This window comes from Jeotgalicoccus nanhaiensis (genome assembly GCF_015235105.1).
Taxonomy (GTDB): Bacteria; Bacillota; Bacilli; order Staphylococcales; family Salinicoccaceae; genus Jeotgalicoccus; species Jeotgalicoccus nanhaiensis.
The window spans coordinates 345,408-458,143 of record NZ_JADGLW010000002.1; the positions used below are offsets into that span (position 1 = coordinate 345,408).

Consider the following 112,736-nt stretch of genomic DNA (forward strand, 5'->3'; position numbering starts at 1 on the left):
TAAAGTATGGGTTGTCCTGTTTGTACTCATCTCATTCGGTCTGGCTAACCAGGGTCTGAATCAGGTTATTGCTACAAGTGTACCGATATTGTCTATTATTTATCCGGTCGCAATGACTACTGTCTTACTCTTAATACTGACTTATTTCATACCGTCACCGAGACTCAGTCTGCAAATTCCGGTATTCTTAGTGTCTATATTATCTGTGATCGCAGTAGTACACAGAAACGGCTGGTTTGAAATGAGCTGGATCGAGTCACTGCCGCTGTTCTCAAGCAGTTTTGAGTGGATACCATTTATGATTGTCGGCTACATTCTAGGCTATTTAATCGGCATGAAGAAACCCAAAGTGGAATACTCATAAGAATAAAAAATCACTTCTCCGTATGGGAGAAGTGATTTTTTGTCTATATCATTAGTATCTGTGTTTATCTTTAATCTGAAGGAGACGTTCTTTCAGTTCTTTTTCCATCGTTACCAGTTCAGCCTCTGCAGATTTACGTTTCTCGGTACCTTCAGACTGGATTCTGAGTGTTTCTTCAATGGTTGTAACCAGATTTTCCTGAGTGGTTTTCAGCGTTTCAATATCGACGATGCCGCGTTCATTTTCAGCTGCAGTTCTCAATGAGTTCTGTTTCAGCATCTCACTGTTTTTAGTGAGCAGGTCATTCGTCGTATTTGTTACTTCACGCTGAGCTTTCGATGCCGATTCCTGACGGAGCAGGGTAAGGGCAATAGCCATCTGGTTTTTCCATAACGGAATACTCGTGAGAATCGAGCTCTGGATTTTTTCAGCGAGTGTCTGGTTGATATTTTGAATCATCCGGATTTGCGGTGCCGACTGCAGTGTAATCTGTCTAGACAGTTTTAAATCGTGTACGCGCTTCTCTAAACGGTTAATATACTGCATCATATCGTTGACATCCTGTACATCCATCTGATTGCCGGAAGCATCTGCTTCTGCTTTTAAACGCGGCAGTGTTTCCTGCTCCAGCTCTTCTTTTTTAAGCTCTGCTGCTGCGATATATATATTAATCGCATCGAAGTAGTCCTTATTCTGGTTGTACAGCCCATCAAGCATATTTACGTCTTTAATCAGTACTTCCTTCGCATGCTCAAGCTGAATTGAAATACGGTCGACCTGTGACGCAATACTCTGATGTTTCGAGATCATTTCATTTACGGAACGTTTTACACGCCCGAACATACGCTTGAAAATATTGCTTTTCTCATTCGTCAGTTCTTCCGGATCAATCTCTTTTAATTTTTTCATCAGTTCTTCAAGAGTTTCACCGATAGGGCCGACATCTTTCGACTGCACTTCGCTCAGCATCTGATGAGAGAACTTAGACATTGCCTGCTGTGCATTCGCTCCGTAAGTAATCAGTGCATCGTTATTCAGCGGTTCAATTTTATCTTTAATTTCATGGATAGATTTAAGATCTGATTCACTGAATTGATCTTTAAACGTCGTCAGCACTTCGCTGTCTTTCGGTTTTGCTGCCGCAGCTCCTTCCGGCTGCAGTATTAAACTGTCGTTACTGTCATCAGCTTCTTTAAATGGATCCATTAAAAGTTCGTCTTTAAGATTTCTTTCTTCAGCCATTTCCTTCACCCCGGTGTACTTTTTCTGTTTCTTTTTCAGTCTGTCGTTTTTGCTTCAAATTCACTTTTTCTTTGCCGAGCTTATTATCAAGTGCCGCCTGGCGTTTTTTGGCGCGGGCGGAGTTCATCTTAATTAAATCGCGTTCGACATTTAAATCCTGGTAGCTCCGCTGGTTCATGTGCGAAAGATTCGACTGCAGCGTACGTTTCAATTCTAACATTGATAAACGTGTCTCGTGCAGCTGAATACGTTCATCTTTTGATTTCCCCGGCATCTTATACAGATAAAGGTACTTTTCAATCGTATTGACCGCAGTTTCCAGATTGGAATGGAAAAACTGCTGTACGCTGTAGAACTGCCTAGGGTCTTCCTCTACAGATGAAATAATCGTTTTAACGATCCGGTTAATATCGAATATCATCTTCGCGTCTTTTATCGATCTGATATTCATATAGCTGGAACGCAAACGATTCGTATGCTCTTTCGCCTGAGCGAGCTGTTCTTTTATATATTTGTATTCACTGTTTGTGAGTTTCAATTTCTCTAAATGCTTATGATGTGAAATACGCTGGGCGGGCAGGTATGATGCACCAAAACCGCCGATGCCGACTATGACGTCTAAAAACATATGAATATCGAATATATTAGACGACAGGACCCAAGCGAGGAGGCCGGCCGGTACAGCAATCACAGAAGCAATGAAATGTGAATAATTACTCTTCATCGTTCAAAACCCCTTAGTATAGATGTGCCTATTTATTACAATTATAAAGCGTTATGCTTGATAATGCTAATTATACGCGTTTATAATAATGAATAATATCGGCCAGGGAATGGAGTTTTAAACATGTATGAAGTCGTGATCGTTAAAGCGGATTATGAGGGCTGGTGGCTCTTCGACGGTTGGCAGGACGACATTATTAACAGGCATCAGTTTAACGATACCGCTCAGATGCTGTCAGGCTACAAGGCAATTATTGAACAGATGAAAAATGATTACAGCAGCTATATTCAGGGTAAATATGATTTATGCGCATTTTTTAACGCATGTGAAATTGAATTTTGCGAAGAGTGTGATGAAGACGTGCAAATATTCTACACGCCGATAATGACAAAAAATAATGAATTTTATAATAATTAGTGAAAACGTCACACAATTGTTAGAAACACGTTTGCAATATAATGAAGTATGTTGTATAATATGAATCATCAGTAAGTTCTTCTTATTGATAATTTACGTCTTTTGGAGGATTTTATTAATGAAACAAGGTACAGTGAAATGGTTTAACGCAGAAAAAGGATTCGGCTTCATCGAAATTGAAGGAGAAAACGACGTATTCGTACACTTCTCAGCAATCAACCAAGAAGGCTACAAGTCTCTTGAAGAAGGTCAAGCAGTTGAATTTGAAGTAGTTGAAGGCGACCGCGGTCCACAAGCTGCAAACGTTGCTAAACTATAATTATAAATTGATTCATTTGAATAATTTGTAACTTCTAAACAAGCACCCGGATAAAATCCGGGTGCTTGTTTTTTATTGAGCGGGGATTGTAAAAAATATGTTTAATCTTTTATTATCTCTTAAATGTAAAATTAAGAGAATACTTTTCATGGAAATATATTTTACATCTGCATACATATAATTCCATTAATAATGAAACTTGTGTAAAAAGTAAACCGGTTTTGCTATTTTTGTTTTTAAGTAACTTTTTTAAAAGGAAACCGTACTTTTCACCTATATATAGGGTAGAAGGGTTTTTATTTTAAAAGGGGGTCTTATATTGTTTATCAATGAAAGAACAAAACCGCATGAGTTAATTTATTACGAAGCACTGTCTGCTAGGACTTCGCTGATGAAAAAAGAGTCAGCAAAGTTCGAGAATGTGAAGAAAGGTTACGAAGGCGAAATGCTGTACGATCAGATTTTTGACAGTATCGGTCATGGCAACGTATTGATTTATCGGGATCTTTTTCTCAGCATTGATGGCTCAGTTACACAGTACGACACTTTGATAATTAGTGATATTGGTATTATTTCGAATGAAATCAAGAATTTTTCCGGCAGTGTCACGTTTCGTGACGGCAGCTGGTATAGAGGTAATTTCGCGATACCGAATGACGCTTTCAGTCAGCTGAACCGTGCAGTCGGAAAATTAATGGAACTTAGGAATACATCTCGGAGTGATTTTAAGGTGTCCGGGAAGCTCATTTTTCCCAATGACAATTTCACTTTTCATTCTGATGACCAATCGAATTGGAATAAAATTATACTGCGTTCCGGTCTGCGCGACTATTTCCGCCAGTTTAATCAATCGGGAATTGTGGCTGGGAATAAAGCGCAATATATTTCATGGCTGATCAGCAGCAGTATAGTTGAAAATCCTTACTTTAAACCTGCAGTCGATAAAACCCGTCTGAAATTCGGCTTGTATTGCGGCCGTTGCGGAAGCTTTAATCTCAGTAAAAAAAGATTTCATTTGACCTGTAACAAATGCGGCAGCACAGAATGCAATGAAACTCACCTGCTACGCGCTATGAATGATTATAAATTTTTATTTTATAATCAGCCGATGACAAGAAATTCACTATTGGAGTTTATCGATTATGATTTACACTTTAAAGCTGTTTCCAGAGCATTATTAAAACATTGCTATACGAATAATAAAGGAACACGCACCACCTATACTTTTAAGTATTTTGATTTTGAAGATGCTGTAAATAAATCTGATGCGTATATGAGATATAAAGATCATATACCAATGATTTAAAAATTTTGAGATAGATTACATTTCTTATTAAGTTCAAGCGCTCAAGTACGACACGGATTCGACGTCGTACTCGGGAAGATGTTCAAGTACGACACGGATTCGACGTCGTATTCAGGAAGATGGCTAAGTACGACACGGATTCGCCGTCGTACTCGAGAAGATGACCAAGTACGACACGAATTCACCATCGTACCCGGGAAGATGTTCAAGTACGACACGAGTTCGCCGTCGTACTCGAGAAGATGTTCAAGTACGACACGGATTCACCGTCGTACTCGGGAAGATGTTCAAGTACGACACGAGTTCGCCGTCGTACCCGGGAAGATGTTCAAGTACGACGGCGTCAAAATAAACTAGGTATCATAAGTTACAGAAGTGAAATTCATCTTTAAAACTTGTATATAGAAGCCAAAAAACGTCTAACCCGTTTACCATAGGCTAGGCGCTCAGATTTAACAGTTCATCAACTCTATTTATCGTAGAACCATAATAAAAAGCTCTTCTGAAATTCACTTTTCAGAAGAGCTTACTTTATCTCACATCATTTTCAATCAGCTGTTCGAGTGTCTGGCGTCTGATGACTTCGCGCACTCTGGATTCCCCGACGAATACGACTGCGGGTTTTCTCATCTGGTTGTAGTTGGATGCCATGGAGTAGTGATATGCACCTGTCGTTCTCACCGCGAGCAAGTCACCGCGTTTCAAATCATCCGGCAGCATTTTATTTTTACCGATGATATCTCCGGATTCACATAATTTCCCAACCACGTGCGATGACACGCTAGTATCCCCAAAATGCTCAGTCACAGGGACAACTTCATATTCGGCACCATACAGTGGTGTCCGGATATGATCGCTCATACCGCCGTCTATAGAGACGTATTTGGCAACGCCCGGGATGTTTTTAACAGTCCCGACCTCATAGACAGTGATTGCTGCTTCGGCGGCAATCGAACGTCCGGGTTCAATCATTACGTGAGGAAGTTCGCGTCCTGATGCTGCCACAACTTCTTTTAAGTGATTAAGAATCGCATCGAATCCTTCTTCGATCGGGAAGCGCACATCGCCTTCAGTATATTTCACACCATAGCCGCCGCCCATATTTAAAATCTCAAGATTAATCTGGTGTTCATCAAGCCAGCTGTAGACATTCGTTACAGCATTGATAAAAGGCGTGCTGTCATCGAGCTGGGATCCCAGATGATAGTGGATGCCTTTAAAGTTTAAAGATCTGCATCCTTGAATTTTATCGATTGCTGTCTTCGCCGCCCCGTTCGTGAGAGACAGTCCAAATTTGCTGTCTTCCTGTCCCGTCGAAATATAATCATGCGTGTTCACTTCAACACTCGGATTAATGCGGATCAGCACGTTCACGCCGTCATCATCAGAAAGTCCGGAAGCTAAGCCCTCAATCAGGTCAATTTCGTCGAGACCATCAATAATGAAGAACCGCACGCCATGATCTAAAGCATATTCAATCTCTTCAGCGGTCTTATTATTGCCGTGAAAGTGAATGTCTTCCACCGGAAATCCTGCAGCCAGAGCCGTGTAAAGCTCACCGACTGATACGACGTCGAGCTCCATATTCTGGCTCTCGAGCAGTTTTATCATCTGGACGCTGCTGAACGCTTTTGAAGCGTAGGACACAGAGTAGGGAATGCTATGGCTTTTTAAGACTTTGTGATATCTCTCCATCATACCGGTCATATACATTTCGTCGTATATAATAACCGGTGTGCCGTACTGTGCTGCTATATCACTAATTTTATGCCCTCTGACTTGAAGTTCTCCCGCTGAATAATTAAACGTCATAAATAATTTCTCTCCCCAATGATTGGTAATTTAAAGCCCCGAGCTGTTCCGAGTTGGCACCGACTCCGAGATTCGTGTATTTATCGATACGAAGTTTGCTGTTATAAAGATAAACCGGCATATCAGCCCGGACATCATCGTCAACCAGGACGACCATATGGCTCATCATCAGTGCGACAATCGGATAAACTTTTCCGCCAATTTCACATTCATATCCCGCACGCGCACGGAGCACTCCGTCACCGTAGCCGATATCAACGACCGCCACTGTACAGTCTTTGTCCGCCTTAAAGGCCGCACCGTAACCGAGTGTCATTCCCTCAGTCAGCTGTCTGAACTGGATAATCGGTGCTGACAGCGTCGAGCTCTGAATAAAGTCTTTATCATCTAATTCAGCGTACGGTTTCGAACCGTAGAGACCGATGCCGAGCCGGACATGAGTATGTCCATCAAAGATACCGTCCCGCACATAGCTCGCACTGTTCTGTGCGTGAATCATCTCAGGTGCAAGGCCAAGCTTTCGGACCTCGTCAGCAAACTCCAGCCACATGCCGCGTTCCTTTTCATAGATGCCGTCGAACTCATCGGAGTAGCCGAAATGCGTCCAGAGTCCCGTGAAATTCAGTTCGATGCCTGACGATTTCATATCATTTAAAATAGACTCGAGTTCATTAATATCCGTTAATCCCGACCGGTTAAAGAGCCCGGCATATTCAATATGAATATTAAGACCCTGAAGTTCGTGCTTATATGTATCATAATAAGTAGAAGAGGGCAGGGTGATATGAAGATTAAACATACGCGCCCGTTTAAAGTCCGTCGTCGGATTCATTAGAATAATGACGGCGCTGTCTCCGCACATTTGCCTTATTTTAACCGCATCATCCATCGACGTTGTTGCAAATGCGCGGATGCCTGAAATTGCAAAGGCCTTGACCGCAAATTCCAGTCCGTAGTTATATGCATTATTTTTAACGACCGCAATCGTTTGGCCCGGCAGCTGAAATTGTCTGGCCTGTTTAATAAACTGCGCTTCATCTGTTTGAAAAATACCACCCATTGCCATGTCTCCCTGTTTTAGTAATTGTTTAACAATGCTTCATAATAATCCGCAACTTTAATCAGCACGCGCTCATCAAAGTTAAACGTATCGGTATGCAGACTTGATGCGTAGCCTTTTTCAAGGTTGCGCGAGCCTGCGAAGACAAAGTACGTCTTTGCGATGTTACTGTAAAAGCTGAAGTCCTCACCGAATAAATACGGTTTATCTTTTTCTATCCCGCGGAGTCCCGCAGCGCTTATCGAAGTTTCAACAAGCTGATTTAAGGCCGCATCATTTTTCACTGCAGGATAACCTTCAGTGTAATGCAGCTCGACAGATGCACCGTACAGCAGTTCAGCGGCTTCTTTAATTTTAGTCATCTGAGATTTAATCACAGCAAGATCAGACGCTTCGTACGTACGGATCGTTCCGCTCAAACGGGCATTGGCAGGCACTGTATTGACCGCTTCACCTGAACTGATTTTACCCATATGAATAATGTTGCGGTTGAGGCCGTCCAGGTGGAACTGCTGGATATTGCCGACTTCACCGGCTATTTTAACTATTGTCTCAAGAGCTGAAATGCCCTGATGTTTCTGGGCAACATGTGCACTGGCGCCTTTTACAGTAAAGTGAAATTCCGTTGCGCTCGCTGTTAATTCATCATCTCTGTACAGCACCAGTCCTTCATCTTCATCCGGCATTAAATGAACACCGAAAATCGCAGAGAAATCCGGACGGTTTTCCCAGGCTTTGATCATTAAATTCGCACCGGCATTCGCTTCTTCTGACGGCTGGAAGATAAAAATACAATTATACTTTAAATCTCCATTGTCAGCGAGCGCCTTTGCACGTTTCACAAACAAAAGAAGGGCAGTAGTATGCCCATCGTGTCCGCATGCATGCATTACATTATCCACGCTGCTTTTATACTCAAGATCATTCTGTTCATGTACCGGCAAGGCATCGATATCGGCACGGAAGCCGAGTGTCTGACCGCTGTTTCCCTCGAGCTCGGCGATGACCCCCGTATCCAGCACCTGGTAATAAGATACTCCTATTTCTTCTAAAACAGAAATAATATATTCAGTCGTTTTATATTCTTTTAGACTTAATTCCGGATGCTGATGCAGATATCTCCGGTGTTCTGTAACGAATTTAAGTTCTTCTGTATATTCAGGAGACATTAGTCATTCAGCTTTCTGAGCGCCTGAACGATTTCTTTTTTAGAACCAGTGACTTCACTTGCCTGCTTAATGACGCGTGCCGGTGTACCGCCGACGACTGTACCTGCCGGGACGTCTTCTGTAACAATAGCACCTGCTGCAACAATAGCACCTTTACCGACAGTTACACCTTCTAAAATCACAGCATTAGCTCCGATTAATACATCATCTTCAATCATAACAGGAGAAGCACTTGGCGGTTCGATTACGCCTGCAAGTACTGCACCAGCGCCGACATGGACGTTTTTGCCTGTCGTTGCACGGCCGCCCATTACTGCATTCATATCGATCATCGTGCCTTCGCCGACGATAGCACCGATGTTAATTGACGCGCCCATCATAACGACCGCGCCGTCACCGATTACTGCATGTTCACGGATAAAGGCACCAGGCTCAATACGCGCTTTCGTATTTGTTAAGTCCATTAACGGAATAGCCGAGTTGCGGCGGTCCTGTTCGATAACGATATCCGTTACTTTTTCTTCTATTGAAGGGTAGAAAGCCTGCCAGTCGCGCGCATCCGCAAATACAGTTTTTGAATCCTCTGTACCGAATACTTTGAATGACTCATCGAATTCAACACCTTCAAAGTTACCGTTGATATAAATTTTTAGCGGTGTTGCTTTCTCCGCATCTGAAATGTACTGAATAATCTCTTCTGCTGTAAATTTTTCCATTGTGTAAAAACTCCTTAAAATATGTTGTTATAGTCGTAAAATCCGTTTTCTTTGTGTCTAAGACTTTCTGCGGCGCCAATTGCACCGTTTGCAAATATATCTTTCGATTGTGCAATATGTTTCAGTTCGATAACTTCATCGTGTCCTGCAAAGATTGCATCGTGTTCGCCGACAATTGTGCCGCCGCGTATAGCGCTGACGCCGATTTCATCATCTGACCGCTCTTCATTCGCTTCTGATCGGTCATAAACAGGATAGCTGCCCTGTCTAACGTCAAGTGCCGTATCAAGGAGTTTAACGAGCGTACCGCTCGGGGCGTCGACTTTGTGCTTATGATGGCGTTCAACGAGTTCAAGATCAAAGCCGTCGAGCTGTTTTAGTGCTTCACGGAGCAGGTTGTTCAATACGTGCACACCGTAACTCATATTGGCGTTGAAAAATACCGGAGCCGATGCCGCACGTTCTTTCAGTGCTGCTACAATTTCTTCTTTTTTCCCTGTCGTTGCCACAACGAGGGGAGTGGTGAAAGGTTTTTCAATGAGAGGCAGGATGCGGTCGGGATTCGAGAAATCGATTGCCACATCTGCGCCCGCATCATCGATATTTGTAAATGCCGGGTAGTCTGTTGTGCTGGATGAAATGACTCCTGCAATTTCATGACCTTTTTCCACTGCGAGACGGGCAACGATTTTATTCATCGTCCCGTAGCCGATTAAGAGTATTCTCATACTCTCACACCTTTTCTGAATTCGTTGAAGGCTTCAACAATAGATTGTCTCGCATCTTCTTCCAGCGGCAAGAGCGGCAGGCGGAGCTCGTATTCACCAAAGCCGAGCTCTGCAGTTAAGGCTTTGACCGGAATCGGGTTAACATCAATTTGTACAGAACTGATGACAGGCATCAGTGATGAGAATCGCTGTCTTGCTGATGACTCGCCATTTTTCATACCTTCATATACTTCCTGCATCTCACCCGGAATGACGTTGCCGACTACTGAAATTAATCCTTTGCCGCCAAGTGCTGTAAAGTCTGTCAAATTATCATCATTCCCGCTGTATAATGAAAATTCAGAATCTACAAGGTTTAATACATTAATTGTATAGTTTAAATCGCCGGCCGCATCTTTCAGAGCGACGATATTTTTGTGTCTGCTTAATTCTAACACTGTTTCAGGGTCGATGGACATACTTGTACGGGACGGCACATTATATAAAATAACCGGGATATTAATGCTGTCTGCAATCGCTGTAAAGTGTGCAATCAGACCGCGCTGGTTACTTTTATTGTAGTAGGGCGTAATCAGCATAACACCGTCAGCACCCGTTTCTTCAGCGAACACCGATAAGTCAATTGACTGCTGAGTTGAGTTCGTGCCTGTACCTGCAATTACCGGAATCCGGCCCCCAGCAGTTTCAACGCCGACACGGAGCAGTTCTTTAATTTCTTCTGCTGATAAAGTAGGGGATTCGCCGGTCGTGCCGTTAATAATTAAACTTTGTGCATTATTGTCGATTAAATATTCAATATGGTTTCTGAACGCATCGTAGTCTACTTCATTATTTCTAAACGGGGTGGCCATCGCCACTCCGATACCTTCAAAAATCGGACTCATATATATCCGCTCCTTATTTATTATCTATTAATGATTTTAGAATCTGCACTGTATTCTGCGCTGCGCCTTTAAGAATGTTGTCCCCGACACACCATACGTGGAAAGTGTTTTCGAGCGTCGGATCCTTGCGGATACGGCCGACGTAAATTTCGTTTTCATCTGTCGCTTCATACGGAGTAGGATAAACACCTTCAGCAGGATTATCCATCAGGACGATGTGAGGAATATTGCGGAACGCATCTCTGACTTCTTCTTCTGTCGCCTCCTGGTCAAGCGTGACGTTAATTTGTACGCTGTGGCTTGAGATAACCGGCACTCTGACACATGTTGCCGTCACCGCAATTTGATCATCTCCGAGAATTTTCTTCGTTTCATCGATCATCTTGACTTCTTCTTTCGTATAGCCGTCATCTAAAAAGACATCGATCTGCGGAATCACGTTATTGTAAATCGGTTTTGGATACGTCGTCGGCTCAGCGCCATTCGCGCCTTCTTCGAGGTCTCTGATGCCGCCTGAACCCGAACCTGAAACCGACTGATATGTTGCGTAGTGCACGCGTTTTACTCCGAATGCATCATATAAAGGTTGTAAGGCGATAACCGACTGGATTGTTGAACAGTTCGGGTTCGCGATAATTTTACGATTTAATGAAGGTGAGTTAATTTCCGGAACGATTAAATCAATATCTTCATGCATTCTCCAGAAACTTGAATTGTCGATAACAATTGCACCGGCTTCTTCAAAGAGCGGGGCAAACTTTTCACTCGTTGAACCGCCGGCACTCATAACCACATAATCAAAACCATCTTTCGTTCTGTCTTCAGTTAATTCCTGAACTGTATACGTTTCTCCATTTACTTCCAGTTCTTTTCCGCTGGAGCGTTTGGAAGAGAAGAGGACCAGTTCCTTATAAGGAATTTTATACTGTTCCACCATTTCCAGCATTTTTGTACCGACGACACCTGTTGCACCGACAATTGCGAGTTTCATAAAATACAGCCTCCTAGAAGTTTTCCTGAATAGAATGATATAAATAAAAAAACAAGCCCGGGTACCGGACTTGTTTTAAAATTGTATATACAAGCGATGCCCTCCATTATTGAGTCAATAATGACAAATCCATAGCTCTTAACCTGTGAATCCAACAACCGGGGTCTGCGCGCTCCCGGACATTTCGGCATCTCACCCTTTCGTCATATACACTTTGCAGAAGTTAAGTATATGAGTACTATTGATTGATGCGCCTCATCCGTACTATTCAGTTTTTGATGTTGATTGTCATTATACATAACAAAGTATTCAAAGTAAACAGATAATTTCTATTTCTTTATAATTCCTTTTTCAATAAGGTAATCTTCATAACCGATTTCCTTCACAAGTGCTGTGTTGTTGCTGATATCGAGCACCGTGTTTGAAATTGTATTGATAAACTCCAGGTCATGTGAAGTGAAGATAATTGATCCTTTAAATTTCTTCAGACCGTCGTTGACTGCAGTAATACTCTCTAAGTCAAGGTGGTTCGTCGGCTCATCCATTAAGAGGACGTTCGCCTGCGACAGCATCATTTTACTGAGCATCGCACGGACTTTCTCTCCACCTGAGAGGACGCTTGCTTTTTTCTTCGCTTCTTCACCGCTGAACAGCATTCTTCCTAAGAATCCGCGAAGGAAGGTTTCTGTCTGTTCTTCAGGCGGAGCGTACTGGCGCAGCCATTCAACCAGGCTTGAATCAACGCCTTCAAAGTACTCCGAGTTATCTTTCGGGAAGTAGCTCTGTGAAGTTGTGACACCCCAGTTGACGTCTCCTGAATCCGGCGTAATTTCACCAGCAAGAATGCGAAGCAGGGTAGTGCGCTGCAGTTCAGAACCGCCTGTTAAAATAACTTTATCGTCAGGAGAGAGCGTGAACGTTAAATTATCGAGTACCGTTTCACCGTCGATTGAATGCGTCAGATTTCTGACTGTTAACAGCTCGTTACCGATTTCTCTTTCAGCTGTAAAGCCGACGAAAGGATAACGGCGTGATGACGGCTTAATATCTTCCAATTCAATTTTCTCAAGCATCTTTTTACGGCTTGTTGCCTGTTTAGATTTTGAAGCGTTGGCACTGAAACGTGCAACGAAGTCTTTAAGCTCTTTAATCTTTTCTTCTTTTTTCTTATTTTGATCTTGAGACATCTGCAGTGCCATCTGACTTGACTGATACCAGAAGTCATAGTTCCCGACGTAGACCTGAATCTTGCCGAAGTCGAGGTCCGCAATGTGCGTACAGACGTTGTTCAGGAAGTGTCTGTCGTGGGATACAACAATCACTGTGTTCTCAAAGTTAATGAGGAATTCTTCCAGCCACTGTACCGCTTCGATATCGAGACCGTTGGTCGGCTCATCCAGGAGCAGCACGTCGGGGTTGCCGAACAGGCTCTGTGCAAGCAGGACTTTAACTTTTGCCGTGTTGTCGATTTCACCCATTGTTTTATCGACCAGCTCATGGGGAATACCAAGACCGTGAAGGAGTGTTTCAGCGTCACTTTCAGCAGTCCAGCCGCCCATTTCGCCGTATTCACCTTCGAGCTCTGCGGCTCTGATGCCGTCTTCATCCGAGAAGTCCGGTTTCATGTAGATTTCATTTTTTTCGTTCATAATAGACCATAGTTTTTCGTGACCCATCATTACAACATCGAGTACGCGCGTATCTTCATAGCCGAAGTGATCCTGGCGGAGGAAAGCCATACGCTCGTCCGCTCCTAAAATAACGTGGCCGTCCGAGTCAACTTCACCTGTCAGGACTTTCAGGAAAGTGGATTTCCCGGCACCGTTCGCACCGATTAAACCGTAGCAGTTTCCCGGGGTGAATTTAATATTTACATCTTCAAATAATTTTCTGTCTCCAAATCTCAGACTCACGTCGCTAACTTGCAGCATGTGCATTCTCCTTTATATTAAAACAATCGTTTTAGTTTACATTCATAAGCGATAATACCATAAATATGGTATTATTTAAATATATCAGTATGTTCATCCGTATGCTTACTATTTAAAAACCACAATATTAAACATTAACCGATAAATGAATAATACACAATAGAAACAATATTAATGAGGAGTCTATATGACAAAAATTTCAGGTACTACACAATTTTTAAAAGTGATTAAAAAAGAGGGCTCGACGTACACTCTCGTTACAGAAGACGAAAAGTATATCCGTATGAACCGTTCGGAAATCGAGGGGGATAAAGACTACGATATCGATGAAGAAGTTCTGGTCTTTATTTACCCGAACCGCTCGGGTGAACTGTTTGCGACACCGAATCTGCCGAGCATTACCGCGACTAAATTCGGCTATGCCCGAGTCAGTGAAGTTAACCGCGACGGCGCTTATCTCGATATCGGATCACCGCGCGAAATTTTAATTCCGTGGATCGATTTGCCGCGGAAGAAAGAAGTATGGCCGCAGGTCGGCGACATGGTCTATGCAACGATTCGCGTCGAAGCTGATGATCAGATGTTCGGACGCTTAATTACAGAAACAGAAGTGGATGAAAAATTCCAGCCGCTGAAAAAAGAAGACTACGAAACACTCGGCAACAAATGGCTGAAAGGGCGTCCTTACCGTCTGCTCCGCGTCGGCACATTTATTTTATCCGAAGAAGGCTATAAAGTATTTGTCCACGAAACAGAACGCGAACAGGAACCGCGTCTCGGCCAGGAAGTAAACTTCCGTGTAATCGGCATCAACGACAAGGGCGAAGTTAACGGCTCCTTTTTGGAGAAAGCCTACAAACGCTTAGGTACAGATGGCGAACGCATTCTGGAATACATGCAGATGCACGGCGACATGATGGAATTCACGGACAAGAGTTCACCAGAAGACATCAAAGCCGCATTTAACTTGTCAAAAGGTCAGTTTAAACGCGCTTTAGGCGGACTTTTAAAAGAAGGCAAGATCGAATTTGTAAACGGCGCAACTCATTTGAAGAAATAAGCTTGTATTGGCGGAATCCTTGGGAGGGATTCCGTTTTTTTAGTTTTTGGGGCTTTTGCGTGACTATGAGCGATTTTCATTGGCACTTAAACGCTCCTGCGTGACAATGAGCGACCTTCATTGGCACTTAAACGCTCCTACGTGACTATGAACGACCTTCATTGGCACTTAAACGCTTCTCCGTGACTATGAGCAACGCTCATTGTCACTAATATAGAGAAATCACTAGAACCCTCAAAAAGACAAACAAAAACGGAGGGACTCATGTCCCCCCGTTCTTTAAATCTGTTTTATCAAGACAAACAAAAACGGAGGGACTCATGTCCCCCCGTTCTTTAAATCTGTTTTATCCTTCTATTTCTTCTGTCAGCGTTTCCAGTTCATCCACCAGTTCGCCGATGTATTGAATTGTGTTTTTCAAGGGAGCATCTGTCGTAATATCAATGCCTGCCATTTTCGCCAGTTCAACCGGCGTTTCTTTGCCGCCTGTTTTTAAAACTTTCAGCCATTCGTCAACTGCGGTCTGGCCCTCATTCAGAATACGCTGCGACATTTCAGTTGCAATTGTTAATCCCGCAGAGTACGTATACGGATAAAGTCCCATGTAGTAGTGGGGCTGTCTCATCCAAGTCAGTTCCGCACCTTCAGTAATTTCAACATCGTTACCCCAGAATTTCTCAATCACACCGCGTTTAATTTCATTCAGCGATTCCGCAGTTACAGTTTCGTAATTATCCACGCGGTTGTACACTTCGCGCTGATAAGCTGCTTCCAGCAGGTGGGTCACAAAGTTATGATAGTACGTGCGTGAAATAATTGAACTGATTACCCAGCGTTTAAATTTCGGATCTTCCGAGTTTTTCAGCAGATGGTTAGCCATCAGCATTTCGTTCATCGTACTCGGTGCTTCGATAAAGTACATCGAAGGACGCGTATCAAAAATATTCTGCGCACGGTTGGCATTATAGAAATGCCCTGCGTGGCCAAGTTCATGGGCAAGAACAAAAACTTCTTCCATTAAAGAAGACCATGAAATCAAGATAAATGGATGTGATCCGTAAGGACTCGAACAGAAAGCGCCGGTCGATTTTCCTTTATTAATAACGAAATCAATCCAGCGTTCATCATAGGCACGGTTAATCATATCCGTATAATCTTCACCCATAATACCGAGCGCATCTAAAATATATTTGCGCGATTCTTCCACGCTGATTTCCGGTTCACTCGCAGGGTCTAAAGGAATCTTCAAATCTTCATAGCGCATTTTATCGAGTCCGTGCACTTTTTGAAGAAGTTTAGCGTACCGTCTCATATGCGGAGCCAGTTCCTCGGTAATTACGTCGATTTGACGGTCGTACAGCTCACGGTCAACTTTTTGGCCGTGGAGCAGGTAGTCAATCACAGAATCGTAGCCGCGGAGGTCAGCTTCCGCTTTCTCCTGTTTTAAATGTATGTCGTAAGTACCTGCAGTTGTATGTTGATACTGGCGCAGCGATTCTGAGAATTTCTTGAAGGCTGCACGACGCACTTCCTTGTCCGGATTCGATTCAAGACCGCCTTCAAATGCAAGATACGATAAAGAATACTCTTTGCCGTTAGCAGTAAACGTACCGAAATCAATATCGAGCAGTTTTGTTTTCTGATATAAATCGTAAGGTCCGTTAAAGACAGAAGAGAAGGAAGCGAGTGCTTTTTCTACCTTCTGATCCAGCTGGTAAGGTTTATTGCGCAGTAAGTCCTCAATAAAGCCTGTGTATTCCTCTTTCTCCTTAGCAATATCTTGTAAGAAAGATTCATCTTTCGCTAATAATTCACTTTGTAAAAAACTTGTTTTCGAACTTAAAGAAGTACCCGCATTGCCGACCAGTGCACCAAGTTTCTGTGCCTGCTGATCTCCGCGGTCTCCGGATAAACGCAAGTTCGAATATGTACCGATTAGGACGAACTGTTCTAAAATATCACGGTAGCTGTCAATTGCTTTAACAGCAGCAGCGACATCGTCAATCTGTCCTTGGAATTCCGTTTCAAAAGAATCAATTTTCTCTTTAACAGAATCAATCGCCGCCTCACATGCTTTATCATCCTTAAATAACGGACTGAGATCCCATGTGTAATTGACATCGACATCCTGTCTGTTTTGTAACTCTGACATTAAATCATCTCCCTGGTTTTTTATCCCTTTGTTACACAGTTTATTATACATAAGATTTTGAATATTGTATATTCATTAGAAACTGTGAGTGAACTTCAGGAAAATGGGTAATAATTTATAGAGAGGTGAGGATATGGTTAATGATGTACAGTTTTATATATATACTATTTTAGCAGTAATCATTTTATCGATGGCTATCGGATTTTTTACGAAAAGATATTTCATCATGCCGATTTTGACGCTGGTGCTTATGGGAATCGCAGCCTTTGTGCTGCCGAACTTTTACGACAACCTCGAATGGCAACCGCTGGCTGGATACGCCGCATTTTTAGCAGTCTTGTCATTTGTAGTATCAATGTCGATGTGGGTAGTTAAGAGAAACCGCCGCCGTGCTAAGGAACTCCGGAACGGACCCGGTGAAACTATCGACGAAGCAGAACATAAAAAGGAAATATAAGATGATTTTTGACACCGGCTGCAGCCGGTGTCTTTTTGTGGTGTACAGCGGGGTATGCAAAGTTATACCGACCGGATTCACATCATTCATCCTGAATACTATCCTTAAAATAGGGTAAGCAATATAATGTAGACCTTGTTATTGAGTTGAAGCTGGAATATTATTTTGTAAAGAAAAGGATGATTTAATATGGCTAAAGTTGGTATTATTGTCGGCAGTACGAGAAAAGAATCTTTTTCGAGAAAAATTGCTGAAAATGTCGCTCCTTTATTCCCATCGGACTATGAACCGGAGTTTATAGAAATCGCAAATCTTCCATTATATAACCAGGATTACGATGAAGACAGCCCCGAAGAATATACAGCATTCCGCAAGCAAGTCAGAGACATGGATGCGATTCTGTTTGTTACGCCCGAGCATAACCGCAGCGTGTCAGCTGCCTTGAAAAATGCGCTCGATACCGGTTCCAGACCTTACGGTGAAAGTGTGTGGGATATGAAACCGGCAGCGATTATCAGTCAGTCGATCAGTAATTTGAGCGGCTTCGGTGCAAATCATCATTTACGCCAATCCCTCGTTTTCCTGAACATGCCGGTCGTTCAGCAGCCGGAAGTTTATCTTGCGAACTCGCAGAATTTACTCGACGAAAACGATAAAATCACTAATGAAGATACGATTCAGTTTCTGCAGACATTTGTAGATGCTTTTGTTGAACTGATAAAAAGATATCAATAAAATGACAAACCTCCGTTTTGATTAAACATTTCAAAACAGAGGTTTTTTTCTGCACAAAAAAACTGCGCCGCCCAGCATAGTGGGGGACGCAGCTGTAATTTTTATATTTTACTAAGCTAAAAGGGTATCTAAGTTTACACCGTATGATTCAGTGACAATTAGAAGTACCGCACCTTTATCTAACTCAGCCTCATATTGTTTTGCCTGATTTTCATCAAAACCGATGTTTTCCAATTTGTTGCGTAATTCATCGCCTTTTTTCTTGAAAGTAGTTTTAACAGCGTCAGCAACACCTTGTTCGCTCATACCGATAGTATTTGCGCCGGAGTTGTCTGCGATACGCTTCGTACGATCATCATCGTGGGTCACAACGTAGATGTCTTTAGTATCTACCTTGTTGGATTTTAGAATTTCAATTGCTTCCTGGATTTTGTCATCATCATGATACGTTTTAATAAATGGTGCCATAATAATATCCCTCCAAATAGTTTGTTCATTGAACACATTACTGTATATATCCGTGCCCGAAAGTTTTAAACATAGTGAGTGATTAAAAGATAAAGATCTCGTGTCCTGATGCAGGTGCGTCAGATGCTGCAGCGGGAACAGCCGTGTATAAATAGAGCTCGTTATCAAATAAAAGAGAAATATAGAGTATGTGAATTATGTATCATAATATAATCTAAGGCAGACACATCGAAATAGGTCACTTACACCTGATATTCTGTTGTATACACAACTTCCTATAATATATGTTATGTAAACTTTAGTATATATTATAATATAGATGTTCAAATTTATGTGTTTTTATATGCTGTTTTAACTTAATTCATTTATGTGTTTAACTGGTTAATTTTTGTCTGTTCAGCTGCAGATCGCATTTCCTTTGTGTCTGACTCTGTGCAGTTCAATCTGTCTGTCATCTGACTGGCTCATTCTAAGCTCAGTTAATCATTTACTATGGATAATCCTTCAGTATGTTTCTTAAAATCATCCTCAGATTCAGCTGATTTTTCCTTAATTATGGATTTACGTATTTATATAATTATATACGGATATTTCCAGTTTTAACGTTAAATCTAAGTTTTACGTACATTTCAGCTGATTTCTAATAATCCGTATATGCATCAATTTTGACAGTTTTTCTCCATATTTCATCAAATTCGCATCTTATGCGAATTGTAATTGGATTCGGTTTTTATCAATCTTAATTATCAGAATATTGCAATCAATTATGTTTCACTTAATTATCTGCCCTATTATTACATATGTAACAGGTATGATTTATGGTAAAATTAGAGAGGTTGTCCAGTTCACTTCCGTGCCGGTAGCATGGAAGGAGGTGTTATCATGCAAAGCACTTTACTGGAATTACTTTTTGCGCCGATAATTGTCGGCGTGATTGTCTCACTGTTCACTTATTGGCTGAACAATGACGATGAATAGCCGGACAGCTGCCAATACACCATTAAAAAACCCCAATCTACTGGAATAGATTGGGGTTTCGGTGTTTCATGCTCAGCACTTTACTTGTAAGTACATTATACCATCTGGTTTTACTGTTGTAAAATGAAACAAACTGATATTTATAACCCATACTATTCCCCTAGCACATCACAAAGCTTATTTACTCCCGTTCCTCATCCAGCTGCAGTTCTTTTATCTTTTCATACGCCGCATCGTCAATAGAAAACGTCTTCTCATCCGAGTTGGCTAAACTCTCATTGACCGTCAGGGCATCGATAACATCATACAGTGATTCGATTTCATCACGTGCGAACTCGTACTGCGCTTTACTCATCAGAACACCTGCAGTTTTATCGCCATCGATTACGTGCACGACACTTTGCTCTTTTTCAGCTGTTTTAAAAGCATTCTCAGGATTCTTCTGAAATTCTGCAAGATCTATTGTCATCCGCTCACCATTCCCCACATACAGCGCCTCCTTTTTAATCAGTTTCATTATACCCCTTTTTAAATTCCATATTCAGGGTATACAGTAATGTAACAATTTAATCGCTTAAAATCAGGAGGAGATTAAATGATTGGATATGCAGGAACTTATACCCAGGAAAAAAGTAAGGGCATTTATCGTTTTAATTTAGATACTGAAGCTGGTAAATTAATCGGCGGAGACTTAATCGAAGAATTTCAAGGTCCCTTATATTTAAATATACAGAATGATAAATTGTATTCATTAAAACAGGACGGTGATACAGCAGGCATTGCGACGTTTGAGATTGAAAATGGCAATCTCAAACTCATCGAAGAATGTCTGCCGGAAGCTGAAAACGGCTGTTATTTAAGCCCGTCTTCCGACGGTAAGTATATGATCGATGCTGTTTACAGCACCGGCAAGGTGCGTTTATATAAAATGGATGACCGCGGTGCAGTCACTGAGCGTCTGGATGTTTATCAGGTTGAAGGTAGCGGTCCTCACGAGCGTCAGGATCACGCCCACTCGCATTTTGTTACGGAAACGCCGGATGGCAAATATTTCGCTGCTGTCGATTTAGGTGCAGATAAGATAATTACATTTAAAATAGAAGAAGAACGTCTCGTTAAGCTAGCGGAGTCTAAAGTCGCGCCTGGCAGCGGCCCGCGTCATCTGGTGTTCAGCGATGCCGGAGACTACGCATATATCGTTACGGAATTATCCAACGAAGTGATTGCTGCAGAATATGATGATGGTAAATTTACGCCGGTTGAAACTTACTCCGCCCTGCCGGAAGATTTCACTGAACATTCTCAGGCAGCAGCCATCCGTAAACATCCGAATGGCAAATATATTTACGTGACTAACCGCGGCCATAATAGCATCGCCGTGTTTGAAATTAAAGAAGGCGGCCAGTCGCTGGAGCGTCTGCAAATTGAATCATCCAACGGAAACTGGCCGCGCGACTTCAATATTACACCGGACGGCGAGCACTTAGTATGCGCCCATGAGAAATCCCACAACCTTGTGCTGTTTAAAATTAATGAAGACGGAACAATCTCTCGTTTAGACAGCGAAATCGAAGTTCCGGAAGGAATCTTCGTGGATTTCCTTTAAAAATAAACAGCACAATGACCCGGGAGCGCCGCTCTCGGGTCATTGTCTTTCTCACAAGTAGCCGAGAAAGCTTCTACCGGGTCATTGTCGCTTCCACAGTGACGGGATAAACGAGCTGTCCAGTCATTGTCACTTCCACAGTGACGGGATAAGAGAGCTGCCCCGTCATTGTCATTTTCACAGTGACGGGATAAACGAGCTATCCCGTCATTGTCACTTCCACAGTGACGGGATAAGAGAGCTGCCCCGTCATTGTCATTTTCACAGTGACAGGATAAACGGGCTGCCCCGTCATTGTCACTTTCACAGTGACGGGATAAACGGGCTGCCCGGCCATTGTCACTTCCACAATGGCGCGCTAGCTTACAAATCCAACAAAAAACGCAGGCAGCACTTCGAAAGTGCTGCCTGCGCTCCAATTTTAATAAAAGAATATCACAACTATGGTTCTCGCCGCATAATAAATAATTAAAAATTTAAGAATCGATTTAAAATACGGCTTGTTTTCTTGTTTTTTAAGTTTAATAATCGCTGCTGCTATTATTCCCGGCAATACCAAATACCAGATCACATAATTATTAAACACAATACTCAATAGCAGCTTAACAAATTCATATATTTCCGCAGCCAGTCCCATGCGCGAAACCCTTTAAATCTTTCCTAGTTTTTTCGCTATCGCATACACGGGTTTGTTGAATACCTTATCAAAGGTGCCCGGCAGTTCTTCGATATACGGTGTAAAGCCGCGTTTAAAACGGTAAACGCCGTAGTCCTGCGCCTGGTCGGTAAAGTCGCCTGTCAGACCGAAGAAGTTAAACCGCTTCACGCCTAATTCCTTCGCCTTCTTAATCATTTCCCAAGTCGCAAAGTTCGTGCCTTTAAAGAACGAAAGTTCCGGATAGCTGCCGCTGAACAGATAGACCATCTCGTGGTTATTGTAATAGTACATGCCTGCTGACAAATCGAGTTCCGTGCCGAATTCCGTTTTGAACTCTTCCATTTTAGCAATCCGCTTGTCCTTACTCGCAAGCTGTTCCTTATGTTCGTTGACGCGTTTTTTCTCGCGTTTGGTCGCTGTACCGTTCGCAGCTTTTTCTTCGATTTCCGCAATGTGACCCATTTCCGCTTCACGTTCTGCCTCAAGCTGCGCCAGATATTTATCGACATTCACATGTGTCATCACTAAGAACATCCGGTCTTTCAAAGTATGCAGCAGATTTTTAATCTTCTCTGCCGGCACAGGATCAAAGCCGATGCGTTCTTCCGTTTCTTTATATATATCGATAAATTTATCGTACTCATCTTCATCGAGCAGCTTTAACTCAAGCGGCATCGTTTCCGTCTGTCGGGTATTGTAGCGCGTCGTCGTATCCATCTGTTTTAAAATATCATCCAGCGGCTTATCGACATCGATGACTGCCTGGAAACGCAGCAGCTCTTCTGTAATCAACTCGGTCGTAAAGCCGTGATGCGTATAACCGAGGTTTTCATATAAAGACACAAGCTCCCGGTTATTGCGGGCATCATCTTCAACCACGTTACCATCGTGATCACGCAGCTGGTATACCTGATACGGCGAATGAATCATCTGCAGCGCACCATGCTTCTTTGCATACTTATCGATTTCCTCTAAGAAAAACTTCAGGCGCTCATTCGAAAAGTCACGCAGTAGCGGCCCCGTATGCGACGTAAACAGCCTGAATTTCTTCAGCACCGATGTCGCACTCAGCATAGACACCCCGATCAATTCTTCACCATCATATAAGCCAAGCAAATGCGTTTCATTCACCTTGGAAATATAATCGTAAAACAATTCATCATGGAAATAATGCATATGCCCCTGATAGGTCTGTACAAATAATTTAAATGCTTCTTCTGTTATTGGTTTTACTTCCATCGCTGGATCAAACCTTTCTGTTCTTTACTTATATTGGTTTTACTTCCATCGCTGGATCAAACCTTTCTGTTCTTTACTTATTCAGTCCAAGTTTCGCTTTCACTTTATAGATATTATGCTGCAGCGGCGCAATCACTTTAACGAAATCGCCGACCAGCTCTTCAATCTCCGCATTAAAACCGCGTTTAAAACGATAAACACCGTAGTCTTCTCCGTCTTCAGAGAAATCACCACTGACACCGTAAAAGTTGTAGCGTGAAATATTATGCTCCATACAATACTTCATCATCTCTAAATGCATTTTATACGGTCCGACAAATTGCGGATACTCAGAAGTACTCGCCCCTGAGTTATACACAAGTTCATACGGCGTTTCGAAATAAATGCCGGCAGCAAGATCCAGTACGTTGCCTTCCTTCTCGTGAATTACTTTCGCTTCATCAAGATCGCCGGTAAGATTACTCACCTGTTTTTCCATCTCTTTAATTTTATTCAGGGTCTTCTCGTTTTTATTCTCTTTCGCCTGCATCGTCTCTAGACGCTTCGCCACATCCTCTAACTCCTTAGTCAGATTCGCCACGTACTTATCGAGTTCGATATACGCGTAAGGAATCAGAACCTTTTCACCGTAGGCCTTCTTAAAGTTCGAGAAGTATTTCTTCGGATCGGGATGTGTGAAGAAACCCTGGCGTTCTGATGTATCAGCATACAGCTTCACGAATTTATCGATTTCATCCACTTCTAAAAATCTAAGCTCGACACCGTACTTCTGGACTTTCTTCATATTGCGCTTACGCTGGGAGTCGAAAGACTTCACCAGGTCTTTTTCATTGTCAAACGGCGACACATCCAAGACACTCATCCAGCGGGCCTGGGACGTTTTCGAATAGCCGCGTGTAAACCCTTCATGAGCGTAGCCGAGCGACTCCATCAGCTCGATTAACGCATCCTGCGCCGGGTAGTCTTCTTTTTCAACAACGTCTTTATCGTATTTCTTGTAAATCCAGTTCGGGTCGACTTTAACGTAAGAGCAATTATTTTTCTTAAGATAGTCCGTTAAACCTTCAAAGTAGAAACGAACCAGCTCTAAATTATGGTAATCGAGCACCGGGCCCCGATTCGAGTAATAGAAATATTTACCCATGACCGTCGGCTGGAGCGTAAAGAGACATGCAGCAATCACTTTGCCGGCATCGTCCTTAACTCCTAGCAGTTTAACAGTCTCGCCGTTCATTTCACGGTTGGTTTTATTTTCAAGCATCTGGAAGAAAGCCGCTTCACGGCCTTCCTCTATAAACGCCGCATATTCTTCATCAGTTAATTCCAAAAACTTCATGCGATTCACTCTTTCTCTTATTTATTACGCAGCTTGTTCAAGCCGTTATAAATTTTATAAGCAGGTCCATTAATCGGTTTGATAAAGTCCCCGATATATTCATTCACGACAGCATTGAATCCTTTTTTAAACTGAATGACGCCGTAGTCTTCGGCATTCTCCGTAAAGTCTCCGCTGATGCCGTAGAAGTTATACTGGTCTATACCCTGATCCAGGGCATACTGAATCATCGTCCACTGGATCAAATAGCTTCCCGCGAAATGTCTGAAGTCGTTATCGGTACCGCCAGACAGGTATGTTACTTCATGTGGTGTGACGATAAAGTAGGCACTCGACAGCGGCAATTCTTTGCCGTGAGATTCCAGCAGCTCTTTACCTTCCTGTAATTTCGCATCAATGTTCTCCAGCTGTTCAGTCAGGTTCTTCACTTTGTTCTGGTTTTTCTCATTATCTGGATCGCGCTCAAGCGCACGTTCCGCTTTATCTATATTCTTTTCCATCTTTGCCTTATCCTTGGCAATAGATGCATTATAGTCTTCAAGATCCACATAGACCATCGGAATCATAACCTGATCTTTAAAGTAGCGTTTTCTGTCTATATAAAAGCTGTCATCTCTGTCGAAGAATTCCTTCATCTCCGAAGTATCCTTCATGAACTTGCGGAAGATATCGATATTATCCAAGTCTAAATATTTAATGTGCAGACCATGCTTCTCCGCTTTTTTAATATTTCTCCGTCTGAGATTATCCATATCATCAAAGACTTCTTTTTTATCTTTCCCTGCCAGGTTCAGCACCGAATGCCAGCGAACCTGCACAATCGGATCAAACCCGTTTTTAAATCCGTCGTGCTCATAGCCCAATGCTTTAAAATTATCGAAAATATAATCGTTCTCCATGCTTTCGATGACTTCACCCTCGTGGTTGCGTTTGTTTATCACTTCATACGGGTCGACACGCAGATACATGACCTTCTTCGGTTTTAAGAGCTTCGTCAAACCGTCAAAGAAAGTTTTGAACACTGCTTCATCGCTGTAATCGAGTACCGGGCCTCTGTTGGTATATGCATATTTAAACACTTTCATTACGGGTGTCAGTGTAATGAGGCAAGCCGCCTTCACCGCGTTTCCATCTTTTACACCGACTAAATAAGTTTCAATGCCGCTGTCTTTTTTTAATTTATAGTTTTGTTCCGTCTGGGTAAAATGACTGAAATTCTGCTTCGTATAGTCATTAAATTCTTCTAAAGATAACTCTGTAAATTGCATAATGGCACTCCCGTTCATCAATTCTCAATCTCTAATATAGTAACAGATTTCATCGTGTGTTTCATCTAATACATGGACAGGCAAGCCTTATTTAAGGAATTTATTGAAATGCTTGGTCAGACGATAAAGATCTCCCCGCCTATGCGGGGACGCTGGACCCCTTGGTTAGGGGTTGTCCGCGTTCAAGTACGACGGTGAAGCGGCGCTGTACTTGAAACTCTTATAAAGTACGACGGCAGCTTCCTGTAGTACTTGAAACTCTTATAAAGTACGACGCGAAATCCCCGTCGTATCTGAAGGACTGGCAAAATACGACGCGGCTCTGGTGTCGTACTTGGATTCATTTAGCAAAATATAAAAAACGCAGCTAATTGCTTTTAGCTGCATTTATTATTAAATGCGATTTGACGGATGAGTTCATTATTAATCTCTTTATCGGAATTAATCGCATCGAGTATTAATTTCTGCTGTTCCTTTGATACTTTTAATCCTTCAAGCTCTAAGTTTTTAGCGATTTGTTTATTGATTTTTGATTCAATAGTTAACATGTGAACCGTCCCTGTTCTTCTATTATACCACTTTTAACACCTAACAGAATTCGTCTATTTAAACGAACTTAAAATATCGATTCGCCTTTTAAGACGAATTATAATACAATATAAGCACTACATAAAGGAGCTGATTTCCATAATATCTATGCTGATTTTGGACGTGTCTAACAGTACGAAGGCGCCTCCTGAAATATATAACCATCTCTCATTCATAGAACGCAAACTTCGAAGTTTAAATACAGACAATAATAAACTATATATGAATTACCGTATGGGTGAAGAGCTGTTTATCATATCCTCACAGCCGTATTACACTATTTTGTTATCATTTTACGCAAAATCATTATGGCCTGCTTCAAATTTTCCTTTAAAATGCAGTTTCCATACCGTAGATGATTCTTATCCTGAATACAATCCGGACCGCTGGAATCATCCTGCTATAAAAGCAGTAAGAGAATCGCTTGAAGCAATTAAAAAATCAAAAGTGCAGGATTTCTCAAGTCCTGATATGCCGAAAGGTATCGAAATTGCGTTAATGTATGCCACTGATATTTTTAGAACTGTGACCCCTCTGCAGCAGGAAGTCATGCAGTATTATTTAACAGGAATCAGTCAGAAGGAAATAGCAAAACTGACGCAAAGATCTGTCTCGACCATTTCCAAACACGTACAAGTTTCTCGGGTTAAACAGCTGTCCGAAATTATTGATTACGTTATAGAACATTACGAAATGGAGTAAAAATCAATAAAATTCGCCTGATTAGACGAATTTTATCCTTTTTATTATAAACATCGCTGCCAGACATACTGACAGCGATGTTCTTTATCGTAGTAATTCTATTCTGCAGCTTCGAGTTCTGCTTCAGTTACCCATTTGTGATTTTCGACCGGATCTCCGGTTTCCGTATCCACGTAACTAATCATGTATACGGTAGTCTGTTCAGCTGAATCCACAGTTGCTGTTGCGCCCTCCATGCCTTCCATATGGGTAGCATTCATGACTGCCTCATCACCTTGCTCCAAGGGCGCCTCACCTGGGTCTTCCAATTCTTCATGCACTACCCACTTATGATTCTCTACCGGGTCACCGCCAGTTGTCGGAGTATACGATACTTCATAAGCTGTCGTATCATACGCACCGGTAATCGTTGCGATAGCACCATCCATACCCGGCATATGATCAGTAAGTATCATCGCTTCACTGTCTACAGGATATTTTGGATCCTCAGCCTCCTCGAGAGTGTCAGGTACTTCTCCGGAACTAGAATGATCCATTTCTTCATGACTTCCCTCTTCCTCCAGTGGTTTCCCTGGCGTTCCTTCTTCAGCCGGCTCTTCTTCAGCATTACTGCACGAAGCGAGCAGCAGACCTGCTGAGATAATGGTTGCTGATAAAAACTTCTTGCTCTTCATTTAAAATACCTCCTATTTGTAACTAATTCTATTCTTATACCCCAGATAGGTATTTTAAATCTTATTAACTCTTTTTTGTAAAATAGAGCTTCTAATGATTATCTTGAAATATCAAAAATAAACACACGCAAATTTTGCGTGTGTTTATTTTAATCTTCTAATCTCTGTTCGTCTTTATGATATTTAATTATTCCTTCAGCACAGCGATATGCTATCGCACCGACTGTTCCTGTCGGGTTATTTCCGGAGTTGTGTACAAATGTACTCGAGCCTGCAACAAACAAGTTGTCGCGATCCCAGTGCTGTAGCCACGTGTTTACTACACTATTCTCAGGATCTGTCCCCATCGGTGTACCCCCTGAGATGTTAGTTGATTGATAAGGTACAATATCGTATTCACCGATATCATCATTTTCTACATCTATATGATTAGCACCCATTTTTTCTACAATTTCTTCACATCGTTCTGTCAGATATTTATTTCTGGCATTGTCTTGCTCTGTCCAATTATAGGTCAGCATGACTTGTGAATTTCCGAATGCATCCTTGTATGTATCATCCAGGTCCAGGTAATGATCTCTGTGCGGGCCGGTATGAGCCATCGAATACACTTCTAAGGTTCTTGTAAAGTTATTGATTGATTCTTCTTTAAATTCCTCGCCCCATTCAGGCGTGCCCTTACGAATTGTATTTGACAAGATAGGACGGGCGCCTGTTTGTGTAAAATGAATTGAACCGCCGTGAATAAAATCAAGGTCATCATGATCAAAATTATCACCGTTAAAATCATCGAGAATCATACCAAGGGCACCTGCACCCATAAATGTATTGAACTGTTCATCAAAGAAACCGGTAGCACCTAAACCTGTTTGGTAACAATAATTACTGCCGAGTGTCCCTTCCTCTGTTTCAGGGTCATATTGTTCCCCGATATTTGAAACTCTGAGCAATTTATAGTTATTAAACAGGAAACTCGTTAAGACAATAATATCTGCTGGCTGGAAAAATTCCTCTCGCGTTACAGTATCTATGAACTTCACACCAGTTACTTTTTTATCATCATCTTTATCGGTAACAATTTCAGTCACGTTCGAATTATAGCGGACTTCATAATTTCCAGTTTTTTCTGCGGTTTTTAATACAGTCACATCAGGAGTTGCTTTTGCATCATATTCACATGCAAAGCGTTCACAGAAGGCGCAATATTGACACTGATTCAACACTTCGCCGTCAGGGTTCTCATAGTTCTGTGACATGTTAGCAGACGGCATCATAATGGGATGTAAATCCAACTCTTTAGCTGCTTTTTCAAACATTTTTAAAGTTTTTGTTTTAACCATCGGCGGGTTTGGATATGGACTGGAACGCTTCTCACCGAGCGGGTTTTCTTCACCGCTGACACCGGCAGTTTTTTCGAATTTATCATAGTATTTTTCCATCTCATCAAAGGTGATGCCCCAGTCGCGATAACGAAGACCAGAATCTTCTCCAAGTTTATCTTTTCCGTATTTTTCTTCTGTCATCGTCTTAATTTCAAAGTCATACGGCATGTAACGGTCAGTTTGACCATTCCAGTGCGTCCCGGCGCCCCCTCGTCCATTGCCAGGTAAAAATGAACCTAGACGACGAACAGGCAGTGCACGTTCGTCTCTCGAATTTCTAAAAGTTAAAGTTTCGACTGAAGTGTCCTGCATCAGTTCATAGCGCTGGGCATACTTTAATTCATCATGCACATGCTGATAATCAGTAGTATCCCGGTAAGGTCCACGCTCTAAACTTTTAACTTTCAATCCTTCTTTCGCAGTTTCTGCAGCAACAATTCCGCCTGTCCAGCCAGCTCCAATCGTTACAACGTCTACTTTATCTAACTCTTTTGCCATTTCTTTATCCTCCTATTATTTACACCCGTATCTTTTCATAAAAATCGCATTTACAAATATATCCTACATTAGATCATTGTAACATTATTAAAATATTATGTAAGAGTTTTAAAGAAATATAAGTTTAAGTTGATAATGATAATTACAAAATATTATTACCATGTTTAATGAAAACTTGAGCAATTCGGCTCAGCATTTCCCCGGTAGTGTTAACCTGACCATTTTCATTGCTATACCTCAAATATCAAAGAGCACCCCTAATCAGAAATATCTGATTAGGGATGCTTCGCTTTTACAGATTAAAAATTTGAAGATTATCTATAGACGATACCGCCATCAGTTAAGATAGCCTGACCAGTAATATAACCTGCATCTTCAGAAGCAAGGAATGCTACTAAATTTGCTACGTCTTTCGGTTCCTGGGTACGTCCTAAAGAAATAGAAGAAGCGTATTGTTCTAAGGCTTCGCCTTTCTTAGTACCGATAACATCCATAAATTTCTCATCTAAACGTTCCCACATTCCTGTTGCTGCGATACCAGGGCAATATGCATTAACGGTAATATCGTCTTTAGCAAACTCTTTAGAAGCAACTTGAGTTAAGCCGCGCACTGCGAATTTAGATGCACTGTAGGTTGACAGGAAGTCGAAACCTTCATGCCCAGCAATACTTGATGCATTGATAATCGTTCCGCCGTGACCCTGCTCTTTCAGCTGCTTGGCTGCTGCCTGAATTCCGAACAGGACACCTTTAACGTTAACATCTAAAACAAAATCAATATCTTTTTCACTGATATTCTCTATCTGCTCAACTGCGCCTTCAACACCAGCGTTATTAATATAAACATCTAACTTACCAAACGTATCTACTGCATGTTTAACCAGAGCAGTGTGATCATCCTGTTTTGAAACATCCGCGACTTTTGCTGTCACTTCGTAGTTTTTACCTTTAAGTTCTTCTAAAGTCTCATTAAGCACTTCTTCATTAATATCACTTAATACAACTTTAAAGCCGTTTTCGCCTAATTTTTCTGCAATACCTTTACCTAAACCTTGAGCCGAACCTGTAATGACTGCAACTCTGTCTAATGTCATGATATATAGCCTCCAATTAGTTTGTTTACACATAACATTATATAGGTTTTATATACTATTTACTAAGTTTTCGCTCAATTATGATGAGCTTAGTTATTCGTCGTTTTCTTAGGATAAACGACTTCCCCATCATCTTCTATAATCGGCATGGCGCCCCATTGTCCCAGCTGATGCGGCACTATTTCTATTTCCTCTTTATTATTCACTATTATATGATTAACATCCACATCGTGGGCAGCTAACCAGTTACTAACGATTAAACGGTGGCATCTGGAAGGATGACGTTCAGCACACAAAATAGCGACTGTATTTTCTTTCGCATCTTTCATCAACGCTTTAATACCTTGTTTGAAGTCGTCAGTCAGCGTGTAATCTGCATAGTTATGGAATGATTGATTTTTCCAGCCTTCATTTAAATTTTCTCCTACGGTGCCTGACCGTTTTCGACGTCCACCGAGCAGCTTATTATGAAAGTATTTTATCTGCTTATCTTCTAACCACTTTTGAAATGATTCTTGATTATATTGCGGATGGCTTTTACTGTTAGGAAATGCCCGCACATCCATCACGAATGTCACATCTGCTGTTTGCAGCATTTCCTGAAATTTATCGAGTGAATAATCAAAATGACCGACAGTATAAATACGCATAGACCAGCTGCCTCCTATAATTTTAAACTTTTTAAAAATCTATTCCCTTTTATTAAGACCTTAGTTAAAGTTAAAGAGATATATCATCCGATAAAATACCTAGGAAAGAGGAAACCTAATGAAGTCAGAAAAAGATTATACCGATGCTTTTTCTCCCCGTTCAATCATTTCCCTAGTAACTTTAGTAGTATTCATAGGCATATTGATATGGTTAAGCTTTAATGTACATATTCCAGAACCTGAAGTCTTAAGAGAGATGATTCAAGGATACGGCTGGGCAGGCTGGCTGATTTTTATCGGCATAACAGCTTTAATTGCCATTACCCCGATTCCCGTCACTATCCCGGCCTTGGTCGCAGGTTCTCTATACGGCGTCATAGCCGGCAGCTTATTTTCTTTTACCGGCATATTAATCGGTTCTTGGATTGGCTACTGGTTAGCAAGATTCACCGGTCAAAACCTGACATTCAAACTCCTTGGCAGACATGGACCGACGGTTAAAAAATATTTGAGTAATGCAGGCTTTTTAGCCATGTGTACAGCAAGGCTGATGCCAGGACTGCCCTATTGGCCAGTCAATTACGGTGCAGGCGCCTTAGGCGTCAGCCAGTCTGCCTTTTTGTCAGCAACCTTTATTGCTTCTATCCCAGGGCAAGTTTCACTGGTCGCCCTTGGTGCCTTCGCAGTCAATCAGTCTCTATTTAACGGTATCATCCTGATTACTGCCTGGGTGACGGTGCTCGTATCTACCTTGACCTCCTACCGTTACTGGCGAAAGATGCGCAATAAGGGTAAGTAAGTAACTGTTAGAGATTGCAAGGAGGGATAAAAGATATAAGTATGGTTGCTATGTTAATGAAACGTTTGCTCCTGTCGTTTCAACCACTCTTTTTGTGAATAGATACAATTATTCCACCTCAGGAAGAGATAAACTCTTATCAAATTTCCTTGTAAATATTCTTTGTACCTTGATGTATACATCTGGGTTATCAATTATAATTAAAAATATTTTTCCCTTTGCCCGTGTAAGTGCTTGATATATGCCTTCAACTTCTAAATAAGGGTAGTATTCACTATAGCTTGAACATAAATAACCTTCGTCATCATAGTAATAATGATTATCTAATATAATAATTATATCGTCGTATTCTCTACCTATTACGTTATGAACTTGTAATGACTCTCTATGTATATTGCTCCTTTTTGTTTTACCAGATGTTCTAGTTATATATTCTGTGAGCTCTATACTTAGATACTCATTCTCATATAATTCCTTTATGAAGTCATTTGATGTTTCTTTTGAGTCAAAGTATGCCACATTAATATCTTTATAATCATAGTCATGGTGATGTCTCACGTTGGTTTTAAGAAGCTTTTCTATAAAAGCAATTGTTTCATGATTAGTCCTTATTTTATTTCTCAATTTAATAAATTTAAATTCTGTATTTTTTCTATAATCTTCAAAAACTTTTCTTTGTTTTTCACCTGTTGATAACACTTGTCTATAGTCAAATGCAAAGTATATTTTTTTATTTTGATATTCTAATATTTTTTCAAGTTGAGATGGATAAATCCTTTGAGCCTCGTCTACCATTATTAGATCATATTCTTCTATATAATTCTCATAAAGTTTAATTGGCTTCACCTGAAATTCGAAAGTTTCAGCTAATTGATGATGATTTTCTAAATTACCACAAAATAACATTAAAACTTTATAACCTTCATCGGTTAGTTCTTTTGCAATGTCATAAAGCAATAACGTTTTCCCTGTCCCGGCCTCTCCCTCTATACAAATTCTTTGTCTAGTAGAACTCATTATTTCTAACTTCTTATCTCTTTGGTCTTGACTCAAATAATATGAATGATTTATAAATGCTTGAGGATGACTGTAAGGTGAGACTATAAATTTATTAACATCAATTTTTTCAAGTTCGTTATTGTACAAATAATCATCACTTATGGAGTGAATCAACTCTTTAAAGCTACTTTTTACAAGTGAGTTGTTTTCATTTAGTTTATATATCATATTCTCAGAAGTGATATAGACATAAGAGTAAATTGTTTTATTTAATGCGCTCAATATAAATTTATGTCTTCTCAATTGATCTTCAATCTGCTCCATTCCTCGTTTAGGAACTTCTAACTTCAATTCTATATTAAGAATGCTATCTTCACTAAAACGTAATAAGTCAAATTCCTCATCAATTTTACTTTCTAACTTATAACCTAGAAAATATCCATTTCTTTGTTCAATAGAAGATTTTGATTTTAATGATTTTACTAAAAGATATAAATCTCTATATTCATGATCAATACTATCGTCTTGATCTCGCAAATATTTGTGATCATTCAGCTTTATGAATGATTGTAATACATAATCATCATTCAGTTCATAAATAGAGCTATAATAATCTAAATTAAAAGGTTTATGCATTTAGTTTCTCCTTTACTTTATAGGCTAGCTTATCTATTTTTAATTTCCTTCTATCCAATCTTTATTCAAACTTAGGCTTTTAGTTTGCCAACCTTGTGAGATATCCAAAATCTTCGTACTAACTATCTTACTTTTAAAAGTGTAATAAGTTAAGTACACTGAATCAAATTCCTGATTTTCCTTAGTCTTATTAAATAAATAATATACTTCAAATTGATGTATTGATTCTGCAGGTAAATTAAAGGAGTAAGATCCATTATTACCTAAGTAAATTTTATCTTCCCCCTTTTCTACTCTGTTGACCTGAGTTGCTTTATCTATTAATACTCCAGACTTATAAAGAGACAAATTTACATTTCTAACAACTTGGTTAACTTCTTTGTTATTATGAATTTCTATCCATAATGGCATTGTTAATATATTGTAATTTTCTTTAAATGAAGCTGGTTCTTCATTTATTAAATCATGAACATGTTTATAATACAGCGAAATTTCCCCTCTTCTTTTTAAAAGTCTATGTATTATCTGCTGTAAAAAGTATAAAAGAAGTGCACCTATAAGAGTCATTCATTATCGCACCAATGAGTATCAAAATAGTTTCATTGAAAAATTCTTCACTTATCAGGTTTACCTTGTCCTTTCTCATCACTTAGTAAAAAACGCCCAGCTCATCACTGGGCGCTCCATAGCTTCCTACATAAACAATATACTCACTAAAAATATTCCAACGACATTCACAATTATTGCCGACAGGCTGAGTTTCTTCGGTCTCCCTTCACCGATTTGCGTGATTAAGAGGATTACCACGCTTAACAGCGCGAGACCGATGGCTATATAATACGGCAGGCCGATTGGCGAGCAGAAAAAACATTGAATATTATTAAAGCTTATATCATATTCACCCTATCGATTAAAGTACTTGAACTACTGTTCATTATCCCAGGATGACTGACACTGTGAATCGAGATACTATAAGATGATGGTTGTAACGATATTAGTGACAATGAACAGTCTTAAACTCATGAAAGCAAAAGACTGTGACATTTAATAGGTTGTAAAATACAAAAATCACTGCTTGAGTAATAAGGAATAGATTTTTCTTATTACTCATTTTTATTTTTCTATCCACTAAACATTTTAGAGTAGAATTTATTTAAAAATCATCAATATATTAACAGTTCTCACACATAATTATATCTGTTGCTATTCCATGATTTTACCAACCATTTTTAATACTTAAAGTCTTCTAATCTCCAACAATCTAACTTCTTATTATGTTAAAAGAATCCATATCTACCGCTTTCTTTATTCTTAGTGAATTCTATAAAATTCACTCTTCGTTTTATAGAATTGGCTGGCTCTTTATTATCAAGAATAATTATTTGCATATTATTACCCATTGATGCTAAATCTTTAAAGAAAGCATTTTGAAGATCTTGTTCATTTTGAATATTTCCATCAAAATCTCTCTTCGATTTTCTTTCTTTATATGTAGTTAGTGGTGAATCTAAAACAACGAACCCCGGGTGAGGCAAAGAATTTTTTTGACAGTATTGCATAAAAGATACTGCAAAACTACTATAAATAATTGCTCTGTATCCCTTACCGTAATCTTGAACAAGCTTCTTATTTATATAAATTTTTTCACCTTCATAGGATACTCGTGGATCATCTGAAAAATTCCATCTCCTTAACGTGTCAGACATGTACTCACAGAAAGTGTCTATAGACGTTATAATCCCATCTTCTTCTTGTTTATTATTATTAATAGTAGTTGATTTCCTATTTTTTATTAAACTAGTAACTAATGATTTTTCATTTTCTAATTCGGCTAATCTATCTTTAGTTGATTTATATTGTATATACCATTCTCTATCTCTGTCATATGCCTTTAACAATTCTTTTAACTCAACTTGCTTTGGTTGTAAAATAGTTTCCAATGTTTCCTCTACATTTGCTAGATTATTTAAATCTTTTTGTATCTCTTCTTGTAAATTTGCTTCATCAATTTCTGATTGTTGTATAGTTGAATTTAAGTCGGTTAATTTTCCTTTTATTTTTTGAATTTCTACTCCAATTGATAGCACAAGTTCTTCAGAGTTCTCATTAACTTTACATTCATGATTTTCATTATTTTTATCCAACTTATGGTTACAATATGGACATCGAGAAAATTTCAATTGTGAGAAGTAATGGTCACTTTCAATTAAGAAATTGAGTCTTTCTAGATCAGTAACATAATATTTCTTCAATAGTTTAAACCTTTTAATCAATTCCCTATTAGCAATACTACGTGATTTATTTTCTTCTAGTTTATTCCATCTCTCTCTTCTATTAGTTGTTTCAATTTTAATTTCATTACTTAACAACTCTAAGTCACTTTGGATTTCATTCATTTTCCCCTCCAAATCTAACGTAGGAAAAATTTTATCAAAATTAATCTTTTCAAGCTGCTCTTCTTCTTTTGAAATTAATCTTTCTAACAGTTCTTTTTGTCCTTCTAATTTTGTTGGAGAGTTGAATTCCACATCTTGACCAATCTCGTTTTCACCATCATCGATACCAGAAATAAGATATTTAAATATCGATTTTTCCACTGGCACATGTATATTTTGACCTGAAAGTTGAGGTGAACTTGTTTTGATAATTTTATCTTCACCTATAGTAATATAAATTGCTAAATCTCTGAAACTTAAGGTCCTCAGGTCACCTTTTTTATTCCTCTTCACATAGATTGGATGATCGTAACCAGCTTTCTTTAAATAAAAGGCAGAAATATTATCATTACTCTCTTTATTGTGTTTCAATTTCAATCTATGAGATTCTGATTCCTCTATTAAATTCATCTTACTGGGGTATATTTCAACTTCATTAGCATCAAAAATTCTCTTTATTGTATAAACATCACCAACATATGATTTTAGTTCAACTAGTACTGTATTATATCCTGATGCTTCTTCAATATTCTTAGGCTTGTTTTTAGCTCCCAATATATAATTTAAGCTTTCAAAAACATACGATTTCCCTGTATCGGAAGGACCTGTTAGTATATTTAGTCCGGCAGAAAACTCTAATGTAGCGGCTTCTACATTTGTACCTTCAACAGATATTTTCTTTATATAAAATCCATTAGTATTCATCCAACCACGTCCTTATTAGAGATTCTCTTGAAAACTCACTGCCCCAATTGGATAAATTATCATTTACATATTCAGATAGTTTTTGCTCCGAATAATACTTGAACTCATTTATAACTATTTGAGCATTTTTAATCAATTCCGTTTCATAAGTCGAATCAAAGTAATTAAGAAAAGCTGAAGTTAGTTCATTTGCACTATAGTAGATACCATTCTCAGTATACTTAATATCTATAAGATCCTTAGCATACATCAGTTGGATTCCTTCTTGAATAATTTTTCTTTTGATTATTATTTCTCCTGTACGATGTGGTATAGCCGGATGTAAACTTTCATAATTTTCATTGAAATCATTTGCGTGTAGAACAAAATAATCATAAATTATAAGTCTATTGATATCTATCGGAACGCTTTTTAATTCATTTAAAATATTCAATACTCTTAATCCGACTTCTAATGGCGTGTTAAAGACATTCCGGTTTAATTTAAATATATCATTGTTCATAATCAATCACCCACAATATTTCATCTGCAGAATCCGGCTTTTTCTCATTAGCTAGATGGTGACAAATCCCCATCTTAACTGGAATATCTGCGAAATCTCTCAGAGCATTATTAGAAGAAAGCGCGAGGGCCTTTGCTTCTCTCGTTGCAGCTCTAACCCTTTCGAACCCATCTTTATATTCATCGTAGACTATATCAACAATCCCGTGATAAACTTCATTTTTCATTTCTTCGAATCCATCTAACCCGTCAGGCTTCGAATCTCTATCAAAAACTCTTAATGATTCAGCTTGATAGAAATAATTTCGTTGTCTTTTAAAATGGCTAAATAAATACTGGTGTTCTTCTAGTTTAACCAAGTTATTTATTTCAACTTTTTTATGGTCAGAATATGCATTGTAAAGCTTTTTTACATACATTTGCTCTTCCTGTTTCACTTTAGCTGGTTCTTTTAGTGGTTTAGGACGTTCAGTCAAACCCCCACCAAATCTAAAAGAAAAGTATATCGTATCTTTATATTGATTAATGAGTTCTCCAGGATTAATTGATTCGAAAATGGAAAAATCGAATTTTTCAACATATTCTTTAAATTCATCAACTAACCTCACTTCTTTTTCCGAAATATTTTTGAGACAATGTTTATCCCAATTCGCAATAAGTTCATCTCTTAATTTATCTGGCTTCATCAATAAATCAGAAAGTTTTGGTCCTACACCGCGTGTTGAAACAAAATAGTAGTTTTGAGGGACGCTATATTCTCCAATATATGTGTAGTAACATAACTTTCCAAATTCAACCCACATTTCAGAAGGTGTGAGTGCACTACTATAATGTTTACATTGATAGTTATCCCATATCTCACTTCCATCTTTAGAATATTTCTTAAAGGCAACCACATCTCTACCTTTGTCCCCAGATCCTGCTAATCTTATCACTTTTTTTATCTTCTGTACTTTTTTATACTTCGGTCTTAAGTAACCATATATCCATTCTTCAATTAACTCTTCAAATTCGTCTGCAGATATTATTTTCAATCTATCGATTGGTGGCATATTTTTTCCCATGATTAGTTGTTTATTGGAAAGAGTACGATTATACTTTGGTTCTTCAATTTCATAAAAATCATCCATAACAGAGTTAGTCATTTATACACCTACTTACCATTTATATATAATTATAACAGAATTTTCAAAGTATTATATATTGTTAAGAAGTTCTTTAATCCACTATAAATTACCTTTGCTACATCCACGTCATTCTCTTATTCGTGTACGTTTGTATCTGGAATTGCTAATTAGGAGTAGTCTGCAGTAAGATACTCGATTGTTTAACATGACTTCCTTCTCTCTAAACGCACACAATTCAGTTATATGTACTTCTCTTATTCTTGACTATCTATATTTTCCTTTGTAAATATTTTTCGATATAAAGACAGTTTCTGATTTCTCTAATGACTAAATTTGCAATGTGTTATTAATGGTCTTGTCAATTTCTATTTGTATTTTTTAACCAAATAAAACTAATAATAATAAACACTTATAGATTTTAATAAAAGAAAATATATAAGTCGCTACCAGTATTACTAGCAGCGACTTTTCTGATATATTTTTAAAATAAAAATCCTAAAATTAATTATTTAATGATTTCTGCCGAGTTAATAATAATTTGTTCTGCAATTGTTTTAACCAACGGTATTTCTTTAATTAATTCTTCTTCATCTTTAAATGGATTATACCATTTATAGTCTTCATTATCTTTGCTATGTATTAAAGAGTTTCTGGTATCATATATCCTTCTAGCAATAGAACTATAAATCCCTTTTTTATCTTTCCACTGTAGTTCTTTACCTCCAGAAAATTTGACTGTATTTTCAGCATAATAACTTAATAATTCAATATCTTGTTCATTTAATCTTTTCTTTATCTCATCTGCTGATGCAAATTTCTCTAATATTATCTTTAATGAATCAAATTCGTTCCCTTGTCCGTCATCTCTATTTATTTTCACTCTTGATTTAACTTTTTTTATAATTCCATTAATATCATTTGTATTATTATAAGAGAAATCGGGCTGAGTTATAAGTTCTTGAACTTCTTCTATTAATTTTTCTTTATATACTTTATCATAATAAAATTCCATAATATGATAATATGAAATATATTTTATATAATAGTCATCTGTATTACTAGCTCTACTATAAAAATCTATTAGGTTTGGGTCATATTCTCGTGCTGGTATTTTTTCATTTACATTCTCTTGCTCAACTTTCCTTAGAAAATCTTTATATCTAAATAATTCTTCCAAACTGAAGTAATTTTCAAACTTTACTCCATTTCTATATACATGTTCAAATATGAAAGAAATTCTTAATTTTCTATACTTCTCTATTCTAAATATAGATTCATTAGATATTTTGAGTGTTTCAAACTGTACATATTTTATTATATATTCTACTAAGTCAATACATTCATTTTGTAATTCATTATCCTTTTGAAATAAAGATTCATCTTCTTGAATAATATAGGCACGCGTGTTTCTTCTGAATCTGGAAAACCGCATCGATTTCATAATTGTTTTTCTTATACTTCTTTCATCCATACCATCTATATAATTTAGAATTGATTTTAAAAAATATAATGATGACATCTCGGAAATTTCTAATTTTATTTCTCTACCTGAATACTTTCCTTCGAGATTAATTTTTCTTGAATCTTCTTCATAGCGTCGAAAACTTCCAACTTCTATAGGATATTCATATGTATTATTTGAGTACATCTCTAAATTATCAAAAGATTTATTTTCAGATAATAAGCCTATTATCTTCTCTTCATCGTATTTGACAATTGTTTTATTTCCCCTTGTCTGTTGTATTTCAAAACAATCGGCATCGTTTAATTCTGTGAGATGCATAATAAATTTTAACGCAGTTTTAATTAAAGATAATTCTTCCACTTTTTTCACCTCTAGAATTTTTAGTTTCTTATTTTTAAATTTTACCTTGCACATAAATTTATATATAGCAAGATAAATGATAATAATTTACATCCATAACTACTCCGTGTATATACACTACCTTTTCCATCCATACGATTATCTGAATGTCTGATATATGTCTGATATATCTCAGAATTTCTTTGATAACTATTGTTTCTTTATATCCTCTGACAATTAACTATACCATCTAAATTATACACGTTTATATATTTACGAGATTTAGCTCAGTAAGAATATTATAAATTATATGGATTCTTATATTTTACAATTAGCACTTACTTGCAACATCAATTGTTACAAACAACGCTTCCATAACGATATATTTGATTTCTATTCATTATCTCCCTCTTCTTTAAAAGTTATAGTTAGTTTTTATACTATAAGCGTATACTTTAAGGATTTTTAAAAAAGTTCTAATTCGAATAAAATATTTTTTACATTCATTTACATATTAAAAAATGCGCCCGGTCCCCGGACGCATCTATTATTATAATTTAACTTCTCATATTGTGAGATAGTTATTTAATATATCCATTAGCCTTTAAGTACCCTTCGAATATTTTCAACCCAAAAGGGGTCAGTTTTTCTGAAATTTTTTCTGATACGTTAGTACTTTTTCCGCTCTCGATCTGTTTTAATACTTCTTTTACATTTTGCAGTTCTCTTTCTAAATCGTCCTTAATAAACTCTATATCTTCATCAGGAATTTCATTTATTTTTATTACATTACCAAATGCATTTAATTCTCTTGTATTTCGTCCCGATATACCAACTTCATATCTACTAATATAGTTATCATTAACAGTTGTATTACTACTACCGTCTATATCAATAACTACATTTTCTCTGATATTCCCTTCATTTTCCATTAGTATAATACCCCCTATGAAATTAACCTTAATCATGTTAAATGCTCTTACAGTGAATATATTACATATTCATATGTGAATACAAGAAACCGTACTGGCAATGCTATATAGAGAATTATCATGAGAAGTGTGGTCGCGTTTTATGTTAGTAAAGGGCACAGCTATATGGTGATTTACAATGCAGAGCAACATTGCGTCTTTGAACAAGATATCAAATATTGCTTGCCTCAGTTTAAAGACGTCCATATTCGGATTAAATCACAAATGCTGAAAGACGCCTTCATACCGTACATTGTATTTTAAGCTACTAGTGTATACTCCAAAGCGTTGCAACGCTTTATGCGAGAGTCCGGATTTGCCTACGCTCTAATGAATCCACTAGAAATTAAAATGCAAAGCCTTACGATTCGCATGCATAAAACAAATCGAACAGATACACATAAGCTAGATCAATCTTGTTCTACACATCCTTCTAAAAATAAGACGTTTCAAGATAATTACTACGAAGATATGTGCAATCTCTCCCAGCATTACGCGAATTAAACAAAAAAATCATTCTCCTTAGAACCCGAATTCATGCGCTGATACAGATGACATTCCCTGAGCTAGAAGACCTGTTTTACACTAACATCAGGGTTATCTTTCTATTCTTCAATTATTTACACATCTAGATATGTTGAATGGATTATCCAGAACAAGAGTAAAGAACTTAATCCTAAGGCATACAAACAAACGTCCATCTTCAAAACGTGCCACAGAAAAATCAGGCGCCTTATTAATGGCTGCAGCAGATGCTTAAAGTGTACGAGTTGATCAAATTCAAAACCATGTCAGGAGATTTTAGATATACAGCAGGCATTGATTGAACAGATGGTTTAGATATCGCAGAATATCACATCCTGAGCAGCTTTCCAAGGAGTGGCGATGTCACCGCCGTTCAAATCATCGCAGAAGTCGGAGATATCAGACGGTTTAATTCGTCTAAACAGTTAAGTACATTTACCGGTTCTTTCTAAGTCATCTATGATAATCGTTATTTCTGACTTTCCTTTTAATTCGTTTTGAATTATTTTTAATACATCATTTATATAAGGAAGTGATATAGTAAATCCACTATGAGAAAACTTAATCTCCTTTAGATACTTCAATGTTTTTCTCTATATAATTTTCGCAGTAGATACTAGTTCATAGTGCAAGTCTTCATAAAATATATTGTTACTATTCTTACCAAATAGAGATATATAATATATATTTTCATTTTTTTAACCGAATCTAAGATATACTTAGTTTTTCCAACACCCCAAGGTCCATTGAATAAAATTTTTTGGTAAGGCAACCCTTCTAACCTCTCTATGACTTCTTTGATTTTAGCTGCTTCCATTTGAATCACCTCTTATAGATACCTAAAACAACACATAAACTTGTTAAAATTAATGTGGGATTATTTAATTAAATGAATATTTAAGTTAATTATTTTAAATTATCTAGTTCTTTAAATTGATATTGTCTAGGTTTTGCTAGAACATATGATTCTCCAACATTTATTTTCAGGTAAATAAATTCTTTAATTACTTTCCTAATTAATTTAGCAATTTCGATTTTATTACCATCTATTCTAGGCTTCTTATTAATATCAAAAAAATGTGAGTGGTAATGTCTAAAGTCCTTAAGGTAAGATATAAATTTTTCATCTAATTCAATCTCTGAAAAGATTGAATTTATTATTTCCCGATCTAGACTTTTGAACATTTCTTCTAATCTTATTTTCAATGTTATATCTTTATCGCAAATAAACCTTCTATGCAGTCCTTCTAAAATAACTATGTGGGAAAGCAAATAATCATCTTCATATATTGGCTTATATATATAATTAACATAAGTATCAAATATATCAGTGAGCTTATCTTCATTATTAAAATATCCGTCAACAAATTCAGAAAATCTTCTGTTCAAAAATGGTTTAACTTGAAAAGTCAACTCATTAGAAGGTTTAGATACTTGTATATTAGATTCATTTGCCCAAAATATTTTATAATTTTTCTCTTTAGTCGATATATATAATTCTTCTACTTTAATTTGATGTTCAGTAATGAAAGAGATTAGATTACGTATTTTCATTGCTTGTGAAATGATATTATTGAATGATTGAGGTTCTTTGAATTTAAAGTTTAAAAATGGAGTATAGTCAAATTTTAAGTCGAAATCTTCACCTCGGTTATATTGATTTGCAAGAATAAAATCTGTTACTTCCATACGGTTATTTATTATACACAATCCTAGAGTACTCTCTAAATTTAGTTCAACACTACTATGAAAACGGTCTTCTTTCTTTCTCCCATATCTAAAAGGTGAGTTTGTGAATATGTCTTTAAAATACGAACAGTATATCTTAAAATTTTTATAGTGATTTTCTTCTGATACTGATTCAATTTGAGGATTGGTATCCAATAATAAATATTGGTAAATAACTTCTATCGTAATGATATTATTAGAATTATTTTTTGAGTTTAAAACTATCCCATCACGGAGCAATAGTTTCTCCCCAAAACTAGTAATGAAAACAATATTAGTGATGTCCAACTCTAGCTCATCTAATGTATCTAAAAAACCTTCTACAACAAAAGTTAAATTTATTTGATTATCATTATATTCTAATAAACCGCTTTTTGGCTCTTCAACATTACTAAAGTAAATCAAACCATGTGTAGATAATTTCTCTATCATCTTTAACTTAGCAAACTTCATAATCTAACCACATCCTTATATTTTAAAGTAGTCTTTCTAATTATTCTCTTATTTAAAAACGCCCAGTTCATCACCAGGCGTTCCATCTATTCCTACATAAAAAATATGCTCACTAAAAAGATTCCTACGACGTTAACCAGTATCGCAGACAAACTCAATTTCTTCGCTCTGCCTTCGCCGGTTTTCGTAATTAAGAGTATAACGACACTTAAAATTGCAAGTCCGATTGCAATATAATACGGCAGCCCCATCGGTGACAGGTAAATATTACCCGCTTCATTCGCTGCGATCGTCGTAATCAGATAGATTAAGTTCAGTATTGATAAAATAAGCATTAATATCCGCATCATATCACTCCTTATCCATATTCTACCTTTTATGGCCGGCGATTAAACCTTCCCGGAGTTTCAGCGTAGAGGCTTCGGTACAGCTGATGTCATGCATGAACACACGTAGTTCAAATTATAATAATTAGCATACCTTGTTCTGGATGGTGTAATCAGCAGCAAATAATCGTGCTTTTTCTAGTTCATAATTCCCAAATAACTATTATGTAAAATATTTGAATATATAGTAGCTCAATTGTAATTGTTGGGTTATATTGGTGTAGATATATAAATTTATGAATTGAATGGAGATGCTTTGCCGTGGTTTCTGGTTCGCTTATTATTACGTTGTTTGTGTTTCTAATACTAGGCACTTTTGCAACAGTTATTATTTTAAAAACAGAAAAAAGACATCGTTTAATTACAACAGTGATTGCAGTTCACTCAGTAATCATTATTTGTCTGTTAACTTTCATTGTTTTTGTTACTTCTTTACATGCAGTCGCATTCGATAATTATTCTAGTTCAGGGCCTAACACATCTGATTTTGAATCATACGAAGAATCGATTCATGAAGAAGATGATGATTCTTATGAATCAACAGAAACTTATAGTGAAGATGAGAAAATAGATTGTGTTCTCGATGGAAAGGCTATTGGTCCTGATGATCCTGCTTCAAGATTGTTCGGTGGTTCTAAATATTGTAATGAAATTGATTAATTTAATAACAAAGGAGTATGACAATGAAAAAACTATTCTTGATTTCTCTATCTGTTATCGCCCTGACTGCTTGCAGTGATACGGAAAGTACAGGAGAAGTATCTGAAGAAGATGTAACACCGTCAGAGACAACCACTGAAGAAGCGGTTGAAAAAGACACTGAAAATAATAGTACAACTGAAGCGGATAAAAACGATAATGAAAAAAATAAAGAAGAAATCGAACAAAAGACTGAAGAACTTAAAGAAGAAAAAGATGCTGTCGTTACAGAAGATTTCTATCTAGGTGTACTAGCACCCGATTTCTTGAACACTGTAGCTACAAATCCAGATATCCTGGCTATAAATGTTATTAACGAGAGTATGTCTCAAACTGATGTTGAAGCACTTTATGGGGAGTCGTATGATCGTGTCATTCCCAAAGAAGGTGCTAATTTAGCTGTATATGGTAATGTTGCAGTTCTATACAGTGATTCTATGCCTTACGGTAATGATACATATGCTAATCCTGACATTTCTCCTGATACAAACATGGTCGTTAATTTCTATCCAGTAATGAATGTATCTTATCAAGATGTTATTAATACACTAGGGATACCGTTACTTGATTATGATGAATATCAGTTACAAGGTTCACCTATTCGCTCAATGTTTTACAAAACAACAAATAATGACATTGTAGCTTTTGATATGGTTCAAACAGAAGACCAGAGTATGATTGCAGAAATGATTCATATCAACCCAGATCACACGAACATGGAATTACCTATGTTTGTTAAAGAAGTAATATACGCACTGGATGATTTTTATAGCAACGGTAATACTTATTATCAATCTTTGGTAGATGCACAAGGGATGGCTGAAGAAAGTATTCAAAATTATAATGAATACTACGATTACGTACAGACCACTCGACTACTTAATGAAATCAGTATTTCTCCAAAAGACGAAAATTCTTTTGAAGTTAATGTTCTAAGAGAGTTTTATTTAAATGATAGTGAAGATCCTGCTACTACAGCGGAAACTTATCTTATAGAAAGAATTAATGGCGAGTATAAGTTAAATGATGTTACTTATCATCCTTACAATCCTTAAGTAACCCCAGTACCATTTTTACTATAAATAAATTTTACTCATAAAACACACTTATTCATTGATAGTTCACCTGAAATTCTTAACTCAATGATATAAGTGTGTTTTTGTAAAAATTCTAAAATACAAAGAAAGCTAAGAATATATAAACTCACTTCCCTTACCTTTTATGGCCGGCGATTAAACCTTCCCGGAGTTTGAGTGTAGAGGCTTCGGTACAGCTGATGGCCCGCATAACGCTCAGCTGTCCGTATTTTACTTTCAGTGCATCGATGGTCTTCATCAGCGCTTCTTCTTTCAGCATTTTGTCGACGTCCTGAAAGAGTGAGACCTGTTTCTGGCTGTCCGGGATAAAGTTCGTCAGTGTGACACTGATTGTCCGGTAGAGCGCGTACGGATCTGCGATTGTCTTCAGCTCCTGCCAGAGTCTTTTCATAATCATATCTTCGCTGTTGGTGCCTTCTTTAATAGTGAACTGCTTGCGGTAAATATGCCCGTCTTTCGTGCCGACGGAAAACTGAACCGTCTTTACGAGCTGGTGCATGAGCCGCATGCGATGGGTCACTTCATCCACATGTTCAAAGAGAACGACGTAGGTTTCGCTGAATTTGTAGTCGCGCATCAGAATCTGACTTTTTGCGATCGACGGTGAATGGACTTTATGTTTCTCGCTGATCTTGCTGAAATCGATGCCGTTCGCGTGCAGATGCCAGTCGACACCGATAATGCCGAAGTCCCGCTTCAGGTACTCGTGTGGATAGTTAGCGAGATCTCCGATATTAAAAATCCCGCGCTGGTTCAGCTTCTTTTCACTTTTCTTATTAATGCCCCAAAATTTACTCAAAGGCTTGATGTGCCACATCTTCTCAATGACATTCTCGTAGCGCCATTCGGTAATCCCGTCCGGCATATGCTTCGCTTCAATATCCAGAGCCACCTTGCTTAACAGCAAATTATCACCGATCCCGACGGCACATTCGATTAAAGTCTCTTCATATATTTCGGTCTTTATCTTCCTGGCAAGCTCTCTCGGTGAAGCGGCAAACAAGCGGTAGCTGTGCGTCACGTCCATGAAGAATTCGTCGATGGAATACTGATGAAAATCTTCAGGTGCAACGTATTTGAGGGCAATTTCCGTAATTCTCATGGAGTAATCCAAATAGATTTTCATGGAAGGATTGATGATAAAAATATCGCTCCTGGCGGGAATCTCGAACAGTCTGGATCCTGTTTTAATCCCGAGCTTCTTCAACTCAGGCGTTGCAGCCAGCACGACAGAACCCATGCTCTTGGTGTCTCCGACAACAGCGAGCTTGGTTGTTTGCGGATCCAGCCCCTTCAGCCTGCAAGACACGCTCGCAAAGAAACTTTTCAAATCAATGCACAGAATATCGTACTGCGGACACAGATTATAGTCATACATGAAGATCACCCCTATATAGAACATATGTTCTATTTTAGCATAAGAGTGATAAAAAATGCGGGATTTCATTTTAATTTTCCGAAATAAATCGAACAAACGTTCGATTTTTGGTATAATTAGTATATCGCCTATCCATCCCGGGCGAAATCGGACCGGGAGGAGGTGGAAGCAATGGATTATCTTTTTGTAGAAATTTTAGCACCCATAATCACCGGGTGCCTGGTTGCGTACTTTGTATACTGGTTAGACAAACGCGATGAATGATAGGCGAAAACCACACCAAAAAAACCCCCAATCTAGGACCAGTAGATTGGGGGTTCGGTGTTGCAATGGAATATCTTTTTGTTACTTGAATTATAACATCAGTCATAATAAAAAGTAAAATGACAAGACATTAAAACCCCCAGATGCTCTTCCCAGCATTTGGGGGTGATGAAATCATGTGCACTATTTTTGTTACTTTTAATTTAACATAGAGTGAATCTGGTTTCCAGTTTGAAGCAATCTCATATAAAATGATCTCAATTTAAATAGTTTAAGATTCCGATAATAGGCGCTGATCAAGCGAATCAACTCTATCTGGATGGATAGTTTTAAAAAACTTTCTGACTAATTTTCTTTGTGCTATTTCATGAATGATGACGTAATAACAGAAGTCTTCAAGGGTGTCCTGCGTAATCAATACACTTTCTTGTGCTTCATCTTCAGATATGAGAATCTCTGAATCTTCAATAACTTCTCTAATATCAAGATCGTTACTGCAGATTATACTTGCATTTAGTAATACAGCTGCTGCAAGACTGTGAATTTCTCCAAGGTCATTTGTATGCTTTAACTCTCTCGATTCAGTAATTTTCTTAGCATCTAATTGTCGAAATGATTCGTATACATCATCTAAATAGGCTTCATACAAATCGTATTGATTATCCGTTAAAGCTTTTTCATCTTCAGGATCAAACAGTAACCAGCGTTTTTCAGTAATGAAACCTTCAATCTTTTTCCTTGCAGATGATAATTTTACTTCTTCTAAAACTATTTTATGAATATAGATTTCTTCATATAAATTATTAATCCATTCAAACACATCTGTCTTCCCAAAGCTGTCCGCATAAATAATAATATTAGCATCTATAAATACTTTACCCTTACGCATCGTTTTGTTCTCTATTATTCAGGTATTCGGCTTTCTGTTCCTGCAGCACCTCTGCAAGTTTGGGATTATATCTCCCTATCTTATTTGCTCCAGTCAGACTGTCCAGCTTCTCCTGCTCAACTGCATTTCGTACAATCGTTTCGTACGCTTCGAATTTTTCAATAGCCTGAGGTTGATCTAGAAAACTTTCAGGTAAGTTGTACACAAAACGTTTCTGCTTCCACTCATCTTCCGGTATACTCACTGGAGCATCCCTATCCCCAAGTTCTCTGACACGCCGGGCCGTTGCGTCATATGGTACACTAGCAAAATCCGCAAGATGAATCACCGCTTCTTCTGTACCATATTCACGTTTAAACTTTTTCCATAAATCTTTTGTCAGACCTTTGGGCAACATCACTGCAGCTGCAAAACGGTCTGCTGCTCTTTCATGGTCAAATGATTCAGACTGCATTTGACTGCCTTCAGATAAATGCCATAGTTCATGCGCTGCTGTAAAATAACGCATTCGAAGCGGCTGAAACGTATTCAATGCGATAAACTCCTCACCCGATTCATGAACCACTGCAGCCCCGTGATAATTCTCATCCTCGGTATATTGATAAATCAGATTGACTTTGTCATCTATCAGTTTTTCAATATGTGCACCGATAAAAATATCATTGCCAAACTTTTCTTCTAAAAAGTCCTGCGCAAAAGCTTCTGCTGTTTTTTCAGCTTGAATTTTTAAGTCCATATTATCACCTGCTCTTTAAACCAATGTAATCTTCAATAGCAAATATCATTGACTTCAAATCCTGTCTGGAACGACGATTAGAAGTTTGACCACGAAGTTGCACAGTTAAACCACCTGATTGAGAACTGTCTTTAACTAATTCTTTCATGGGAATACCGGTGATTCTTGACAAGTCTTCAATACGTTTCGGCAAAATCGCTCTTTTCCCGGACAACATATGGCCAACCAATGATTTACTTACATTTAATTCAGCCGCCAACCATTCATGAGTCTTATCATTTTCTTTAAGCCAGTGCTTCACATTTTTAATTACAACTTCATTCATTTTCATTTAGGTTCACTCCTTAGGCTACTTAATTATACAATATTGTGTAGTCGACTACAACTTAGTTACATTCAGCTAAAGATTTAATTTAAAACGAAAAACCTCCAGACACTCTTCCCAGTGTTTGGAGGTTTAGCGAAGTTATACGCACTATTTTTATTACTTATAATTTAATATATAACAAAATAGATTCTAGTTTGAAGATAATCAGTTAGAAAATTAGCCTAAATTATCATAACAACTTGAAATCACTTCTTATCTGCCCGTTTAGATTTGATACTAATTTTCTTTTTGCCAACGAGTGGCGATAATTTCCCTACAGATCGACATCCTTCTTCTATGGACTTGTTTAAGGCAATAATTCGATTATCCGGTATATTACTAATATCTAAATCTCTTCTCTTGATATACCTCATAATAATCCCTCCCCGTCTCATCTACAATCCTATACCCACTGCATCCTTAAAAACTAATACTATTTTAAGAAAAGTGTATTTAATAATCGAGCAAATGTTCCGTTTTAGTATAATTAATGTATCTTCTATTCTTTCTGGACGAAATACGGATCGGGAGAAGGTGGAATTCATGGACACTATTTTTTTATATTCCGTTGGCCCGATTATCGTCGGGTGCATCGTGCAGCTGTTTAAGCGCTGGCTTGAGCTGCAAAGAAAAGATTAGGCGATAAGCACCAAGAAACCCCCGAACTCTCTTCCCGGCGTTTGGAGGTTCTGGGGTTCTAATAAAAACGAACTAATATTGTTTGACACATTTGTCATTCTATATCTTTATTATGTTGCATTAGATTATCTGTTGGACTAAATATATATTTAAATATTAGTGTCAATAAAGCAAAAGTGTTTAAAAAGGTCGCACTTACGAACACGATAATAATAATTTTTTCAGTTGTCGGAAAAGTATAACCCCACCCACGGCTTTTTTATATTCTTGGTAATCATCAAAAGCGTTTTTTCTATCTTCTTCTGCATATTCACGTTCTTCTTTAGAAGTGATAGTCAATCTTATGTTTTCAGGATTAACGTCTTTTTTCAACTCTTCCAGCAGCTCTTCATCTATCGTTGTTTTCTTTTCGCTCATTAACTTAGGCCCTTAATTTTTCTAACTGCACATTTGCAAATGATTTCGTAATATTAAAAGACTCTGCAATTCTCGAACTTAAAAAGTCGAGTTGATCTTCTTCAAATGAACTTACAGGTTCAACAATGACTCTTTCAATAACGTCTATCGGTGCTAATAATTGAGCAGCAAATTCATTCGCTTCTTTCTCATACTCATACAAATCGTGATTATAATATGAGTCCTGTCTATATAAAATAGTCATTTGATCTTTTGATATCTTACTTTCAGGATATCCCCAATGCATAATAATATGCCCGAGTTCGTGAGCCATTGTAAATCTTCTTCTGCCTTCTGACTCCTTAGCATTTACAACGATTTCAGGCTGACCATTTTTGGCCATTCGGGTATATCCGCTTACTTTTCGTGGATTAGGAAAACCGGACATATCACTATAGAAAACCTTCACTCCAAATTTTTCAATAACGTCTTCCAGATTATTAAGAACATGTTCGAATGCAAAATTTTCATCATTTACTCTGAGTTCATTTACAAGTGTTCTAATTCTCTCCATGATAGTCCTCCTTATATAATCCTTTATTCTTATACTAAACGACAAAATAATTATTAGCCATCTATCTGATATATACTGGAAGAGTATATAAAAAGAAGAATTGATTATGCAGCATCAAAAGACGAGGTATTGGTGCTGGAAAACCTATTGATCAGCTATTCAACGGGCGCATACTTCAACAGTATCGTCTGGTGGATAAAAAACGACTATCCGTATACACCGAAAGAAATGACGACGATATTATTAAGATGGTCAGTTAAAGGTCATTATAGAGAAGGCATAACAAGTTTTATAAAAGATTAATCAAGAAGATAAAAACCTCAGACATATATAATATTTGAGGTTTTATTTACATTAAATATTAAAATTTCAATCCTATTGTTTCAATACGGGCTCTATTCTGGTATTCCATAATTCTTTGACTACTGCAGCTATCTCTTTATACTCAGAATTCCCCGGTATATTCATCATTAATTTCATAGTGAATTCACCATTTTGGTTATAATTAAATACGAGACTTTCATTCAGAGTATTATCGGAATTAATATCAAGCATATGTCCGAATTGAAAATTGATTCCTTGAAAGAGATGATTTCCTCTCCATATTTTCACTCCTGTCTTTAAGTTCCCATCAAGATATAACTTAAAGACATGCTTCTGCTGATTTATTTCTTCTTTAGTATACTGGAAATTAGAATTTTTATTTTCCAGTTCTATAAACAGCTGGTTGAATAAATCAACCAGTTCGCTATAAACACTGCCTTCCAGCTTATCTTTTTCTAAATCATTCAACTCTTTTAGCTTTGGTAAATCAATATCATCAAATACTTGATTATTAGATGTAAGGTTCTCTATATTAGAATATCCCGGCTTTAATTCCTTCTTCTTACCAAGCGGAGGTAGTTCATAATACGGCACCCCCTCTATTCTGTATAACAGTTGCTCATACTTTCTTTTGTATTCACTATTGCTTGAAAAGTCTATAAAATGAAAGCCTCGAAGATGAGATGGAACCGCATCCTTGAAGTCTCCATCATGACGCAGTATAAAAATATACTTATCAGAGTTACTAAGTAAATCTGGTAAACTCTGAAGAGTTTCAAAACCAACTCCGCCTTGCATACTATCTGCTTTCTGAGCGTATTCCTTAGTGAGTACCATAATTACATGATCACTTTCATTCATCCTCTCAACCATCATTCTTTCTAATTGCACTGTATTTGTTTGAGTGATTAATTTATCAATCATGGCATCTACTCCATCACTGCGTAAATCCTTCACTAAATCAAATACCCACTGTTCATGTTCAAGTGTTCCCCAATCATAGCTGACAAATACTTTTTTATGATCTTCAGACATACTGTCACCCCGTGTCTTTATTTTTAATACTGTTACAAAAATATCTTCATCAATAAATATTTAGTTGTTTTGCATATTATCGGGTGGATGATTAAATACTGAGTAAAAATAGAACTGACTCACAGCTACAGATATAAGCTTCTTATAGTTCATTACATCTTTGTCTCTCAATAATTTTCCTGTGCCATTCTCATGTGAGTCAAAATAAGTCACTCCAGAATAGAAAGCAACTATTTCATCAAATAACTGCAGTTCCTCTTCAGTTCCATCATGTCTAATTCTATTTTTCATAGTATTTATATCTGTATAGGTTAAATTGTAGTGCAATTTAAGCACTTCTTCATATGCCATATATAACTTCTGTATAGTTGCAACTGAGCCTTCATTTTCTAAATAGTTATTTAACATATTTTGAGTATATAATATTTGAATCTTTGTCATTCTAATAAGATCTTCATTAGGAATATTAAATCTGCCTCCACCACCAATTCTGGGAGCCTGCTTGATTTCAACATCCTTATAAAAATCCGCTTTATTCTCTAAACCTTCTTTTAAGTACTCTAAATCCAAATGGATACTAGTTTCTCCGTGTGTGATTTTGGATATTCTATTGATTAAATCTTTCAATTCTTGTTTGAATATAAATATAATAATTAATATTAATAAAGGGAAATTAAAATTAACATACAGGAACTCGAAGGTATTAGATACAGGTTCTAAAGTTTCAAAAGAATTACCGAGTACAATAATTAAAATAAAAATTATTAATAGGAATAGATTTTTCATTAGAACCTCCTTTGAGTTAAAATTTATAATTACCAGTTTATTTTATTTAACTCTATTGTAACCCACTTCAACAAGACTTATTACATTATAACTCTCAATCTATAAACCAATTTATGTTGTTTTTTGACTAATAGAGTGCGATAATTAGAAACTAAAAGGAATGTGAGGTGCGTTATGGCTATCCAAGGTATTCAAATGCTTCCACCGGAAGTTAAAATGGAAGATGCTTTAGTACTGTATAAAGAAATTGCAGAAATTAAAACTCTGATTGGGAAATTGAATTCTGAATTAAATCATTCAATCATTAATTCTCAGCTTATACAGATATTAAGTTTACAAGAATCTGTACAATCTACTCGTATCGAAGGTACACAGGTTACTTTTGCCGACATGATTGAAGATGCCACTAAGAAAAGAAAAAGTAGTGAAGTAGTTGAAGTTGATAATTATTTAGCTGCATTAAAAGAAGGAATTGAGTTGACTAATCAGGGCTATCCTATCTCAACTCGTTTAATTAAACAGCTCCACGAAATACTTATGGGAGAAAATACTAGAGGCACTACAATATCGGCCGGTGAATTTAGAAAGATTCAGAACTTCATTGGTCCAACGGATCGAATTGAGGATGCTGTATACATTCCGATACCTGCTAGTGATATTAGCGATTACATGAGTAATCTTGAAAATTATGTTAACGGTCAAGAACATTATACTTTCAATACAAGTAATCAAGAAAATCATATCTTGCTTGATATAGACTCTGATCCTTTAATTAAAACTGCAATCATGCATGCCCAATTCGAATCTATCCACCCTTTTCTCGACGGTAATGGAAGAATGGGGAGAATATTAATTGTGCTCAATACTATGAGTGACAATTTAATTGAATATCCTGTTTTCTTCGTAAGTGAAGAATTAGAAAAGGAACGACTTAGATACTATAATCTTTTAAATGGTGTACGCGGCAATAACCCAGATTGGTATGCCTGGATAAAATTTTTCCTTGATGCTTGTAAAAGAATGGCAACAAGCATACTTAACAAACTTGAATCTATAGAACAGCTGGCTAGAAAAGGGTTAAGGCTAATCAATTCTACCGGCAGTATCAATAAAATTTGGTTTTACTCATTTACGAAACCATCAGTCTCCACCCGGGAAGTTGCTGATTTTTTAAATATCAGCCCAACTACTGCCAGAAACGGATTAAATCATTTAGTTGATTTAAAACTATTAGATACTGACAAAGCTAAAACTAAAAATAAAGTCTATGTTAATTACGATTTATTAAGACTCCTCGGATAATTATTGTTAAGGTACTTTTATAAAATTAAATGCAGGAATTAAAAAGAAGTCTATCGTTAGAAATAACATTAGACTTCTTTCGCTTTCTGTTTCTGAATATCATTGTATATACTTTTCTTTTTCACCTAAATATCTTTTATGTTTAAGATATTTCCGCCCTTTAAGTTCTCTCTTTAAGTCCGACAAAAATTTTAATTCATTATCCATTTTAAACTAGCATTTATAGAATATGAGACAGTTACATCAGTTTAAACATTCCTCTCCCCCAACTCCCTCACCAAATTACACGTACATTTAATCCCAGCAAAAAAGTTCTCTACTTTCAGGTTCTCATTGGGTGAATGATTATGCTGATCGAAGTTAGCGTACGGCATGATGATGGATGGTGTATTTAATATTTCCGTCCACACATAGTCCGGAAGGGAGCCCGGCATGCTCGGCTGGACTAAGGGTTCTTTTCCGTAGGCATGAGCAACCGCATCCGTCACAGCTTGAACAATCTCCAGTTCTGCCGGTGTTCTCGATGGGCGCATGGCGCCTTTATAGGTTACGGTCACACTTGGATCTACTTCCTTAACATGTTCCTCAATTTTCTTAAAAACATCTTCCGGGTCCTGGTCCGCCACCAGTCTGATATCCATATTGACCGTCGCCGTCGACGGAATAATTGTTTTCGCATTCTTACCCGTATAACCGCTTTCTATGCCTGCAATATTAAAGGTAGGTTCCATGGTCAGCTTATGGTAATACGACGCCCCGTCCATATCCAAGTCCTCATAACCGATTTTCTCTGCGATATCCTGCTGGTCATAAGGCAGCCGCTTCAGGAGTTCCATTTCCTTGTCGCTCGGCTTTCGAATTTTATCGTAAAAACCGTCTACCAGCACATTCCCGTCATCATCCCGCATCGTGTTCAACAGCCGCATCAGTTTCCACGCAGGATTCGGCACGATATTGCCCGTATTGCCGGAATGGTTATCAAAATCCGCACCTTTCGCCGTCATTTCAAGAATCAACACCCCTCTGACACCAAGCAGAATTAACGGATCGCCGCTGTTATGCGACGAACCATCCGACGTATAGACTAAATCCGCTTCAAGCAGTGCCTTGTGATTCTCCACAAATTCCGCCAGGTGCACACTGCCGAGTTCTTCCTCCCCTTCGAAGATAAACTTCACGTTAATGGGAAGCTCACCGTAGAGCGCTTGATAAGTCTTCAGTCCGAGCAGCTGAGCCATCAGCTGACCTTTATTATCACCGGCACCTCGTGCATATATTCTGCCGTCCCTAATCTCAGGTTCAAAAGGATTCGAATCCCACAGCTCAATCGGTTCTACAGCCTGGACGTCGTAGTGGCCGTAGATCAGCAAGGTGAAGCGGTTTTTATCGTTTAGAAGTTCGCCGTAGACAACGGGATTGCCGCCGGTTTCGATAAGCTGCGTATCAAGGCCGAGGGTTTCCATTTCACTCTTCAAAACATTGGCGCAATGTCGAATCTCATCCTCGTTGGTGCTGATGCTCTTAATTTTAAGCAGATTAAAAAGCTGATTCAGGTAGTCGTCACGGTGCTTTAGAATAAAATCATCCATCTTTTCAAGTGTCATGTCAGTTCCCCTTTACGTTATAATACTAATTGTCATAATATTACTATAATTTAAGCCTAATGACAGAAAAATATTTAAATATGAAAAAATGCTCCTCTTAAAATGGATACTTAACCAGTTTAAGAGGAACATATCTCTACACATGTTCTATTTAATTTCAAATATAAAACTACCTGCCCCCGTAAAAATGCTGCCACGCTTCCAGTATACCTGCCGCATACGAAGATGATGCACGATAGAGCAATTCATTTGCTTCTATATCAGCAAGTTCCGGACGGGCGTTTGCCACAATAACTGCGGGGTAGCCGGCCTCGAGCATAGCGAGGTCGTTGCCTGAATCGCCGGCGACAAGAATACCCGCTTCTTTTTCAACATAGTTTTCAATTAAAAATTTAAGCGCTTCGCCTTTACCGCCGCCTTCCGGCAGGATGTCCACATCTCTATTGGAGCTGAAGATAAAGGTGTGCGGAATCTCCTTCTGCAGAAGTGAAATTTTTAACGCTTCCGCGGATTCTGTACTGCTTGCGTAAAAGGACACTCGCCGCTGATGCGGTAAATTCTGAACCGTGAGGCCTGAAATACCTTCAGCAATTTTAAGAATATTATCCGGCTGCCAGTTCTCAGTCATTTTTTCTGTCCACAGTTCATCTTCAAAAAGGCTTTCGCCGTGATAGATTACTGTCCCGACATCCGTAATCAGAATATCTGGCATCGGCAGTGAGGCTTCATTAATCAGGTCTATCACAGATGCCTGGTGACGCCCAGTAATATAAGCAAGCGCCACCGGTTCATCGAGCGTATCATAATAAGCTAACAGCTGCTTTAAACCCGCGTCATCTCCGACAAAAGTGCCGTCAAGATCCGTCGCTAACAGATGGCGGATTTTCTCCATCAGCGATCACCTCATACAGATTCTGAACAGTTCTTGCAATCAGCGGCCACGTAAACATCCGTGCTTCGCGTTTCATTGCTGCCCGGCCGAGTTTTTCAGTGAAGCGGCGTCCTTCTGCAAGTCTCGTCATCGCCTCAGAAAGAGCTTTCGGATTTTCAGGAGGGACGAGTAAACCTGTTTTTCCATCTTTCACGACATCCTGGAGTCCTCCGACTTCAGAAGCAATGACCGGTGTGCCGCAGCCTTGAGCTTCTGCAGCGACCATGCCGAATGATTCATAGTAAGACGGCACGATGACTGCGGTCGCTTTTGAGAACAAAACAGCGAGTTCTTTCTGTGCGGTCGGTCCGATAAATATCACGCTGTCCTCTATTCCTTCTACAGCTTCACACAGAACAGGAAGCACAGGATGTCCGGTATTTAGATTAATAGCGTGCTCATCACCGCCTGCAAGTATCAGTTCAGCCGACAAATCATGTTTTAAGAACTGACGAAAGGCTTTCAGCAGCGTAAACAGCCCTTTCGTTTCTGTAAAGCGGCCGGCATAGACAAATCGCGCGTCTACAGGCGGCTTTCGATACTTCACTTCTTCAAATGTTCTTGCCACCCCAATCGGAATGACAGCGACATTCGGCTTAGACCCTGCGAATTTTTTAATGATCTTTTTTTCGGTGGGCGTTGTCGCAATTACGGAATCTGCCTTTCGTAAAATCTTCCTTTCGGCATGAATCCGTTTTTTCTCCTTCACGCCCGTCGCTTAAGCTTTCGCAATACCGAGCGAGTGCGATGTATGCACGAGCGGAAGACCGTAGGCTACTTTTACACTCAGTCCAAGCAGTCCGGACATCCAGTAATGGCTGTGAATGATATCATAATCTTCTAAAGGCAGAAGTCCGTCCATTTCTTGATAAAAATCATCCAGCATATCTGCGATTTCCGCCTTCGGCACAAAACCCTTTCTGCCGGCTGCAATACGAATGACCCGGCATGACTTGCCGAACGCTTCAATCTGCGGCGTTTTTTCATCACTCCAATGCGTCACTACATCGATTACAAGGCCCATGTCCGCAAGATATGTTGCCAGCTGTTTGACGTAGTTGTTCTGACCGCCCGCCTGTTCTCCCCCGAGTTTCGCGAGCGGGTCCCCATGGTCTGAAATGAATAATATCTTTTTAACATTCATTTGACCTTCCCCCTTTTCAAACATGAACTGTATCATGTATATAAAAATATCTAATTCTTGTGTAACTATCTTAGTACCCCCGGGCACGTTGTTTAAACAAAGCTGACTAAATCAGCCCGCTACAGGGTAGAAACAGAGAAAGAAGGAGACCATCATTTATGAAACTTAAAAATTTTAACTGGTACCAATCCATATTAATTAAACTAAAAATTGCTGCGGCAAGGAGTCTGTCCCGCATACTGCCGAAAAATAAGCAACCGCTTGTCCTGGTCGGCGGAAACCTGGGAGAAAAATATGAAGACAACGCCTCAGTCTTTCATACATACCTTGTAGAACACCGCCCGGACCTTAAGACTTACTGGATGTATGACAAAAAAACAAACTATGTCGAACAAGAGAATATCCCGGCTGCTGTGAAACTCGGCAGTTTTAAAAACTACCTGCTATTTTTTCAGTCGGACTACACCTTCCACGGGCATTCGATTATTTACGACCTGGCCCCGGATATCGAGCAATATATCCATCTGAATACCCATACGGTCATGACGCATATCAGCCACGGTATTGAAGGGTTTAAAAAGATTTTAATTCAGGAAGAAGATAAACCCCTCCTCCGCCGGACGAACTTCTTCAACTGTGCGTCTCGTTACGAACGGAGTATAAAATTAAAGGGCTGGAAATTTCCTGAGGAAAAGTTAATCACAACAGGCATGGCGCGCTTTGACCGCCTCGAAACTGACAGTCCAGCTAAAGAAGTGAAAAATATTCTTTTGATGATGACCTGGAGAGAATGGCTCTTAGATCTGACGGAAGAAGAATTTATATCAAGTGATTACTTCCGTGCGACGGCAGACCTCTTAAACGACCCTGAATTTAACCATCTGATAACATCTAAAGAACTGAATGTTAAAGTCATTCTGCATCCCTTTATGAAATCGTATGAAAAACACTTTGCTTCATTAAAAGACAGCGGCAGCCTTTCATTTGTGACTTTTGATGACGTGTCGATTAAGGATGAAGTGATTGAAGCGGATATGCTCTTAACGGATTATACGAGTGTGTCCTGGGATTTTCTTTATCAGAATAAGCCGATTATATTTTATATGTTCGACCAGGAAGCGATGGAAACAGAACGCGGGACCTATCTGGATCTGGATAAGGACTTATACGGGTATAAAGCAAAAAGCACAAAAGAAGTCTTCGACTTACTGGAGTATATTGTGACAAAGGCGCCGGCCAATCCCTTCTATGAAAAAGCAGGCGCTTACTTTGATTACTTTGACCAGGAAAACTGCCGCCGGCTGGCAGATAAGGTGCTCGGACCAAAAGTGTAAGAAGTATGGAAGGATACCGGCATTCGCACTATTTTCTGTCAATCAGTTTATATTTCAAAACCCATTTCAGTCTATAAAGACTGTTCTTTAAGAGTACGGATATAAATACTAAATTTAAGAAACTGAGTCTAGCACAGTGCCGGACCCAGTTTCTTTTATTCTTAATACAACCCCGTTCCCGCCAGCCTAATCAGTCGGCCGGCAATATATTTCTTTGCTTCGATAGCATCATCTTATCGACACCGAGTGTTTGCCTGGCAAATTCGTAGATGCTGCCTGATCCGCCGAGGAGGACTTTAATTTGTGTGTCTTTTTCTACCATAATTATCATTCCTTATTTAATATGACTCCTCGTTCCACTCTATTCATTATACAGCTGCAAGTCCAGCTTCATTACTGACTGAAATATAATCGATAACCCATTCAACCCTCCAGCACTTCCCTTTATTTTATGTTCAAATTTTCACAATATCGTTACATTTTTTTATTCTCTCCTTTATAAAAGTTTGTATAATAAAAGTATGAAAGATTGTTGATTATTTCACAATAAATAAGGAGGACTTCCTATGAACGTATGGGAAATCATTGTCATGACTTTCACTGATATGGGCTTTCTCAGTGCAATCGCATCGACAATTTTAATCATTTTACTCGGCTTCTTTTGCCGAAAGCGCGGTATTTTTAATGAAAATGTCGGTAAGATTCTGTCTAAAATCGTCTTAACTGTTGCCCTTCCGGCTCTTGCCTTTACGGCTTTTATGACAGATATCGATTCCGAGCAGCTCGCCCAGGGTATTAACGTACTGATATGGGGCATCTTAATGTACATCGTCTTAATGTTTGCGATGAAACCTTTGTATTTAAAATATAAAGGCGATGAAAAAACGACACTCGAAGTGTTATCGATTTTCGGTTCGACGACCTTTTTCGGAATCCCAATTGTCAGCGCAATACTCGGTCCAGTCGGGGTCATTTACGCGAATATATTCAATATCGGTTACCGCATTTTCTTATATTCCTATGCGTATATTCGTATGAGCGGTTTAAAAATGGAGCTTAAAAATTTAAAGTCTATGTTTTTAAATCCGATTGTTATCGCAACCTTTTTAGGTCTGGCCATCTGGCTATTCCAGGAGTTCCTGCCGCAGGTAACAGTGGCAGCGACTGAAACTGAAGCTGCGAGAGAGGTTGCCATTTTAAGAATTGATCAGACTTTACCATGGCTGTATGCGCCGATGGAATATTTATCGAAACTGGCTTCACCGCTCGCCTGGCTCGCTATCGGTGCGACCCTTGCTGAAATTAATATCGGCCAGGCTGCAAAATCTACCTCGTCCTGGTATTATGCCGGCGTTAAAACGATTATTGTTCCTGCCATCAACTTAGCTGTCTTCTTCCTGACAACAGCAACAGGCATACTCGTCTTTGATATAGATGCTGTCACTACTATGATCGTCATGATGGCCACACCAGCTGCGACGGTAGCGGTGGCCTACGCCATCAACTTTGAACGTGAAGCGATACTCGCATCCAACGCATCACTGCTGTCGACTTTAGCAGCAGTCATATTAATCCCGACCTGGCTGGTCATACTCAACATAATCGGAAACTTAGGTATCTTTTAAAATTTTATAAGGTGGAATTTAAATATGATGAAAATTATTTGTTACGGTGTCAGACCCAATGAAGTTGAATATTTTAAGCACTTAAATAAGTATAACTACGACCTGACCTTAATCGAAGATCTGCTGACTGATGAAAACATCCAGACAGCCCAAGGACATGATGCGGTGCTGCTTCGTGCAAACTGCAGCGCTCATGCTGACAATTTAAAATATATGAAAGACTGCGGTATTGATTACGTGTTTACACGGACAGTCGGATTTTCACACATCGACCTCGAAGCAGCAAAAGCTTTGGATATTAAAGTCGCCCATGTGCCGAGGTACTCCCCTAATGCGATCGCAGAACTGTCAGTCACTCTCGCCATGAACTTATTAAGAAATGTGCCGTTCACTCTCGAACGTACCAGCCGTCACGATATGAGAGTTGACCCAGAGATGTTCAGCAGAGAAATCAGAAACTGCACTGTAGGTGTATACGGCACCGGTAAGATCGGCTTAACAGAAGCAAAGCTGTTTAAAGGCCTCGGTGCCCGGGTGATTGGTTATGATATTTTTGAAAGTGAAGCGGCTAAAGAAGTCGTAGACTTTGTAGAACTGGATGAACTTCTCAGAGAGAGCGATATAGTCAGTCTGCACATTCCGCATATTCCCGAAGAAAATGACGAAATGGTCAATGAAACATTTATCTCTAAAATGAAAAATAATGCCATACTGATCAATACCGCGAGAGGCGAACTGCAAAGTAATGCTGCTATCGTCAAGGCGATTAAGGAGCAGCAGCTCGGCGGCTTTGGGACAGATGTTCTGCCGAATGAAGCGGAAGTATTCTTTAAAAAGTTTTCAGAAGAAAACCCGATACCGGATGCGAGCGCAGCTGACTTAATAGACCTTTACCCGAGAGTACTCGTCACCCCTCATATCGGGTCCAATACAGATGAAGCTTTAGCCAACATGATTGAAACGAGCTTCCAAAACTTCAAAGATGTCCTTGAAACCGGACACTCCGATAATTTAGTATAAAAATATCCTCGCCCTACAATCAGGGTGAGGATATTATTTTTCATCCGGCACATCTATAAAATTATATAAACCAAGTCTGTATCCCCACAGCTTGTAAAATTCATTGAACCAGATTCTGTCTGCGTAGGATCTTTCGTTCCACTTTTCGCCGCCTGCACCGAGGGCCGCGATATATTTCAAGTCGTACTGCCCGTCACTGACTCTGTCGTAGATTAGTTTAGACCGCTTCAGGTGATAGTCGCTTGTGACAACTAGAGCACTGTCAAAGCCATATTCATCCATAATCTTGAATGACTCAACGGCATTAGTATAAGTACTCGTTGCTTCATATTCTTCTATAATGGCGTCCTCGGGTATACCGAGTTCTCTTGCAAATTCTGTACTCTGCGGGTAGATATCTTCACTCTCCGGTGTAATGATGACATAGTCCGCATAACCTTCATGATACAGTTCGGCTGCTTTTTCCATGCGGCCCTTATCTCCGCCGCCGAGCATAATAATGACATCTGCTTTTTCGGGTCTATCTGTCTCACTATGATTAAAGCTGTCTATGACTGATGTCACAATCAGCATTAAAGTAATACATATGATAATCACTGCTATTCTTATTTTCATGGTTATCTCCCAGTGGTGTTGACTCATTAATAAGAATTATAATAGCACAGATAATTTAAATTGAAAGTAAAGTCAGATTAAAATTGGATGAGTTATTTGAGACGGATCGGTTTTATTTTCACTTTGTCATTCGGCACAGCTGGAATATCGTTGTATTCAAAGCTGAAATCCTGGTCCGGCACTTCGAATTCCAAGTGGTTAACAAGAAAGTCGAGCGTCGTCTGCATGACGACTATGGTGATAAACTCCCCTGCACAGCGGTGACCGAAGTCATAAGATCCGCCGCCCTGCGGAATAAAGTTAAACGGTGTTTGCTGCCAGCCTTCAAAACGCTCCGGAGAAAATACTTCAGGCTCTGACCAGTCATCAGGATGACGGTTGGTACCGTATAAGTCCAACAGCGTTAAAGTCCCTTCCTTAAACTCGTAGCCCTGCCATTCGAAATCAACCGCCACACGTGCGACTGCGACCGGGAAGAAAGGATAATAGCGTCTGACTTCCTGAATGAACCATTCGAGCTGCTCTTGATTGGCATTCTGCAGTTTTTCTGCCGCTTCCGGATGCTCATGAAGAGCGAGACCTATCATAGCGACCCAGACACTAATGGCATTAATCGGACGGATAAGATTTAAGAGTTCCACTGTCGCAATCTGAGAATCTAAAAGCTCGCCGTCTAAATCTTTGTGCATAGCGAACTGATAGAGCGCTCTGTCTTTATCCGCTTCAATCTCACCATTACGCACACCTTCAATAAGCCCCTGAATCCAGTCCTCAGCCTCAGACCGTGATTTACGCCCTTTCCAGTGCTGGATTCCGAGCGCTGCAGGCGACTCGTATAAATCAGAAATCTGACCCGCGCGGGTTTCAAGATCTTCATCTTCCAGCGAAACACCGACCCAGTCGCAGGCAACCTGCAGAAATACTACCTTCGCTGCTTCGTATAACTCCACAGTATCATTCCAATTGATTTCCGCAAAAAATTCGTGCCAGTATTTCTCTGTGAGATCCTCAATCTCATCCATGGTCTTGTTGTCCATTAAAGACATGAACATCGCTTTACGATTTTTGTGCGCATCACCATCGAGACCCTGGACGCCCCCCTCGCCGAAGAGCGTCTTTTGTACTCTGGCGGGCGCAGCATCACTGCGTCTGAAGCGGGTATTGTCGTAAAACAATTCAGCCTGTTCACTGCCTGTGAGACAGATGGCCTTTTCACCGAGAATACGCGTCTCGAAAATGTTTGTGTCAAGCTCCCTGTCACGATTCATGATGAACTCGTAACCTTCTTTCAGAATACTTAAAGTCTTATCAAAACCTGAATCTTTTGGCATGTTTGAATTCATTTAACCACTCCTAATTAATAGATATTAATTAGTTTTACCCTGGATACTGTTTTATTACACTAAGAGCGAGGAAACCATTAAATTTAAATATGAAAAATTACAAGATAAAAACTATTTGCCGAAGAACAACAAAAATACACGTATGGATTACCATACGTGTTTAAAAAACTTAAATTTTTAATAAAATCTTGTCTCTCTCAACTTCATCTATGTAAAGGCAACACTTAGTCGATGTACTGATGTTATTTGATGCACTTAATAAATATAATTATCTGTCATATCTATTAATTTTTGATTTTCTCTAAAAAGATAACCGTTATTTTAATTTTAGTTGTTATTTCATAGTTAATTTACTAAAGATATTACCAAAAAAATTTAGTTTTTAATGGTACATAAATTAACTTTCAATCCGTTTTCTGCTTCCATTTATTACATGAAGTTAATTTAATAGCTTTATTACTCATACCAGATTCATATTTAAAGACTATATTTATTTCTTTAATATTACTCCTAAACCATTCTGGATGCTTATTCCTATCAACATAAATTTCATAATTATTGTCCTTTTCTTTACAGTGAACAGTAAAATGGTAATGACTAGAGCTTTTAGATTTCTTTTCTTGTATTACAGTTAAAATATATTCACCGATAATTAACATCGGAATGGAAACCATAATTAAAAAGTAGACTATAATCACCCATTTGCTAGCAACAATAAGGATATCCGATAAATCTTCAAATATTAAAGTACTAAGATATAAAGTTCCTAAGAAAATAAGAATAGAAAAACTAATTATTGCCATGTAGTAAAAGAATAGCATTGACCGATCTATAATTTTCAAAGTTATTTTCAACTCCTATTCAATTAATCTTCAATCTGATTATAAACTTCTTTTATAATATCGGGTTCCTGTATAACTCTGAATTTCAATCTCCCCCAAACTCCCTTACCTAAATCTTCCCAATGATGTTTAAGTAAATATTTCACTAATAAACGTACAGTATTCGAATCCTGTTTCCCCAAGACTTTAACATGAGATTCAACCTTATCTAACGTTAAGTTTAGATCCTCACATTTATAACTTTCAAGTATGTAACCAAGTTTGTAATGAATGTAAGATGTCATTTCATCGAAGTCTTTAGGTTCTCTATTTTTTCGCTCATCCCATATTTTATGAGGGCTATAACGCAAAGCCGCTAAAACTAAATATACATCATCAGTGGTTAAAAAAGTTTTTGATGCTACTTTGAAAAGTTCTTTTCTCCATCCTGATTTACTATCTAAAGAATCTTGTAAACCTTTTCTATTGTTAAACAAGGTAACTATAGAAGACACCAATACTGCAGTAACGGCTGGACCTAAAATAAAATTAATCATTTTATGCGTATCATCCACCAAATTTAAAATATCATTAATTATTACTATATTATTCATTTGTTTACCGGCCTTTCATGTCATTCCTTATCTTGAAAGTTAATTAGTTGAGCAGTAATACATACATCATTTCAAAATGAGTTGTAAAATAATTAAATAGTAGGTTTTAAAACAGAATCCAATAAGGTTATAGTGGTAATTACAATAGAATTAATATATCTTGCTTCATGCTCACTTAACCATTGTTCACTTGGATGAGATTTACTAAATTTATTTCTACTATCATTAAAAGATTCAATTATTACTTTAGAGTTATTAAGAGCGTTTATAGTCACTTCTGATTTTATCTTTTTAGTATTAATTAAATATTTGACTATTTTATTATAGATAACGTTTAGAGGTTCCCGATGTCCTTTTGGATTTAAAAAAGGAATATTTAATGAATTACTTCTTTGGATTAAATAACCATGGAAAAGAGTATGTAATCTATCTAATCCATTAAGATAGCGTTGGCTTTTAAAATAATTTTCTACATCTTTTTTTAATTCATTTAAATTTGTATATAGAGATTTATCGATGAAAATATCTGACTTCATTTCTTCAGAATAATTTTGAAGAATTTCTTTTACTTTATTAATTTTTTTATCGCATTCACTTATTCTTTTACGGATTTGAGTTTCTTCGATATCATCTATAAAATCTAATTTTTCTTCTTCTATCTTTTTAAAGTTTCTGTTTCTATTAATAACTCACTTGTTAGCTTAAATAGATTAACATCATCTTCATTATTATACATAGCGGTCAAAAGTTTCCCTTTTGACATATCTCCTTATTTTATATAAGGATTAAACCCAAGAGTGTCATCAATAAACTTGGCGAATGAATTATTATTAAAGTTTAGAACATAACATCCATCATTGAAATATAAAATAATTGCTCTTTTGTCTACTTTATTCATGAAACCAGTCCTTTAAAATTATTATAAGCTTTAAATAGAATCATTCAAATTTACTACCTAATGCTGAAAAAAGCATGATAAAGTTTTCTTTAGTTTCATCTGAGACTGTACTAAAATTTTTGTGCATAAATTCAGTAATCTTTATTGCAGAATATCTCTTTTCAGATATAAGCTTATCTTTATTAATTTCCATTCTTTCTAAATCAGAGTTACTAATTAGGTTTTCTATCTCAATATCACCACTTTGGTTATCACTTGAAAGTAAATGGCATTGAACATCTTCCATATCTTTTTTTAAATTTCTTTCGGCACTTCTTCCCTCATTATCATTATCAAATAATGCTATACATTTTAAATTCCATCCCCATAAAATCCGGACTATTAAATGAATGTTTCTGGCCCCTACGGACGGTATAAAAACAAATCTTTCTTCACCAAGAAGTCTTGCTAGAGCTCTTAAATATATTGCATCAACTATACCTTCAGTAATGACATTAATTTTCAAATTACTTATACCAAACATGTAAGGGTGAGAGATTCCTAAAGAGTTTAATAAAGGAGACAACGTTTCCAATTTCGAGGTTTCTGCAATATCATCACTAAAAATATTATTTATAATATTAGTTATGCCACTGTCTTCTTTTTGAGTAACTCTAATGTCTGTTATTCTTTGATCGTCAATCATGAATGGAGAATGTGTACTGTATAAAATTTGATGCTTTTTTGATAAGTCATATAAAAGTTTTCTTAGTTCTCTTTGAGCATCGACATGTAAGTACACACCAGGTTCATCTATAATAAGTAACATCTTCTTCGAATTGTTATCATCATTTGCCGTGATTGATATAAATAAATTCATATACCACTTCAGACCGTTACTCCTCTCACTTAAGTTTATGTTTGCTTTAGAACTTTTAACGAAAAAACTTATTCTATTGCTATTAATATCAACTGTTAATTTAACTTTATCTTGTTTATAGAATTCATTAAACTTATTGTTGATATATTTATCAAGATTTTCTTCTAGTTCATCTTTAAGATCGCGCTTGACATCATCTGATGTTGAAAAAATCAAATCACTAAATTTCTCTTCATCAAATCTAACTGCTTTTAAAAAATCTATTAATGGTTTACCATGCTTAGTTTTTAAATCTTTAAAGTCATCTCGAACAAACTTGTATTCTGATTTCAATTCTTGCTCTTTATAATATACTATCGTCGGAAATTCATAATATAAAATTTCGATATACTCAGAAATGTAAGTTAGTATAGATTTAAATTCTTCTTTTACTTTTTCATCATTAATTAAGTTACTTCGTTTTTCTGTTTCAAGTATATTATTCTTCCAATTCACTCCATGTATAGTATTTAGTTTTTCTACTAATGAAATATACATTTGTAGTTTACTTTTGATTGCTTGGTTATTACTGCTAATATATTTTTCCACTATTTCATACAATCGTTGTATTCTAGAAGTATAATTATCTTTGTTAAAGTACTCTTTTTGAAACCCTTCAACAATACTAGCTTGAAATGTAGGTTCTGCAGTATCGAATCGTATTATTGAAGTCTCACTCTCAACGTTAAGACATGATTTCTGTTTATCATTTAATTCAAACTTAAAAGTGATTAAAGTATTTTTATTAACACATTTTGTGTTGGGTTTTTTAAAATGTTCTATATTAGTAGGTAAATTGAGATTTATATGACCTATCAAGTCTAGTACATTACTTTTACCTGATTCATTTTTTCCAATTATTGTTGTAACTCCATCAGATAAATACAATGTTTCATTATTTTTTATTGATTTATAATTTTCTATTTCAATTGTTGATATCTTCATAATCTAATCCTTTCCAAATTAGTTTATTAAATATAATAAGAGCCGCATATAAAATATACGGCTAACAAACTAAATCAATTCTTTTATTTTCTTAATCACAAATAGTTGCTGCTCCATAGTCATCTTCGTATCCGATGGCAAACATATGCCATTCTCGTATAAGTATTTAGAGTTATCTTCTTCCTCACAGAAATAATCACATTCCGCAAACAGTGGCTGCATATGCATTGGTTTCCAAACTGGTCGGGCTTCGATGTTATTTTCCGCAAGGTGTTCTACAACCTCAAGTGCAGTTACTCCCATTTTTTCGGAATCAACAGTCAGCGTAGATAACCAGCGGTTATGGTATGTATCTGCTAATTCTGGCATCATTTCAATTCCATCAATTGCACCTAATGCTTCATCGTAACGGTTAAATATCTCACGTTTTTCATTGACTCGCTGCTCCAGGACTTCCATTTGTCCACGTCCAATACCTGCACTTATATTACTCAATCTGTAATTATAGCCCACTTCGCTATGCTGATAATGTACAGCTTGATCTCTTGCTTGTGTTGCTTTTTTCAATGCCTTTTGAATCATTTCTTCATCATCGGAGACAATCATACCGCCGCCGGATGTTGTGATAATCTTATTACCGTTAAATGAGAAGATACCAAATTTGCCAAATGTTCCGCTCATTTTACCTTTATATAATGCTCCCAGTGATTCTGCTGCATCTTCCACTACAGGAACATTATATTTATCACAGATAGCCATCAGTTCATCCATCTTCGCTGATTGACCATATAGGTTAACGATAACCACTGCTTTAGGCATCTTGCCTTTTTCTTCATAAGCTTTAAAAGCTTTTTCCAAAGCAATTGGAGACATATTCCAGCTTTCCAAATCCGAGTCGATAAATACAGGTTTAGCACCTAAGTAAAGAATAGGATTTGCACTTGCAATAAATGTTAAAGAAGAACAGAACACGACATCATCCTTTTGAACTCCCAGTAAATCAAGGGCAATATGTATACCTGCAGTACCACTCGATAAAGCACAAGCAGCCTTAGATCCAGTAAACTCCTTAACCTGCTTCTCAAATTCGTTTACGTTGTTACCTAAAGGGGCAATCCAATTCGTATCAAATGCTTCCTGTACATATTTCTCTTCAGTTCCGCCCATATGAGGGGAAGATAACAAAATACGTTCTGTCATTTCATTGCTCCTTTCGATACAAATTAATGATATATGGTCTCTTACCTGACCTTAAGGTTTCAATTTCGGATACAATATTTAATTTTATTCTAGAATCTTTTCCTAAAATATTTTTCAATTCCTCATAGACACTTTCGTAAGACACATGATTATTAACGTCAATTGGCAAAATTTTCATTTCATATTCATCCTGTGAATACTGTATAAATTGAAATTGAACAACGTCTTCATATGTTCTTAAAAGTGAGTTAATTACAAAGGGTGTCAGTGGTGTGCCTTTAGTAGTGTAAATAGTTTCAATTTTTCTACCTTCTAAATTGTCTATTTCGTAAACTAAACCTTCTTTATAACTTTTAACACGAGCCAAATCTCCAGTATCATATCTGATAAGAGGAGTAATATGAGAGTTAAAGTCCGTCACGACTACTTTACCCACTTCATTTTCTTTGACTGGTGTATTATTATCATCTAACACTTCTATCAAATAATTAACTTGATTAATTAACATATGGGAACCGCTACCGTAATTATTACCCAAGACACCAAGTTCTTCAGTAGAATATCTGGAGTATGGTTCCACACCAAATGAGTCAGTAATATTTTTTCTCGCCTCTTCAGTCATGCTTTCACCAATAGTAATAATACCTTCAACTCCACGAATAGGTGTTTTATATTTTTTCATAAAAACTGCAATATTATTAAGTACTGTCGGATAAGAAATAATAACTTCCGGTTTAACTTTTTGTATATACTTAATAGCGTTTATAATCCATTCTTTATCAATTTTCTCAGGCTTAAGTACATATTGATTCTTTATCAGCTGATTCTTTAAATTGGGATTTATTGCTCTACAATATATATGTTTAGTTCCTATATCAAAGTTTGATAAAAGACCAAAATATAATACTTCTGCTTGCTGAGAGTATCTTTTATTTTGATTCACGTAAAACTTAAATGGAGTTCCATATGATCCGCTAGTTGTCATGAATGGATAATCTTGCAACTTATTTTTATCAACTGTAATTATATTCTCCATATTAAGTTTTAATATTTCCTTAGTAAGAACTGGAAATTCAGATATTTTATTCACTTTGAGATTTTGATAATAAAAGGAATTTTCAATAGCAAATTTTATAAATTTATTTAACTTTTCGTTATTTATTGGACTCGGGTTATGAATATTAGCTTTAATTTCATTATATTTATCAGTAATAATTTGATATTCATTTTTCTTTAAGAGTTCAAAGGCTGTTTTTCTAATATTCATCTGTCTATCCTTTCTGCAGGTGTTCCTACAATTGTAATATTTGAAGCATATTCACCTAAAATGAGGGAGTTAGCACCTACACGAACATAATCATTCAAAACAGATTGTGGAAGCGAAGAAGAACACATTCCTATCATATTGCAATTCCCGAGCTTCGTATAACCAGATAGAGACACTAAAGGATAGATACAATTATAATCGTTCATAATAACATCATGACCTATAGTGCTATTAAAATGAATTAAGTTAAAATCTCCTATATTTATGTTAGTAGACAAAACTGCACCTCGGGTAATAATATTCCCTTTTCCCAACTGTACATTATTATATAGTTTAACATCACTATCGATATAATTAGGGAATTCAAAGTGAGGATTGGTATTCAACTTTTTCTGTATTTTTTCACGTATCTGTGGTTCTCCGAGTGCGTTAATGACTAGACATTTACTAGTGATATTTATCAAATCTTCTATATTGTAACGGACTTTAATACCATTTATATATTCACCAGTTGTATTATCATCTACGAAAAAAATATTATTAAATTCTTCATTAATATGATCACCATTGTCATGAATCAATGCATCAACCAAACCTCTTCCGAGACCACCTGAACCGACAATATATAAGTCACGCATCATTATAACTTCCCTGGAAACGTTTCATAGTTGTTTGATTATTACTATTAACATTTTCTGATTTAAACACTTTGATAAAAGTAAGATATAAAATATAGAAATCTAGCATTAACGCCTTATTATCAACATACCAGACATCTAATCTAAATTTTTCTTCCCAAGAAATAGCATTTCTTCCGTTAACTTGAGCCCACCCAGTTATACCTGGTTTCACTTCGTGTCTTCTAATCTGTTCGTCATTATATAAAGGTAAATAATCGACCAATAATGGTCTTGGACCCACCAAACTAATATCACCTTTAATAACGTTAATTAATTGTGGAAGTTCATCAATGCTGTATTTTCTCATTTTTTTCCCAAAAGAAGTATGTCTTTCTTCGTTAGGTAAAAGAACGTCATTTTCATCTTTTTCATTAGTCATTGATCTAAACTTATATAAATCAAATAGCTGATTATCTTTACCCACACGAGTTTGCTTAAAAATAACTGGTTTTCCAATTTTTTTGCAACTACTATAGATGTGCCTATCAAAATTGGACTGACTGTGATTAATCCAACAGTAGCAATTGAAATATCAAATATTCTTTTAATCATTAAATCCCCGACTTTCTTTAAAATTTAAAAAGAATTATCTAATTTTTCAATTTGATTCTCCCACAAAAATTTTTCTGATAATTCCTTTGTAGATTTAGAACTCAAAGTATAGAAATCGTCGTCTTTAAATAATTGCAATATATTATTCTTTTGAAAATCTAAGTCATCACTAATAAAAATTCCAGTCCTATCAAACGACTCAGCTAGTTTTGGATTGGTTAACATAATTAGTGGTAAGCCAGCATATAAATAGTCATAAATTTTATTCATACTAAATCCAAAATTATAAAGTGGAGAGTCTTTAATGCTTATTATAGATACATCGCATTTACTTAATAGAAATGGTATTTGATGTTTTTTTACTGAATCATGAAATATCACATTTTGTATATTATGCTTCCTTACATAATTTATTAAATTCTTTTTTTGATTTCCTTCACCAAAAAGTAGAAATACAATATCTTTATAATCCGACATTATTTCTGCTAAATATATAACTTTAAATAACTCGTTAGCTTCCCCATGTGAACCTGTATATATAATTGTTTTTTTGTTTTTGTATTCCATCATTATCTTTTCAATCTCATAGGAGTACTTGGGAACTTTTCTTGTTATACCATTTGGAAGATAAATTATTTTCTCTGCTCTTACGCCTTTATTCATTACATATTGATCTGCTCTATCAAATAAAACAATTATCTTATCGGCAGAGTTGTATAGGGACTTTTCCACTCTGAATAATATTAAAGATATTGGATTATTTTTAGATAAAATATTAAAATCGATAAAGGTTTGGGGCCAGAAATCTCTTTCTTCAAAGAAAAATTTCGCTTGATTTTTCTTTGCAACCTTTTTACCTAAGAGAGCTGCAAGTAAGTGTACAGTTGATCCAATTACAATTTCTGGTCTGTTAATTTGTAATTTTCTTGAGGCTTTCTTTGCATTTATATAGTAAGAAAACATATTAAATATTCGTTTTAATCCGCCATTGTATTTAAATGTTTTAATCCAAACAAATCTAATTCCATCGATATATTCAATCAGAAATCTTTGACCATTCTTATATATGATATTTTCTTTTTTATCGTAATGTGTAAACGAAGAAGCAAAAATCGTTACTTTATGTCCTTTTTCTATCAACTCTTTTGCCATATCAAAATGCCTAGTCCCACTACTAAAATCAGGTGTTTTTGCATAATGATTAAATATCCAAATATTCACTTTAAAACTCCTGATTTTTCAATAATTGATTATTAGGTACGTCCCTGAATATCTTTGCAGGAGATCCTACAACAATTTTGTTTTTTTCAATATCTTTAGTTACTGTACTTCCTGCAGCAACTGTGCCTTCTTCATTTATTACTTTACCGGGAAGAATCGTACTATTAGCACCTATTCTACCGCCTTTTTTAACATGGGGCCCTTTAAATTTATTAAATCTCTCTTCACTTCTTCCCATGTAATTATCATTAGTAAAAACAACACAAGGTGCTATGAAAACATAATCTTCTATGGTAGAGTATGCGGTTATATAACAATTAGTTTCTAATTTGCAGTATGCTCCGACAGTTGTATCATTTTCTACTGCAACTCCTCTACCTACAATTGTACCTCGACCAATAGAAACTCTTTCTCTCACAGTAGCAAGATCTGCAATAAATACATCCTCAGATATATTAGAATTAACATAGAGAATTGACGAAGTCCCAATGGTGACACCTGACCCAATATTACATGGTGCTAATTCATTTACTTCCGGTAATATAGATGATTTCGCCCTTGTGGGATACTTTCCAACAACTGCATTATCCATTATTATTACATTATCACCTATAATTGTATTAGGATAAATCGTTACGTTATTCCCGATTGTTACATTATTTCCCACTCTTCATTAGAGTTACTATTATTTAAGAACTCTTTCAAAGCTGCACTGTTCGTTTCAAAATCCATATCAATAACGTTACCGGCATGACTTGTATCCATAAACTGATAGGTGTTATCCAGAGGGAGTGTCATCGTGTCGATATTCTTATCTCCTCTGATCATAAAGCTCATAATCATCCGGTACATTTCTTTATTTGACATTGAGGTATCAACATATCCCATGCCTGTTCCGAGTATTTTAGGCAGCTTCACAATACCGCCGACACTAATAATTTCGTCCTGAATTGCACTGAGCACCTGCTGCTGGCGTCTCACCCGGCCGAAGTCGCCTTCTTCATCGTTACGGAAACGTGCATAGGCAAGCAGATCCTTACCGTTCAGCTGCTGTTCACCCTGTTTCAATTCAGTATCGATTTTTTCGGACATATCTTTCTCTACATCTATAGTGACACCATTTGGATTGACGACATTCACCGTTTCCATAAAGGCGTCGTAATCCACCGTTACGTATTCTTCTACATTAATATCAAAATTATATGCAATCACCTCACGGAGTAATTCCACTCCGCCGAGCGAGTATACTGCATTAATTTTATAACTCTGATAACCAGGTATATCTACGTAAATATCTCTCATTACAGAAACCAGTTTCATTTCCTTTTGCATATAATCATACTGGCCAAGCATAATGACATCAGTACGCTCTGCACCTTCGTCCATCCGGTCTTTACCAATAATCATTATCGTTTTTTTACCATCATGATTATCTATTGGATTAAATTCTTCACCGGTGTTCTCTACACCATTTTCTTTTGCAATATTCAATCCTGATCTAAAACTGAAAAAAATATATATAAGTATAATTGCAAACAGCGCAAAAATCCCTAAAATTATAAAGCCTCTTTTTCTTACTCTAGTTTTTGTGACAGTACTGTATTCTTCTTTATCAGTCCGTCTCATCGTCTCTTTGTCCATTGCGATGCCCCTAAACTTTTCTTAAGAATTTATTGTACGCTTTCCTGGAGTTTTTATAAAGTAAAAGCTGTAATATATAATGCCCTGTTCATATAATTTTTGATTTCTCCCACATACTTGATATATTGATCATACAAGTCAGGAGATGTTATATATTTCTACAGATAAGAAAGGACAAATCCAGCAGAAGATCAATCAGGGATTACTTTTGATTGAAAAAAGGAAAATCTTATAGTGGATCCTGGTTTCACTTTACAAACTGAATAGAAGTTCATCATGAAAGGTATTCAGTAGAGTGGCTCTCATTTATATATACCGATATTCATATCCTCCTTTAATCATCTTTTAATAAATATTATTTAAAATAGAAACGATACTATATTTATAGTATTATAAGAAAAAATCAGTTAGGAGTTAAAACTATGTTTAGAAAAATACTTGCATTCGCATTAATCGCTGCAATGCTTCCATTCGGTGCCCTAAATGCCAACGCAGCAAGTGAATGGGACAATGCTGTCACTATCTACGGTGCCGCATTGGAACAGGATTCAAATCTTCAAAATGAAACAGCAAACTTACTCGGTGTTGAAGATACCGATATCGTCGATTACGTTTACTCAGAAGACGTTAATCAATACATCAATCAGAACTATGATAACAGTGTACTGAAATCAAGTATCCGTATTATACAGACCTCTGAAGGTGACGGTTTAAATATTGATATTAATGAAGACATGGGTCAGATTCTTTTAATCTCTGAAGAAACCTACCAGAACGCCCTGCTCACTTCAGGCATTACAGACGCTGAGGTCACTATCGCAGCAGCCGAGGACGTTACAGGCGAAAGTGCCTTAGCCGGTGTCTATAAAGCATATCAGGCACAAGGTGAAGAGATTGACCCAGAAAAAACACGGAACGCCCAGGATGAACTCGAAACCATTTCAGACATCTCTGAAGAAAACTCAAACGTCGAAGGTTTCTCACAAGTTCAGCTGAACAAAGTCATTACTGAAGTTAAAGTTGAAATTGTCAATAACTTCAACGGCGACGTTACTGAAGATCAGGTCAGAGATATCGTCGATGAAAAATTAGCAGAAAACGGTTTAGACGGCATATTGTCACAGGATCAGATTGATCGTATTATCGTGATTATTATGAACATTAAAGACTCCGGATTATTCACCGGTGAGGAAGCAGACAGACTGGTCAACAGTTCAAAAGACTTACTTGACAAAATCACCTCAAGCGACAGCTTCCAGGATGCTAAAGACAAAGCGACAGAACTTGGGCGGGATATTGTGAACTCTGAAGAAGCCAGCTCCTTCATGGATTCACTCAGAAGCTTCTGGGAAAGAATTGTAGAATTCTTTAAAGGATTGTTCTAGTATATGAAAACTCCCGAAACATTGCTGTATCAATGTTTCGGGAGTTTCTTTAATTTCATTATTTTGTTTTACTCGATTTACCTGAGTCCACTTCTTTTCCTGCCTTAAACATCTTGATGCTTACATACAGTAAGATTACAGCAGCGATTAGATTCACTGATGCAAGCAGGATATTCGATGGTAAATGAGAAAACCCATTTATCAGCGATGAAATTCCTAAAATAAATAAAACGATATTCAATAACTTTGCCACTGTATGTCCTCTTCTCTTACACCTGTTTACGGATTCCGCCACATTACCGGTTTTCTGATTTCCAAATCAAACACTTTACGGTAGCGGTAGGATATAAATGCTGCGAGTACAACCGCAATCACCGCGATAATAATTTCAAACATAAATACATACGACACTCCGATATGACGGTTAATCAGTCCCGTTACATAAGGCAGGGTAATAAAACCGATACTCGATGACAGGGTCACAAAGGCCGTGCTCGTCCCCTTCTTCTCCGGGAAGAACTGCGCCATCAGTGTCACTGCCAGCTGGAAGAGTCCCGATGTTGCCATACCCAGTATAAATGCAATAATGATTAGTATTGTATAGCTCTCAACAAAGAGCAGTGTCGTGAGGGCTGCAATCGCAATTAACGGATAGATAATCAAAGCCGTAATCGGTCTGAACAGTCTGTCCAGCAGAGTTGCTAAAATAATCACCGTCGCAAAGCCGCCGAAACTGTAAATGCTCAGAAGATTAATCGCCTGTGCTTCCGGCAAGCCCACCACTTCTTCAGCATAGGTCGCAAGCCAGGTCTGGATAATTAAAAACAGCCCTACCGACGTATAGCCGATTGCTATTACCGTAATTCCTTCGCGCAGAAATTTCGGTTTCTCTTTGAAGATTAACTTCTTGACTGGTTTTTTAGCTTGTTTAGTTTCTTCTTTAGGCTCTTCCTCCAGAACATTCGCTTCCGGGAACTTCAGCGTCATTAAATGCAGCGCATTAATTAAGAAAATACCCGCCATGATAAAGAAGGTATAGCCGTAAAACATATCACGCGCCATAAAGAACGTAATCATGAGAGGCAAAATCGTCGAGCCCACCGACATAAATGCTTTGACTAATACTGTAGCCGAACTCGAACGCTTTCTGAACACTTCTATCAGTGCCGGATACGAACTCGTGTCAAGGATGGAGTTCCCCATTCCCGCCAGGAGCGCAAACATAAACGCGATAGTATACGTTGGCGCAAACGGAATCGCAACGAGGAAGACCACATAGAGAAAACATGCTGTAATCAGCATCGGACGCCGTCCGAGATTGTCCGATAGCTTACCCGCAAACGATAAGGCAATCAGCTTGCCGATTCCGATTGCAGAGATTAAAGCCGAAATTGCCGCTGCATCTGTATTAAGCTGTTCTGTTAAAAACCCCATATGGAGTGCAATAATTAAATTGATCATACCCAGTAATATGTAATTGATGTAAATACTCGAGCCGATCCGCAGTTGATTGGACATATATTATACCTTCTTCTTTTTATGTATTACAGAAGTATATCAAAAATTCAGAAAAATAACAGGGACAATTGAAAATCTGTCCCTGTTATTTTGATTTTATTTTCTCTCTTTGTCAGGCGGCACATTCGTGAGTTCCAGACTCACGTACATAAAAATAATCGTCACCGCTGTAATCGTAATATACACCCAGAAATACTGGGTAACGGAAGGCGGTGCAAATAAGCCGATCATCAGCATAGCTGTCACGAGCAAGAGCGGAATAATCATCCGTTTTTTCGATTTCTCGGAAACATACTGCTTTTCATGACAGTAATCACATTCCACCCCATTCTCCGAAGCAAAATGCGCTTTAAACAATAACATGCCGGTCCACTGCTTGTTGCAGCTTGCACACTTGGTCATGCAATCTCTCCTCTATATTTTCTTAATCTCTTTTTACTGCACCGTACTGATACCTCATATCAAACAGCAGCTGAATCAGACTTTTACGGTAAGAGATGAATGTTTTGTCATCGATCATTTGATATATTTCATCGATTGATGCCCATTTTACGTCGGATACTTCCTCGTTCGGCACCGCTAGTGTTCTTAGGTCCGCTTCACGGTTCACGATGTAGATATCATCATAGCCCCGTTCAAAGGTAATCGATAAATGCGGCAGCTGGTTATGTAAATCAATATTGAGTCCCAGTTCCTCTTCCGTTTCCCGCATCGCTCCCTGCTGACTTGTTTCACCGGCAGTGACACTTCCGCCTGCTGAGATATCCCACATATTCGGATTACTGACTTTATCATATTTTCGTTTTTGAATCAGCATCTGGTTTTTACTGTTAAAGATGACCACATGAATGACGAGATGATACGTATCTTTAAGCATGGCATCGCCCCGGGTCATCGTCTGATTGGTCAGTTTTCTATGTTTATCATATAAGTCCCAAAGTTCCATAAGTGCATCCTTTTAAGCTTAGACATAATAGATACCTTACCACAACTTAATTTTACACCGCAAGAAATTGAATGGCAAAAAATAACCAGCCGGAGTCCGGCTGGTTTCTCTCTTACTTATTATAATCTTCTGGTTCATCCTTACGGTAATCCTCATCGCCCCACTCATTGTCATCCGGCAGTTTGTAAGTGATGTTTTTCGCATAGAAGATCGGAGATTCTCCTCTGTCCTTCTGCGCCTTATAATCTCGCATCAGCTCAAACACCAGCGGACTGAGCGCTACAACCATCATCAAGTTAATGATTGCAAGGAAGGCCATAAAGAGGTCGGCCAGTGTCCAAACCAGCTGAACGCCGAGTACGGCACCGACTACTGTCATAATGACCACAATCGCTCTGAAGACAAAAGTTACTTTTTTGTTATCCACGATAAAACTTAAGTTACTCTGTGCATAGAAATAGTTGCCGAGTATTGTCGAAAAGGCAAACAGCAGGATGAAGAGCGCAATAATCGTTCCGCCGAAGCCGAAGAACTGCTGGTCCATGGCTGCCTGCGTTACTTGAATGCCCTGCGGTGCATCTGCACCGAAGCTTAAGTCCGTATACAGTAAAATCACAATCGCTGTTGCTGTACACACAATAATCGTATCGAAGTAAACACCAAGAGACTGAATCAGTCCCTGCTGAACCGGGTGGCGTACTGCTGCTGACGCTGCCGCGTTCGGCGCAGATCCCATACCCGCTTCATTCGATAACAGCCCGCGCTGGAAACCGTTAATAATCGCAGCACCAATCGCACCGCCAAATACTTCTTCAAGTCCGAAGGCATTCACCACGATCGTCTGCAGCATCGGCAGGATCATATCGTAGTTCATGACTAAAATAATTGCCACGAGAAGTATGTACAAGCCTGCCATAACGGGAACGATGGCTGATGCCACCTTAGCGATTGATTTCGCTCCCCCGAAAATAACAAGACCGACAAGAATCGCAACAATGATACCGCTGATTGTCGTATTCACTCCGAACGCTTCATCATACGCATTGGCAATCGTATTCGACTGCAGCATAACGAAAACAATACCAAAAGTAATCGTCATCAGTACCGCAAAGAGGTAGCCGATGCCTTTTTGATTGAGTCCTTTAGTCATGTAGTAGGCAGGGCCGCCGCGGAAGCCCGATTCTTTATCGCGCACCTTATACACTTGGGCGAGAGTCGCTTCAAAGAAAGCTGTCCCCGCACCTAAAAGTGCCACAATCCACATCCAGAAGACCGCACCGGGTCCGCCGACGACGATAGCCGTTGCGACCCCTGCGATATTCGCTGTGCCGATACGCTGGGCGGCACTGATTGTAAACGCCTGGAAAGATGAAATTCCTTTCGAACCATCCGGCATTTTCGCCCGTTTTTCTCCGAGGGAAGAAAACATAATCTTCAGCCAGCGGAACTGAACGAATTTTGAAGTGACCGAGAAATATAAGCCGGCTATGATTAACAGCCCGATCAGTATTTCCTGCCACAGTAAATCATTAGCGAAATTTACCGCACTTTCAAAAACATTGAATGCTTGTTCCATCTACTTCACCTATCCTGCATTTTTTTGTATTTATAACGCGCTGAAGTGTGCTTCTGTTACCACACCGAAAGTTTCTTCTTCAACGACAAAAGAGCCGTTGGAATACTTTCCGCTGAGACGCACTTCATTGGCACGCAGTATGTGAGTATTCGTTTCCGACATAATTTCGATTGTCTGGTCTTTGCCTGCACCTGCAACTGACGCTGCAACGATTCTGTGAGGTTTTGACTTAATATCTTTATACAGCATGGAACCGACCTGGGCTCTTGCACCTGTTTCGAAAATATCTAGACTTGTGCGTTTCACCGCACCTCTGTTCGATACCGTAACGAGATTGCCTTCTTCAGGAATGAGTTCTCCGAAGACGAGCGCATCATCCGCTTTAACGTTCATCGCTTTCACACCTTGCGACTTCAGGCCTGTCGGTGATACTTCACTGACAGGATATTTAAGCGTTAAGCCTTTTTCTGTAACGAAGAGCAAGGATTCACTGCCTGTTTCTGTCATAGAGATACCGATGACTTCGTCATCATTTTTAAGTTTAATATTAACAATCGGCCGAGAAATACGCGTCGCTTCAAACTCGCTGAGATGAGTCTGTTTGACCTGGCCGCGTTTAGTCGCCATCACGACACTGATATTTTCGTCGAATTTCTCAACTGTCGTAGCAAATATCGGTTCTTCTCCATGTTTCAAATTAAAGCGGGACGATAAGTGCTGCCCCATATCTTTCCATTTAATATCCTGCAGGCCGTGAACCGGCATAATCATATAGTTGCCGTAGTTCGTAAAGACGAGCAGCTGTTCTAATGTATGAGACATGCCGCTGAAGAGTGTTTTATCTCCTTCACGCATGCCGAGTTCGTCAGGACTCGATGCGTTGTAGCTCCGTAAGCTCGTGCGTTTGACATAACCTTCTTTTGTCAGGGAAACGACTGTATCTTCTTTCGCAATCAGCTGTTCTTTCGAGATTTCAATCGTTTCGATTTCATCTTCAATTGAAGTCAGCCGCTCAGAAGCATACTTTTTCTTAATTTCCCTAAGTTCTGCTTTTATAACCTTTTTCAGCTTTTTCTCATCATTTAAAATTTCAGTCAGCTGATTAATCTGATACTCAAGCTCGCTCTGTTCTGTTTCAAGCTCGGCGATATCCGTATTCGTTAGACGGTACAGCTGGAGCATGACAATCGCTTCCGCCTGGCGTTCAGTGAAGTCGTAGCGCTCCACAAGATTTTCCTTGGCATTGCGTTTGTTTTCTGATTCTCTGATTGTGCGGATCACTTCATCGAGGATAGATAAAGCCTTAATCAGCCCTTCGATAATGTGCATGCGTTTTTGTGCATGTTCCAGATCATACTGCGACCGGTTGGTCACCACAATTTTCTGGTGCTTAATATAGGCTTCCAGTATATCTTTCAGCCCCATCTGCTTCGGTGCCCGGTCACTGATTGCGACCATATTGAAGTTATAAGAAATCTGCAGGTCTGTTTTCTTATACAGATAGTTAATAATAGCATCGATATTCGCGTCCTTCCGCGCTTCGATCACAATTCTTAAACCTTCCCTGTCCGTTTCGTCACGAACTTCGATAATACCGTCGACCTGTCTGTCGGCACGGATTTCATCCATCTTTTTAACCATATTCGCCTTGTTGACTTCATATGGTATTTCAGTAATGACGATGTTTATCTTGTTGCCTCTCGTTTCTTCTTTAGACACGAGACTCCGGACAACAACGCGGCCGCGGCCTGTTGTATATGCTTTTTTAAGTTCTTTCTTACCCTGGATAATCCCGCCTGTCGGAAAATCCGGGCCTTTCACTATTTCAAGAAGTTCATCGATGGACACTGTCGGCTTATCGATGACTTTTAAGGTCGCATCGATGACTTCAGCTAAGTTATGCGGCGGAATATCCGTCGCGTAACCCGCAGAAATACCCGTTGCCCCGTTCACCAGCAGGTTCGGGTATTTCGCCGGCAGGACGGAGGGTTCTTTTTCTGTATCATCAAAGTTGTCCATAAACGGCACAGTATTTTTGTTGAGATCTCTTAAGAGCTCGTTGGAGATTTCAGCGAGTTTTGCTTCCGTATAACGCATAGCTGCTGCAGGGTCGCCGTCGACGCTCCCTTTGTTGCCGTGGATTAAAATGAGTTCTTCACGCATTTTCCAGTCCTGCCCGAGGCGGACCATGGCATCGTATATACTGCTTTCACCGTGCGGGTGATAGTTACCGATGACATTACCGACAGTTTTAGCACTTTTACGGTAGTTTTTATCGAAAGTATTACCCTCTTTATACATAGCGTATAAAATACGGCGCTGAACGGGTTTCAGTCCGTCACGCACGTCCGGTATTGCACGGTCCTGAATGACATACTTACTGTATCTCCCAAAGCGGTCTCCGATTACATCTTCTAATTTTAATTGCTGCAAGGGGTTATGCTCGGCCATAATCTTCATCACTCTCTGCTAATTTTTCTACATCCTGATTATCAAGAATGCTGTTGCCTTCTTCCAGTGTAAAGGACACGTTTGAATCGATCCATTTACGCCGGATTTCAACGTTGTCACCCATCAGCGTAGTCACACGTTTCAGCGATAATGCTTCATCTTCAATGCGGACCTGAATCAGCGTCCGCGTCTCCGGATTCATCGTCGTTTCCCACAGCTGTTCGGCCATCATCTCACCGAGACCTTTGTAGCGCTGCAGTTCGGCAGATCCCATTTCTTCCTGGGCTGCCTCAAGTTCATCTTCAGTCCAGACATACTTCACTTCTTTTTTCTTGCCTTTTTTCTCGAGTTTAAAGAGCGGCGGCAGCGCAATATAAATCTTGCCTGCTTCAAAGAGCGGACGCATATAGTTAAAGAAGAACGTTAAGAGCAACACTTGAATGTGCGCCCCGTCCGTATCCGCATCGGTCATAATAATAATTTTATCGTAGTTGGTATCATCGACTTTAAAGTCAGTGCCGACACCGGCGCCAATCGTATGAATAATCGTATTAATTTCTTCGTTTTTAAAAATATCTTCGAATTTCGCTTTTTCAGTATTGATAACCTTGCCCCGGAGCGGCAGGATGGCCTGGAAACGTCTGTCGCGTCCCTGCTTGGCCGAACCGCCGGCGGAGTCCCCTTCGACTAAGAAGAGTTCATTTTTCTTCGCGTTCTTGCTCTGTGCCGGTGTCAGTTTACCTGACAAGAGTGTATCTCTCGATTTATTTTTCTTGCCGTTCCGCGCTTCTTCACGCGCTTTACGGGCAGCTTCCCGCACCTGGCGCGCTTTAATCGCTTTTTTAACGAGCTGGGTCGATAAGGTGCCGTTTTCTTCTAAATAATACGGCAGCTGTTCCGTTAAGAGAGTTTCCATTAAATTGCGGGCTTCGCTTGTACCGAGCTTGCCTTTCGTCTGGCCTTCGAACTGGAGCAGGTGTTCGGGCAGCTTGATGGAAATGACTGCAGTCAGACCTTCCCGGATATCGCTGCCTTCTAAGTTTTTATCTTTTGCTTTCAGTTCGCCGATTTTACGCGCGTACTCGTTGAAGGCGCGGGTGAAGCCGGTTTTAAAGCCGACTTCATGAGTGCCGCCGTCTTTAGTGCGAACGTTGTTGACGAATGAAATAATCGTTTCCGAATACTGGTCGTTAAACTGGAAAGCGACTTCGGCAATCATTTCATTATATGTCCCTTCGAACATGACGATATTGCCGATATCATCCTTGCCCTCATTTAAGAATTCAATGAATGACTTCAGCCCGTCTTCGAACTCGAAAACTTCCTCTTCATCTGTCCGTTTATCGTTAATCGTAATTTTTAAGCCTTTCGTTAAGAAAGCCGACTCGCGCATGCGCTCTGCGATCGTTTCAAAGTTAAAGGCAATCGTCTGTTTAAAGATTTCAGGATCCGGCTTAAAGGTGACTTCTGTCCCCGTCTCTTTCGTCTTACCGGTTTCCTTGAGCGGTGTATCGACCTTGCCGCCGTCCTTAAATGATATTTCGTGAATCTTGCCACTCCGGAAGACTCTTATTTTAAGCGATTCGCTCAGGGCGTTCACGACAGAAGATCCAACGCCGTGGAGTCCGCCTGCGGATTTGTAGTTATCCGAGCTGAACTTGCCGCCCGCGTGCAGCACTGTAAAAATAACTTCCGCTGTCGGACGCCCCGACGAGTGCATGCCTGTCGGCAGCCCGCGGCCGTTATCGCGGATCGTAATACTTTCATCTTTGTTAATCGTAATGTTGATTTCGTTCCCGTGGCCGTTAATAATCTCATCGACCGCATTATCGGTAATTTCATATACGAGGTGATGCAGACCTCTCGTATCCGTCGAACCGATATACATGCCCGGGCGCTTTCTTACAGCATCCAGGCCTTCTAATATTTGAATGGACTCATCAGTATATCCAGTTTGTTTAGCCAAGTCTGTATCCTCCTACAAACAATACAAACGTATGTTCGTTAAATTAATCTACTTATCTATTTTTATATAAAACTTGCATTTTTGCAACAAAATCTATTAAGTTTACATAATATTATTATAGACTACCTTATATAAATATGTGCGAATATAATTTTTTATGGTAAACTATTAGTACCTGATAGCAAAAGGGGATTATTTAGTGTATACAGTTATTTTATTATTAATTTTCAGCTACCTTTTCGGCTCTATTCCATTCAGCCTGATTATCAGCAAAACGTTTTACAATATTGACCTGCGCGAACACGGGAGCGGCAACGTCGGCACGACGAACACCTTTCGTATTCTCGGCAAGAAAGCCGGTATCGTTGTACTGATACTCGACCTGTTAAAAGGAGCGATCCCTGTATGGGTTGCTATGCTGGTCAGTACTGACGTCGATTTCCCTGTCGTTATTTTCGGGGTTGTCGCGGCTATCGGCCACGTCTACTCGATATTTTTAAAATTTAAAGGCGGCAAAGCAGTCGCAACAGGCGGCGGTGCCATTTTAGCCGCTGCGCCAATTATCTTTCTTGTAGTACTGGCGACGTTTTTAATCACTTTGAAATTATCGAAATACGTATCCCTCGGCAGTGTACTTGCAGCAGTTGCCCTCTTAATCAGCGTGCTGTTTACAGGTGATCTGTTTATGATCGGCTTTGGAATTATACTCGGGATTATCGTAATTGTAAAACATATTTCCAATATGAAACGCATTAAGGAAGGCACCGAACCGAAAATTACATTTATGTAATTGGTAACCTAAGAGAAACGGCCTGAAGTCTGGTTTAGACTTTCAGGTCGTTTTTTTTGTTTGAGTTTGGTTGTTTGATTTTGTTGCTTTTCCTTAAAATATAAATCCATCAAAGCAGTGCTTTGATGGATTTTTCAAATCTGTTTTAAATTCTGCTTAAGCAGATGCAATCTTGTTGCGGAGAACCAGCTGCAGGATGCCGCCGTGTCTGTAGTAGTCTGCTTCTACTTCGGAGTCAAAGCGTACTTTAGCCTGGAAAGTTACTTGTTCGCCGTTTTCTTTCGTTGCAAGAACGTCGATGACTTCTCCTGCTGTCACACTTTCATCGATATTGATATCGAAGCTTTCAGAACCGTCAAGACCGTGGTCTTCAGCGTTTTCACCGTTAACAAATTGTAATGGCAGAACACCCATCATTACTAAGTTTGAACGGTGGATACGTTCGTAGCTCGCAGCAAGGACTGCTTTAACGCCAAGGAGGTTCGTTCCTTTGGCTGCCCAGTCACGGCTTGAGCCCATACCGTAGTCGTCGCCGGCAACAATCATCAGACCTGTGCCGTCTTCCTGGTATTTCTGCGATGCTTCGTAAATGCTCATTACGTCGCCTGTCGGCCAGTAAGTTGTATAGCCGCCTTCTGTACCCGGTGCAATCAGGTTGCGGATACGGATGTTGGCAAATGTGCCGCGCACCATGACTTCGTGATTACCACGTCGTGAACCGTAAGAGTTAAAGTCGCGCGGTGATACGCCCTGCTCGATTAACCATTTACCTGCCGGCGTATCTTTACCGATCGCACCTGCTGGTGAAATGTGGTCAGTCGTTACAGAGTCTCCAAATTTACCAAGTACACGGAGACCGTTTAACGGCTCGATTGTACCTGCTTCTTTAGATAAGTTCTGGAAGAATGACGGGTTTTGGATATATGTTGAGCTTTCATCGAAATCGTATAATGGTGCATCTGTAACGTCGATTTTGTTCCAAGTTTCGTTGGAGTCGAATACTGTTTCGTATTCTTTTCTGAATAGCTCAGGTGTTACTGTAGACATTACTGTGTCTCTGACTTCTTTGATTGAAGGCCAGATATCTTTCATGTACACATCGTTGCCGCCTTTATCTTTTCCTAACGGCTCGTTGCGAAGGTCGATATCTACTGTACCTGCAAGTGCGTATGCCACAACAAGCTGAGGTGAAGCTAAGTAGTTCGCTTTCACTAACGGGTGGATACGTCCTTCAAAGTTACGGTTACCTGATAAAACAGATGATACGAGCATATCGTTATCAACGATTGTTTTCGTTACTTCAGGGCGTAATGGACCTGAGTTACCGATACATGTTGTACAGCCGTAACCAACTAAGTTGAAGCCAAGCTGGTCAAGGTACGGCTGAAGACCTGCGTCTTCTAGGTAGCCTGTAACAACTTTAGAACCTGGTGCGAGTGACGTCTTAACGTACTTCGGCACAGTCAGTCCTTTTTCAACTGCTTTTTTAGCGATTAAACCGGCACCGAGCATAACGTACGGGTTAGATGTGTTTGTACATGACGTAATCGCAGCGATTACAAGGTCACCTGTTTTCAGCTCATCTTTGTCGCCGTCATTGTACTCTACAGTAGCTGTTTTATCGAATTCTTCTTCAGTTAAGCCGTGGCCGTGGTTGCCGCTCTCAGCTGTTACTGATTTTCTGTACTCTTCCTTCATATCTGATAAGTTGATTAAGTCCTGAGGACGTTTTGGTCCTGCAAGTGATGATTCAACTGTAGATAAATCAAGCTCAACAACGTCAGTATAAGTCGGCTCAACTGATGGATCGAAGAAGAGATTGTTTTCTTTCAGGTATTCGCGGACAACGTCTACGTGGTTGCTGTCGCGGCCTGTCAGTCTTAAGTAATCGAGAGTTTCATCGTCAACTGCGAAGAATCCGCAAGTCGCACCGTATTCAGGCGCCATGTTTGCGATTGTTGCGCGGTCAGCAAGCGGTAATTCTGTTACCCCTTTACCGAAGAACTCAACAAATTTACCGACAACGCCTTTCTTTCTAAGCTCTTCAGTTACTCTTAGAGCAAGGTCAGTTGCAGTTGTACCTTCAGGTAATGAGTTAGTCATCTTCACACCGATAACTTCAGGAACCGGGAAGTATGAAGGCTGTCCAAGCATACTTGCTTCAGCTTCGATACCGCCGACACCCCAGCCGAGAACACCGAGACCGTTTATCATTGTCGTGTGTGAGTCAGTACCCACTAATGTATCCGGATAAAGCACCTGTTCGCCGTCTTCTTCTCTTGAGTGCACTACATTTGCAAGGTACTCAAGGTTCACCTGGTGAACGATACCTGTCGCTGGCGGAACTGCCTGATAGTTGTCGAAGGCTTTAGTTGCCCAGCGCAGGAACTCATAACGCTCCATGTTGCGTTCGAACTCAAGGTCCATGTTTTTCTGCATGGCATTTAAGCTGCCGTACTCATCAACCTGCACCGAGTGGTCAATTACTAAGTCAACCGGTACTTCCGGGTTAATTTTCTGAACATCGCCTTCTACATCATCCATGGCTTTACGCAGTGATGCAAGGTCAACTACCGCAGGCACCCCTGTAAAGTCCTGCAGAATAACACGGGAAGGTTTAAATGGAACTTCCTTACCTTTAATATCCCCTTTATCCCAGTTTGCCAATGCTTCAATGTGGTCATCATTAATGACTCTGCCATCGTACTGTCTTAATACTGATTCAAGTAATACACGAATTGAATACGGCAGGTTTTCAGATTTGCTCATGCCTTTGTCTGCAAGCGACTGCAGGCTGTAATAAGTATAATCTTTACCATTTACCGATAATGTCTGACGAGAATTGTCTTTCACATTCTTTGACATCATTAAAAGCCCCCTCTAAATTTAGTCATCCTAATTGTATACTTACTCCGAAGCTAAAGTAAATGCTTTCAGAAAAATTAGTGATATGAATAAGCTTGTAATATATATAACATTTATTTATCTTTAATTATAACATTCATAACTAAACATTATTAATAAAATGCTTGAGTCTGCTGTGTTAATATATTAATTAAATGTAAAATAACACTTGAAATCAGTGCTTTTTCATGTAATATAATTAAAGTTAGCAAATCAAACATACAGGAGGTCATATTATGTGGCAGGAATTTAAAGACTTTATGCTGCGCGGCAATGTTTTAGATCTGGCAGTTGCAGTAGTCATCGGGGCCGCGTTCGGTAAAATCGTCCAGGCGCTGGTTGAAAATATCATTATGCCGTCAATCGCTTTGATTTTCGGAGATACGGACTTTGCATCTGACTGGCAGTACATGGGAATTACTTACGGTGTATTCATTCAGGCTATTATCGACTTTATCATCGTTGGTGCAGCAGTATTTGTCTTCGTTAAAGTTGTCAACAAGTTAACCAGAAACCGCTTCGTCGAAGAAGAAGCAGAAGACGAGCAGCTGGTGCTGCTGCGTGAAATGCGGGATTCCTTAAAAGGTATGGAAGACAGCAAAAAAGATGGTACTGGTTTATAATTTTTGAAGAGCACATGGTGTGCTCTTTTTTTGTGGGGTTATTTTTGTGCGGGGCTCATGTATACGTATTTGTTGTTGCGTAGGCGTGAACAGCTGTCATGTATACGTATTTTGTCGATGCATAGTCATGACCGCCTCTCATGTATACGCATTTGTCCATGCGTAGGCGTGAGGCTGCTTCATGTATACGTATTTGTCCATGCATAGACGTGAACGGCTGTCATGTATACGTATTTGTCCTTGCGTAGGCATGAACGGCTGTCATGTATACGCATTTGTCCATGCATAGGCGTGACGCCGTTTCATGTATACGCATTTGTCCTTGCATAGGCGTGAACAGCTGTCATGTATACGTATTTTGTCGATGCATAGTCATGACCGCCTCTCATGTATATCTGCATCTCCCAAAAACCTCCAACAAGAAAAAAAGCAGCAGAGGCCCACGCCCCTGCTGCTTTAAATTCCTATTCTTCTCTTAATCCTTTTTTCACTTCACTGATAAAGTACAGGCTGCCTGTCACCAGCAGCAGATCTCCGTCAAAATGTTTCACATAGTCTACATAGTCTTTAACGAAGTGTTTATCCGGATGATCAATAGCATTAAACAGCACTTCCCCGTCTTCTGCTTTAAAGAAGTCGAATTCTGTTACATTGAAAGTGTCCGCAAGCATGCCGATTTTGTATACCATCGTATCGAGCGGCTTGCCTTTGACTGCGGAGAACAGTACGGTGATTTTCTTGTCGCCGTAATTCGACCGCATCGTATCCACTAAAGCATCTACCGCTTCATTATTATGCGCGCCGTCTAAAATAATAAGCGGGTCTTCGCTGATTCTCTCAATCCGGCCGGTCCAGAAGGTTTTCTCAACACCCTGGATCATCTTGTTGACGTCGAGTTTAACTAAATCGCGTTCCATCATTTCAAGGAGCGCCGCAATCGCAATCGAGGCGTTTTCCTGCTGGTGGCGGCCGAGCATTTCAAGTTTAATATCATCAAAGTCAAATTTGCCGTATTTAAAACTGAATTCCTCACCGTTTTCCGTCAGAATAATGTCCCTTGAGAATTCGATACCTTTGGCGTTCTTCTCATCCAGCACTTTGTAAATATAGTCGCGGCATGTATCGTCTTTGACGTTAAAGACGAGCGGAATATTTTCTTTAATGACACCGGACTTATCTTTAGTAATGTCTAAGAGCGTATCACCGAGAATATCAATATGATCAAGACCGATGCTGGTGAGAAGCGTCATGACCGGATTAAAGACATTGGTCGAGTCATGGGTTGCGCCGAGGCCCGCTTCCACCAGTACGTAATCTACCGGATGCACGTTACCGAAGTAGACGAACATCATCATCGTAATAATCTCAAATTCCGTGGCGTTGCCGAGATCGGTTTCTTCGATCATGCGCTCCGAGACCGGGCGCACGAGGTTAGCTAAGAGCGCGATATCTTCATCTGAAATCGGCTTGCCGTCAATCGAAATACGTTCGTTGAAGACTTCGATATAAGGAGATGTAAAGCTCCCTACTGTATAGCCGTTTTCATTTAAGGCACTCCGCATATACGACAGCGTCGAGCCCTTGCCGTTGGTGCCGACAATGTGAACGCCTGTAATTTTTCTTTCGGGATGGTCTAACTCCCCGAGCATCCATTCCATACGCTTCACACCGGGTTTAATGCCAAATTTCGTCCGTTCGTGTATCCACTTCAGACTGTCCTGATAATCCATCGGCTATTCCACACCTCTCAAGCTCTTAAGGCGCGCCTCAACTTCTTCATACTGCGCCTCGTAGCCCGCTTGTTTTTTACGTTCTTCTTCAACGATTGCATCAGGCGCGTTGCTGACAAATTTCTCATTGTTCAGCTTGCCTGCCACGCGTTTTAACTCAGACTGAAGGCGGTCCAGTTCTTTTTCAAGACGGGCAATTTCTTCTTCTTTGTTGATGAGTCCAGCGAGCGGCAGGACAACTGTTGCCCCTTTTACAACATCTGTCTTATCGTCGTCACCCTTGTCAATTGATGCAGAAATAGTTAAATGTTCCGGGTTTGTAAAGCGCTCGATGTAATGCTTGTTGCGTTCAACCGCAGCCCGTCTCGCATCGTCTTTCACTTCCAGTTTAATATCGATCGGTTTCGATAACGGCGTATTGACTTCGTTGCGTGTCGTTCTGACTGATTTAATAATATTTACGAGCAGTTCCATTTCAGCAGATGCATCGTCGAAACTTAAAGTCTCATCGACAACCGGCCAGTCGCTTACAACAATCGATGTTTCTTTGTTGATTGTCTGATAAATTTCATCCGTTACGAACGGCATGAACGGATGCAGCATTTTCAGGATTTTATCGAGTGTATATAAGAGCACTGAACGCGTCATCTGTTTCTCTTCGTCCGTTCCGTGAGTCATCGGCACCTTAGCCATCTCGATATACCAGTCACAGAAGTCATCCCAGATGAAGTTATAGAGCGCACGGCCGACTTCACCGAACTCGTAGTCTTCAGACAGGCGCGTTACATCTGCGATTGTCTCGTTAAGACGAGTGAGAATCCACTTGTCAGCGAGCGATTTATCGCCCTCTAAATTAATGTCAGCAAGCGTAAAGTCTTCACCGATATTCATCAGGGCGAAGCGCGAAGCATTCCAGATCTTGTTGATAAAGTTCCAGACGCTCTCCACTTTTTCGTCACTGTAGCGAAGGTCCTGCCCCGGCGTTGAACCGGTCGATAAGAAGTAACGGAGCGCATCCGCACCGTACTTGTCGATAACATCCATCGGATCGACCCCGTTGCCGAGCGATTTCGACATCTTGCGATTCTGTTCATCGCGGACCAGGCCGTGCAGGAGCACATCATCAAATGGTTTTTCGCCGGTCTGCTCTAAAGACGAGAAAATCATGCGCGCGACCCAGAAGAAGATGATATCGTAACCTGTTACCAGCACATTGGTCGGGAAGTATTTAGCAAGGTCAGGTGTTTCTTCCGGCCAGCCCATAGTAGAAAACGGCCAGAGCGCGCTTGAGAACCAGGTATCGAGAACATCTTCGTCCTGCGTCCAGTTGTCACTGTCTTCCGGCGCTTCTTCTCCGACATAAATTTCACCTGTTTCGTTGTGATACCAGGCAGGAATCTGATGGCCCCACCATAGCTGGCGGGAAATAACCCAGTCGCGGATGTTTTCCATCCAGCCGTTAAAGGTATGTTCAAAACGGTTCGGCACAAAGTTGATACGGTTGTCTGTGTTCTGGTTGTCGAGACTCTTTTCAGCGAGCGGCTTCATGCTGACGAACCACTGCGTCGACAGATACGGTTCAACGATAGCGTTCGAGCGCTCAGAGTGACCGACAGAGTGCATATGCGCTTCAATTTTCAACATATAGCCCCCGTTTTCAAGGTCACTGACCAGCTGTTTGCGGCAATCGAAACGGTCGAGCCCTTCATATTTGCCGCCGAGTTCGTTAATTACACCGTTCGGGTGCATGACGTTAATGCGTTCAAGATCGTGGCGGTTGCCGATTTCAAAGTCGTTCGGGTCGTGTGCCGGTGTCACTTTCATAGCGCCGGAGCCGAAATCTTTATCGACGTAAGTATCTGCAATAATCGGCAGTTCGCGGCCGACAATCGGCAAAGTAACCGTCTTGCCGATAAGGTCCTGGTAGCGTTCGTCATCCGGATGAACCACAACTGCTGTATCCCCGAGCATGGTCTCAGGACGCGTCGTTGCGATTTCAAGGTAGCCGGAACCGTCAGTCAGCGGATATTTCACGTGATAGAACTTGCCTTCAATATCTTTGTGAATAACTTCGATATCACTGAGTGCCGTCTCGGTTTCCGGGTCCCAGTTAATAATATATTCACCACGGTAAATTAAGTCTTTGTTATACATGTCAACGAATACTTTACGCACTGCTTTTGACAGGCCTGAATCGAGCGTAAAGCGCTCTTTATCGTAATCGAGACCAAGTCCCATTTTTGCCCACTGTTCGCGGATATGAGAAGCATACTCTTCTTTCCAATTCCAGGCGTGCTCTAAAAACTTCTCGCGGCCGATGTCAGATGCTTTAATGCCAGTTTCACGAAGGCGCGCATCTACCTTAGCTTGTGTCGCAATACCCGCATGATCCATACCCGGAAGATACAGTACATCGTAGCCTTGCATGCGCTTCATACGCGTAATAATATCCTGCAGCGTCGTATCCCAGGCGTGGCCGAGGTGCAGCTTCCCTGTCACGTTCGGCGGCGGAATGACGATGGAAAACGGTTCTTTACTGCTTGTGACATCAGATTTAAATAAGCCTGCTTTAACCCAATTCTCATACTTGCCCTCTTCAACTTCAGCCGGATTATACTTTTTCGGCATTTCCATATCGATCACTCCTTATTATTTTAAAAACAAAAAACTCCAGTCCAGTAATAGGACGGGAGTTCCGCGGTGCCACCTAAATTCAGGCTATGAGCCTGCATCTCAACTTGGTGATTAACGCTCACCGCACGTTTTGCGCTACTCACTCCTATTGGAGCGTTCACACAAAACTTATCATAGCTACCTTCACAGTATGCACCGGTAAACTTTCACCACTATCGTTTACTCTCTTTGACGCCTGCATACAGCTACTCTTCTACGTCTCTCATATTTATATAAGTTAATAGTATGCGACTTTTAAAAAACTGTCAAGATTGAAGTCGGTGTCTTTTACTGCGTGCGTTTTCTGTTCAAATATTTTAAATAATAGCCGACAATCGGTACAACGACGATAATGATAAAGAATATCCTGAAGATATGATAACTCGAAATCATCGCGATATTACCGCCTGTTTCAATCGCTATAACGATAATCTGCCCAAGCCCGCCCGGTGCGGCACTTAAGAAGAGGTCGTTAAACTGATGCACTGTAAACAGCTGGAAGATAAAGACGATAAACATCGTACCGAAGATAAGAATCAGATTCTGCAAGAGAATCGAAAATATCAGGCGCTTGTTCAGCTGTGTCATCAGGGATGCGATCTGCAGGCCGATCCGGATACCGAAGAGGATCTGCGCAATATTAATAAAAACAAGATCGAGCGAAAACTCAATGCCCGTCGTTAAATTCCATATAATTAAGACGATAATCGGTCCGAGCATTAAGCTTGCCGGGAAGTTTATCTTCTGAAGAAGGTAAATTAGCCCAAAGGCAGCGACGGGAATAATCAGCATCTCCGGTATAAAGATAGTTGAGATGTAATCGACCGCGGCAGGCTCCGCCCCGATTTCAGAAGACGGCTGGAAGAGCCCTGAAACGAAAGGCACAATCAGCACGATTAAAATAATCCGCGACATCTGAGTGAGCGTGACGAGCAGAATATCCGCCCGCTTCTCCTCCTCCGCCATAATCAGCATCTGGGAGAGAGCTCCGGGCACTGAAGCGAGAATTGCCGTTTCCGGCGTACTGCCGGTCAGGTAGATAAATAGCCGGGACAAGGCGAGACTGAGTAAAAGAACGAGAATGGTCATAAGAAAAATGTTAAATAAATCATCGCGCATGTCCATTAAAGCATCGAGCGTCAGAGTGGAGCCTATTTCGACGGCCATAATCGCGACCCCGAGATCACCGAGCCAGCGCGGGAAAAATAACTCGCGGCGGACCAGCCGAATGTAGAGAATCGTCGCAATCATCGAACCGAAGAGCCACGGCAAAATCATGCCGAGCGCGGATAAGCCTGTTGAAATCAAGGCCGCCACAGCGACGAGCAGCAAGAAACGAAGTACTTTCATAAAATCACCTTATCTATTCAAGTGTCATCTATAATAATAACTTATATTACGCTCGATATAAAGTAAGTTGCTTTTTACACTTATGCGAGGTGCGGGCGGTGATGTACTTGGGATTGGTTGCGGTTGATTCCGAGTACGACGGGGGTTAGGCGTCGTACTTGAAGCTGTTCCCGAGTACGACGGCGATTTCTTGTCGTACTTGAACTTGATTCCGAGTACGACGGCGATTTCGTGTCGTACTTGAACTTACTCCCGAGTACGACGGCAATTCCGTGTCGTACTTGAACTTACTCCCGAGTACGACGGCAATTCCGTGTCGTACTTGAACTTACTCCCGAGTACGACGGCAATTCCGTGTCGTACTTGAAGCTGTTCCTGAGTACGACGGCGATTTCGTTTCGTACTTGAAGCCGCTTATTTTATCAAAAGTCCATGCGGACAAGTATTATAATGACACAATACCCTCATTCTTCGTTTATACTCGCTGTGCTTACGCCCGGTATAGAACGGGGAATCGCCGTCGTCATCCCAAGCCACCCGATTCACAACGGGAAAATGCCGTTGTTATCCCAAGCTGTCCGGTTCACAACGGGAAAATGCCGTTGTTATCCCAGCTCCTCCGATTCACAACGGGAAGTCGCCGTTGTTATCCGCCGCCCCTCACTTTCACAATCTTTATCACACAAACACTAGCTATCCCCGTCTTCTTTATCGCTCACAACTCTTTCCTGCTCTTTTAAGAAGAAGGCGAATATCAAACCGATGACTGCGAGCACTGCCGAGGCGATAAAGGTATAGTTGACGCCGATAATTTCGTCGGCAGGTGACGGGCCGTCAGCGGAGCCGCCGGAGACATTGAACGCAACTCCCGTCATAATCGTAATAAAGAGTGCCGTGAAGAGCGACCCGCCGATCTGGCGCATCGTGTTGTTCAGCGAGGTGCCGTGGGAGATTATGTGATTTTCGAGCGCGTTCATGGCATAAGTTGTTAATGCCATCATGGACAGACCAACGCCGAGCAGGCGCACGGTATAAACAATCGTAATATAGGTAAAGGTTGTTTCAACTGTCAAAAAGGACAGCAGCACAGAGGTCGCTAAAATCAGACCGAGACTGGTAAAGGTAAGAATCCGGATGCCGTAGCGGTCAAACAGCCAGCCGGCGACGAGCGACATAATCCCCATCACAAGAGCACCCGGCAAGAGTGACAGCCCGGATTGAAAAGCAGTGAAGCCGAGCATATCCTGCATTAAGACCGGGACGATATTGTTGGCGCTGACCATCGAGACGAAAACGATAATCCCGATCAGCGAGGCCATGAGAAAGTACGGGTTAGCTAAAACCCGGATTTCAAGTATCGGCTGAACCAAAATAAACTGCCTGCGGACAAAGAGACCGACAATTACTAAACCGCCAAGAATCGGCACAATCACCTCTAAGCTCGTCCAGCCGCTGACTCCCGCGACTGAGAAGCCGTACAGCAAACCGCCAAAGCCTAAAGTGGACATAACAATCGACAGTATGTCGACTTTCGGATTGGTCTGTTCTGTAACGTTCCGCATATAAAAATACGCAAAGACGATATTCAGTGCTGCGAGCGGCGCAATAATAATAAAGAGGGAGCGCCACGGCCAGAATTCTACGATATAGCCCGACAGAGTTGGTCCGATAGCTGGTGCAAAACCGATAATCAACCCGAACAGTCCCATCGCTTTTCCTCTGTTTTCAACATCGAACATCTGCAGGAGAATGACCTGGGACAAGGGCATCATAATACCCGCGCCTCCGGCCTGCAGAATGCGCCCTGTAAGCAGTATAGGAAATACCGTCGACAGTGCTGCAACTACCGTACCTGCTGTAAATAAAATCATCGCGGTCATATACAGTTTCCTCGTCGTAAACTTATTAATTAGAAATGCGGATATCGGAATCATAATTCCGTTCACTAAAAAGAAGCCCGTCGTCAGCCACTGGGCGGTGCTGAACGGAATATTCAAATCTTTCATAATGACAGGCACCGCCGTCACCAGCAGCGTCTGATTTAAAATCGAAATAAAAGCGCCGATAATTAATATGGCAATTACCAGATTGCGCCCTGTTAAACTTCCTCTTTCCCTTGTGTTATTCATAGTTCCAGTCCCCTGCCCTAAGTTTGTTTATATATAGAAAAAGACAAACTCATACAATACGAGTTTGTCTCTTTATCTCAAATATTATTGTTCACCAAAGAACTCATAAAGTGCAGTCAGTTCGTCGTCAGCAATCTGATCTTCACTGAAGGCAGGCATTGAACCCTGGCCTTCGCGGACGATTGATGTAAACTCATCTTCAGCAAGGCTTGTACCTGCTAAAGCTGGACCCATTGCACCTGAGAAGTCCTGACCGTGACATGATGCACAGTTGTCGCGTGCGATTCCTTCAGCATCAACGTCTCCGCTCGATGCAGTTTCTTCGCCGCCTTCTTCAGAAGCTTCTTCGCCTTCACTGCCGCCCGACTCTTCTCCTGAATCCGCTGTTTCTTCAGTTCCGGATTCTTCTTCGGAAGCAGTATCACCGCCGCCGCTGCCTAAGTGGAAAATAAGTAAAGGAACGATTAAGAAAACGATAATCACAGGTACTAACCAGTAAAGGTGTACTGTGCCTTTAGTTTTGTCAGACGGATTTTTTTCGATGTAGCGAGGCTGGCCATCGACTTTTGTTCCGCGTGGACGTTTTTTGTTATCACTCATTATGTCTACCCCCCATTTATACTATCACTCACTATTATACACATAATCTATAAGTCATGAAGTACAAAATTTAAATTATTTACCCGTAACTTTACTTAATGCTTTATCAAACGCATTAATTGTCGTCTCGATGTCTGCTTCAGTATGTTTTGTGGATAAGAACATACCTTCAAACTGAGACGGCGGCAGGTAAACACCTTCGTCTAAGAGGGCCTGGTACATCGCTCTGAATAATTCCAGGTCGCTTGTATTTGCACTGTCGAAGTCAGTCACCGGGCCTTCAGTCAGGAAGAAACCGATCATTGAGCCTGCACGGTTAACCGTAATCGGCTGATCGTGCTTGGCAAATACTTTTTTCAGTCCCGCTTCAAGCTGATCTGCGAGCTTGCCGAAGTAGTCATAGCTTTCTTCAGTCAGCTGGCTGAGCGTTGCAAGTCCCGTACTCATAGCGAGCGGGTTGCCCGAAAGCGTTCCAGCCTGATAAATATCACCGCTTGGTGCGATACGTTCCATAATTTCTTTTTTACCGCCGTAAGCGCCGACCGGCAGACCGCCGCCGATAACTTTACCGAGACATGTTAAGTCCGGTGTAATGCCGAAGTAGCCCTGTGCTGAATTGTAGCCGACACGGAAGCCGGTCATCACTTCATCGAAGATTAACAGCGTATTATTTTTTTCTGTAAGATCGCGCACGAATTGAAGATAGCCTTCAACCGGCGGCACGACACCCATGTTGCCTGCGACAGGCTCCATAATCACAGCTGCGATATCATCGCCGAATTTATCGAATGCTTCTGTTAAGCTTGCTTCATCGTTATAAGGCACAGTAATCGTGTTTTTCGCAGTTCCTTCAGGCACACCCGGAGAATCCGGCAGACCGAGGGTCGCCACACCTGAACCTGCTTTAATTAAGAGTGAGTCACTGTGGCCGTGGTAGCAGCCTTCGAATTTAAGTATTTTGCTTCTGCCTGTATAACCGCGGGCGAGACGCAGGGCTGCGAGCGTCGCTTCTGTCCCTGACGATACCATGCGGACCATTTCTATGGACGGTACGCGTTCCATAACAAGTTCAGCCATAGTCGTTTCAAGCTCTGTTGGGGCCCCGAAAGATGTGCCTTTAACCGCAGCGTCCTGGACGCTTTTCACGACTTTATCGTCTGCATGGCCTAAAATTAAAGGCCCGAAGCTGAGCGAGTAGTCGATAAATTCATTGCCGTCGACGTCGTAGAGACGGGCGCCCTTCGCATGGTCGATAAAGAGCGGGTGGTCGCCGACTGATTTAAAGGCGCGGGCCGGAGAGTTAACACCGCCAGGCATTACTTTAACCGCTTCATCGTAGAGTTCTTTTGACTTGTTATACATTCTAAATCTCTCCCTTATTAATTTTTTCCGCAAGCTCTTTTGCGAAATAAGTAATAATCATATCTGCGCCTGCACGCTTCATGGAAATCATCTGTTCTGCGATCACTTCTTCATCGACGAGACCGAGGTCAATCGCAGTGCGAGTCATCGCATACTCACCGCTCACGTTATAGGCGATAATCGGCAAGTTGGAATTGTTGCGCACATCTCGGATAATATCGAGATACGACAGCGCGGGCTTGACGATCATCATATCCGCACCTTCCAGCGTATCGCTTTCTAATTCGCGGAGCGCTTCAAGACGGTTGGCCGGATCCATCTGGTAAGTGCGGCGGTCGCCGAAGGATGGTGTCGATTCCGCAGCATCTCTGAACGGACCGTAAAATTTAGATGCATATTTAATACCGTAGCTCATAATCGGAATATGAGAGAAACCAGCCTGGTCGAGTCCACGGCGGATTTCCGCGACAAAACCATCCATCATATTGCTTGGTGCAATAATATCAGCGCCCGCTTTTGCCTGAGATACCGCAGTCTGTACAAGGAGCGGCAGTGACTCGTCATTGTCGACATCTTCTGTAACGGGATCGATCAGTCCGCAGTGGCCGTGGTCTGTATATTCACACAGGCACGTATCCAGTATAACGAGCAGTTCCGGATAATGTTCTTTCGACAGCCGGCATGCTTCCTGGACGATGCCGTGATCGTGGTAGGCGCCTGTGCCTTCTGCATCTTTTTCATTCGGAATACCGAAGAAAATAACGCTTTTAATGCCGAGTGCCACCACTTCATCGAGCTCTTCTTTAAGCAGGTTCAATGAAATCTGGTATACACCTTTCATCGATGACACTTCCTGCTTTACGTCCGGTTTTTCAACGACAAAAATCGGATAGATTAAATCATCTTTTGATAGTTTCGTTTCGCGCACCATATCGCGCATAAAACCGCTTTGTCTTAAACGGCGGTGTCTGTCAAAATTCATTATTGAATACTCTCCTTAATAAAATTAATCATATGTCCGAGTGTTTCATGCTCCGGTTTTGAAGCAATTAAGCCGTACTTATTTAAACGCTTTTCGGTCACGTGGCCGATGGCGATAAAATGAATATCTTTAAGTTCCTCTTTAGTAAAGTTGCCCATAAGACTTTCTACTGCAGACGGTGATGACAAGGTTAAATAATCGATGCTGCCGAGATTTTCCCTGATTTTCTCAATTGAACCTTCATGAACTTTCGGGTAATACAGCTCGATTTCAGTAACGTCAGCACCTCTGTCCCGCATATAATCGCGCATCAGCGGCCGTTTTTGGCTGCTCGCGGGATAGAGTATTTTATCGCCGGGATGAATCGTGCATTCCTCGATAAAGCCTTCTTGCGTATACGTCGACGGTTCAAAGTCCACATCGATGCCGTGCATGTTCAAAGCTTCCGTCGTCTTCACGCCGATGCTCGAGATTTTATCCGCCTGCACCTCTTTAAAATACGGCAGAAAATGCTTCACCGTATTTTTACTCGTCATAACGAGCCAGGTATACTGCGTCTTCAGGACGTCAGTATCAAAAGGCAGACTTTCAGTCGTAATGAGCGGGGCATGGACAAGAGTTAAGTCGTCGTCCGGCGCCTCCTCAAAGGTTGACTGGGTGACATAGACCACCGGTTTACTTGCCGGCATTATTCTCATTAATCATATCTATAATCTCTTTGGCACCGACTTTTTCCATTTCGTCCGCCACAAGGTTACCGAGTTTTACAGGATCTTCATGCGATTTTTTAACGACATAGCGTTCGTTGCCGTCTTCAGACATAATTAAGCCTGTTAAATATAATTCTCCATCTTCAAGCGTTGCATAACCGCCGATTGGCACCTGGCAGCTGCCGTCCATGCGTTTTAAGAACGTGCGTTCCGCTGTAGTGCACGTTGCATCTTCTTCAGAGTGCACGGATGCCAGCATATCGATCAGTTCTTTGTCATCCTCGCGCACTTCAATGCCGAGTGCTCCCTGGGCAATAGCCGGAATGAACTCTTCCGGATCAAAGTATTCCGTTACGACGCTGTCGCTCCAGCCCATGCGTTTAAGTCCTGCAGCTGCAAGCAGAATCGCATCGTACTCGCCCGCTTCCATTTTCTTAATGCGCGTGTCGATATTCCCTCTGACCCAGTTGACTGTAATGTCATCGCGCATAGAGAGCAGCTGGGCGCCGCGGCGGAGACTTGACGTGCCGACGATGCTCCCTTTCGGCAGGTCTTTAAATAAGACTTTGTTATTCGATAAAAATGCATCGCGCATATCTTCGCGCTCAGGCACACAGGCAATAGTAAAGCCTTCCGGCAGTTCGCTCGGTACGTCTTTCAGGCTGTGGATTGCCATATCGATTTCTTTATTTTTCAGTGCTTCTTCGATTTCTTTAACAAAGAGCCCCTTGCCGCCGACTTTAGATAATTGAACATCGACGATGCGGTCGCCTTTAGTAACGATTTCTTTTATTTCAATTTCAGCTTCCGGGAAGGCCGCTTCAAGCTTCTTTATAAACTGCTTCGACTGCGTTAAAGCAAGGCCGCTCCGGCGTGAACCAACAATAATTTTTCTCATATTTTATACTCTCCTTAAAGTGACCAGAAATGAAAATTGGATATTTCTGAAAGAATTAAATAATTCAGCATGACCAGCACAAAAATTGCGATGCTGTAGACGGCAAACTTAGCCGTATCGGCTTTAAATTTAACCATTGTTAAAATGATGCTGTACATAATAATAACACACACGGTGCCGATAACTTTCGGGTCGTAGAGAACAGAAGGACCGATAATCTGGAGTCCCCAGACGATTCCTATTATAATACTTATACTCATTAAAATCACACCGATAAAGGTCAGTCTGAGCATTACTTTTTCCGCCGTGCCGATACTGAACAGCGAAAAGAAACTTCTATTGAACTTTTTCTCTTTTAAATTCCGGCGCTGAATTAAGTATATAACGGCGTTCAGCATGCCGATAAAGAAGACGACATAAGCGAGCAGCGCACTGCCCACATGAACGACTAAAAGTTCGTTGACAATTTCAAGCGTCAGCGCCGTCGAGCTGAAGTTCAGCGATGAAAATGTATAAATCGTCATTAAAAATATAGTAATCATTAAGTAAAACAGCAGTATAAATTCCGACTTCGTCCTTATAAAATGAATAATTCCAACGATGATCAGTATCAGGCTTAAGCTGAAGATACTTTCAGCGAGTGTCAGAATCGGAATTCTGCCGAGCTGGACCCCGAGCTGCACTACCGACAAAAAGTGCAGTATAACAGCAGGGGTCAGCACATACAGAGAAACCTTTCTGACTTGTCGATTTCTTAAAAACAAATCATATGACAGTGCAGAAAGGCTGATAAAATATAACAGTAATATAATTTCTTGAATGCGGAACATCATATCCATAAGATATCCACCCTGCTAATTAAGGTTAAGCTGTTCTTTTCTTGCTTGCAGTTTTTCTCTCTGTTTGGAGTTCGAAACTTCGCGCTGAGCCTCGACTTCTTCCTCGATGTGGAACATCGCCATAATATCTTCAAGCTTTTCATCGCGCTTTTTGTCGCCGGCGATTTCTTTCGTAAAGATAATCGGGTCTCTCAGCATCTGGTTAATAATACTCTTCATATGTTTTGAGATCACCGTGCGTTCGCGGTCGGACATATCCGGCAGCTTGCGCTCTAGAGAATCCAGCGTTTCGTCGTGAATGTTAAGTGACTTCGTGCGCATTGCCTGGATAACAGGCACGACACCCTGCACGTTCAGCCACTCTTCGAATTCCGCTGTCGTGCCGTCGATCATTGCCATAATCTTCTCTGCTTCTTCTTCGCGTGAAGCGAGGTTAGCATCGACTAAGCCCTGCAGATCGTCGACATTGTACATATATACATTGCCGCTCGAATCAATGGCAGGATCGATGTCTCTCGGCAGCGCGATATCAATCAGAATCAGCGGTGAAGTGCCTCTTGTTTTATTGACCTCATCGATCATATCTTTTTTAATGACATAATCCGGTGACGATGTGCTTGAAATAACGATATCCGCTTCTTTTAATTCAGACTCCAGGGCGTGCAGGTTCTCTGCACGGCCGTTAAAGCGTGCAGCAAGCTCTTCCGCTTTTTCCAGCGAGCGGTTTAAGACGACAACATCTTCGATGCCGTTTGATGTTAAATTCAAGAGTGATTCTTCCGCCATTTCGCCTGCGCCGATAACGAGCACCCGGCTCTTTTTAACGTTCGCAAAGATGCGTTTAGCAAGTTCCACCGCAGCATAAGAAATCGATACTGCATTTTTCGAAATATCGGTTTCGTTATGACCGCGTTTCGCGACAGTGATCGCTTCTTTAAACAGCTTATTAAAGATGGTCCCTGTCGTATGTTCTTCCTGGGCTGTTAAAAACGCGTCTCTGATTTGTCCGAGAATCTGCGTTTCGCCGAGCACCATAGAATCGAGTCCTGCTGTTACTTTAAAGAGATGAGACACGGCCTCATCTGCCACTTTCATATCCGTCAGCTGCTTAATTTTTTCATAATCAACGTCGAACCAGTCCGCGAGAAATTTTCTGGAATAATACGCCCCCGTATGTTCCTGATCACTCACGACATAAAGTTCCGTGCGGTTGCACGTCGACAGCAATGTCGCTTCCAAAATACTCTTCTGCTCGCGCAGCTTGTGCAGCGCTTCAACGACTTCATCGTCCTGGAAGGTAACCTGCTCACGCTCTTCCACACCGGTATTTTTATAATTTAGACTTAATGCAATAATATGCACTATAATGCCCCCTCAAAACTAATCCGCACATATTTTTTAAAATGCGCGAGTTTACCTATTCCCTATTTATACTAATTATAAATTAGATAGATATCAAGCAATCTAGACAAACTTTTGTAAAGCTGTCATAATTTCAGGCAATTTCACTTTATCTACAGATGAAAATGGAAAAATCTGGTCTTCCGGCTCCATCTCAAGCTCTCTTTTAATCACGCTGATATGCTTTTGTATTTTGCCGCGGGCAATCTTATCCGATTTTGTTGCCACGATAATGACCGGCAGCTCGTAATATTTTAAGAAGTCATACATCGCGATATCATCATTTGTCGGCGGATGGCGGAGATCGATCAGCTGCACGACACACGATAAAGTTTCGCGGTTTTTAAGATAGCCTTCAATCATGCCGCCCCACTTTTCGCGTTCTGATTTCGACTGTTTCGCATACCCGTAACCCGGCACATCGACGAAGACAAACTTGTTGTCCGCATTATAAAAGTTCAGCGTAATCGTTTTACCCGGTTTTGAAGATGTCCGTGCAACACCTTTTCTGCCGCAGATTGCATTTATAAAAGATGACTTGCCGACATTCGAGCGTCCGCTTAAGGCAATCTCTTTCAGACCTGTTTCAGGGTACTGCTCTTTAGATACTGCGGAAATTATAATATCTACATTACTTGGATTAATTTTCATCTTGTCACTTCCTTTAAAAAAGGCTGTCGCAATGACAGCCTCTAGTATTTATGCACTTTTCTGGTCTGCTCTAATTTCGTTGCCTTCTGCATCGTAAATCAGCGGATCTTTTTCATCGATAATCGTTTCCCGTGTAATAACGACTTTCTTAATATCGTCATTTGAAGGAACTTTAAACATAATGTCCACCATGCGTTCTTCAATAATAGAGCGCAGTCCGCGGGCACCTGTCTTACGTTCAATAGCAAGTTCACTGATTGCATCGAGTGAATCCTCTTCAAAGATCAGTTCAACGTCGTCGATTGCCATCATTCTCGTATACTGTTTAACAAGCGCGTTTTTCGGCTCTGTTAAAATAGATTTCAAGGCGTCGACATCGAGTTCTTCAAGATAGCTGATAATCGGCACACGGCCGATAAATTCAGGAATCAGGCCGTAACTCTGAAGGTCATCGGGACGGACTTTCGCCATCAGCGCATCTTTGTCTGAGAAGTCCTCAGTTGCACCGCCGAAGCCGATTACCTTGTCGCCGAGACGGCGTTTAATGATGTCTTCCATACCGTCGAAGGCACCGCCGAGAATAAACAGGATATTCGTCGTATCGATCTGGATAGACTCCTGGTTCGGGTGCTTGCGTCCGCCTTGAGGCGGCACGCTTGCTGTTGTACCTTCTAAGATTTTAAGAAGGGCCTGCTGGACACCTTCACCGGATACGTCTCTTGTAATCGAAGTGTTTTCGCTCTTGCGCGCGATTTTATCGATTTCGTCGACATAAATAATACCTTGTTCCGCACGTTCAACATCGAAGTCCGCTGCCTGGATTAAACGGAGCAGAATGTTCTCAACGTCGTCACCGACGTAACCCGCTTCAGTCAGGCTCGTCGCATCCGCAATTGCAAACGGCACGTTTAATGAGCGTGCAAGTGTTTGTGCAAGCAGTGTTTTACCGCTTCCTGTCGGACCGATTAAAGCGATGTTGCTCTTCGCAATTTCAACTTCATCTTCGCCCATATTGTTAATGCGTTTGTAGTGGTTGTAGACAGCAACGCTGAGTGCGCGTTTAGCATTCAGCTGGCCGATTACATACTCGTCAAGAGACTCTAAAATCTCCTGAGGTTTCGGAATATAATCGAAAACTGCAGTCGTATCCATCTTCAGTTCTTCTTCTATAATTTCATAGCAGAGCTCGATACATTCGTTACAAATGTACACGCCGCTGCCGGCAATAAGTTTTTTGACCTGTTCCTGATCTTTACCGCAGAAAGAGCAGGTTAAATCTGTATCATCTTCGTTAAATTTAAACATTTATATACACCTCATTATATACTTCCAATAAAATATACTAGAAAATCTATCTTAAATCAATTGAGCTGCATATTGATGAAAAGCTCTACACTAGACGTGCAGAGCTTTTCATGTATGTGGTTCAATTTATAGATTACTCAGCTTTTTTACGGTTGTCTACCAATACGTTTAAAGCTTTTTGGATTTTAACATCTTCTTTAATCATCGTTGCATCGCCGAGTGCTTTTTTCACATCGTCAGCAGGCATGCCGAATTGTTCAGCTAAACGGTTAATTTCAGCATCTACATCTTCGTCAGTCACTTCGATGTTTTCCTCTTCAGCGATTTGTCTTAACGTTAAGTTAGTACGTACGCGTTTCAGAGCATCTTCTTTCATCTGTTCGCGGAGGGCGTTTTCGTCCTGACCTGACAGCTGTGTGTAAAGTTCAAGGTTCAGACCCTGCTGTGATAAGTTCTGTTCGAACTCCTGCAGCATGCGTGAAGTTTCTGTATCCACCATTGCATCCGGTACATCGATGTCAGCATTGTCAGCTGCTTTAGCAACAAGGCTTTCTTTTAATGTTACTTCGTAGTTGTTTTCTTTTTGAGCTTTCACTTCATCTTTAAGTGCAGCTTTTAATTCGTCGACAGTTTTAGCGTCGCGGTTTTCAAGTTCTGATACGAACTCATCTGTTAATTCCGGAGTTTCTTTTTGCTTAAGTGAGTTCACTTTAACTTGGAATACAGCTTCCTTACCAGCTAACTCTTCAGCGTGGTACTCTTCAGGGAAAGTCACGTTAACGTCTTTCTCTTCGCCTATTTCCATGCCGACCATCTGCTCTTCAAAGCCCGGGATGAATGAGTTTGAACCGACTTCAATTTCGTAGTCATGAGCGTGTCCGCCTTCGAAAGCTTCGCCGTCAACGAATCCGTGGAAATCGATAGTAGCGATGTCGCCTTCTTCAACAGTGCCTTCTTCTTTAACAACTAAATCAGAGTACTCAGTAAGGATGTGATCGATCTGGTGATCAACTTCTTCGTCAGTCACGTCAGTGTCGATTTCTTCACCTTCAAGGTTTTTGTATTCGCCAAGTTTAACTTCAGGCTCAACTGTAACAGTTGCTTTAAGAATAACATCTTTACCTTTTTCGATCTGTTCAACATCCACGTCAGGCTGAGCAACCGGTGTAATACCAGCTTCATCAACAGCTTTCGCGTAGTTTTCAGGTAACAGAATGTCTAATGCATCCTGGTAAAGAGATTCTACACCGAAACGTTTTTCAAACATTTGACGGGGTACTTTACCTTTTCTGAATCCAGGCATGTTAATGTCCTTAGAAACTTTTTTAAATGCTTCATCTAAAGCAGTGTTTAATTCTTCAGCTGGAATTGTAATTGTTAAAATCCCTTCGTTACCTTCTTGTTTTTCCCATGTTTGAGACATAATACATTTTCCTCCATTAAGTCGTTTTTTCAATTAACCTGTATATTATAACACATACAAATATTGATTCAAATGATTGATTTACAGCGAATTCTCTGCGATCTCGCGTTCGATTTCACCAAGCCAGTGTTTGACTGTAGCGTCCGCATCGTAAGACGCGGGCATGCCGAGCATTTCTTCAATACGTTCACAGTAAGCTTTCACTGCCGCTTCAGCCGTAAAATCAGGCTGCACCGGATACATGTATATCGCGTGCCCCATAAGGAGCTCTGTCGCTGCCTCGGTAAAGGACGGGTTGAACTGTTCAACTTCATCCAGCACCTTCGGCAGGACATCCTTGACGATAAAATACTCTTCCAGACTGCCGAGCTCTGCCGGCTGCACTGTCATCTTCACACCGCATTTCTCAATGGTTAGCGTACCATTAGAACGTACGCTTCGCAAATATAAAAGCATAGCAGTCTTAAGCTCGTTGCGATTTGCCTCGCTGAAAGCTTCTGTTATGAGATTCGTATAGGTTATATCGTGCGCTGCCGTAATCTTTTCCACAAATTCAAGCTGCTGAAACAGGTTGAATTTATCGAATTCCTCTTTAGAGATAACCGGTTCCTGGTCGCTCAGCATTCCGCGGAGCTTGTTGGCTGCATTTTGTCTCAAGGACAAAATATCGATGCGGAAACCTTGAGGAATCGGCTCTTCGAGCAGGTGGCCGGAAAACTCCAGCACCTCTTCGTAATTGCCCATATCGGATAACGCCTGCAGCATATATACCATATGCGTTTCGTAATTGCCGTCGCCGTTGTTCATCTGTTCAAGAGAATAATCAACGAGCTCCCCCGGACGTTTCGACCGGAGCAGTGTTTCATACAGCATCTCTTCAGCGTGCTCTGACGGTTCTGTGAGATTCGTGTACTTAGAAAACGTTGACAGGAAACGCGCGTCATCTCCAGCGTCAAAATAAGCCTTCAGATCGCGTTCGAACTTCTTAATAAATCTGTGGTGCGTCGTAACCTTATTGTCCATAAGCATCACGGATAATCAGTTCACTCCACGATTCGTACGGAGACATCGTTTCGAGGACATCGTTTTTAACCCATTCAAGTGCAATGGTGTCCTCTTCTTTATTAATAATTTTATCTTTTTCAACGTCGATTTTTAAAACGAGACCGATGTGAACTTTGCCGACTTCGTTATCGTCATCGTTGATTAAGCCGTGAATTTCAATATTTCTCACGTCGTCAGCACTTAAGCCGACTTCCTCTTCAAGCTCGCGTGCAGCGTTAACGCGGAGCTTGCCGTTGATATTCTCTTCAGACTCAACATCATTCATATGGCCGCCGACCCCGATCGAAAGAAGACCGTGGAGACGCGCCTCGCCGCCGCCTTCAAGACGTTTGTAGACAAGCGTTTCGTCACTGTTGGTAATAATGCAGTAGCTGATCAGCTGCTTGTAGCCTGGATCCTCTTCCATATCACCGCGGCGCTTCACTTCAAAATCGCCGAATGACTTCACGATTTCCTTGTAGCGGTTGTCGTCTTTAGAAATAAAGCCGTTAAAAGCATGCGCTTCCCCATTAAATAATGTGTCGCGTTTTACTACTAATATCTGTTCATCAAATTTACTCATGTATAATCTCCTCGCAGGGTGAATCTTTTTATTATCCGGTAATTAAAAAACTCTCTAAAATCATTTAGAGAGTTTTAAGATGTCTATATGGTTAAACAGGAGCGGAAACGAACTTTCCACTCCCTTGATTGTACCGCCGGTAAAATCATCACCGGTACAGCACACGTCTGACACGAATAAACAACATTCTCCAAAGTTATTCGATTGTCTCTCGAGAAGTAATTGTAGACGAATCACGGATAATATTCAAGGGGAAGATGAGAATCGGCATTCGTTATTCAGTTTTTAAAACAATATTCAGAAAGAAAATTATATTTATTCGCTTCTAAGGCATCGGCCGGGGGTTCGGATCCCTCCCAGGACGTCAAAGGCTCATTTATATAGAAGAAGCCTCTCAAACCGGCAGTGAGATGCATCTGATACACACATCATCAACCGGTCTGGAGGCTTATATTTAATTATTTATTTTTCTGTCGTTTTTCTTCTTTTCACCAGGAAGCCTAGTCCAAGTGCTGCTAAGATCGCAGCAAATATTGATGTGTTTTGTGCCGGTGTTCCTGTGTCAGGCAGCATTTCTGCTTCTTCAGCTTCTTCAGCTTCTTCAGAGCCATCCTGGCTGACATCATTCGAAGCAGCCGGGGCTGTTTCTTCTGCTGAATCCACATCCTGCTCAGTGTAAACAGTCTGGTGTTCGTTCGCTTTGTCAGCCGTGCCTTCTTCTCCGCCAGTATCATTCTCGCCTGTAAGTACCGGCAATGCTGTATTGTCTTCGTTGTCATTACCGTAAACTACCGCGTACTGACTGAAGCTGTTTACATTAAAAACAGCGTATCCGTCTTCAGTTCTGTAGTTCACCGCTTCCAGCGTTTCACCGATATCACCCAGGTAGTAAACGTTCGACACGTAGCCATTCGCAGGCAGGTACACTGTCACCGGGTTTTGCAGATTGTACAGCAATCCATTCTCGTCAAGAACATGGATGTCGTATAAATCATGTGCTGCATTAATTGCGTTTGACGGGTTCAAGACCGTCACAGCCAATGACTTACCGTCCAGTTCATCAGATTCACTAACTACGCGGATCCCCGTTGCTCCATCTTCTATAGAAGATAAAACTTCTCTTTCTTCCTGAACTTCAAGTTCAGCTGATTCCTCATGGTCTCTTGAAGGCTGGTCCGTGCCTTCAGTATCGTCATCTGAAGCTTCCGGAGTTTCAGATGCTGATTCTTCTTCGGTCTCGTTATCATCGCTCACGGATTCATTGTCTGAATCTTCATCCGGAATATCGTTAGCTTCCTCATCTTCTAAAAATTCATTTGATTCTTCTTCGTTTTGATTTGACTCGTTATCCGTGCTGTTATCTGTGTCCTCTTTTTCTTCAGATATACTTTCTTCTGATTCAGCCGGTTCTTTTGGAGTTTCAGTTTCTGCAGGTTTTTCCTCCTCGAGGTTTTCATCTTCTTCAGCTTCCGGAACATAATCTGATGTCGTTAAATCACCAGCATACATCCAGCCGAGGGAAACGCCGTTCTCGTCTTCAAGAAGGTAATAATCATCATAGTTGTAAGTCGCCGTTCTGACTACACGGAACTGCTGGCCTAAAAGATCGTCAGCATTTTTAGTTCTGACATCAGTCACACTTTCGTATAAGCCGAGGTTATTGGGATTAACTTCAGCGACTAAATCTGTATTTCCTTCCTCAACAGGCATAGAAATCTCAGGCGCAGTAAGTTTATTGTACATGTCGTTGTAGCGCTGGCCGATCAGATTAATTACGTCATTATATTCATAGTCAAAACGTGCAAAGTATTCATAAGGGTCAGGTGAAGCTGTTCCGCCTAAGTGATTCGAAACTGCAACGTGAGAATATAAGGTCCCCTCGCCTGTTTCCTCAGCACTGACTACCGGCAACTTGTGTTTGTATAAGAGGTTCGCAATATAGTCTGCATAGTTGTTAATCGACTTCGCAAAGTCATGCGCATTATCGTAACGCATTAATTCAACGTGCATGTGCATATCATTTGAAACAGGACCCGCACCGTAGGCCAGGTAATCTGTGTCTGCCACCTGAATAATATTATCCGCATCTACAAACGCATGTACAAAAGCGTTCTCCCAGTTACGCGACATATATTCAATTTCACCGTATATAGTTGAGTTCTCGTTACCAACATCGTGAAGTACGACACCCTTAGGCTTTCCGACCTCACCGTTCTCAGGCTCCCAGCCATAATCGGAGTGATATGCGTATTTCGGCAGGTTAGGAATATAATCATATTTAATCTCTGCCACATCAAAATTATTGTCAGCTATATACTGGTTGATGTCAGTAATTGCGTCAGATAATGACATGGTGCTCACGGTGCTCGCTGCAGCGTAGACTTCCTCTCTATTTAACTCTTCATTCTCTAAAGCAAGCGATTCAGTTAAATCAGCTAACATTTGTTCGTCCGCTTCGATATTATCCTCATTCTCTTCTAAGAAAGCAGCTTGTCCCTCTGCAGATAAATTCTCAAGCTCTTCTTTTAGGGAATCAGAATTATATTTGTATGTAGGTGCTTCTTCTGATTCGTCAACTTCAGCAGCTGCTTCTTCAGTTGCTGGTTCAGCTTCGATTTCTGATAGTTGTTCAGCTTCTTCAGTTGCATCAGTTTCTTCAGATTGAACATCTTCAGATTCTTGTGTTTCTTGAACTTGGTCTTCCGCTGGTTCAGTCGGAATGTTTTCGGCTGTTTCTTCAGTTTCTGCTTCTTCTGATGCCACTGCAGCTTCAGTCTCTGCTGATACTTCAGGTTCAACTTCCTGTTCTTGTTCAGCGTCTGGTTCCGCTTCTGTTTCAACTGCAGTGTCTTCTTCAACCACTTCTTCCGCTGCAGTAGTCTCTACAGTTTCTTCAGATACCGCAGGCTTAGCCGCTTCCTCAACTTGTTCTTCAGCTGTCTCAGCATTTTCCTCTTCAACAGTGTTTACTTCTGCTGGTTCTTCCACCGGTGTTTCTGCAGGTTCTTCAGTAGCCTGTTCTTCAATATTACTTTCATCTAATTCATTTTCAGCAACTTCTTCAGCTTCCGCTGTCTCTTCTAATTCGGAACTTTCTTCATCAGCTTCATCTGACGTTTTATCTTCACTGTTCTCATTCGATTCTTCATCTTCAGACTCTTCTTCTGATTCAATAAAGTCGAGCTCTCTTTCCGACTCTTCTTCACTTACCGCGTATTCTTCTGTGTTCGAATTCTGGTACTGCTCATCCTGATCTACTTCTTCTGCATTAGCAACCATTGTTGATGCCAGCAGACTCGTTGAAACGAGTGTCGGTACAATTAAACGATTCTTATATTTCATTTTTGACCTCCATAAAAGTGTATTCTTACCTAGGATACTAAACTTTTTCACAAAATTCTTGAAATTTACAAAATTTTAAGAATTATTATCGAGTATTAGAAAAGCTCCCATTCCACCTTGGAATGAGAGCTGATATTTTAACTAAATGTTTTAACGTCCCAAGCGGGAGTCGAACCCGCGGCCTGCGCCTTAGGAGGGCGCTGCTCTATCCAGCTGAGCTACCGGGACATGGTTTAATATTTATATTATAACAGAACTTTCCCTCCATTTTGGAGGTGAAAATTTTTTAATTAAACGCTTCGGAGTATTGAATGAACTATAACCTATAAAATAGACAATTTAATAAAAGCGTTACGCTGTGAGTAGATGACCCCTGTATTGTGCCGGGGTCATCTTATTTAGTCCCCATTGATAGCGCTCATTATTATACTTATTAATA

108 protein-coding genes, 1 tRNA gene, 1 riboswitch and 1 other annotated feature (1 of these 111 only partly in view) are annotated in these 112,736 nt (G+C 39.9%); of the genes, 24 read left to right on the forward strand and 85 right to left on the reverse strand.

Features of this window, described 5'->3' with window-relative positions; all coding sequences use genetic code 11:
* Positions 1–364, forward strand: partial view of a branched-chain amino acid transport system II carrier protein gene (gene brnQ, locus IR135_RS03990; protein WP_135096901.1) — the final stretch only. The gene continues 950 nt to the left of window position 1, outside the view; only the last 364 of its 1,314 coding nucleotides appear in the window; its start codon lies off the left edge, out of view; it ends in the stop codon at positions 362–364.
* A gap of 51 nt (positions 365–415) precedes the next feature.
* Here the strand turns inward: brnQ and IR135_RS03995 are convergent, their stop codons facing one another.
* Positions 416–1,606 (reverse strand): toxic anion resistance protein, encoded by a 1,191-nt coding sequence (locus IR135_RS03995; protein WP_135096903.1) that lies wholly within the window; start codon positions 1,604–1,606, stop codon positions 416–418.
* Positions 1,599–2,330 carry a 5-bromo-4-chloroindolyl phosphate hydrolysis family protein gene (locus IR135_RS04000; RefSeq protein ID WP_135096904.1) on the reverse strand — a complete coding sequence of 244 codons (732 nt, stop codon included), beginning with the start codon at positions 2,328–2,330 and terminating at the stop codon, positions 1,599–1,601. Before IR135_RS04000 ends, IR135_RS03995 begins: the two co-directional genes overlap by 8 nt.
* A gap of 123 nt (positions 2,331–2,453) precedes the next feature.
* On the opposite strand from IR135_RS04000, the gene IR135_RS04005 reads away from it, so the two are divergent.
* The 3 genes from IR135_RS04005 (at position 2,454) to IR135_RS04015 (ending at position 4,372) form a co-directional block, all read left to right on the forward strand.
* Positions 2,454–2,747: a DUF1033 family protein gene (locus IR135_RS04005; protein WP_135096907.1), complete on the forward strand. Its 294-nt coding sequence runs from the start codon at positions 2,454–2,456 to the stop codon at positions 2,745–2,747.
* A gap of 118 nt (positions 2,748–2,865) precedes the next feature.
* Complete coding sequence (cspA, locus tag IR135_RS04010) at positions 2,866–3,066, forward strand: cold shock protein CspA (protein WP_026859816.1); 201 nt, start codon at positions 2,866–2,868, stop codon at positions 3,064–3,066.
* Positions 3,067–3,385: 319 nt separating this feature from the next.
* A complete protein-coding gene (locus IR135_RS04015; RefSeq protein ID WP_135096909.1) occupies positions 3,386–4,372 on the forward strand; it encodes a nuclease-related domain-containing protein in 987 nt (328 codons plus the stop codon).
* Positions 4,373–4,903: 531 nt separating this feature from the next.
* Here the strand turns inward: IR135_RS04015 and lysA are convergent.
* The 8 genes from lysA to IR135_RS04055 all read right to left on the reverse strand — a co-directional run bounded on the left by lysA (position 4,904) and on the right by IR135_RS04055 (position 13,663).
* Positions 4,904–6,184, reverse strand: a complete 1,281-nt coding sequence (gene lysA / locus IR135_RS04020) for a diaminopimelate decarboxylase (protein WP_135096913.1) — start codon at positions 6,182–6,184, stop codon at positions 4,904–4,906.
* Entirely contained in the window at positions 6,174–7,244 is a 1,071-nt protein-coding gene (locus tag IR135_RS04025; protein ID WP_135096915.1) for an alanine racemase, read from the reverse strand. The genes lysA and IR135_RS04025 overlap by 11 nt, the downstream gene beginning before the upstream one ends.
* 17 nt (positions 7,245–7,261) lie before the next feature.
* Positions 7,262–8,413 carry a M20 metallopeptidase family protein gene (locus IR135_RS04030; protein ID WP_135096917.1) on the reverse strand — a complete coding sequence of 384 codons (1,152 nt, stop codon included), beginning with the start codon at positions 8,411–8,413 and terminating at the stop codon, positions 7,262–7,264.
* The gene (gene dapD, locus IR135_RS04035) at positions 8,413–9,129 is read right to left on the reverse strand and encodes a 2,3,4,5-tetrahydropyridine-2,6-dicarboxylate N-acetyltransferase (RefSeq protein WP_135096918.1); all 717 of its coding nucleotides are present in this window, start codon (positions 9,127–9,129) and stop codon (positions 8,413–8,415) included. The genes IR135_RS04030 and dapD overlap by 1 nt, the downstream gene beginning before the upstream one ends.
* Positions 9,130–9,143: 14 nt before the next feature.
* Positions 9,144–9,857 (reverse strand): 4-hydroxy-tetrahydrodipicolinate reductase, encoded by a 714-nt coding sequence (gene dapB, locus IR135_RS04040; protein ID WP_135096920.1) that lies wholly within the window; start codon positions 9,855–9,857, stop codon positions 9,144–9,146.
* Complete coding sequence (dapA, locus tag IR135_RS04045) at positions 9,854–10,741, reverse strand: 4-hydroxy-tetrahydrodipicolinate synthase (RefSeq protein ID WP_135096922.1); 888 nt, start codon at positions 10,739–10,741, stop codon at positions 9,854–9,856. Before dapA ends, dapB begins: the two co-directional genes overlap by 4 nt.
* 13 nt (positions 10,742–10,754) lie before the next feature.
* The gene (locus IR135_RS04050; protein ID WP_135096924.1) at positions 10,755–11,732 is read right to left on the reverse strand and encodes an aspartate-semialdehyde dehydrogenase; all 978 of its coding nucleotides are present in this window, start codon (positions 11,730–11,732) and stop codon (positions 10,755–10,757) included.
* Between the two features lie 88 nt (positions 11,733–11,820).
* A riboswitch (Lysine riboswitch) is annotated at positions 11,821–11,999 on the reverse strand.
* Between the two features lie 62 nt (positions 12,000–12,061).
* Positions 12,062–13,663 (reverse strand): ABC-F family ATP-binding cassette domain-containing protein, encoded by a 1,602-nt coding sequence (locus IR135_RS04055; protein ID WP_135096926.1) that lies wholly within the window; start codon positions 13,661–13,663, stop codon positions 12,062–12,064.
* 187 nt (positions 13,664–13,850) lie between these two features.
* Between IR135_RS04055 and IR135_RS04060 the strand changes: the two genes are divergently transcribed.
* Positions 13,851–14,723: a S1 RNA-binding domain-containing protein gene (locus IR135_RS04060; protein WP_135096928.1), complete on the forward strand. Its 873-nt coding sequence runs from the start codon at positions 13,851–13,853 to the stop codon at positions 14,721–14,723.
* 346 nt (positions 14,724–15,069) lie between these two features.
* Here IR135_RS04060 and pepF read toward each other — a convergent pair whose 3' ends face one another.
* On the reverse strand, positions 15,070–16,875 hold the full coding sequence (gene pepF / locus IR135_RS04065; RefSeq protein ID WP_135096930.1) for an oligoendopeptidase F: 1,806 nt from the start codon (positions 16,873–16,875) through the stop codon (positions 15,070–15,072).
* Positions 16,876–17,008: 133 nt separating this feature from the next.
* Here pepF and IR135_RS04070 point away from each other — a divergent pair, with 133 nt between their 5' ends.
* On the forward strand, positions 17,009–17,332 hold the full coding sequence (locus IR135_RS04070) for a hypothetical protein (protein ID WP_135096932.1): 324 nt from the start codon (positions 17,009–17,011) through the stop codon (positions 17,330–17,332).
* A 189-nt stretch (positions 17,333–17,521) separates the two neighbouring features.
* On the forward strand, positions 17,522–18,067 hold the full coding sequence (locus IR135_RS04075) for an NADPH-dependent FMN reductase (protein ID WP_135096934.1): 546 nt from the start codon (positions 17,522–17,524) through the stop codon (positions 18,065–18,067).
* 111 nt (positions 18,068–18,178) lie between these two features.
* Here the strand turns inward: IR135_RS04075 and IR135_RS04080 are convergent, their stop codons facing one another.
* Complete coding sequence (locus IR135_RS04080; protein WP_135096936.1) at positions 18,179–18,535, reverse strand: general stress protein; 357 nt, start codon at positions 18,533–18,535, stop codon at positions 18,179–18,181.
* 882 nt (positions 18,536–19,417) lie between these two features.
* Here IR135_RS04080 and IR135_RS04085 point away from each other — a divergent pair.
* Positions 19,418–19,513: a type I toxin-antitoxin system Fst family toxin gene (locus IR135_RS04085; protein WP_135096938.1), complete on the forward strand. Its 96-nt coding sequence runs from the start codon at positions 19,418–19,420 to the stop codon at positions 19,511–19,513.
* 181 nt (positions 19,514–19,694) lie between these two features.
* Here IR135_RS04085 and IR135_RS04090 read toward each other — a convergent pair whose 3' ends face one another.
* Complete coding sequence (locus IR135_RS04090; RefSeq protein WP_135096940.1) at positions 19,695–20,030, reverse strand: hypothetical protein; 336 nt, start codon at positions 20,028–20,030, stop codon at positions 19,695–19,697.
* 78 nt (positions 20,031–20,108) lie between these two features.
* Between IR135_RS04090 and IR135_RS04095 the strand changes: the two genes are divergently transcribed.
* Positions 20,109–21,119: a lactonase family protein gene (locus IR135_RS04095; RefSeq protein ID WP_135096942.1), complete on the forward strand. Its 1,011-nt coding sequence runs from the start codon at positions 20,109–20,111 to the stop codon at positions 21,117–21,119.
* Positions 21,120–21,768: 649 nt separating this feature from the next.
* Here IR135_RS04095 and IR135_RS04100 read toward each other — a convergent pair.
* From IR135_RS04100 to IR135_RS04115, 4 genes are all read right to left on the reverse strand, one after another.
* Positions 21,769–23,016 carry a peptidoglycan bridge formation glycyltransferase FemA/FemB family protein gene (locus IR135_RS04100; protein WP_135096946.1) on the reverse strand — a complete coding sequence of 416 codons (1,248 nt, stop codon included), beginning with the start codon at positions 23,014–23,016 and terminating at the stop codon, positions 21,769–21,771.
* Between the two features lie 73 nt (positions 23,017–23,089).
* Complete coding sequence (locus IR135_RS04105; protein ID WP_135096948.1) at positions 23,090–24,352, reverse strand: aminoacyltransferase; 1,263 nt, start codon at positions 24,350–24,352, stop codon at positions 23,090–23,092.
* Between the two features lie 17 nt (positions 24,353–24,369).
* Positions 24,370–25,620, reverse strand: a complete 1,251-nt coding sequence (locus IR135_RS04110; RefSeq protein WP_135096950.1) for an aminoacyltransferase — start codon at positions 25,618–25,620, stop codon at positions 24,370–24,372.
* A gap of 377 nt (positions 25,621–25,997) precedes the next feature.
* The gene (locus IR135_RS04115) at positions 25,998–26,168 is read right to left on the reverse strand and encodes a hypothetical protein (protein ID WP_167753356.1); all 171 of its coding nucleotides are present in this window, start codon (positions 26,166–26,168) and stop codon (positions 25,998–26,000) included.
* 163 nt (positions 26,169–26,331) lie between these two features.
* On the opposite strand from IR135_RS04115, the gene IR135_RS04120 reads away from it, so the two are divergent.
* Positions 26,332–26,910, forward strand: a complete 579-nt coding sequence (locus IR135_RS04120; RefSeq protein WP_135096952.1) for a helix-turn-helix transcriptional regulator — start codon at positions 26,332–26,334, stop codon at positions 26,908–26,910.
* Positions 26,911–27,008: 98 nt separating this feature from the next.
* On the opposite strand, the gene IR135_RS04125 is transcribed toward IR135_RS04120, so the two are convergent.
* The 4 genes from IR135_RS04125 to IR135_RS04140 all read right to left on the reverse strand — a co-directional run bounded on the left by IR135_RS04125 (position 27,009) and on the right by IR135_RS04140 (position 31,208).
* Entirely contained in the window at positions 27,009–27,584 is a 576-nt protein-coding gene (locus IR135_RS04125) for a YdhK family protein (protein WP_135096954.1), read from the reverse strand.
* Between the two features lie 149 nt (positions 27,585–27,733).
* A complete protein-coding gene (locus tag IR135_RS04130) occupies positions 27,734–29,464 on the reverse strand; it encodes a GMC family oxidoreductase (protein ID WP_135096956.1) in 1,731 nt (576 codons plus the stop codon).
* Positions 29,465–29,778: 314 nt separating this feature from the next.
* Positions 29,779–30,558, reverse strand: coding sequence for an acetoin reductase (locus IR135_RS04135; protein WP_135096958.1), 780 nt, complete (start codon positions 30,556–30,558; stop codon positions 29,779–29,781).
* An 89-nt stretch (positions 30,559–30,647) separates the two neighbouring features.
* Positions 30,648–31,208 (reverse strand): DUF488 family protein, encoded by a 561-nt coding sequence (locus IR135_RS04140; RefSeq protein ID WP_135096960.1) that lies wholly within the window; start codon positions 31,206–31,208, stop codon positions 30,648–30,650.
* Positions 31,209–31,326: 118 nt separating this feature from the next.
* Here IR135_RS04140 and IR135_RS04145 point away from each other — a divergent pair, with 118 nt between their 5' ends.
* On the forward strand, positions 31,327–32,007 hold the full coding sequence (locus tag IR135_RS04145) for a TVP38/TMEM64 family protein (RefSeq protein ID WP_135096962.1): 681 nt from the start codon (positions 31,327–31,329) through the stop codon (positions 32,005–32,007).
* A gap of 108 nt (positions 32,008–32,115) precedes the next feature.
* On the opposite strand, the gene IR135_RS04150 is transcribed toward IR135_RS04145, so the two are convergent.
* From IR135_RS04150 to IR135_RS04180, 7 genes are all read right to left on the reverse strand, one after another.
* Positions 32,116–33,642: an ATP-binding protein gene (locus tag IR135_RS04150; RefSeq protein WP_135096964.1), complete on the reverse strand. Its 1,527-nt coding sequence runs from the start codon at positions 33,640–33,642 to the stop codon at positions 32,116–32,118.
* A 39-nt stretch (positions 33,643–33,681) separates the two neighbouring features.
* Positions 33,682–34,209 carry a hypothetical protein gene (locus tag IR135_RS04155; RefSeq protein WP_135096966.1) on the reverse strand — a complete coding sequence of 176 codons (528 nt, stop codon included), beginning with the start codon at positions 34,207–34,209 and terminating at the stop codon, positions 33,682–33,684.
* 710 nt (positions 34,210–34,919) lie between these two features.
* Positions 34,920–36,782, reverse strand: a complete 1,863-nt coding sequence (locus IR135_RS04160; RefSeq protein WP_135096968.1) for an AAA family ATPase — start codon at positions 36,780–36,782, stop codon at positions 34,920–34,922.
* Complete coding sequence (locus tag IR135_RS04165; protein ID WP_135096970.1) at positions 36,772–37,284, reverse strand: ABC-three component system middle component 2; 513 nt, start codon at positions 37,282–37,284, stop codon at positions 36,772–36,774. The genes IR135_RS04160 and IR135_RS04165 overlap by 11 nt, the downstream gene beginning before the upstream one ends.
* Positions 37,274–38,428: an ABC-three component system protein gene (locus IR135_RS04170; RefSeq protein ID WP_228063407.1), complete on the reverse strand. Its 1,155-nt coding sequence runs from the start codon at positions 38,426–38,428 to the stop codon at positions 37,274–37,276. The genes IR135_RS04165 and IR135_RS04170 overlap by 11 nt, the downstream gene beginning before the upstream one ends.
* A 487-nt stretch (positions 38,429–38,915) precedes the next feature.
* The gene (locus IR135_RS04175) at positions 38,916–40,235 is read right to left on the reverse strand and encodes a hypothetical protein (RefSeq protein ID WP_135096972.1); all 1,320 of its coding nucleotides are present in this window, start codon (positions 40,233–40,235) and stop codon (positions 38,916–38,918) included.
* Positions 40,236–40,795: 560 nt separating this feature from the next.
* Positions 40,796–41,146 (reverse strand): hypothetical protein, encoded by a 351-nt coding sequence (locus tag IR135_RS04180; RefSeq protein WP_135096974.1) that lies wholly within the window; start codon positions 41,144–41,146, stop codon positions 40,796–40,798.
* An 899-nt stretch (positions 41,147–42,045) separates the two neighbouring features.
* Between IR135_RS04180 and IR135_RS11775 the strand changes: the two genes are divergently transcribed.
* On the forward strand, positions 42,046–42,162 hold the full coding sequence (locus IR135_RS11775; protein ID WP_416212701.1) for a transposase: 117 nt from the start codon (positions 42,046–42,048) through the stop codon (positions 42,160–42,162).
* 164 nt (positions 42,163–42,326) lie between these two features.
* Here the strand turns inward: IR135_RS11775 and IR135_RS04190 are convergent, their stop codons facing one another.
* The 3 genes from IR135_RS04190 to IR135_RS04200 all read right to left on the reverse strand — a co-directional run bounded on the left by IR135_RS04190 (position 42,327) and on the right by IR135_RS04200 (position 44,241).
* A complete protein-coding gene (locus tag IR135_RS04190; protein ID WP_135096976.1) occupies positions 42,327–42,527 on the reverse strand; it encodes a hypothetical protein in 201 nt (66 codons plus the stop codon).
* Between the two features lie 89 nt (positions 42,528–42,616).
* Complete coding sequence (locus IR135_RS04195; protein WP_135096978.1) at positions 42,617–43,891, reverse strand: HEPN domain-containing protein; 1,275 nt, start codon at positions 43,889–43,891, stop codon at positions 42,617–42,619.
* A 92-nt stretch (positions 43,892–43,983) separates the two neighbouring features.
* Positions 43,984–44,241, reverse strand: coding sequence for a hypothetical protein (locus IR135_RS04200; RefSeq protein ID WP_135096980.1), 258 nt, complete (start codon positions 44,239–44,241; stop codon positions 43,984–43,986).
* A gap of 297 nt (positions 44,242–44,538) precedes the next feature.
* On the opposite strand from IR135_RS04200, the gene IR135_RS04205 reads away from it, so the two are divergent.
* Both IR135_RS04205 and IR135_RS04210 read left to right on the forward strand, forming a co-directional pair.
* Positions 44,539–44,937, forward strand: coding sequence for a hypothetical protein (locus tag IR135_RS04205; protein ID WP_135096982.1), 399 nt, complete (start codon positions 44,539–44,541; stop codon positions 44,935–44,937).
* 23 nt (positions 44,938–44,960) lie between these two features.
* Entirely contained in the window at positions 44,961–46,031 is a 1,071-nt protein-coding gene (locus IR135_RS04210; RefSeq protein WP_135096984.1) for a hypothetical protein, read from the forward strand.
* Between the two features lie 157 nt (positions 46,032–46,188).
* On the opposite strand, the gene IR135_RS04215 is transcribed toward IR135_RS04210, so the two are convergent.
* Positions 46,189–47,451 carry a Y-family DNA polymerase gene (locus IR135_RS04215; protein ID WP_135096986.1) on the reverse strand — a complete coding sequence of 421 codons (1,263 nt, stop codon included), beginning with the start codon at positions 47,449–47,451 and terminating at the stop codon, positions 46,189–46,191.
* Positions 47,452–47,622: 171 nt separating this feature from the next.
* Between IR135_RS04215 and IR135_RS04220 the strand changes: the two genes are divergently transcribed.
* Positions 47,623–47,715 (forward strand): type I toxin-antitoxin system Fst family toxin, encoded by a 93-nt coding sequence (locus IR135_RS04220; RefSeq protein WP_135096988.1) that lies wholly within the window; start codon positions 47,623–47,625, stop codon positions 47,713–47,715.
* Between the two features lie 271 nt (positions 47,716–47,986).
* Here IR135_RS04220 and IR135_RS04225 read toward each other — a convergent pair whose 3' ends face one another.
* The 4 genes from IR135_RS04225 to IR135_RS04240 all read right to left on the reverse strand — a co-directional run bounded on the left by IR135_RS04225 (position 47,987) and on the right by IR135_RS04240 (position 50,081).
* Entirely contained in the window at positions 47,987–48,604 is a 618-nt protein-coding gene (locus tag IR135_RS04225; RefSeq protein ID WP_135096990.1) for a PIN domain-containing protein, read from the reverse strand.
* Positions 48,597–49,340 (reverse strand): ImmA/IrrE family metallo-endopeptidase, encoded by a 744-nt coding sequence (locus tag IR135_RS04230; protein WP_135096992.1) that lies wholly within the window; start codon positions 49,338–49,340, stop codon positions 48,597–48,599. The genes IR135_RS04225 and IR135_RS04230 overlap by 8 nt, the downstream gene beginning before the upstream one ends.
* A 4-nt stretch (positions 49,341–49,344) precedes the next feature.
* Positions 49,345–49,671: a helix-turn-helix domain-containing protein gene (locus IR135_RS04235; protein ID WP_135096994.1), complete on the reverse strand. Its 327-nt coding sequence runs from the start codon at positions 49,669–49,671 to the stop codon at positions 49,345–49,347.
* A gap of 242 nt (positions 49,672–49,913) precedes the next feature.
* Positions 49,914–50,081: a hypothetical protein gene (locus tag IR135_RS04240; RefSeq protein ID WP_167753358.1), complete on the reverse strand. Its 168-nt coding sequence runs from the start codon at positions 50,079–50,081 to the stop codon at positions 49,914–49,916.
* A gap of 169 nt (positions 50,082–50,250) precedes the next feature.
* Here IR135_RS04240 and IR135_RS04245 point away from each other — a divergent pair, with 169 nt between their 5' ends.
* Positions 50,251–50,346 carry a type I toxin-antitoxin system Fst family toxin gene (locus IR135_RS04245; protein WP_167753359.1) on the forward strand — a complete coding sequence of 32 codons (96 nt, stop codon included), beginning with the start codon at positions 50,251–50,253 and terminating at the stop codon, positions 50,344–50,346.
* A 195-nt stretch (positions 50,347–50,541) separates the two neighbouring features.
* On the opposite strand, the gene IR135_RS04250 is transcribed toward IR135_RS04245, so the two are convergent.
* Both IR135_RS04250 and IR135_RS04255 read right to left on the reverse strand, forming a co-directional pair.
* On the reverse strand, positions 50,542–50,763 hold the full coding sequence (locus IR135_RS04250) for a hypothetical protein (RefSeq protein WP_135096999.1): 222 nt from the start codon (positions 50,761–50,763) through the stop codon (positions 50,542–50,544).
* Positions 50,764–50,767: 4 nt separating this feature from the next.
* On the reverse strand, positions 50,768–51,316 hold the full coding sequence (locus tag IR135_RS04255; RefSeq protein WP_135097001.1) for an ImmA/IrrE family metallo-endopeptidase: 549 nt from the start codon (positions 51,314–51,316) through the stop codon (positions 50,768–50,770).
* A gap of 87 nt (positions 51,317–51,403) precedes the next feature.
* Here IR135_RS04255 and IR135_RS04260 point away from each other — a divergent pair, with 87 nt between their 5' ends.
* Positions 51,404–51,619 (forward strand): TetR-like C-terminal domain-containing protein, encoded by a 216-nt coding sequence (locus IR135_RS04260; protein WP_416212702.1) that lies wholly within the window; start codon positions 51,404–51,406, stop codon positions 51,617–51,619.
* 72 nt (positions 51,620–51,691) lie between these two features.
* On the opposite strand, the gene IR135_RS04265 is transcribed toward IR135_RS04260, so the two are convergent.
* Together IR135_RS04265 and IR135_RS04270 are read right to left on the reverse strand one after the other, a co-directional pair.
* Positions 51,692–52,675, reverse strand: coding sequence for a toll/interleukin-1 receptor domain-containing protein (locus tag IR135_RS04265; protein WP_135097003.1), 984 nt, complete (start codon positions 52,673–52,675; stop codon positions 51,692–51,694).
* A gap of 60 nt (positions 52,676–52,735) precedes the next feature.
* Complete coding sequence (locus tag IR135_RS04270) at positions 52,736–53,461, reverse strand: hypothetical protein (protein WP_135097005.1); 726 nt, start codon at positions 53,459–53,461, stop codon at positions 52,736–52,738.
* A 174-nt stretch (positions 53,462–53,635) separates the two neighbouring features.
* On the opposite strand from IR135_RS04270, the gene IR135_RS04275 reads away from it, so the two are divergent.
* The gene (locus tag IR135_RS04275) at positions 53,636–54,763 is read left to right on the forward strand and encodes a Fic family protein (protein WP_135097007.1); all 1,128 of its coding nucleotides are present in this window, start codon (positions 53,636–53,638) and stop codon (positions 54,761–54,763) included.
* Positions 54,764–55,011: 248 nt separating this feature from the next.
* On the opposite strand, the gene IR135_RS04280 is transcribed toward IR135_RS04275, so the two are convergent.
* The 4 genes from IR135_RS04280 to IR135_RS11560 form a co-directional block, all read right to left on the reverse strand.
* Positions 55,012–56,367 (reverse strand): M20/M25/M40 family metallo-hydrolase, encoded by a 1,356-nt coding sequence (locus tag IR135_RS04280; protein ID WP_135097009.1) that lies wholly within the window; start codon positions 56,365–56,367, stop codon positions 55,012–55,014.
* 169 nt (positions 56,368–56,536) lie between these two features.
* A complete protein-coding gene (locus IR135_RS04285) occupies positions 56,537–57,259 on the reverse strand; it encodes an HAD-IIB family hydrolase (RefSeq protein ID WP_135097011.1) in 723 nt (240 codons plus the stop codon).
* Positions 57,222–58,007: a glycosyltransferase family 4 protein gene (locus tag IR135_RS11555; RefSeq protein ID WP_318272268.1), complete on the reverse strand. Its 786-nt coding sequence runs from the start codon at positions 58,005–58,007 to the stop codon at positions 57,222–57,224. Before IR135_RS11555 ends, IR135_RS04285 begins: the two co-directional genes overlap by 38 nt.
* Positions 58,008–58,016: 9 nt before the next feature.
* A complete protein-coding gene (locus tag IR135_RS11560) occupies positions 58,017–58,442 on the reverse strand; it encodes a glycosyltransferase (RefSeq protein ID WP_228063408.1) in 426 nt (141 codons plus the stop codon).
* A 158-nt stretch (positions 58,443–58,600) separates the two neighbouring features.
* Here IR135_RS11560 and IR135_RS04295 point away from each other — a divergent pair, with 158 nt between their 5' ends.
* A complete protein-coding gene (locus IR135_RS04295) occupies positions 58,601–59,776 on the forward strand; it encodes a CDP-glycerol glycerophosphotransferase family protein (protein WP_135097013.1) in 1,176 nt (391 codons plus the stop codon).
* 190 nt (positions 59,777–59,966) lie between these two features.
* Here the strand turns inward: IR135_RS04295 and IR135_RS11640 are convergent, their stop codons facing one another.
* A complete protein-coding gene (locus tag IR135_RS11640; RefSeq protein ID WP_265588366.1) occupies positions 59,967–60,098 on the reverse strand; it encodes a hypothetical protein in 132 nt (43 codons plus the stop codon).
* Positions 60,099–60,342: 244 nt separating this feature from the next.
* Here IR135_RS11640 and IR135_RS04300 point away from each other — a divergent pair, with 244 nt between their 5' ends.
* Entirely contained in the window at positions 60,343–61,401 is a 1,059-nt protein-coding gene (locus IR135_RS04300; protein ID WP_135097015.1) for an AEC family transporter, read from the forward strand.
* A 24-nt stretch (positions 61,402–61,425) separates the two neighbouring features.
* Positions 61,426–62,421 carry a 2-hydroxyacid dehydrogenase gene (locus tag IR135_RS04305; RefSeq protein ID WP_135097017.1) on the forward strand — a complete coding sequence of 332 codons (996 nt, stop codon included), beginning with the start codon at positions 61,426–61,428 and terminating at the stop codon, positions 62,419–62,421.
* Positions 62,422–62,454: 33 nt separating this feature from the next.
* Here the strand turns inward: IR135_RS04305 and IR135_RS04310 are convergent, their stop codons facing one another.
* From IR135_RS04310 to IR135_RS04370, 13 genes are all read right to left on the reverse strand, one after another.
* Entirely contained in the window at positions 62,455–63,036 is a 582-nt protein-coding gene (locus IR135_RS04310) for a YdcF family protein (protein WP_135097019.1), read from the reverse strand.
* Between the two features lie 92 nt (positions 63,037–63,128).
* On the reverse strand, positions 63,129–64,379 hold the full coding sequence (locus IR135_RS04315) for a cytochrome P450 (protein ID WP_135097021.1): 1,251 nt from the start codon (positions 64,377–64,379) through the stop codon (positions 63,129–63,131).
* A gap of 404 nt (positions 64,380–64,783) precedes the next feature.
* Positions 64,784–65,221, reverse strand: coding sequence for a hypothetical protein (locus tag IR135_RS04320; protein WP_135097023.1), 438 nt, complete (start codon positions 65,219–65,221; stop codon positions 64,784–64,786).
* 23 nt (positions 65,222–65,244) lie between these two features.
* Positions 65,245–65,814 carry a hypothetical protein gene (locus IR135_RS04325; RefSeq protein ID WP_135097025.1) on the reverse strand — a complete coding sequence of 190 codons (570 nt, stop codon included), beginning with the start codon at positions 65,812–65,814 and terminating at the stop codon, positions 65,245–65,247.
* A 92-nt stretch (positions 65,815–65,906) separates the two neighbouring features.
* Positions 65,907–66,350 (reverse strand): abortive infection family protein, encoded by a 444-nt coding sequence (locus IR135_RS04330; RefSeq protein WP_135097026.1) that lies wholly within the window; start codon positions 66,348–66,350, stop codon positions 65,907–65,909.
* Positions 66,351–66,752: 402 nt separating this feature from the next.
* On the reverse strand, positions 66,753–68,555 hold the full coding sequence (locus tag IR135_RS04335; protein ID WP_135097027.1) for an AAA family ATPase: 1,803 nt from the start codon (positions 68,553–68,555) through the stop codon (positions 66,753–66,755).
* A gap of 69 nt (positions 68,556–68,624) precedes the next feature.
* Positions 68,625–69,755 carry a DegT/DnrJ/EryC1/StrS family aminotransferase gene (locus tag IR135_RS04340; protein ID WP_135097028.1) on the reverse strand — a complete coding sequence of 377 codons (1,131 nt, stop codon included), beginning with the start codon at positions 69,753–69,755 and terminating at the stop codon, positions 68,625–68,627.
* A 1-nt stretch (position 69,756) separates the two neighbouring features.
* On the reverse strand, positions 69,757–71,022 hold the full coding sequence (locus IR135_RS04345; protein WP_135097029.1) for a phenylacetate--CoA ligase family protein: 1,266 nt from the start codon (positions 71,020–71,022) through the stop codon (positions 69,757–69,759).
* A complete protein-coding gene (locus IR135_RS04350) occupies positions 71,019–71,663 on the reverse strand; it encodes a hypothetical protein (RefSeq protein WP_135097030.1) in 645 nt (214 codons plus the stop codon). The genes IR135_RS04345 and IR135_RS04350 overlap by 4 nt, the downstream gene beginning before the upstream one ends.
* The gene (locus tag IR135_RS04355; protein ID WP_318272270.1) at positions 71,653–72,126 is read right to left on the reverse strand and encodes a sugar transferase; all 474 of its coding nucleotides are present in this window, start codon (positions 72,124–72,126) and stop codon (positions 71,653–71,655) included. Before IR135_RS04355 ends, IR135_RS04350 begins: the two co-directional genes overlap by 11 nt.
* Positions 72,127–72,278: 152 nt before the next feature.
* Positions 72,279–73,475, reverse strand: coding sequence for a glycosyltransferase family 4 protein (locus IR135_RS04360; protein ID WP_135097031.1), 1,197 nt, complete (start codon positions 73,473–73,475; stop codon positions 72,279–72,281).
* Between the two features lies 1 nt (position 73,476).
* Complete coding sequence (locus tag IR135_RS04365; RefSeq protein ID WP_416212700.1) at positions 73,477–74,142, reverse strand: acyltransferase; 666 nt, start codon at positions 74,140–74,142, stop codon at positions 73,477–73,479.
* Positions 74,127–75,116 carry an LCP family protein gene (locus tag IR135_RS04370; RefSeq protein ID WP_135097035.1) on the reverse strand — a complete coding sequence of 330 codons (990 nt, stop codon included), beginning with the start codon at positions 75,114–75,116 and terminating at the stop codon, positions 74,127–74,129. Before IR135_RS04370 ends, IR135_RS04365 begins: the two co-directional genes overlap by 16 nt.
* Positions 75,117–75,538: 422 nt before the next feature.
* Here IR135_RS04370 and IR135_RS04375 point away from each other — a divergent pair, with 422 nt between their 5' ends.
* The gene (locus IR135_RS04375; RefSeq protein ID WP_135097037.1) at positions 75,539–76,501 is read left to right on the forward strand and encodes a DUF1002 domain-containing protein; all 963 of its coding nucleotides are present in this window, start codon (positions 75,539–75,541) and stop codon (positions 76,499–76,501) included.
* 58 nt (positions 76,502–76,559) lie between these two features.
* On the opposite strand, the gene IR135_RS04380 is transcribed toward IR135_RS04375, so the two are convergent.
* The 7 genes from IR135_RS04380 to parE form a co-directional block, all read right to left on the reverse strand.
* Positions 76,560–76,754 carry a hypothetical protein gene (locus IR135_RS04380; protein ID WP_135097039.1) on the reverse strand — a complete coding sequence of 65 codons (195 nt, stop codon included), beginning with the start codon at positions 76,752–76,754 and terminating at the stop codon, positions 76,560–76,562.
* 26 nt (positions 76,755–76,780) lie between these two features.
* Positions 76,781–78,019, reverse strand: coding sequence for an MFS transporter (locus tag IR135_RS04385; RefSeq protein ID WP_135097041.1), 1,239 nt, complete (start codon positions 78,017–78,019; stop codon positions 76,781–76,783).
* Between the two features lie 96 nt (positions 78,020–78,115).
* On the reverse strand, positions 78,116–78,421 hold the full coding sequence (locus IR135_RS04390; protein WP_135097042.1) for a TIGR04104 family putative zinc finger protein: 306 nt from the start codon (positions 78,419–78,421) through the stop codon (positions 78,116–78,118).
* A gap of 22 nt (positions 78,422–78,443) precedes the next feature.
* Positions 78,444–78,965, reverse strand: a complete 522-nt coding sequence (locus IR135_RS04395; protein ID WP_135097044.1) for an NUDIX hydrolase — start codon at positions 78,963–78,965, stop codon at positions 78,444–78,446.
* 112 nt (positions 78,966–79,077) lie between these two features.
* Entirely contained in the window at positions 79,078–80,541 is a 1,464-nt protein-coding gene (locus IR135_RS04400) for an alanine/glycine:cation symporter family protein (RefSeq protein WP_135097046.1), read from the reverse strand.
* A gap of 30 nt (positions 80,542–80,571) precedes the next feature.
* Positions 80,572–82,992 carry a DNA topoisomerase IV subunit A gene (gene parC, locus IR135_RS04405; RefSeq protein WP_135097048.1) on the reverse strand — a complete coding sequence of 807 codons (2,421 nt, stop codon included), beginning with the start codon at positions 82,990–82,992 and terminating at the stop codon, positions 80,572–80,574.
* Positions 82,979–84,958, reverse strand: a complete 1,980-nt coding sequence (gene parE, locus IR135_RS04410; protein ID WP_135097050.1) for a DNA topoisomerase IV subunit B — start codon at positions 84,956–84,958, stop codon at positions 82,979–82,981. Before parE ends, parC begins: the two co-directional genes overlap by 14 nt.
* A 199-nt stretch (positions 84,959–85,157) precedes the next feature.
* On the opposite strand from parE, the gene plsY reads away from it, so the two are divergent.
* On the forward strand, positions 85,158–85,748 hold the full coding sequence (gene plsY / locus IR135_RS04415; protein WP_135097052.1) for a glycerol-3-phosphate 1-O-acyltransferase PlsY: 591 nt from the start codon (positions 85,158–85,160) through the stop codon (positions 85,746–85,748).
* A gap of 156 nt (positions 85,749–85,904) precedes the next feature.
* On the opposite strand, the gene acnA is transcribed toward plsY, so the two are convergent.
* Complete coding sequence (gene acnA / locus IR135_RS04420; RefSeq protein ID WP_135097105.1) at positions 85,905–88,613, reverse strand: aconitate hydratase AcnA; 2,709 nt, start codon at positions 88,611–88,613, stop codon at positions 85,905–85,907.
* Positions 88,614–88,888: 275 nt separating this feature from the next.
* On the opposite strand from acnA, the gene mscL reads away from it, so the two are divergent.
* Positions 88,889–89,275: a large conductance mechanosensitive channel protein MscL gene (gene mscL, locus IR135_RS04425; protein WP_135097054.1), complete on the forward strand. Its 387-nt coding sequence runs from the start codon at positions 88,889–88,891 to the stop codon at positions 89,273–89,275.
* 464 nt (positions 89,276–89,739) lie between these two features.
* On the opposite strand, the gene IR135_RS04430 is transcribed toward mscL, so the two are convergent.
* The 19 genes from IR135_RS04430 to IR135_RS11730 all read right to left on the reverse strand — a co-directional run bounded on the left by IR135_RS04430 (position 89,740) and on the right by IR135_RS11730 (position 112,735).
* A complete protein-coding gene (locus IR135_RS04430; RefSeq protein WP_135097056.1) occupies positions 89,740–91,005 on the reverse strand; it encodes a bifunctional folylpolyglutamate synthase/dihydrofolate synthase in 1,266 nt (421 codons plus the stop codon).
* Positions 91,006–91,008: 3 nt separating this feature from the next.
* The gene (locus IR135_RS04435; protein ID WP_135097058.1) at positions 91,009–93,639 is read right to left on the reverse strand and encodes a valine--tRNA ligase; all 2,631 of its coding nucleotides are present in this window, start codon (positions 93,637–93,639) and stop codon (positions 91,009–91,011) included.
* A 45-nt stretch (positions 93,640–93,684) separates the two neighbouring features.
* Positions 93,685–93,910, reverse strand: a binding site (T-box leader).
* A gap of 56 nt (positions 93,911–93,966) precedes the next feature.
* Entirely contained in the window at positions 93,967–95,028 is a 1,062-nt protein-coding gene (locus IR135_RS04440; protein WP_135097060.1) for an AbrB family transcriptional regulator, read from the reverse strand.
* Between the two features lie 689 nt (positions 95,029–95,717).
* The gene (locus IR135_RS04445; RefSeq protein ID WP_135097062.1) at positions 95,718–97,157 is read right to left on the reverse strand and encodes an MDR family MFS transporter; all 1,440 of its coding nucleotides are present in this window, start codon (positions 97,155–97,157) and stop codon (positions 95,718–95,720) included.
* 84 nt (positions 97,158–97,241) lie between these two features.
* Entirely contained in the window at positions 97,242–97,757 is a 516-nt protein-coding gene (locus IR135_RS04450) for a c-type cytochrome (RefSeq protein WP_228063409.1), read from the reverse strand.
* A gap of 75 nt (positions 97,758–97,832) precedes the next feature.
* Positions 97,833–99,119 carry a glutamate-1-semialdehyde 2,1-aminomutase gene (hemL, locus tag IR135_RS04455; protein ID WP_135097064.1) on the reverse strand — a complete coding sequence of 429 codons (1,287 nt, stop codon included), beginning with the start codon at positions 99,117–99,119 and terminating at the stop codon, positions 97,833–97,835.
* Between the two features lies 1 nt (position 99,120).
* Positions 99,121–100,101 carry a porphobilinogen synthase gene (gene hemB / locus IR135_RS04460; RefSeq protein WP_135097066.1) on the reverse strand — a complete coding sequence of 327 codons (981 nt, stop codon included), beginning with the start codon at positions 100,099–100,101 and terminating at the stop codon, positions 99,121–99,123.
* Positions 100,101–100,799: a uroporphyrinogen-III synthase gene (locus IR135_RS04465; RefSeq protein ID WP_135097068.1), complete on the reverse strand. Its 699-nt coding sequence runs from the start codon at positions 100,797–100,799 to the stop codon at positions 100,101–100,103. Before IR135_RS04465 ends, hemB begins: the two co-directional genes overlap by 1 nt.
* A complete protein-coding gene (gene hemC / locus IR135_RS04470) occupies positions 100,777–101,709 on the reverse strand; it encodes a hydroxymethylbilane synthase (RefSeq protein WP_135097070.1) in 933 nt (310 codons plus the stop codon). Before hemC ends, IR135_RS04465 begins: the two co-directional genes overlap by 23 nt.
* Before the next feature lie 14 nt (positions 101,710–101,723).
* Positions 101,724–102,548, reverse strand: a complete 825-nt coding sequence (gene ccsA / locus IR135_RS04475; protein WP_135097072.1) for a cytochrome c biogenesis protein CcsA — start codon at positions 102,546–102,548, stop codon at positions 101,724–101,726.
* Between the two features lie 15 nt (positions 102,549–102,563).
* Positions 102,564–103,910, reverse strand: coding sequence for a glutamyl-tRNA reductase (gene hemA, locus IR135_RS04480; protein WP_135097073.1), 1,347 nt, complete (start codon positions 103,908–103,910; stop codon positions 102,564–102,566).
* A 102-nt stretch (positions 103,911–104,012) separates the two neighbouring features.
* Positions 104,013–104,600, reverse strand: coding sequence for a ribosome biogenesis GTP-binding protein YihA/YsxC (gene yihA, locus IR135_RS04485; protein WP_115884192.1), 588 nt, complete (start codon positions 104,598–104,600; stop codon positions 104,013–104,015).
* Between the two features lie 48 nt (positions 104,601–104,648).
* Complete coding sequence (gene clpX, locus IR135_RS04490; protein WP_135097075.1) at positions 104,649–105,905, reverse strand: ATP-dependent Clp protease ATP-binding subunit ClpX; 1,257 nt, start codon at positions 105,903–105,905, stop codon at positions 104,649–104,651.
* A 133-nt stretch (positions 105,906–106,038) separates the two neighbouring features.
* The gene (gene tig / locus IR135_RS04495; protein ID WP_135097077.1) at positions 106,039–107,328 is read right to left on the reverse strand and encodes a trigger factor; all 1,290 of its coding nucleotides are present in this window, start codon (positions 107,326–107,328) and stop codon (positions 106,039–106,041) included.
* An 81-nt stretch (positions 107,329–107,409) separates the two neighbouring features.
* Positions 107,410–108,360, reverse strand: a complete 951-nt coding sequence (locus IR135_RS04500) for a hypothetical protein (protein ID WP_135097079.1) — start codon at positions 108,358–108,360, stop codon at positions 107,410–107,412.
* Positions 108,341–108,955 (reverse strand): NUDIX domain-containing protein, encoded by a 615-nt coding sequence (locus tag IR135_RS04505; protein ID WP_135097081.1) that lies wholly within the window; start codon positions 108,953–108,955, stop codon positions 108,341–108,343. Before IR135_RS04505 ends, IR135_RS04500 begins: the two co-directional genes overlap by 20 nt.
* A gap of 462 nt (positions 108,956–109,417) precedes the next feature.
* Positions 109,418–112,297 carry an N-acetylmuramoyl-L-alanine amidase gene (locus IR135_RS04510; protein WP_135097083.1) on the reverse strand — a complete coding sequence of 960 codons (2,880 nt, stop codon included), beginning with the start codon at positions 112,295–112,297 and terminating at the stop codon, positions 109,418–109,420.
* A 154-nt stretch (positions 112,298–112,451) separates the two neighbouring features.
* Positions 112,452–112,525 (reverse strand) — tRNA-Arg (locus IR135_RS04515).
* Between the two features lie 123 nt (positions 112,526–112,648).
* Complete coding sequence (locus IR135_RS11730) at positions 112,649–112,735, reverse strand: IS3 family transposase (RefSeq protein WP_318272230.1); 87 nt, start codon at positions 112,733–112,735, stop codon at positions 112,649–112,651.
* Between the last annotated feature and the right edge of the window lies 1 nt (position 112,736).

What these genes read in the sequence shown, in the direction of transcription:
- IR135_RS03995 (WP_135096903.1), bottom strand. Translation starts at nt 1,606, where the DNA reads ATGGCTGAAGAAAGAAATCTTAAAGACGAACTTTTAATGGATCCATTT.
- IR135_RS04000 (WP_135096904.1), bottom strand. Translation starts at nt 2,330, where the DNA reads ATGAAGAGTAATTATTCACATTTCATTGCTTCTGTGATTGCTGTACCG.
- IR135_RS04005 (WP_135096907.1), top strand. Translation starts at nt 2,454, where the DNA reads ATGTATGAAGTCGTGATCGTTAAAGCGGATTATGAGGGCTGGTGGCTC.
- cspA (WP_026859816.1), top strand. Translation starts at nt 2,866, where the DNA reads ATGAAACAAGGTACAGTGAAATGGTTTAACGCAGAAAAAGGATTCGGC.
- lysA (WP_135096913.1), bottom strand. Translation starts at nt 6,184, where the DNA reads ATGACGTTTAATTATTCAGCGGGAGAACTTCAAGTCAGAGGGCATAAA.
- IR135_RS04025 (WP_135096915.1), bottom strand. Translation starts at nt 7,244, where the DNA reads ATGGGTGGTATTTTTCAAACAGATGAAGCGCAGTTTATTAAACAGGCC.
- IR135_RS04030 (WP_135096917.1), bottom strand. Translation starts at nt 8,413, where the DNA reads ATGTCTCCTGAATATACAGAAGAACTTAAATTCGTTACAGAACACCGG.
- dapD (WP_135096918.1), bottom strand. Translation starts at nt 9,129, where the DNA reads ATGGAAAAATTTACAGCAGAAGAGATTATTCAGTACATTTCAGATGCG.
- dapB (WP_135096920.1), bottom strand. Translation starts at nt 9,857, where the DNA reads ATGAGAATACTCTTAATCGGCTACGGGACGATGAATAAAATCGTTGCC.
- dapA (WP_135096922.1), bottom strand. Translation starts at nt 10,741, where the DNA reads ATGAGTCCGATTTTTGAAGGTATCGGAGTGGCGATGGCCACCCCGTTT.
- IR135_RS04050 (WP_135096924.1), bottom strand. Translation starts at nt 11,732, where the DNA reads ATGAAACTCGCAATTGTCGGTGCAACAGGTGTCGTCGGTACAAAAATG.
- IR135_RS04055 (WP_135096926.1), bottom strand. Translation starts at nt 13,663, where the DNA reads ATGCTGCAAGTTAGCGACGTGAGTCTGAGATTTGGAGACAGAAAATTA.
- IR135_RS04060 (WP_135096928.1), top strand. Translation starts at nt 13,851, where the DNA reads ATGACAAAAATTTCAGGTACTACACAATTTTTAAAAGTGATTAAAAAA.
- pepF (WP_135096930.1), bottom strand. Translation starts at nt 16,875, where the DNA reads ATGTCAGAGTTACAAAACAGACAGGATGTCGATGTCAATTACACATGG.
- IR135_RS04070 (WP_135096932.1), top strand. Translation starts at nt 17,009, where the DNA reads ATGGTTAATGATGTACAGTTTTATATATATACTATTTTAGCAGTAATC.
- IR135_RS04075 (WP_135096934.1), top strand. Translation starts at nt 17,522, where the DNA reads ATGGCTAAAGTTGGTATTATTGTCGGCAGTACGAGAAAAGAATCTTTT.
- IR135_RS04080 (WP_135096936.1), bottom strand. Translation starts at nt 18,535, where the DNA reads ATGGCACCATTTATTAAAACGTATCATGATGATGACAAAATCCAGGAA.
- IR135_RS04085 (WP_135096938.1), top strand. Translation starts at nt 19,418, where the DNA reads ATGCAAAGCACTTTACTGGAATTACTTTTTGCGCCGATAATTGTCGGC.
- IR135_RS04090 (WP_135096940.1), bottom strand. Translation starts at nt 20,030, where the DNA reads ATGAAACTGATTAAAAAGGAGGCGCTGTATGTGGGGAATGGTGAGCGG.
- IR135_RS04095 (WP_135096942.1), top strand. Translation starts at nt 20,109, where the DNA reads ATGATTGGATATGCAGGAACTTATACCCAGGAAAAAAGTAAGGGCATT.
- IR135_RS04100 (WP_135096946.1), bottom strand. Translation starts at nt 23,016, where the DNA reads ATGGAAGTAAAACCAATAACAGAAGAAGCATTTAAATTATTTGTACAG.
- IR135_RS04105 (WP_135096948.1), bottom strand. Translation starts at nt 24,352, where the DNA reads ATGAAGTTTTTGGAATTAACTGATGAAGAATATGCGGCGTTTATAGAG.
- IR135_RS04110 (WP_135096950.1), bottom strand. Translation starts at nt 25,620, where the DNA reads ATGCAATTTACAGAGTTATCTTTAGAAGAATTTAATGACTATACGAAG.
- IR135_RS04115 (WP_167753356.1), bottom strand. Translation starts at nt 26,168, where the DNA reads ATGTTAACTATTGAATCAAAAATCAATAAACAAATCGCTAAAAACTTA.
- IR135_RS04125 (WP_135096954.1), bottom strand. Translation starts at nt 27,584, where the DNA reads ATGAAGAGCAAGAAGTTTTTATCAGCAACCATTATCTCAGCAGGTCTG.
- IR135_RS04130 (WP_135096956.1), bottom strand. Translation starts at nt 29,464, where the DNA reads ATGGCAAAAGAGTTAGATAAAGTAGACGTTGTAACGATTGGAGCTGGC.
- IR135_RS04135 (WP_135096958.1), bottom strand. Translation starts at nt 30,558, where the DNA reads ATGACATTAGACAGAGTTGCAGTCATTACAGGTTCGGCTCAAGGTTTA.
- IR135_RS04140 (WP_135096960.1), bottom strand. Translation starts at nt 31,208, where the DNA reads ATGCGTATTTATACTGTCGGTCATTTTGATTATTCACTCGATAAATTT.
- IR135_RS04145 (WP_135096962.1), top strand. Translation starts at nt 31,327, where the DNA reads ATGAAGTCAGAAAAAGATTATACCGATGCTTTTTCTCCCCGTTCAATC.
- IR135_RS04150 (WP_135096964.1), bottom strand. Translation starts at nt 33,642, where the DNA reads ATGCATAAACCTTTTAATTTAGATTATTATAGCTCTATTTATGAACTG.
- IR135_RS04155 (WP_135096966.1), bottom strand. Translation starts at nt 34,209, where the DNA reads ATGACTCTTATAGGTGCACTTCTTTTATACTTTTTACAGCAGATAATA.
- IR135_RS04160 (WP_135096968.1), bottom strand. Translation starts at nt 36,782, where the DNA reads ATGAATACTAATGGATTTTATATAAAGAAAATATCTGTTGAAGGTACA.
- IR135_RS04165 (WP_135096970.1), bottom strand. Translation starts at nt 37,284, where the DNA reads ATGAACAATGATATATTTAAATTAAACCGGAATGTCTTTAACACGCCA.
- IR135_RS04170 (WP_228063407.1), bottom strand. Translation starts at nt 38,428, where the DNA reads ATGACTAACTCTGTTATGGATGATTTTTATGAAATTGAAGAACCAAAG.
- IR135_RS04180 (WP_135096974.1), bottom strand. Translation starts at nt 41,146, where the DNA reads ATGGAAAATGAAGGGAATATCAGAGAAAATGTAGTTATTGATATAGAC.
- IR135_RS04190 (WP_135096976.1), bottom strand. Translation starts at nt 42,527, where the DNA reads ATGGAAGCAGCTAAAATCAAAGAAGTCATAGAGAGGTTAGAAGGGTTG.
- IR135_RS04195 (WP_135096978.1), bottom strand. Translation starts at nt 43,891, where the DNA reads ATGAAGTTTGCTAAGTTAAAGATGATAGAGAAATTATCTACACATGGT.
- IR135_RS04200 (WP_135096980.1), bottom strand. Translation starts at nt 44,241, where the DNA reads ATGATGCGGATATTAATGCTTATTTTATCAATACTGAACTTAATCTAT.
- IR135_RS04210 (WP_135096984.1), top strand. Translation starts at nt 44,961, where the DNA reads ATGAAAAAACTATTCTTGATTTCTCTATCTGTTATCGCCCTGACTGCT.
- IR135_RS04215 (WP_135096986.1), bottom strand. Translation starts at nt 47,451, where the DNA reads ATGTATGACTATAATCTGTGTCCGCAGTACGATATTCTGTGCATTGAT.
- IR135_RS04220 (WP_135096988.1), top strand. Translation starts at nt 47,623, where the DNA reads ATGGATTATCTTTTTGTAGAAATTTTAGCACCCATAATCACCGGGTGC.
- IR135_RS04225 (WP_135096990.1), bottom strand. Translation starts at nt 48,604, where the DNA reads ATGCGTAAGGGTAAAGTATTTATAGATGCTAATATTATTATTTATGCG.
- IR135_RS04230 (WP_135096992.1), bottom strand. Translation starts at nt 49,340, where the DNA reads ATGGACTTAAAAATTCAAGCTGAAAAAACAGCAGAAGCTTTTGCGCAG.
- IR135_RS04235 (WP_135096994.1), bottom strand. Translation starts at nt 49,671, where the DNA reads ATGAAAATGAATGAAGTTGTAATTAAAAATGTGAAGCACTGGCTTAAA.
- IR135_RS04240 (WP_167753358.1), bottom strand. Translation starts at nt 50,081, where the DNA reads ATGAGGTATATCAAGAGAAGAGATTTAGATATTAGTAATATACCGGAT.
- IR135_RS04245 (WP_167753359.1), top strand. Translation starts at nt 50,251, where the DNA reads ATGGACACTATTTTTTTATATTCCGTTGGCCCGATTATCGTCGGGTGC.
- IR135_RS04250 (WP_135096999.1), bottom strand. Translation starts at nt 50,763, where the DNA reads ATGAGCGAAAAGAAAACAACGATAGATGAAGAGCTGCTGGAAGAGTTG.
- IR135_RS04255 (WP_135097001.1), bottom strand. Translation starts at nt 51,316, where the DNA reads ATGGAGAGAATTAGAACACTTGTAAATGAACTCAGAGTAAATGATGAA.
- IR135_RS04265 (WP_135097003.1), bottom strand. Translation starts at nt 52,675, where the DNA reads ATGTCTGAAGATCATAAAAAAGTATTTGTCAGCTATGATTGGGGAACA.
- IR135_RS04270 (WP_135097005.1), bottom strand. Translation starts at nt 53,461, where the DNA reads ATGAAAAATCTATTCCTATTAATAATTTTTATTTTAATTATTGTACTC.
- IR135_RS04275 (WP_135097007.1), top strand. Translation starts at nt 53,636, where the DNA reads ATGGCTATCCAAGGTATTCAAATGCTTCCACCGGAAGTTAAAATGGAA.
- IR135_RS04280 (WP_135097009.1), bottom strand. Translation starts at nt 56,367, where the DNA reads ATGACACTTGAAAAGATGGATGATTTTATTCTAAAGCACCGTGACGAC.
- IR135_RS04285 (WP_135097011.1), bottom strand. Translation starts at nt 57,259, where the DNA reads ATGGAGAAAATCCGCCATCTGTTAGCGACGGATCTTGACGGCACTTTT.
- IR135_RS11560 (WP_228063408.1), bottom strand. Translation starts at nt 58,442, where the DNA reads ATGAATGTTAAAAAGATATTATTCATTTCAGACCATGGGGACCCGCTC.
- IR135_RS04295 (WP_135097013.1), top strand. Translation starts at nt 58,601, where the DNA reads ATGAAACTTAAAAATTTTAACTGGTACCAATCCATATTAATTAAACTA.
- IR135_RS11640 (WP_265588366.1), bottom strand. Translation starts at nt 60,098, where the DNA reads ATGGTAGAAAAAGACACACAAATTAAAGTCCTCCTCGGCGGATCAGGC.
- IR135_RS04300 (WP_135097015.1), top strand. Translation starts at nt 60,343, where the DNA reads ATGAACGTATGGGAAATCATTGTCATGACTTTCACTGATATGGGCTTT.
- IR135_RS04305 (WP_135097017.1), top strand. Translation starts at nt 61,426, where the DNA reads ATGATGAAAATTATTTGTTACGGTGTCAGACCCAATGAAGTTGAATAT.
- IR135_RS04310 (WP_135097019.1), bottom strand. Translation starts at nt 63,036, where the DNA reads ATGAAAATAAGAATAGCAGTGATTATCATATGTATTACTTTAATGCTG.
- IR135_RS04315 (WP_135097021.1), bottom strand. Translation starts at nt 64,379, where the DNA reads ATGAATTCAAACATGCCAAAAGATTCAGGTTTTGATAAGACTTTAAGT.
- IR135_RS04325 (WP_135097025.1), bottom strand. Translation starts at nt 65,814, where the DNA reads ATGAATAATATAGTAATAATTAATGATATTTTAAATTTGGTGGATGAT.
- IR135_RS04330 (WP_135097026.1), bottom strand. Translation starts at nt 66,350, where the DNA reads ATGAAGTCAGATATTTTCATCGATAAATCTCTATATACAAATTTAAAT.
- IR135_RS04335 (WP_135097027.1), bottom strand. Translation starts at nt 68,555, where the DNA reads ATGAAGATATCAACAATTGAAATAGAAAATTATAAATCAATAAAAAAT.
- IR135_RS04340 (WP_135097028.1), bottom strand. Translation starts at nt 69,755, where the DNA reads ATGACAGAACGTATTTTGTTATCTTCCCCTCATATGGGCGGAACTGAA.
- IR135_RS04345 (WP_135097029.1), bottom strand. Translation starts at nt 71,022, where the DNA reads ATGAATATTAGAAAAACAGCCTTTGAACTCTTAAAGAAAAATGAATAT.
- IR135_RS04350 (WP_135097030.1), bottom strand. Translation starts at nt 71,663, where the DNA reads ATGATGCGTGACTTATATATTGTCGGTTCAGGTGGTCTCGGAAGAGGT.
- IR135_RS04370 (WP_135097035.1), bottom strand. Translation starts at nt 75,116, where the DNA reads ATGGACAAAGAGACGATGAGACGGACTGATAAAGAAGAATACAGTACT.
- IR135_RS04375 (WP_135097037.1), top strand. Translation starts at nt 75,539, where the DNA reads ATGTTTAGAAAAATACTTGCATTCGCATTAATCGCTGCAATGCTTCCA.
- IR135_RS04385 (WP_135097041.1), bottom strand. Translation starts at nt 78,019, where the DNA reads ATGTCCAATCAACTGCGGATCGGCTCGAGTATTTACATCAATTACATA.
- IR135_RS04390 (WP_135097042.1), bottom strand. Translation starts at nt 78,421, where the DNA reads ATGACCAAGTGTGCAAGCTGCAACAAGCAGTGGACCGGCATGTTATTG.
- IR135_RS04395 (WP_135097044.1), bottom strand. Translation starts at nt 78,965, where the DNA reads ATGGAACTTTGGGACTTATATGATAAACATAGAAAACTGACCAATCAG.
- IR135_RS04400 (WP_135097046.1), bottom strand. Translation starts at nt 80,541, where the DNA reads ATGGAACAAGCATTCAATGTTTTTGAAAGTGCGGTAAATTTCGCTAAT.
- parC (WP_135097048.1), bottom strand. Translation starts at nt 82,992, where the DNA reads ATGGCCGAGCATAACCCCTTGCAGCAATTAAAATTAGAAGATGTAATC.
- acnA (WP_135097105.1), bottom strand. Translation starts at nt 88,613, where the DNA reads ATGTCAAAGAATGTGAAAGACAATTCTCGTCAGACATTATCGGTAAAT.
- mscL (WP_135097054.1), top strand. Translation starts at nt 88,889, where the DNA reads ATGTGGCAGGAATTTAAAGACTTTATGCTGCGCGGCAATGTTTTAGAT.
- IR135_RS04430 (WP_135097056.1), bottom strand. Translation starts at nt 91,005, where the DNA reads ATGGATTATCAGGACAGTCTGAAGTGGATACACGAACGGACGAAATTT.
- IR135_RS04435 (WP_135097058.1), bottom strand. Translation starts at nt 93,639, where the DNA reads ATGGAAATGCCGAAAAAGTATAATCCGGCTGAAGTTGAAGAGGGCAAG.
- IR135_RS04440 (WP_135097060.1), bottom strand. Translation starts at nt 95,028, where the DNA reads ATGAAAGTACTTCGTTTCTTGCTGCTCGTCGCTGTGGCGGCCTTGATT.
- IR135_RS04445 (WP_135097062.1), bottom strand. Translation starts at nt 97,157, where the DNA reads ATGAATAACACAAGGGAAAGAGGAAGTTTAACAGGGCGCAATCTGGTA.
- IR135_RS04450 (WP_228063409.1), bottom strand. Translation starts at nt 97,757, where the DNA reads ATGAGTGATAACAAAAAACGTCCACGCGGAACAAAAGTCGATGGCCAG.
- hemL (WP_135097064.1), bottom strand. Translation starts at nt 99,119, where the DNA reads ATGTATAACAAGTCAAAAGAACTCTACGATGAAGCGGTTAAAGTAATG.
- hemB (WP_135097066.1), bottom strand. Translation starts at nt 100,101, where the DNA reads ATGAATTTTGACAGACACCGCCGTTTAAGACAAAGCGGTTTTATGCGC.
- IR135_RS04465 (WP_135097068.1), bottom strand. Translation starts at nt 100,799, where the DNA reads ATGAGAATAATGCCGGCAAGTAAACCGGTGGTCTATGTCACCCAGTCA.
- hemC (WP_135097070.1), bottom strand. Translation starts at nt 101,709, where the DNA reads ATGAGAAAAATTATTGTTGGTTCACGCCGGAGCGGCCTTGCTTTAACG.
- ccsA (WP_135097072.1), bottom strand. Translation starts at nt 102,548, where the DNA reads ATGGATATGATGTTCCGCATTCAAGAAATTATATTACTGTTATATTTT.
- yihA (WP_115884192.1), bottom strand. Translation starts at nt 104,600, where the DNA reads ATGAAAATTAATCCAAGTAATGTAGATATTATAATTTCCGCAGTATCT.
- clpX (WP_135097075.1), bottom strand. Translation starts at nt 105,905, where the DNA reads ATGTTTAAATTTAACGAAGATGATACAGATTTAACCTGCTCTTTCTGC.
- tig (WP_135097077.1), bottom strand. Translation starts at nt 107,328, where the DNA reads ATGTCTCAAACATGGGAAAAACAAGAAGGTAACGAAGGGATTTTAACA.
- IR135_RS04505 (WP_135097081.1), bottom strand. Translation starts at nt 108,955, where the DNA reads ATGAGTAAATTTGATGAACAGATATTAGTAGTAAAACGCGACACATTA.
- IR135_RS04510 (WP_135097083.1), bottom strand. Translation starts at nt 112,297, where the DNA reads ATGAAATATAAGAATCGTTTAATTGTACCGACACTCGTTTCAACGAGT.